109 protein-coding genes and 1 tRNA gene (1 of these 110 running past the window's edge) are annotated in these 112,583 nt (G+C 64.6%); 46 read left to right on the top strand and 64 right to left on the bottom strand.

What is annotated here, in order from left to right; all coding sequences use genetic code 11:
- Positions 1–716 carry the 3' portion of a sulfotransferase family protein gene (locus L5876_RS03425; RefSeq protein ID WP_236954685.1) on the top strand. 715 nt of this gene lie to the left of the window's left edge, so the window shows 716 of its 1,431 coding nt (coding positions 716–1,431); its start codon lies off the left edge, out of view; it ends in the stop codon at positions 714–716.
- Positions 717–738: 22 nt separating this feature from the next.
- Positions 739–2,583, top strand: a complete 1,845-nt coding sequence (locus L5876_RS03420; RefSeq protein WP_236954684.1) for an ABC transporter ATP-binding protein — start codon at positions 739–741, stop codon at positions 2,581–2,583.
- 50 nt (positions 2,584–2,633) lie between these two features.
- On the opposite strand, the gene L5876_RS03415 is transcribed toward L5876_RS03420, so the two are convergent.
- The 3 genes from L5876_RS03415 to L5876_RS03405 form a co-directional block, all read right to left on the bottom strand.
- Positions 2,634–2,945 carry a hypothetical protein gene (locus L5876_RS03415; RefSeq protein WP_236954683.1) on the bottom strand — a complete coding sequence of 104 codons (312 nt, stop codon included), beginning with the start codon at positions 2,943–2,945 and terminating at the stop codon, positions 2,634–2,636.
- Positions 2,946–3,036: 91 nt separating this feature from the next.
- The gene (locus tag L5876_RS03410) at positions 3,037–4,158 is read right to left on the bottom strand and encodes an SO2930 family diheme c-type cytochrome (protein ID WP_236954682.1); all 1,122 of its coding nucleotides are present in this window, start codon (positions 4,156–4,158) and stop codon (positions 3,037–3,039) included.
- Positions 4,158–5,387 (bottom strand): parallel beta-helix domain-containing protein, encoded by a 1,230-nt coding sequence (locus tag L5876_RS03405; RefSeq protein ID WP_236954681.1) that lies wholly within the window; start codon positions 5,385–5,387, stop codon positions 4,158–4,160. The genes L5876_RS03410 and L5876_RS03405 overlap by 1 nt, the downstream gene beginning before the upstream one ends.
- Before the next feature lie 119 nt (positions 5,388–5,506).
- Between L5876_RS03405 and L5876_RS03400 the strand changes: the two genes are divergently transcribed.
- A complete protein-coding gene (locus L5876_RS03400) occupies positions 5,507–6,442 on the top strand; it encodes a bile acid:sodium symporter family protein (RefSeq protein ID WP_236954680.1) in 936 nt (311 codons plus the stop codon).
- Positions 6,439–8,199, top strand: coding sequence for an amidohydrolase family protein (locus L5876_RS03395; protein ID WP_236954679.1), 1,761 nt, complete (start codon positions 6,439–6,441; stop codon positions 8,197–8,199). The genes L5876_RS03400 and L5876_RS03395 overlap by 4 nt, the downstream gene beginning before the upstream one ends.
- Positions 8,200–8,317: 118 nt before the next feature.
- Here L5876_RS03395 and L5876_RS03390 read toward each other — a convergent pair whose 3' ends face one another.
- From L5876_RS03390 to L5876_RS03365, 6 genes are all read right to left on the bottom strand, one after another.
- Positions 8,318–10,000: an alkaline phosphatase gene (locus tag L5876_RS03390; RefSeq protein WP_236954678.1), complete on the bottom strand. Its 1,683-nt coding sequence runs from the start codon at positions 9,998–10,000 to the stop codon at positions 8,318–8,320.
- A 61-nt stretch (positions 10,001–10,061) separates the two neighbouring features.
- Complete coding sequence (locus tag L5876_RS03385; RefSeq protein WP_236954677.1) at positions 10,062–12,386, bottom strand: penicillin acylase family protein; 2,325 nt, start codon at positions 12,384–12,386, stop codon at positions 10,062–10,064.
- An 81-nt stretch (positions 12,387–12,467) separates the two neighbouring features.
- Positions 12,468–13,220: an SDR family NAD(P)-dependent oxidoreductase gene (locus L5876_RS03380; RefSeq protein ID WP_236954676.1), complete on the bottom strand. Its 753-nt coding sequence runs from the start codon at positions 13,218–13,220 to the stop codon at positions 12,468–12,470.
- 3 nt (positions 13,221–13,223) lie between these two features.
- A complete protein-coding gene (locus L5876_RS03375; RefSeq protein ID WP_236954675.1) occupies positions 13,224–14,639 on the bottom strand; it encodes a coniferyl aldehyde dehydrogenase in 1,416 nt (471 codons plus the stop codon).
- A gap of 11 nt (positions 14,640–14,650) precedes the next feature.
- Positions 14,651–16,252: a GMC family oxidoreductase gene (locus L5876_RS03370; RefSeq protein ID WP_236954674.1), complete on the bottom strand. Its 1,602-nt coding sequence runs from the start codon at positions 16,250–16,252 to the stop codon at positions 14,651–14,653.
- Positions 16,245–17,471, bottom strand: coding sequence for a serine hydrolase (locus L5876_RS03365; RefSeq protein ID WP_236954673.1), 1,227 nt, complete (start codon positions 17,469–17,471; stop codon positions 16,245–16,247). Before L5876_RS03365 ends, L5876_RS03370 begins: the two co-directional genes overlap by 8 nt.
- 183 nt (positions 17,472–17,654) lie before the next feature.
- On the opposite strand from L5876_RS03365, the gene L5876_RS03360 reads away from it, so the two are divergent.
- The 6 genes from L5876_RS03360 (at position 17,655) to L5876_RS03335 (ending at position 24,980) form a co-directional block, all read left to right on the top strand.
- On the top strand, positions 17,655–20,123 hold the full coding sequence (locus L5876_RS03360) for a TonB-dependent receptor (protein WP_236954672.1): 2,469 nt from the start codon (positions 17,655–17,657) through the stop codon (positions 20,121–20,123).
- A 72-nt stretch (positions 20,124–20,195) separates the two neighbouring features.
- Positions 20,196–20,609: a hypothetical protein gene (locus L5876_RS03355; protein ID WP_236954671.1), complete on the top strand. Its 414-nt coding sequence runs from the start codon at positions 20,196–20,198 to the stop codon at positions 20,607–20,609.
- A 10-nt stretch (positions 20,610–20,619) separates the two neighbouring features.
- Positions 20,620–21,558, top strand: coding sequence for a sterol desaturase family protein (locus L5876_RS03350; protein WP_370469059.1), 939 nt, complete (start codon positions 20,620–20,622; stop codon positions 21,556–21,558).
- Positions 21,559–21,701: 143 nt separating this feature from the next.
- A complete protein-coding gene (locus L5876_RS03345) occupies positions 21,702–22,163 on the top strand; it encodes a hypothetical protein (protein ID WP_236954669.1) in 462 nt (153 codons plus the stop codon).
- A 154-nt stretch (positions 22,164–22,317) separates the two neighbouring features.
- Positions 22,318–23,391, top strand: a complete 1,074-nt coding sequence (locus L5876_RS03340; RefSeq protein ID WP_236954668.1) for a diiron oxygenase — start codon at positions 22,318–22,320, stop codon at positions 23,389–23,391.
- 86 nt (positions 23,392–23,477) lie between these two features.
- Positions 23,478–24,980 carry an exopolysaccharide biosynthesis polyprenyl glycosylphosphotransferase gene (locus L5876_RS03335; protein ID WP_236954667.1) on the top strand — a complete coding sequence of 501 codons (1,503 nt, stop codon included), beginning with the start codon at positions 23,478–23,480 and terminating at the stop codon, positions 24,978–24,980.
- Here L5876_RS03335 and L5876_RS03330 read toward each other — a convergent pair.
- Both L5876_RS03330 and L5876_RS03325 read right to left on the bottom strand, forming a co-directional pair.
- On the bottom strand, positions 24,977–26,152 hold the full coding sequence (locus L5876_RS03330; protein ID WP_236954666.1) for a cellulase family glycosylhydrolase: 1,176 nt from the start codon (positions 26,150–26,152) through the stop codon (positions 24,977–24,979). The two genes, L5876_RS03335 and L5876_RS03330, sit on opposite strands and share 4 nt — an antisense overlap.
- Position 26,153: 1 nt before the next feature.
- Entirely contained in the window at positions 26,154–27,248 is a 1,095-nt protein-coding gene (locus L5876_RS03325; RefSeq protein ID WP_236954665.1) for a GNAT family N-acetyltransferase, read from the bottom strand.
- A 134-nt stretch (positions 27,249–27,382) separates the two neighbouring features.
- Between L5876_RS03325 and L5876_RS03320 the strand changes: the two genes are divergently transcribed.
- From L5876_RS03320 to L5876_RS03310, 3 genes are read left to right on the top strand one after another with little or no spacing between them, the layout of a single operon-like run.
- The gene (locus tag L5876_RS03320; protein WP_236954664.1) at positions 27,383–28,840 is read left to right on the top strand and encodes a lipopolysaccharide biosynthesis protein; all 1,458 of its coding nucleotides are present in this window, start codon (positions 27,383–27,385) and stop codon (positions 28,838–28,840) included.
- On the top strand, positions 28,837–29,754 hold the full coding sequence (locus L5876_RS03315) for a glycosyltransferase family A protein (RefSeq protein WP_236954663.1): 918 nt from the start codon (positions 28,837–28,839) through the stop codon (positions 29,752–29,754). Before L5876_RS03320 ends, L5876_RS03315 begins: the two co-directional genes overlap by 4 nt.
- Positions 29,751–30,515: a polysaccharide deacetylase family protein gene (locus tag L5876_RS03310; RefSeq protein WP_236954662.1), complete on the top strand. Its 765-nt coding sequence runs from the start codon at positions 29,751–29,753 to the stop codon at positions 30,513–30,515. The genes L5876_RS03315 and L5876_RS03310 overlap by 4 nt, the downstream gene beginning before the upstream one ends.
- Here L5876_RS03310 and L5876_RS03305 read toward each other — a convergent pair.
- The 3 genes from L5876_RS03305 to L5876_RS03295 are packed head-to-tail and all read right to left on the bottom strand — an operon-like array spanning position 30,512 to position 33,968.
- On the bottom strand, positions 30,512–31,765 hold the full coding sequence (locus L5876_RS03305) for an O-antigen ligase (protein ID WP_236954661.1): 1,254 nt from the start codon (positions 31,763–31,765) through the stop codon (positions 30,512–30,514). The two genes, L5876_RS03310 and L5876_RS03305, sit on opposite strands and share 4 nt — an antisense overlap.
- Complete coding sequence (locus tag L5876_RS03300) at positions 31,762–32,403, bottom strand: hypothetical protein (RefSeq protein WP_236954660.1); 642 nt, start codon at positions 32,401–32,403, stop codon at positions 31,762–31,764. The genes L5876_RS03305 and L5876_RS03300 overlap by 4 nt, the downstream gene beginning before the upstream one ends.
- 44 nt (positions 32,404–32,447) lie before the next feature.
- On the bottom strand, positions 32,448–33,968 hold the full coding sequence (locus L5876_RS03295) for a Wzz/FepE/Etk N-terminal domain-containing protein (RefSeq protein WP_236954659.1): 1,521 nt from the start codon (positions 33,966–33,968) through the stop codon (positions 32,448–32,450).
- A 90-nt stretch (positions 33,969–34,058) separates the two neighbouring features.
- On the opposite strand from L5876_RS03295, the gene L5876_RS03290 reads away from it, so the two are divergent.
- Positions 34,059–34,778, top strand: coding sequence for a polysaccharide biosynthesis/export family protein (locus L5876_RS03290; protein WP_236954658.1), 720 nt, complete (start codon positions 34,059–34,061; stop codon positions 34,776–34,778).
- Between the two features lie 15 nt (positions 34,779–34,793).
- On the opposite strand, the gene L5876_RS03285 is transcribed toward L5876_RS03290, so the two are convergent.
- Together L5876_RS03285 and L5876_RS03280 are read right to left on the bottom strand one after the other, a co-directional pair.
- Positions 34,794–35,066: a hypothetical protein gene (locus L5876_RS03285; protein ID WP_236954657.1), complete on the bottom strand. Its 273-nt coding sequence runs from the start codon at positions 35,064–35,066 to the stop codon at positions 34,794–34,796.
- A gap of 297 nt (positions 35,067–35,363) precedes the next feature.
- The gene (locus L5876_RS03280) at positions 35,364–36,125 is read right to left on the bottom strand and encodes a glutathione S-transferase family protein (RefSeq protein WP_236954656.1); all 762 of its coding nucleotides are present in this window, start codon (positions 36,123–36,125) and stop codon (positions 35,364–35,366) included.
- A gap of 186 nt (positions 36,126–36,311) precedes the next feature.
- Between L5876_RS03280 and L5876_RS03275 the strand changes: the two genes are divergently transcribed.
- Positions 36,312–36,581, top strand: coding sequence for a hypothetical protein (locus L5876_RS03275; RefSeq protein ID WP_236954655.1), 270 nt, complete (start codon positions 36,312–36,314; stop codon positions 36,579–36,581).
- A gap of 126 nt (positions 36,582–36,707) precedes the next feature.
- The gene (locus tag L5876_RS03270) at positions 36,708–37,649 is read left to right on the top strand and encodes an isopenicillin N synthase family oxygenase (protein WP_236954654.1); all 942 of its coding nucleotides are present in this window, start codon (positions 36,708–36,710) and stop codon (positions 37,647–37,649) included.
- On the opposite strand, the gene L5876_RS03265 is transcribed toward L5876_RS03270, so the two are convergent.
- From L5876_RS03265 to gatC, 6 genes are all read right to left on the bottom strand, one after another.
- Complete coding sequence (locus tag L5876_RS03265; protein WP_236954653.1) at positions 37,646–37,795, bottom strand: hypothetical protein; 150 nt, start codon at positions 37,793–37,795, stop codon at positions 37,646–37,648. The genes L5876_RS03270 and L5876_RS03265 overlap by 4 nt on opposite strands.
- Positions 37,796–37,897: 102 nt before the next feature.
- Positions 37,898–39,391, bottom strand: coding sequence for an Asp-tRNA(Asn)/Glu-tRNA(Gln) amidotransferase subunit GatB (gene gatB / locus L5876_RS03260; RefSeq protein ID WP_236954652.1), 1,494 nt, complete (start codon positions 39,389–39,391; stop codon positions 37,898–37,900).
- Positions 39,388–39,633: a hypothetical protein gene (locus L5876_RS03255; RefSeq protein WP_236954651.1), complete on the bottom strand. Its 246-nt coding sequence runs from the start codon at positions 39,631–39,633 to the stop codon at positions 39,388–39,390. Before L5876_RS03255 ends, gatB begins: the two co-directional genes overlap by 4 nt.
- 6 nt (positions 39,634–39,639) lie before the next feature.
- Entirely contained in the window at positions 39,640–41,097 is a 1,458-nt protein-coding gene (gene gatA / locus L5876_RS03250; protein ID WP_369281007.1) for an Asp-tRNA(Asn)/Glu-tRNA(Gln) amidotransferase subunit GatA, read from the bottom strand.
- Between the two features lie 21 nt (positions 41,098–41,118).
- Positions 41,119–41,601, bottom strand: a complete 483-nt coding sequence (locus L5876_RS03245; protein ID WP_236954649.1) for a GNAT family N-acetyltransferase — start codon at positions 41,599–41,601, stop codon at positions 41,119–41,121.
- Positions 41,601–41,888 (bottom strand): Asp-tRNA(Asn)/Glu-tRNA(Gln) amidotransferase subunit GatC, encoded by a 288-nt coding sequence (gene gatC / locus L5876_RS03240; protein WP_236954648.1) that lies wholly within the window; start codon positions 41,886–41,888, stop codon positions 41,601–41,603. The genes L5876_RS03245 and gatC overlap by 1 nt, the downstream gene beginning before the upstream one ends.
- Positions 41,889–41,989: 101 nt before the next feature.
- On the opposite strand from gatC, the gene ruvX reads away from it, so the two are divergent.
- Together ruvX and L5876_RS03230 are read left to right on the top strand one after the other, a co-directional pair.
- The gene (ruvX, locus tag L5876_RS03235; protein WP_236954647.1) at positions 41,990–42,439 is read left to right on the top strand and encodes a Holliday junction resolvase RuvX; all 450 of its coding nucleotides are present in this window, start codon (positions 41,990–41,992) and stop codon (positions 42,437–42,439) included.
- A complete protein-coding gene (locus L5876_RS03230) occupies positions 42,436–43,362 on the top strand; it encodes an AEC family transporter (protein ID WP_236954646.1) in 927 nt (308 codons plus the stop codon). The genes ruvX and L5876_RS03230 overlap by 4 nt, the downstream gene beginning before the upstream one ends.
- Before the next feature lie 85 nt (positions 43,363–43,447).
- Here L5876_RS03230 and L5876_RS03225 read toward each other — a convergent pair whose 3' ends face one another.
- The 6 genes from L5876_RS03225 to L5876_RS03200 form a co-directional block, all read right to left on the bottom strand.
- A complete protein-coding gene (locus L5876_RS03225; protein ID WP_236954645.1) occupies positions 43,448–43,954 on the bottom strand; it encodes a DUF1993 family protein in 507 nt (168 codons plus the stop codon).
- A 103-nt stretch (positions 43,955–44,057) separates the two neighbouring features.
- The gene (locus tag L5876_RS03220) at positions 44,058–45,131 is read right to left on the bottom strand and encodes a secretin N-terminal domain-containing protein (protein WP_236954644.1); all 1,074 of its coding nucleotides are present in this window, start codon (positions 45,129–45,131) and stop codon (positions 44,058–44,060) included.
- Positions 45,132–45,484: 353 nt separating this feature from the next.
- The gene (locus tag L5876_RS03215; RefSeq protein WP_236954643.1) at positions 45,485–45,868 is read right to left on the bottom strand and encodes a hypothetical protein; all 384 of its coding nucleotides are present in this window, start codon (positions 45,866–45,868) and stop codon (positions 45,485–45,487) included.
- Positions 45,869–45,873: 5 nt separating this feature from the next.
- Positions 45,874–46,752: an RHS repeat-associated core domain-containing protein gene (locus tag L5876_RS03210; RefSeq protein ID WP_236954642.1), complete on the bottom strand. Its 879-nt coding sequence runs from the start codon at positions 46,750–46,752 to the stop codon at positions 45,874–45,876.
- A 98-nt stretch (positions 46,753–46,850) separates the two neighbouring features.
- Entirely contained in the window at positions 46,851–47,780 is a 930-nt protein-coding gene (locus tag L5876_RS03205; protein WP_236954641.1) for an MBL fold metallo-hydrolase, read from the bottom strand.
- The gene (locus L5876_RS03200; RefSeq protein ID WP_236954640.1) at positions 47,780–48,292 is read right to left on the bottom strand and encodes a GNAT family N-acetyltransferase; all 513 of its coding nucleotides are present in this window, start codon (positions 48,290–48,292) and stop codon (positions 47,780–47,782) included. The genes L5876_RS03205 and L5876_RS03200 overlap by 1 nt, the downstream gene beginning before the upstream one ends.
- 85 nt (positions 48,293–48,377) lie before the next feature.
- On the opposite strand from L5876_RS03200, the gene L5876_RS03195 reads away from it, so the two are divergent.
- The 5 genes from L5876_RS03195 to dprA all read left to right on the top strand — a co-directional run bounded on the left by L5876_RS03195 (position 48,378) and on the right by dprA (position 52,920).
- The gene (locus L5876_RS03195; protein WP_236954639.1) at positions 48,378–49,346 is read left to right on the top strand and encodes an aspartate carbamoyltransferase catalytic subunit; all 969 of its coding nucleotides are present in this window, start codon (positions 48,378–48,380) and stop codon (positions 49,344–49,346) included.
- Positions 49,343–50,626 (top strand): amidohydrolase family protein, encoded by a 1,284-nt coding sequence (locus L5876_RS03190; protein WP_236954638.1) that lies wholly within the window; start codon positions 49,343–49,345, stop codon positions 50,624–50,626. The genes L5876_RS03195 and L5876_RS03190 overlap by 4 nt, the downstream gene beginning before the upstream one ends.
- A 15-nt stretch (positions 50,627–50,641) precedes the next feature.
- Entirely contained in the window at positions 50,642–51,157 is a 516-nt protein-coding gene (locus tag L5876_RS03185) for a hypothetical protein (protein WP_236954637.1), read from the top strand.
- Positions 51,158–51,220: 63 nt separating this feature from the next.
- Entirely contained in the window at positions 51,221–51,826 is a 606-nt protein-coding gene (gene plsY, locus L5876_RS03180; RefSeq protein ID WP_236954636.1) for a glycerol-3-phosphate 1-O-acyltransferase PlsY, read from the top strand.
- Positions 51,823–52,920, top strand: coding sequence for a DNA-processing protein DprA (dprA, locus tag L5876_RS03175; protein WP_236954635.1), 1,098 nt, complete (start codon positions 51,823–51,825; stop codon positions 52,918–52,920). Before plsY ends, dprA begins: the two co-directional genes overlap by 4 nt.
- Here dprA and L5876_RS03170 read toward each other — a convergent pair.
- On the bottom strand, positions 52,917–53,105 hold the full coding sequence (locus L5876_RS03170; protein WP_236954634.1) for a hypothetical protein: 189 nt from the start codon (positions 53,103–53,105) through the stop codon (positions 52,917–52,919). The genes dprA and L5876_RS03170 overlap by 4 nt on opposite strands.
- A gap of 151 nt (positions 53,106–53,256) precedes the next feature.
- On the opposite strand from L5876_RS03170, the gene topA reads away from it, so the two are divergent.
- The 5 genes from topA (at position 53,257) to rpmG (ending at position 60,378) form a co-directional block, all read left to right on the top strand.
- Positions 53,257–55,851 (top strand): type I DNA topoisomerase, encoded by a 2,595-nt coding sequence (gene topA / locus L5876_RS03165; protein ID WP_236954633.1) that lies wholly within the window; start codon positions 53,257–53,259, stop codon positions 55,849–55,851.
- A gap of 9 nt (positions 55,852–55,860) precedes the next feature.
- Positions 55,861–58,164, top strand: a complete 2,304-nt coding sequence (rnr, locus tag L5876_RS03160; RefSeq protein WP_236954632.1) for a ribonuclease R — start codon at positions 55,861–55,863, stop codon at positions 58,162–58,164.
- Entirely contained in the window at positions 58,161–58,817 is a 657-nt protein-coding gene (locus L5876_RS03155; protein ID WP_236954631.1) for an NUDIX domain-containing protein, read from the top strand. Before rnr ends, L5876_RS03155 begins: the two co-directional genes overlap by 4 nt.
- A 130-nt stretch (positions 58,818–58,947) precedes the next feature.
- The gene (locus tag L5876_RS03150; RefSeq protein WP_236954630.1) at positions 58,948–60,126 is read left to right on the top strand and encodes an MFS transporter; all 1,179 of its coding nucleotides are present in this window, start codon (positions 58,948–58,950) and stop codon (positions 60,124–60,126) included.
- 84 nt (positions 60,127–60,210) lie between these two features.
- On the top strand, positions 60,211–60,378 hold the full coding sequence (gene rpmG / locus L5876_RS03145; protein ID WP_039718003.1) for a 50S ribosomal protein L33: 168 nt from the start codon (positions 60,211–60,213) through the stop codon (positions 60,376–60,378).
- 40 nt (positions 60,379–60,418) lie between these two features.
- On the opposite strand, the gene L5876_RS03140 is transcribed toward rpmG, so the two are convergent.
- Positions 60,419–61,786 (bottom strand): PleD family two-component system response regulator, encoded by a 1,368-nt coding sequence (locus L5876_RS03140; RefSeq protein WP_236954629.1) that lies wholly within the window; start codon positions 61,784–61,786, stop codon positions 60,419–60,421.
- Between the two features lie 12 nt (positions 61,787–61,798).
- Entirely contained in the window at positions 61,799–62,164 is a 366-nt protein-coding gene (locus L5876_RS03135; protein WP_236955031.1) for a response regulator, read from the bottom strand.
- Positions 62,165–62,349: 185 nt separating this feature from the next.
- Between L5876_RS03135 and L5876_RS03130 the strand changes: the two genes are divergently transcribed.
- Together L5876_RS03130 and L5876_RS03125 are read left to right on the top strand one after the other, a co-directional pair.
- The gene (locus tag L5876_RS03130) at positions 62,350–63,225 is read left to right on the top strand and encodes an ROK family protein (RefSeq protein ID WP_236954628.1); all 876 of its coding nucleotides are present in this window, start codon (positions 62,350–62,352) and stop codon (positions 63,223–63,225) included.
- Positions 63,210–64,499 carry a DNA polymerase IV gene (locus L5876_RS03125; RefSeq protein WP_236954627.1) on the top strand — a complete coding sequence of 430 codons (1,290 nt, stop codon included), beginning with the start codon at positions 63,210–63,212 and terminating at the stop codon, positions 64,497–64,499. The genes L5876_RS03130 and L5876_RS03125 overlap by 16 nt, the downstream gene beginning before the upstream one ends.
- Here the strand turns inward: L5876_RS03125 and L5876_RS03120 are convergent, their stop codons facing one another.
- On the bottom strand, positions 64,500–65,069 hold the full coding sequence (locus L5876_RS03120; protein WP_236954626.1) for a hypothetical protein: 570 nt from the start codon (positions 65,067–65,069) through the stop codon (positions 64,500–64,502).
- A 77-nt stretch (positions 65,070–65,146) separates the two neighbouring features.
- Complete coding sequence (locus tag L5876_RS03115; protein ID WP_236954625.1) at positions 65,147–66,007, bottom strand: serine aminopeptidase domain-containing protein; 861 nt, start codon at positions 66,005–66,007, stop codon at positions 65,147–65,149.
- A gap of 123 nt (positions 66,008–66,130) precedes the next feature.
- On the opposite strand from L5876_RS03115, the gene L5876_RS03110 reads away from it, so the two are divergent.
- The 6 genes from L5876_RS03110 (at position 66,131) to L5876_RS03085 (ending at position 72,711) form a co-directional block, all read left to right on the top strand.
- Positions 66,131–66,595, top strand: a complete 465-nt coding sequence (locus tag L5876_RS03110; protein WP_236954624.1) for a RidA family protein — start codon at positions 66,131–66,133, stop codon at positions 66,593–66,595.
- Positions 66,596–66,709: 114 nt separating this feature from the next.
- Positions 66,710–70,081 (top strand): S8 family serine peptidase, encoded by a 3,372-nt coding sequence (locus L5876_RS03105; protein ID WP_236954623.1) that lies wholly within the window; start codon positions 66,710–66,712, stop codon positions 70,079–70,081.
- 9 nt (positions 70,082–70,090) lie between these two features.
- The gene (locus L5876_RS03100) at positions 70,091–71,242 is read left to right on the top strand and encodes a GNAT family N-acetyltransferase (RefSeq protein WP_236954622.1); all 1,152 of its coding nucleotides are present in this window, start codon (positions 70,091–70,093) and stop codon (positions 71,240–71,242) included.
- A 42-nt stretch (positions 71,243–71,284) separates the two neighbouring features.
- Positions 71,285–71,746, top strand: a complete 462-nt coding sequence (locus L5876_RS03095; protein WP_236954621.1) for a DUF2007 domain-containing protein — start codon at positions 71,285–71,287, stop codon at positions 71,744–71,746.
- A gap of 54 nt (positions 71,747–71,800) precedes the next feature.
- On the top strand, positions 71,801–72,235 hold the full coding sequence (locus tag L5876_RS03090) for an HIT family protein (RefSeq protein ID WP_236954620.1): 435 nt from the start codon (positions 71,801–71,803) through the stop codon (positions 72,233–72,235).
- On the top strand, positions 72,235–72,711 hold the full coding sequence (locus L5876_RS03085; protein ID WP_236954619.1) for a hypothetical protein: 477 nt from the start codon (positions 72,235–72,237) through the stop codon (positions 72,709–72,711). The genes L5876_RS03090 and L5876_RS03085 overlap by 1 nt, the downstream gene beginning before the upstream one ends.
- Before the next feature lie 3 nt (positions 72,712–72,714).
- On the opposite strand, the gene clpA is transcribed toward L5876_RS03085, so the two are convergent.
- From clpA to L5876_RS03070, 3 genes are all read right to left on the bottom strand, one after another.
- A complete protein-coding gene (gene clpA, locus L5876_RS03080; protein WP_236954618.1) occupies positions 72,715–75,048 on the bottom strand; it encodes an ATP-dependent Clp protease ATP-binding subunit ClpA in 2,334 nt (777 codons plus the stop codon).
- A 4-nt stretch (positions 75,049–75,052) separates the two neighbouring features.
- Positions 75,053–75,382 (bottom strand): ATP-dependent Clp protease adapter ClpS, encoded by a 330-nt coding sequence (gene clpS, locus L5876_RS03075; RefSeq protein WP_039717992.1) that lies wholly within the window; start codon positions 75,380–75,382, stop codon positions 75,053–75,055.
- 171 nt (positions 75,383–75,553) lie between these two features.
- The gene (locus L5876_RS03070; protein ID WP_236954617.1) at positions 75,554–76,255 is read right to left on the bottom strand and encodes a phasin family protein; all 702 of its coding nucleotides are present in this window, start codon (positions 76,253–76,255) and stop codon (positions 75,554–75,556) included.
- 154 nt (positions 76,256–76,409) lie between these two features.
- Between L5876_RS03070 and L5876_RS03065 the strand changes: the two genes are divergently transcribed.
- On the top strand, positions 76,410–77,732 hold the full coding sequence (locus tag L5876_RS03065; RefSeq protein WP_236954616.1) for a D-alanyl-D-alanine carboxypeptidase family protein: 1,323 nt from the start codon (positions 76,410–76,412) through the stop codon (positions 77,730–77,732).
- Between the two features lie 9 nt (positions 77,733–77,741).
- Here the strand turns inward: L5876_RS03065 and L5876_RS03060 are convergent, their stop codons facing one another.
- The 3 genes from L5876_RS03060 to L5876_RS03050 form a co-directional block, all read right to left on the bottom strand.
- Positions 77,742–78,194: a DnaJ domain-containing protein gene (locus L5876_RS03060; RefSeq protein WP_236954615.1), complete on the bottom strand. Its 453-nt coding sequence runs from the start codon at positions 78,192–78,194 to the stop codon at positions 77,742–77,744.
- A gap of 4 nt (positions 78,195–78,198) precedes the next feature.
- Complete coding sequence (locus L5876_RS03055) at positions 78,199–79,086, bottom strand: division plane positioning ATPase MipZ (RefSeq protein ID WP_236954614.1); 888 nt, start codon at positions 79,084–79,086, stop codon at positions 78,199–78,201.
- A 77-nt stretch (positions 79,087–79,163) separates the two neighbouring features.
- Complete coding sequence (locus L5876_RS03050) at positions 79,164–79,730, bottom strand: SPOR domain-containing protein (protein WP_236954613.1); 567 nt, start codon at positions 79,728–79,730, stop codon at positions 79,164–79,166.
- Between the two features lie 64 nt (positions 79,731–79,794).
- Here L5876_RS03050 and panC point away from each other — a divergent pair, with 64 nt between their 5' ends.
- The gene (gene panC / locus L5876_RS03045; RefSeq protein ID WP_236954612.1) at positions 79,795–80,661 is read left to right on the top strand and encodes a pantoate--beta-alanine ligase; all 867 of its coding nucleotides are present in this window, start codon (positions 79,795–79,797) and stop codon (positions 80,659–80,661) included.
- A 93-nt stretch (positions 80,662–80,754) separates the two neighbouring features.
- On the opposite strand, the gene L5876_RS03040 is transcribed toward panC, so the two are convergent.
- The 4 genes from L5876_RS03040 to L5876_RS03025 form a co-directional block, all read right to left on the bottom strand.
- The gene (locus L5876_RS03040) at positions 80,755–81,189 is read right to left on the bottom strand and encodes a DUF1489 family protein (RefSeq protein ID WP_236954611.1); all 435 of its coding nucleotides are present in this window, start codon (positions 81,187–81,189) and stop codon (positions 80,755–80,757) included.
- A gap of 387 nt (positions 81,190–81,576) precedes the next feature.
- The gene (locus L5876_RS03035) at positions 81,577–82,374 is read right to left on the bottom strand and encodes a hypothetical protein (protein WP_236954610.1); all 798 of its coding nucleotides are present in this window, start codon (positions 82,372–82,374) and stop codon (positions 81,577–81,579) included.
- Positions 82,375–82,441: 67 nt separating this feature from the next.
- Entirely contained in the window at positions 82,442–83,392 is a 951-nt protein-coding gene (locus L5876_RS03030) for a cupin-like domain-containing protein (protein WP_236954609.1), read from the bottom strand.
- A 268-nt stretch (positions 83,393–83,660) separates the two neighbouring features.
- A complete protein-coding gene (locus L5876_RS03025) occupies positions 83,661–85,652 on the bottom strand; it encodes an acetyl/propionyl/methylcrotonyl-CoA carboxylase subunit alpha (protein WP_236954608.1) in 1,992 nt (663 codons plus the stop codon).
- Positions 85,653–85,833: 181 nt separating this feature from the next.
- On the opposite strand from L5876_RS03025, the gene L5876_RS03020 reads away from it, so the two are divergent.
- A complete protein-coding gene (locus L5876_RS03020; RefSeq protein ID WP_236954607.1) occupies positions 85,834–86,958 on the top strand; it encodes a serine hydrolase in 1,125 nt (374 codons plus the stop codon).
- Here L5876_RS03020 and L5876_RS03015 read toward each other — a convergent pair.
- From L5876_RS03015 to L5876_RS02995, 5 genes are all read right to left on the bottom strand, one after another.
- Entirely contained in the window at positions 86,948–87,751 is an 804-nt protein-coding gene (locus tag L5876_RS03015) for a DUF817 domain-containing protein (RefSeq protein ID WP_236954606.1), read from the bottom strand. The genes L5876_RS03020 and L5876_RS03015 overlap by 11 nt on opposite strands.
- Positions 87,752–87,821: 70 nt before the next feature.
- The gene (locus L5876_RS03010) at positions 87,822–88,619 is read right to left on the bottom strand and encodes an enoyl-CoA hydratase-related protein (RefSeq protein WP_236954605.1); all 798 of its coding nucleotides are present in this window, start codon (positions 88,617–88,619) and stop codon (positions 87,822–87,824) included.
- A 121-nt stretch (positions 88,620–88,740) separates the two neighbouring features.
- The gene (locus L5876_RS03005) at positions 88,741–89,133 is read right to left on the bottom strand and encodes a hypothetical protein (protein ID WP_039717982.1); all 393 of its coding nucleotides are present in this window, start codon (positions 89,131–89,133) and stop codon (positions 88,741–88,743) included.
- Positions 89,134–89,364: 231 nt separating this feature from the next.
- Entirely contained in the window at positions 89,365–89,682 is a 318-nt protein-coding gene (locus L5876_RS03000; RefSeq protein WP_236954604.1) for a hypothetical protein, read from the bottom strand.
- A 207-nt stretch (positions 89,683–89,889) separates the two neighbouring features.
- Positions 89,890–91,497, bottom strand: coding sequence for a carboxyl transferase domain-containing protein (locus tag L5876_RS02995; RefSeq protein ID WP_236954603.1), 1,608 nt, complete (start codon positions 91,495–91,497; stop codon positions 89,890–89,892).
- 132 nt (positions 91,498–91,629) lie between these two features.
- Here L5876_RS02995 and L5876_RS02990 point away from each other — a divergent pair, with 132 nt between their 5' ends.
- A complete protein-coding gene (locus tag L5876_RS02990; RefSeq protein WP_236954602.1) occupies positions 91,630–92,433 on the top strand; it encodes a DUF5694 domain-containing protein in 804 nt (267 codons plus the stop codon).
- Here the strand turns inward: L5876_RS02990 and L5876_RS02985 are convergent.
- Positions 92,430–93,386 carry a hypothetical protein gene (locus L5876_RS02985; protein ID WP_236954601.1) on the bottom strand — a complete coding sequence of 319 codons (957 nt, stop codon included), beginning with the start codon at positions 93,384–93,386 and terminating at the stop codon, positions 92,430–92,432. The genes L5876_RS02990 and L5876_RS02985 overlap by 4 nt on opposite strands.
- 150 nt (positions 93,387–93,536) lie before the next feature.
- On the opposite strand from L5876_RS02985, the gene L5876_RS02980 reads away from it, so the two are divergent.
- Positions 93,537–94,064, top strand: a complete 528-nt coding sequence (locus L5876_RS02980) for a hypothetical protein (RefSeq protein ID WP_236954600.1) — start codon at positions 93,537–93,539, stop codon at positions 94,062–94,064.
- A 3-nt stretch (positions 94,065–94,067) separates the two neighbouring features.
- Complete coding sequence (locus L5876_RS02975; protein WP_236954599.1) at positions 94,068–95,798, top strand: patatin-like phospholipase family protein; 1,731 nt, start codon at positions 94,068–94,070, stop codon at positions 95,796–95,798.
- On the opposite strand, the gene L5876_RS02970 is transcribed toward L5876_RS02975, so the two are convergent.
- The 6 genes from L5876_RS02970 to mgtE form a co-directional block, all read right to left on the bottom strand.
- Positions 95,795–96,505 carry a flavodoxin family protein gene (locus L5876_RS02970; RefSeq protein WP_236954598.1) on the bottom strand — a complete coding sequence of 237 codons (711 nt, stop codon included), beginning with the start codon at positions 96,503–96,505 and terminating at the stop codon, positions 95,795–95,797. The two genes, L5876_RS02975 and L5876_RS02970, sit on opposite strands and share 4 nt — an antisense overlap.
- Positions 96,505–97,014, bottom strand: a complete 510-nt coding sequence (locus L5876_RS02965) for a hypothetical protein (RefSeq protein WP_236954597.1) — start codon at positions 97,012–97,014, stop codon at positions 96,505–96,507. The genes L5876_RS02970 and L5876_RS02965 overlap by 1 nt, the downstream gene beginning before the upstream one ends.
- Before the next feature lie 73 nt (positions 97,015–97,087).
- Complete coding sequence (locus L5876_RS02960; RefSeq protein ID WP_236955030.1) at positions 97,088–98,260, bottom strand: isovaleryl-CoA dehydrogenase; 1,173 nt, start codon at positions 98,258–98,260, stop codon at positions 97,088–97,090.
- A gap of 57 nt (positions 98,261–98,317) precedes the next feature.
- The gene (locus L5876_RS02955; protein ID WP_236954596.1) at positions 98,318–99,670 is read right to left on the bottom strand and encodes a lysozyme; all 1,353 of its coding nucleotides are present in this window, start codon (positions 99,668–99,670) and stop codon (positions 98,318–98,320) included.
- 63 nt (positions 99,671–99,733) lie between these two features.
- On the bottom strand, positions 99,734–100,690 hold the full coding sequence (locus L5876_RS02950; RefSeq protein WP_236954595.1) for a kelch repeat-containing protein: 957 nt from the start codon (positions 100,688–100,690) through the stop codon (positions 99,734–99,736).
- Positions 100,691–100,725: 35 nt separating this feature from the next.
- On the bottom strand, positions 100,726–102,108 hold the full coding sequence (gene mgtE / locus L5876_RS02945; RefSeq protein WP_236954594.1) for a magnesium transporter: 1,383 nt from the start codon (positions 102,106–102,108) through the stop codon (positions 100,726–100,728).
- 104 nt (positions 102,109–102,212) lie between these two features.
- Here mgtE and L5876_RS02940 point away from each other — a divergent pair, with 104 nt between their 5' ends.
- Positions 102,213–103,109, top strand: coding sequence for a hypothetical protein (locus tag L5876_RS02940; protein WP_236954593.1), 897 nt, complete (start codon positions 102,213–102,215; stop codon positions 103,107–103,109).
- 20 nt (positions 103,110–103,129) lie between these two features.
- Here L5876_RS02940 and L5876_RS02935 read toward each other — a convergent pair.
- Together L5876_RS02935 and L5876_RS02930 are read right to left on the bottom strand one after the other, a co-directional pair.
- Positions 103,130–103,216, bottom strand: a tRNA-Leu gene (locus L5876_RS02935).
- A 79-nt stretch (positions 103,217–103,295) separates the two neighbouring features.
- On the bottom strand, positions 103,296–103,544 hold the full coding sequence (locus tag L5876_RS02930) for a FliM/FliN family flagellar motor switch protein (protein WP_039717971.1): 249 nt from the start codon (positions 103,542–103,544) through the stop codon (positions 103,296–103,298).
- Between the two features lie 90 nt (positions 103,545–103,634).
- Between L5876_RS02930 and lipB the strand changes: the two genes are divergently transcribed.
- On the top strand, positions 103,635–104,324 hold the full coding sequence (lipB, locus tag L5876_RS02925; protein ID WP_236954592.1) for a lipoyl(octanoyl) transferase LipB: 690 nt from the start codon (positions 103,635–103,637) through the stop codon (positions 104,322–104,324).
- Between the two features lie 50 nt (positions 104,325–104,374).
- Here lipB and L5876_RS02920 read toward each other — a convergent pair whose 3' ends face one another.
- The 5 genes from L5876_RS02920 to L5876_RS02900 form a co-directional block, all read right to left on the bottom strand.
- Positions 104,375–104,920, bottom strand: coding sequence for a DUF805 domain-containing protein (locus L5876_RS02920; RefSeq protein WP_236954591.1), 546 nt, complete (start codon positions 104,918–104,920; stop codon positions 104,375–104,377).
- 34 nt (positions 104,921–104,954) lie between these two features.
- Positions 104,955–105,467 (bottom strand): DUF805 domain-containing protein, encoded by a 513-nt coding sequence (locus L5876_RS02915; protein WP_236954590.1) that lies wholly within the window; start codon positions 105,465–105,467, stop codon positions 104,955–104,957.
- A gap of 97 nt (positions 105,468–105,564) precedes the next feature.
- On the bottom strand, positions 105,565–106,086 hold the full coding sequence (locus L5876_RS02910; protein ID WP_236954589.1) for a hypothetical protein: 522 nt from the start codon (positions 106,084–106,086) through the stop codon (positions 105,565–105,567).
- 89 nt (positions 106,087–106,175) lie between these two features.
- Positions 106,176–108,200, bottom strand: a complete 2,025-nt coding sequence (locus L5876_RS02905; RefSeq protein WP_236954588.1) for an acetyl/propionyl/methylcrotonyl-CoA carboxylase subunit alpha — start codon at positions 108,198–108,200, stop codon at positions 106,176–106,178.
- Positions 108,201–108,277: 77 nt separating this feature from the next.
- Entirely contained in the window at positions 108,278–108,751 is a 474-nt protein-coding gene (locus tag L5876_RS02900) for a potassium channel family protein (RefSeq protein WP_236954587.1), read from the bottom strand.
- Positions 108,752–108,822: 71 nt separating this feature from the next.
- Between L5876_RS02900 and L5876_RS02895 the strand changes: the two genes are divergently transcribed.
- Positions 108,823–109,674 carry a hypothetical protein gene (locus L5876_RS02895; RefSeq protein ID WP_236954586.1) on the top strand — a complete coding sequence of 284 codons (852 nt, stop codon included), beginning with the start codon at positions 108,823–108,825 and terminating at the stop codon, positions 109,672–109,674.
- Positions 109,675–109,846: 172 nt separating this feature from the next.
- Here the strand turns inward: L5876_RS02895 and L5876_RS02890 are convergent, their stop codons facing one another.
- Positions 109,847–110,809 carry a beta-propeller fold lactonase family protein gene (locus L5876_RS02890; RefSeq protein ID WP_236954585.1) on the bottom strand — a complete coding sequence of 321 codons (963 nt, stop codon included), beginning with the start codon at positions 110,807–110,809 and terminating at the stop codon, positions 109,847–109,849.
- 231 nt (positions 110,810–111,040) lie between these two features.
- Between L5876_RS02890 and L5876_RS02885 the strand changes: the two genes are divergently transcribed.
- Entirely contained in the window at positions 111,041–111,919 is an 879-nt protein-coding gene (locus L5876_RS02885; protein ID WP_236954584.1) for a fatty acid desaturase family protein, read from the top strand.
- Here L5876_RS02885 and L5876_RS02880 read toward each other — a convergent pair.
- Positions 111,916–112,335 carry a hypothetical protein gene (locus L5876_RS02880; RefSeq protein ID WP_236954583.1) on the bottom strand — a complete coding sequence of 140 codons (420 nt, stop codon included), beginning with the start codon at positions 112,333–112,335 and terminating at the stop codon, positions 111,916–111,918. The genes L5876_RS02885 and L5876_RS02880 overlap by 4 nt on opposite strands.
- Positions 112,336–112,583 lie beyond the last annotated feature (248 nt).

Here is a 112,583-nt window from a genome sequence, read left to right as displayed (position 1 = left end):
GCATCGCCGAGAAGGGTGAGTTCACCATGGCCGAACTCGAGGCGTGGATGTCGCGCAACGAACACAAGCTCGGCTTCGGATCGGACCCGGACAAACCGAAGGTCTTCGGCATCGGCCTCAGCCGTACCGGAACGCGCAGCCTGACGTCCGCGCTGCAGATTCTCGGCTGGGATTGCAGCCACTACCCGATCGACGAGGACACCTATACCGAGTTGTCGAACGGCCAGTACGACCTGTCGCTGTTCAAGGACTATGACGGCCTGACCGACATCACGACCGTTCCCTTCTACCAGCAGTTCGACAAGCAGTATCCGGGATCGAAATTCATCCTGACCGTGCGCGACAAGGACAGCTGGCTGCGCTCTTGCCAGAACCATTGGTTCAATCGCCCGGCCTTCGCACCGACCGATGACCCCGACGAGGAAACCCACCTGCTGATGCGGCAATTCCTGCGTTCGGCCGTCTTCGGTTGCTACACCTTCGTGCCGGACCGCTTCTCCTGGGTCTATGACCGCCACATCGCCGAGGTGAAGGAATACTTCAAGGACCGGCCCGAGGACCTGTTGATCATCGACGTGGTCGGCGGTGAGGGCTTCGAAAAACTCGCGCCCTTCCTCAATCGCCCGAAGCCGGCCCAGCCCTTCCCGCACAAGGGCGCGGTGATGACCCAGAAGGTGGAGCAGGCGCGGGCCGAGGCCGCAGTCGCGGTCGCCTGACGCGCCGCAAGGACGAATGCCCATGGCCCGCGCGGCCGACACACCGTTCGACGATATCGAGACCCCGTCCCTGCGGGACGGGCTCGGTTACGGGCTGCGCGCGCTGGGTCTGGTCTGGAAGAATGACCGCTGGCTGGCGATCGGCATCGGCCTTCTGACCGTTATCCTCGCGCTCTTGCCCGCCGCCGCAGCGTGGCTGGCCAAGGAAGTCATCGACTCCGTACTCGCCGCGATAGAAGCCGGCACGGCGGCCAGCCGGAACACGGCGATCTGGTGGGTCGTGGCAGAGGCCGGCGTGCTCGCTTCGATGCTCGCGGTCCGGCGCGCCCTCACCTTCCTGAAAAGCATGCTGCAGGCGCGGCTCGGCTATGCGGTAAGCCAACTGATTTACGACAAGACGCTGCGCATGGACCTCGCTCAGCTGGAGGACGCCGCGATCCAGCAACAGATCCTGCTGGCCAAGCAATTCGCGTCGGCCCGGCCCTACGGCCTCGTCAACCGGATCTTCGAGACGGCGCAGTTCGCCATCACGATGATCAGCTTCGCGATCGTTCTCTGGACGTTTTCGCCGCTGGCCGTTTTGATCGTCATCGCAGGCGGACTGCCGCTCTTCTTCAGCGAGGTGAATTTCTCCGGGCATCTGTTCCGCTTCCACACGGGGCGGACGCCGGAGATGCGCGAGCGCTCCTATCTCGAAACGCTGATGACGACCGACACTTCGGCGCCGGAACGCATCCATGCCGGCGCCAGCCCGCAAATCCTGTCGCGCTACGAGACCCTCTTCTCCTGGCTGTTCGGACATGATCGGAGGCTCCAGGCACAGCGCGCCGGCTGGGCGATCGGGCTAGGCATCCTGTCCTCGGCGATCTTCCTCGGCGGCAAGGTCTGGATCGTCCTGGTCACGATCGGCGGGGCCATCACGCTCGGTCAGATGACGATGCTCGTGACCGTACTCCGCCAGGGACAGAACACGCTGTCCTCGATGCTCACCGCGGTCGGTGGCGGGTATGAGGATCTGCTCTACATCTCCAATCTCTACGATCTGCTCGCCATCGCGGAACCGGACCGTCCTGGTTCGGCAACATCCGGTGAAGCGCCGGGAACAGGCTTCCGTCTCGAGGATGTCGCCTTCAGCTATCCGGGCGGAACCCGGCAGGCCGTTGCCGGGATCACACTCGACATTCCGCCCGGCACGCAGCTGGGCCTGGTCGGCGCCAACGGATCGGGCAAGACGACGCTCGTCCGTCTTCTTATGGGCCTATACACCCCGACCTCGGGCCGGATTTCGCTTGACGGAACCGAACTGAAGGACTGGGACTGGACCGCCCTCGCCGCCCGCACCGCGACGCTCTTCCAGCCCTTCCAGCGCTACAAGATGACGGTCGGAGAAAACATCGCCATGGGCGAGGGGCTGCGCCCTGTCGAACCGGCCGCCTTGCTTGCAGCCGCAGAAAAAGGATTGGCCGGACCACTGGTGGCGGAATTGCCTGAAGGGCTCGATACGCGCCTGTCAAAGCGTTTCCTCGACGGCCGCGAATTGTCCGGCGGCCAGTGGCAACGCCTGGCGCTTGCTCGCGCCATGCTGCGGACGAATGCCGACATCCTTATCCTCGACGAACCGACGGCGGCCCTCGACCCGGAAGCCGAAGCGGAATTCCTCGAAATCGCGCGTCAGGAAAACCGCACGCTCATCCTGATCAGCCACCGGCTCTCGAACCTGCAGCATTGCGATCGGATCGTCATGCTCGACAAGGGCCGGATCATCGAGACCGGTACGCATGACGAGCTCTTCAAGGCCAGGGGCCGCTACCGGAAACTGTTTGACCAACAGGGCGAATTCTACCGCGACGGTGGAAGCGGAAATTAGAAAGGGCCGCGCGATGGCGGCCCTCTCCAGTTTCGATGGGTCGGATGCGATCAGCGCTCGACGAGCGTGAAAGTCACTTCCTGACCTGCGGTATTCGTCCCGGTCCAGCTGGTGCCGGCTTCGGCCGGAACATCCATCAGGGCTTCGCAGGCGTGTTCACCGGTCGAACGCGTGGTGCAGAGCTCGCCGTCAACGACCTCCCACGTCCCCTCGATGCCCGCATTGGACGTATAGGTGCCGTCCTCGTTGAAGGTGACGGTGTATTCGCCCGCCGGCGAAGCCACGTGCAGATCATACTGCAGGAGCGCGTCCATGCCGGAAGACTGAAGCGCGACAGCGGCAATGATGGCAGTCAGAAACATCTGGAATTCTCCCCTTTTGCGCGAAATTGTTCCCCATTCCCTCGCGCCTGACACGAAGCTAGCAGGCCTCGAGACGGGATCAATCGCGATTTTATGAACAATCCCCCTCGAGCCCGGAAATCCACTCACGGAGCAGAGCCACGCTTTCGTCATGAACTACGGACCGGCCGAGTTCGGGCATCATGATGTCCGGGCGGAGCGACTCCATCCGGAAGATAAGGATGCTCTCGTCGGGATTACCCGGGACGATATCGAAGCGGTGTCCGCCCGATCCCGGCCCGGCCGCGATGGGCACCTTGCACAGGCCGAAATTCGGTCCCATCGGCGTGCCCGGATCGAGATAGAGCCCGGACGTGTCCGCCGGCCCCGCAGGGTTATGGCAGTGCGCGCAATTGATATCGAGCCAGACCCGCGCTCGCGCTTCCACAGGCACGCTGGTATCGGTCCAGTCCGGAGCCCTGGGCGCATCGCCGGATGCTGGCGCCCCCGTCAGATATCCCGCGGCGACGAGATGCTCGATCTGGTTCGCGGGTCCGTCGGCATAGTCGAAATCGCGGTTGAGATGCCGTGCCGCCGGCCCGATCGGTTGGATCTCGCGGGTCGTGTTGTTGGTCGCGTGACACCCCTGGCACTGGTTCGCATTGGGGATGAGGTAGTTGACCTCGACGGCATGTCCGTCATCGATCAGCGTGAAATGCTGCATGTCACCTGTGCGCATCAGCACGGCATCGGTTTGCTCGTCGTTCCAGACATAGGGCAGCGCCACCCAGCCCGTCTCGCGCCTCACGAGAATGCGGGTCTCGACGAGATGCACCCGCGTCATGTCGAGCGTGCCCGGCGCGGCCCAGATGTCGGCCGGGAGATCGCCCCGTTCGAGCTGACCGTGCTCACCGATCGGATAATAGAACGTCTTGGTGATGACCGTGCCGACCGGGAAATCGAAGACCCCGTCTTCGCTGTAGCGCGCGCTCGCGCCTTCCGGCATCCAGATCGTCCGGAATTTCCCGGCATGATCGGAAAACAGCGGCGTGTTGAGGTCGTAGGGCTCGACATCGAACCCGGTCAGCAATGTCTCGCGCGTGACCCGCAGCATGCCCCATTCGCTGAGCGAATGCGGATTCTCGCTGGCGTAGAATTGCGGCGTCGGTGCGCCCTGCTCCGACTGACAGGACGCCAGCAGGAGGAGGCTGACAACGATAACGGTGCGTAGCATCAGAACGGCAACGTGATTTCCGGCAGCGGATCGAGCTGGCAGCGATAATCCTCGGCCATGCGCGGATTGCCGTAACCGCCGGGGCCGTCGGCATTCATCATCTCGGCATCGCCATTGTCGATGCAGATGCGGAGCGCGTCGGGCATCGCACCGTCGACCATCTTGGCGTCATCGATATAACCATCCCACAGCACGTCCGGGAAACGCCCGTTCAGGCCGAACATGGCGACGCGGAGCGCCTGGAGGTCCATGCCGTCCGGATTGTTGCCGCCCTCACCAAGCGTATTGGAATGGACGTAGATCCCTTCCGGATACGGGTCGAAATCCTCGCGCGTACCGAGGTCGGAATAACCGGTCGAATAGACGCTGGAGATGATGATGTTGGCGGTGCGGTGATCCCGGATATCGTTGTTGAAGATCTCAACGTCATCATTGGAGTTGATCACGATGCCGGAGCCGGCCGGAACGCTCGCCACGGGCGTACCCGGATGGCCGAAATTGCGCGTATTGTTGTTGAAGACCTGGTTGTCGAACACGCGCGTCTGGCGGCCCGGCTGGGGCAGATTCGGCATGTTGAACACCAGGATGCCGCCGGTGTTTTCCGTCGCGACATTGCCGTAGACGTCGGCGCCTTCCGTATTCTCGATCTCGATCCCCGCCACATTGCGCTCTGCGCGGCTGTTTCGGACGATCACATTGCGCGACTGGCCGACATAGATGCCGGCATCGGACGCGCCGATCGCCACGGCACCGTCGATCAGCACGTTGGTCGTCTGGACCGGGTAGATGCCGTAGGCACCGTTGTCGGTGTCGGGTCCGTTGGTCCACTCGGTGCGGACGCGGCGGATGATGATGTTCTCGCCCTCATTGATCTTAAGCGCATCGCCATTCGTGTCCTCGATGGCGAGGTCCTCAATGGTGAAATCGCTGGCGGTAACGAGGAGGCCTTCCGCCCCGGATGCCTGGTTCGCAAACGACAGGATGGTTTCGTCCATGCCAGCGCCGCGGATCGTCACACCGTCGACGGTCAGCGACAGGGAGCGGTCGAAGCTGAACACACCGGCCGGAATCTCGATCACATCGCCGGGCTGGGCGTCGAGCAACTGCTCCATCAGCGTGGTCTGGTAATCGGTATCTGCCTCGGACACGTCCCGGCCCTGCGGCTCGCCGCCACAGGCGGTCACGAGCAACGCCGATCCGGCCAGAATCGCAAACCAGTGCGCTTTCATGCGCTCTCCCCCTTTGTTCCCGTCCACTCGCGTGGTGAACTGTGTTCACTTTAAGCGAGGAGTCGGCCAGCCGTCACCCTCGCAGATGACACCGGCAATCGGTGCGGAAACGGGGAGACATGACGGATCCGGCGATGATCGACGCCGCGAATGTGTCGCTCGGCCAGGGCAGCGAGACCGGTCTCGCCATCGCCCTGGCGGTGATGATGTTCGCCGTCGCGCTGTCGCTGCGCATCTCCGACTTTGCCTTCCTCAGAACCCACCCGAAAATGTTCGTCGGCGGCGTCATCACGCAGGTGCTGGGCCTGCCCCTCGTCACGCTCGCGCTTGCCGCCCTGATCGCGCCAACGCCTTCGGTCGCGCTCGGCATGATCGTCGTGGCCTGCTGTCCGGGCGGGAATGTCTCGAACCTTTTCGTGATGCTGGCGAGAGGCAATGTCGCCTACTCCGTAGCGCTGACGGGCGTTTCCAGCGCGATGGCGTTTCTGATCACGCCCCTGTCGATCCTGTTCTGGGCGAGCCTCTTTCCCCCGACCGCGGAACTGATCCACCAGGTCGATGTCGACCCGCTGCCCTTCCTCGTTCAGGTCGCGACCATGCTGGCCGTACCGCTGGCACTTGGCATGCTCGTCCGCGCAAAGCTGCCCCGGCTCGCCGACCGGCTTCAGCCGATCTTTCAGGGCCTGGCCATCGTGATCATCCTTGCCCTGATCGCCGTCGGGCTGCAGGGCAATTGGGCCATCGTCATGGCAACCGGGCTGATCATCGTTCCGGTGGCCGTCATCCACAACGCGACCGCATTCGCACTTGGCGCCGCGTCCGGACGCGTCATGCGGCTCGATCCGCCGTCGCGCCGCGCCCTCACCTTCGAGATCGGCATCCAGAATTCCGGTCTCGGCCTGGTCATCCTCCTCGCCCAGTTCGACGGGCTTGGAGGGGCCGCGGCGGTCACCGCCACCTGGGCGATCTGGCACCTCGTCGCCGGCCTGTCCCTGGCCACAGCTTTCCGCGTCTGGAACGCCAGACGCGCCGCATCCGGGAGTGCAGCAGAATGACATTCGACCTGAAAATCACCGGCGGCCTGATCCATGATGGCGAGGGCGGCGAACCCTATTCGGCGGAGATCGGCATAATCGACGGAAAGATTGCCGAGATCGGTTCCGGTCTCGGCGAGGCAAGGCGGACGATCGATGCAGCAGGCTGCATCGTCACACCCGGCTTCATCGACCTGCACAGCCATTTTGACGGTCAGGCGACCTGGGACGACCGGCTTGAACCCTCGGTCTGCCACGGCGTCACGACGACGGTGATGGGCAATTGCGGGGTCGGCTTCGCACCCGTGCACAAGACCGACCACGAACGCCTGATCAAGCTGATGGAAGGCGTCGAGGACATTCCCGGCACGGCATTGGCCGAAGGTCTGAAGTGGAACTGGGACAGCTTCCCGGACTATATGGACGCACTGGAGGCCCAGAACCGCACGATCGACATCGCCGTCCATATCGGCCACGACCCGCTGCGGGTCTACGTCATGGGTGACCGGGCCATCGCCGACGAAGACGCGACCGACGCGGACATCGCGACCATGCGCGACCTCGTCCGCGCCGCGATAGAGGCCGGGGCGATTGGTTTCTCGACCGGCCGCAGCGACGTCCACAAGACTGCCGATGGTGATTTCACGCCGTCATCCGAAGCCACCGCGCGCGAACTCGCTGGTATCGCTTCGGCCTTTCAGGGGCTCGATTACGGCGTCGTTCAGGCGGTCAGCGATTTCGATCTCGAACGTGAAGGCGACCGCTTCGAGGCCGAATGGAAAGTCCTGGAAGCCTATGTGAAGGCCGCCGGCGGGCGGCCCTTCTCGATGTCGCTGATGCAGCGCGACTTCGCACCCGACCAGTGGAAACAGATCCTCGGCAAGGCCGAGGAAATGAAGCGCCAGGGCGTCGACATGCGGGTGCAGGTCGCCCCGCGGGGCATCGGCGTCTTTCTCGGCCTGCAATGCACCTTCCACTTCTTCATGGGCTATCCGAGTTACAAGAAGATCGCCCACCTGCCGTTCGACGAGCGGGTCGCGATCATGAAGACGCCGGAATTCAAGGCGCAGATCCTGTCGGAGAAGACCGACAAGCTGTCCGGACCGGGTTCGTCCATTCCGCCGCTCGCCGATCTGCTGATGGAGCATATCGACTTCGTCGCGACCAAGCTGTTCCGGCTCGGCGACAATCCCGATTACGAGCAGCCGCCGGAACAATCCCTCGCCGCCCAGGCCGAGCGGGAGGGTATTCCGTTGATGGAGAAGCTCTACGACACCGTTCTGGAGCGCGACGGTCAGGAACTGATCTACTTCCCGATCTACAACTACACCGAAGGCGATTACGGCAACGTCCACACCATGATGACCCACCCGCAGGCACTGCAGGGGCTGGGCGATGGCGGGGCCCATGTCGGCACGATCTGCGACGCGTCCACCCCGACCTATCTGATGAGCTACTGGACCCGCGACCGCACGCGCGGGCCGCGCGTCCCGCTGCCGCGCGCGGTTCAGATGCTGACTTCGGATATCACGGATTATCTCGGGCTGAAGGATCGCGGCCGCATAAAGGTGGGCCAGAAAGCCGATCTCAATATCATCGACCATGAGCGGCTGAACGTGCTGCCGCCCTACATGGTCAAGGACCTTCCCGCCGGCGGTCAGCGCCTGCTGCAGAAGGCGACGGGCTATCGCGCGACCCTGGTCTCGGGCGTGCCGGTTGTTCTCGACGATGTCGTGACGGATGAACGCCCGGGCCGCCTGGTGCGCGCGGGGCGGTGATCACCCTCGTGCCTCGAGGCTCGCCCGGAACAAGTCCGGTCTCGCATCTCAGCATGATGGTAGATTTCTCCTCATCCTGAGGTGGCCGCGGCAGCGGCCCTCGAAGGGCGAGGAGAAATCAGAGCGCCTCCAGCTCCAACCCGCCCTCGCCGCGCGTGACGCGCCAGCGGCTGTCGATTCCGGCATCATAGCCCGTGCGCTTGACCGTCGAGACTTCGACATAATCCGCCTCGACCGATCCCGGCGTGAGCGACAGCCGGATGAAGCCGCGGCGATAGGGTTCATGGTGCAGGATTTCCGCATTGGCGGCTTCGGTGATGCGGCCAAAATGCACGCCGGGAGCGGGGATTCCTTCGAATTCCGACGGGCTTGAAATCGACGTCGTGCCGAACTCGTACCCGACCGGCCGGCCCGCCTCCGTTGCCAGCGCGCAGGTCCAGAAATTGTGCGTATCGCCCGCCAGCGCGATCATGCCGTCCGTCGCTTCGAGAACGGCGGCATAGAGCCGCTCGCGTTCGGCCGGATAGCCGTCCCAGCTGTCGAAGCTGAACGGGCTGTCGAAACGGGAGCGCAACACATATTCCCACGCCAGCGGCTCGCGGTTGCGCACGATCCATTTCAGCCAGCCTGGCAGCGCCTGGACATAGTTCGGCATGTTCAGCTTGCCAAGCAACACCTGCCCGCCCAGCACCTGCCAGGGCGTCCCGTTCTCGCGTGACGTCCGGAAGGCTGAGGCGATCGCCTCGATCTGCGCCATGCCGAGCATCTCGCGTGACGGATCGCCGACAACATCGCGCAGCCATTCAGCGACCAGAGCGCGGTTCTCCGGCGTATCCTCCGCATCATAGGCGATCGGGAAGCTGTCGAAGGTGAGTTGTTCGGTCCGCGCCGTATGCCGGCTTTCCGTCAGGGCGATCGTGGCCAGCCCGGCGATCTCGACCGTCTTCAATCCGCCGATCAGGTCGTCCGGTTCGCGCGTGGGGTTCCAGTCATGGAAGGCACGCAGAGCCTCGCTGCGGCGGGTGGCCCATTCACCCTCGCCGTCATCGTGATTTTCCGCCCCGTCCGACCAGGTGTCGTTCGCGACCTCGTGGTCGTCCCAGGTGATGAACCAGGGCGCGGCGGCATGCGCCGCCTGCAGGTCCGGGTCGGACTTGTACTGGGCGTGCCGCGCTGCGTAGTCGGTATAGCTGACGCATTCATGCAGCGGGCTCGGGACGCGGCCCAGATCCTCGGCGTCCTCGGTGGCATAGCCGCCCTGCCCGTATTCGTAGATGTAATCGCCCAGATGCAGCACAAGGTCGAGATCGTCGGTGTTGGCCATCTCGCGATAGGCGTTGAAATAGCCCGCCGGATAGTTCGAACAGGAACAGAAGGCGATGTTGAACCGGTCACGCGGCTGCACCGGCAGCGTCCGTGTGCGCCCGACGGGGGACGGCTCGCCATTGTGCAGGGCGCGGTAGAAATACCAGCGGTCGGGGTCGAGTCCGGTCGCCACCGCCTTGTAGGTCGAGACCGGATTCATGCGGATGTACTGCCGCTGCTCGGTCGCCTCCCAGACGATGTCTGTGAAATCCGCGTCGGCCGCGACCTGCCAGGTCAATTCTCCGCCGCCATCCTCTGAGACTGCCGTCCACAGGACCACGCTCGACTGATCCGGCTCACCCGAGGCCACGCCATGCCGGAACGGACCCGTAGGAGCCGGCGGCAATGGCCGGTTCGGCGTGCCGCACGCCGCCGCCGTCAGCGCGAGCCCGGTCGAACCGAGCAGAAGGTGTCGCCGGTTGATCGGTAGCCGCATCGTCATTCTCCCCTTCGTCGCGAACGGGTTTTGCCACCCTCCCGCGACACTTGTGCGACGCCTAGTCCCGGGGCCGCAGCACCAGCGTGTCCGAACCAGCGGGCGCTGTGTCCGGTGTCCAGTCCGTGCGCATCTCGAAGCTCTCACCCGCCGCCCACATCGGCGCCAGATCGCGGTAATGCCCCGACCAGGGATGACCGGACTGCCCCGGCGCGTGCATGAAACGCGACGCGTCGAGATCGGACATGTCGTAGATCGCCCGCAGGGACGGGCCGTGGAACACGTCGAAACTGTCGCCGCGCATCGGGTAGACCGCGACATTCACCGTCGACCCGTCGCCGCCGACAGGCTGGCGCACGGTGAACATGCCATCCAGCACCGGCATGCCCGTGAACACGGGATGATCGAACACGGCGGCGTGGGCGCTTCCCCACGACCAGTTGTCGATGTCCGGTCCGAACTGTGCGATCCCGGTTTCCATGGCGGCATCGAGTGCGGCACCGACCGTCACGGCGCAGCTTTCCGCCACCGGCGAGGTGACGTCGTCGCACCAGCGCGTCTCGCCGCCGACAAGAACATTGTCGACCAGGCCTTCGCGGCGGCCGATGAAGCGCGGGAAATCTTCGCCCAGCTCGTCGCCGTAAAGCGCACGGGCAAAGGCGCGGTACCACAGCGCATAGATCAGCGCCTCGTTGGAATAGACCGGCATCGATCCATCCCAGTCCGCCAGCAGGTCGCGGGCGCGTTGTCCTTCAGTGGTCTGCGGTTCGGACGCGGCGATCACAGGGATCAGGCGGGCCGCCTGTGCGGACAGCACGTCCATCTGCAGCGTGTGATAGCTCTCCGCATCGTGCCGTGCCGTCAGGTCCAGTTGCTCCTCGATCCGGACCGCGCGGAAGATCGCGTACTCGCCCGGTGTCGGATAGGCGTAATTGTCCGGCGTGATCCGGTTGTTTCCGCTCGCGACCCGGCCCGATTCCGGGTTCCGGACGCGCGGCAGCTCGTCATAGGGAATATAGCCCGTCCAGCGGCCATCCGCGTCACGCAGCGGCACCAGGCCCGCCGTCGTGTAGCCGATCGTGCCGTCGATATGGGCGTAATGCATGTTCTGCATCGGCGCGGTATAGCCGCGCCCCGCTTCGACGAATTCCTCCCAGTTCCGGTTTTTCATGATGCGATAGGCCACACCGGCCACGTCATTCGACATGTCGAGCGCGGTCGATTGCAGCACCACATCGACATCGCCATAGGCGTCGATCGCGAAATATTCCGGATCGAGAACCGGGCCGATCGGGCTCTGGCGGATCCTCAGTTCGACGGGCTCGCCGCCACGCACCGCAATCGTCTCGGTGCGCTCGACGATTTCCAGTTCGCCGCGCTCGAACTCCTGAAGGTCGATCACGTCGAACATTGTATTCGTGAAGCCCCAGGCCGACACGTCATTCCGGCCCAGCACGACGAGGGGCGCACCAGCAACCGTCGCGCCGACCACATTGCCGTCCGGCAAGGCGAGGCGCGCGAAATACCAGATACCCGGTGCGGACAGCGACAGGTGCGGGTCATTCGCCAGCAGCGGTTCCCCGCTCGCTGTGTGGTCGCCCGACAGCACCCAGGCGTTCGAGCCTTCATCGACGTCCGGCTGCACCTCGTTCGCCGGCAGCCCGTTGTCCGCCGGTAATGCGGCGCGGTCGGCATAGTCCTCGGCCTGCAGCATGGTCGGCGCCCAGTCCGGATATTCCGGCAGGAATTCCGCCAGCTGGTCGGGCATCAATATGTCTTCGAGACGGCGGCGGGACATCTCGCTGTCCTCGCCGGCGGCCAGCGAGTCGGCCATGTAGACAACGACAGATGCGGTATCGACCAGCCGCCACTCCTCCGGGCGGAACATCCAGGTCGCCGGGCTGAACATCAGGATCCGGTATTCCGGGGACGGCGTGCCGCGCGCCAGGCGCGCATTCACGCCAGCGGTATAGGCCTCGGCCGCGGCGAGCGTTTCGGCATCCATATTGGCCACGGCGGCCGCGGCGACATTCGGATAGCCGCGAATCCGGTTGCGCGCATCGACGCGTACGGTTCGTTCTCCGAGTGCTTCGGACAGTCGCCCCTGCACATAGCGCCGCATCATGTCCATCTGGAAGAAGCGGTCCTGGGCATGGGCATAGCCGAGCCCGAAGAAAACATCGGCTTCCGTCTCGCCGAAAATGTGGGGCACGCCGTGCTCGTCGCGCACGATCGTCACCTCGCCGGTCAGACCTGCGACGCGGACCTGACCGCTGGTATCGGGTTTGGTGCCCCAGAAAGCCCAGAGCCAGAAGCCGGCCCCGATCAGCATCAGGGCCGCGACCAGCCCCCCGAGGAACAGGACAATCCGAACCAGAATACGCATGCGATCCCCCCACCGTGAACGCTGTTCACGCGCGAGACTATCAGGACCGCCGCGCGGCGCCAGTGTCGGGCTGCAACGTGCCTAACGCACGTAGGACGCGCCGTTGATGTCCATCACCGTGCCGGTCGCAGACGGGCACAGACCGGACAGGAGGAAGGCCGTCACCGCACCGATCTCGTCCGGCTGAGCGACTGCGCCAAGCGGGATTTCAGCGACCGCCGCGCGGCGCGCCTCAACCCGGCTCGGCGCCATGTCGGTTTCGATCCATCCCGGGGTCAGCGTGTATATCAGAACACCATCCCCGGAATAGGCCCGCGCCAGTGTTTTCGCGGCCGCCACCAGACCCGCCTTCACCGCGGCATAGCCGCAATGGTCCGGCCCGTCTCCGCGATAGGCTGCGCGCGAGGCGATGTTGACGATCGAACCCCCGCCGCGTGCACGGAACGCATTCACCGCCGCCCGCATCAGATCGCAGGGCGCGCAAAGATTGACGGCCAGCTGTTCGCTCCAGCCGGCCTCCCACTGAGCGTCATCATTGAGCGGCGTGGCGCGGTAGATGCCCGCATTGTTGACCAGCGCGTCGAGTGGACCGAATTGCGCTTCGGCCTCCGCCCACAGCGCAGCCCCGGCACCCGCCTCACCGAGATCCTTGCCGATCACGCCAAGCGCCCGTTCGCCCAGTTCCTGGGCCAGCGCATCCGCCGCATCGCGCTGTGCGTTGTAGTGGATCACCACATCGCCGCCATCGGCCGCGCAGGCGCGCGCGATCGATTTCCCGGCCCCGCGCGACCCGCCGGTCACGAGGATCCGCTTTCCGTTCAATTGTCCGGGCATGGCCTATTTCGATTGCAGCTTCGAGATGAAGTCGAACGTCTTGCCGTAGGGCGGCGCGATCAGGCGCGAGGGATGCCATTTCGGCGCTTCGAACACGGCGCGTTCATGCGTAAAGGTCAGGAAGCCATGCTCGCCGTGATAGGCGCCCTGCCCCGACGCACCGACGCCGCCGAACGGCATGCCTTCAACCGACATGTGCAGCATGGAGGCGTTGACGCTCGCGCCGCCCGAAATTGTCCGGTCGAGCACGCTGCGCGCCAGCGTCTTGTCGCGCGAATAGACGTAGAGCGCGAGCGGGTGGTCGCGTTCGTTCACGAAGGCGATCGCGTCATTGAGCGTGTCATAGGGCAGGATCGGCAGGATCGGGCCGAAAATCTCTTCCTTCATCAGTTGGCTGTCGACCGGCGGATCGATCACGATCGTCGGCGCCAGCTTGCGGGCATTGCCGCTTTCGCTGCCCTTCGGCTGCAGGATCCGCGCGCCTGCGGCCCGTGCCTCCTCGATCATCGCGGTCAGGCGCGCATGGTGCCGGTCGGACACGACGGCGGTATAGTCCTTGTCGGCCGCATAATCCGGGAAGAAACTCTCCACCTGACCCAGCACGGCCTCGGCCGTGGCCTCCACCTTCGAGCGGGGCGCGAGCACATAGTCCGGCGCGATACAGGTCTGGCCCGCATTGAAATACTTGCCCCAGGCCAGCGGCGACGCCGCATCGGCCGGGTCGTAATCCTCGGTCAGGATGGCCGGCGACTTGCCGCCAAGTTCGAGCGTGACGGGGACGAGATTGTCCGCGGCGGCCAGCGCAACGAGACGGCCGACATGGGTCGAGCCGGTATAGAAGAGATGGTCGAACTTCTGCTGCGTGAACGCCTCACCGACCTTCGGCCCGCCGGTCACGACCGCGACCTGGGATTCATCAAAGGCTTCCGCCAGGAGGCGGCCCATCAGGTCCGCGGTCTTCGGCGTCAGCTCCGACGGCTTGATGATCGCGCGGCAACCGGCCGCGAGCGCCGCAATCAGCGGCGCAATCGCCAGCTGCCAGGGGTAATTCCACGGCGACACGATCCCGACCACGCCTTTCGGCTCGCGGCGCACATAGGCCTTGCCGGGCGCCAGCGTCATGGGAACCGAAGCCGACTTGGCCTTCGCCCATTTCCCGACATGCGACTTCGCATGCTTGGCCGCGCTGATCACGAAGCCGATCTCGGCGATCTGCGTCTCGGCACACGACCGCACCCCATAGTCGGCGGAAATCGCCGCCATGATGTCCTCGGCATGGTGTTTGGTGAGATCGGCGACCTTCTGGATGTCGGCCTTGCGCTGTTCGATCGGACGATGGCGCTGATCGGCGAAGGCTTCCTTCTGCCGGGCCAGAAGCGTCTTCAGGCGTTCGATCTGTCTGGCATCGGTCTCGCTCATGGCGGTCTCCTTCAGGTCGAGGTGCGGATCATGTCCGCCGCCTTGTCGGCAATCATCATGGTCGGGGCATTCGTGTTGCCGCCGACAAGGCGCGGCATGACGGAAGCGTCCACCACGCGCAGTCCCTTGACACCGTAAACCCGGCATTGCGGATCGACCACCGCCAGCTCGCCCTTGCCCATCGTACAGGTCGAGGTCGGGTGATACAGCGTCTCGGCCCGCGCCCGGATATCCGCTTCCAGATCGGCGCGGGTCTTCGCGTCGGGACCGGGCAGCCATTCCTCGGCGCGATCGAAGTCGAAAGCCGGCGCGGCCAGGATCCGCCGCACGATTTCCAGGCCGTCGATCAGCGCAACGAGATCGCCTTCCTTGTCGAGATAGTTCGGGTCGATCGCGGGATATTCGCGCGGATCGGCGCTTTTGATCCGGATCTCGCCGCGGCTCTCCGGATAGAGGTGGCAGACATGCAGCGTCGCGCCATGGCCCCACACCTGTTCCTTGCCGTGGTTCTTGGACAGCGAGGGAATGAAGACCAGCTGAAGATCCGGCAGATCGCCCGCGAGCGATGACGAGAGGAAGGCCCCGCCCTGAACCGGATTGTTGGTCAGCGGGCCGTCGCCGCGCAGCATCCAGCGGAACAAATCGCCGAAATTCTTCGCCACCGTCGCCCACGACCAGCCGAGCGAGGTCGCGCTCTTTGTGCGCATCAGGGCGGCGATATCGAGATGGTCCTGCAGGTTCCGGCCAACACCCGGCAATTCGACCTCCGGCGTCACTCCGGCGGCCTTCAACCAGTCCGGATCACCGATCCCGGACAGTTGCAGCAATTGCGGTGAATTGATCGCTCCCCCGGCAAGGATCACCTCCTTGCGCGCGGTCAGCGTCGTTGCGTCTCCCCTGATGTCGAGCGCAACACCGGTCGCCCTGCCATTCTCGAGGATAACCCGGTGCGCCAGCGCTTCGGTGATCACCGTGATATTGCCGCGCTCCAGCGCTGGCCGCAGGAAGGCGTCCGCCGCACTCCAGCGGCGCGGCCCGTTCATCGTCACCTGATAGGGACCGAAGCCGAACTGTTTCTCGCCGTTGAAGTCCGGATTGCGCGGATACTGCAGCTGGCCGCCGGCTTCGAAGAAGGCCTCGGTCAGCGGATTGAGGACCGGGATGTCCTGGACATGCAACGGCCCGTCGACGCCATGAAAGGCGTCCGCGCCGCGCTGCTGGCATTGCATCGCCTTGAACCGGACGAGCGCATCGGACCAGTCCCAGCCCTCCGCGCCCATCGCGCCCCATTCGTCGAAATTCTCCGCCGCGCCGCGCATGTAATGCATGGCGTTGATCGACGAGGACCCGCCGAGCGTCTTGCCGCGCGGCCAGAACAGGCGGCGATCGTTCAGATTTTTCTGCGGTTCGGTTTCGTACGACCAGTTATAGGGCCCGCCCGAGACGACCTGTGCCAGCATCATGGCTGTCCGGATCGCCGGCGCCTTGTCGAGTTTGCCCGCTTCCAGGACGCAGACGTTCACATCCCGATCGCGCGACAACCCTTCTGCGACGACGCAGCCCGCAGAACCGGCACCGACGATGATGTAATCGAATTCGCGAATCTCACTCATCGCCGCGCTCCGCCAAGGGTGAAACGGTTTCGGCGATCGCGCGCAGCGCAGTCAGGGTTTCACCGGTGCGGGCACCCCAGTCCGGATCGCCGGCAAATCGCGCGATCACCACACCGCGGCGTTCGTCGACCCAGATATATTGGCCATAGACACCGGCCGCGAAATACTCGCCGTCATAATTTTCCGGCATCCACCAATGCAGGCCATAGCCGCGCAGAGGGATGGTTTCGTTGGGTTCCTGGAATGGCGCGTTCGGCGTCGTTGCCATCTCGACCCAGCCTTCCGGCAGCAGCCGTTCACCGTCCCATATACCGTCCTGCAGATAGAACTGGCCGAAACGGGCGTAGTCGCGTGCTGTGGCGTTGAGGCAGCAATATCCGATCGCTTCCGCCCGATCGCCTTCGATATTCTGCGACCAATAGGCGTCGCTCGACATGTGCAGCGGCGTCCAGATTTCCTGCTGCGTGATCGCGGCGAGGTTTTCGCCATAGATTCCGCGCAGCACGGCACCGAGCACATGCGTATTCGGACTGGTGTAGTGCAGATCCTGACCCGGCTCGCGGTTGCGTTCGATCCCGGCGATCTGCTCGTCGACACTGCGTCCGAGAATGAAGGTGTTGAAGAAGAGCGGCCGGATATCGGAATCCGGTCCGGAATAGTCCTCGTTGAAATCCACGCCCGCCGACATCATCAGCAGATGCCGCAGGCTCGTCTCACCCATGGGACTGCCGGCGTATTGCGGAGCGAATTCCTGCGCGAGCTGATCAAGCGACCCAATACGTCCTTCCTCGAGCGCCATCGCGATCATCGTTGCGACGAAACTCTTCGCCACCGACCAGGACGTCAGCCGCGTGCCGGCATTGGCACCGTTCATATAACGCTCGTGAACGAGTTCGCCGTCACGCAGCACGACCAGCGCCAACGAACGCGACTCATCAAGATACTGCTCGAGCGTCCGCGTCTCCCCGCCCCATTCGTAAGTGACGTCAAGCGGCTGCGATGCGCCTTCGAGCGAATCGGGCTCCGTGGCTTCGATGGTCCGGTACGGGAAAATCGAATCCATGGTCTGGAAGGTATCGGTGTATCGTGCCGGGTCAGACAGGCGCTGGATTTCCGCCGGCGAATAATCAGACCACGGGCGGAAAAACCATGCTGCAGCAGCGGTTACGGCCACGACCACAGCCAGCAGAATACCCCCCAGAATCCTTAGAACCATCATCTCCCCCAATTCCGGTTACCGGTTGTTGAGGTTCCAGTGTCACGACGAACACCGGCAAAGTGCAACGGTTATTCGTTGTTCGCCTGTTGCGCGTTCGCTACTGACACCGGGATCAAACGATGGTGTTATGCCTCGATAAACCAAATACGCCGGACGGGATCCCGGCGTCTCAGGGGGAGTGACATGAAGTCTTCTATCCGCGCCATTGCACTGGCATCTACGGCGCTTGGCGCCAGCCTGGTCATTTCGGACATCGCCGCCGCGCAGGTCGACACCATCACGGTGACGGCGCAACGCCGCGAACAGACGCTGCAGGAAACCCCGGTCGCGGTTTCCGCAGTTCCGGAAGAACAGCTCGAGCTCGGTCAGATCCGCGACGTTCGCGACCTGCAACAGCTCGTTCCGTCCCTGCGCGTGTCGCAGTTCTCGCGTTCCGGCGTGACGGAATTCGCGATCCGGGGTCTGGGTACGTCCGCGGACAATGTCGGCCTCGAGCCGTCGGTCGCCATCTTCGTCGACAACGTCTACCGCTCCCGTCAGGGCGCCGCGATCAACGACTTCCTGTCGCTGGAACGCGTCGAAGTCCTGCGCGGCCCGCAGTCGACCCTGTTCGGCAAGAACTCCCCGGCCGGTGTGGTTCACTTCATCACCCGCGCGCCGGAATATGAATTCGGTGCCGTCGGCGAAGTGACGGTTTCGAACTACGATGGCCGCATCTTCCGCGGCACCGTCACCGGTCCGATCATGGACGGCAATGCTGCGGTCCGCTTCGACTTCAACCGCAACACGCGCGACGGCTTCCTCGACAACGTCTCGACGGGCGGAACTCTGAACAACCGCGACCGCTGGAGCTTCCGTGGCCAGTTCGCTGCCGATCTCGGCGAGAACGTCTCGGTGCGCCTGATCGGTGACTATGGCACGGTCGACGAGAATTGCTGTGCCGCGCCCTTCTCCTTCCACCTGCCGCAGAACGCGTTTGCCCTGACCCTGCTTGGCGGCACGGTGCTTCCGGACAACCCGTACAACCGACAGGTTGCCACGAACTCGCCGGTGAACACCCAGATCGACACGCGCGGCCTGTCCGGCCAGGTCGATATCGATTTCGACGGCTTCCAGTTCACCTCGATCACGGCCTATCGCTACTTCCGCGACGACAATGAGATCGACGCCGACTTCACCGATGTCGACCTGTCCCGCACCCGTGCGCTCGACACGCAGTACGACACCTTCACCCAGGAATTCCGCCTGACCTCGACCGGCGACAACATGGTCGACTGGCTGGTGGGTGCGTACTTCTTCGACCAGGACATGAGCCACCAGGACATCACCCGCTACGGTAATGACCTGCGTCCGTTCGCGGACCTGGTTTCCGGCGGCGCAATCACCGCGCTCGAAGGCGGACTCGGCGTCCCGAACGGCACCTTCCTCGCCGCCGGTCAGGGCCGTCAGGAAGACTACTCGCTGACGACGGAAAGCTGGTCGCTGTTCGGCCAGATCGACTGGCACGTCACCGATCGCTTCACGGTCACCGCGGGTCTGCGCTACACCGAGGAAGACAAGACGATCGACGCCGATCTCAACGTCAACGACCCGTTCTCGGCGCTGAACTTCGTGCAGATCGGCTTCCAGCAGATCTTCGCGACGGTCTTCTTCCAGCTGACCGGCCTGCCGCCCACGCCGGCGAACATCGCCGCCAACCCGGCCGCCGCCGCTCAGGCCCAGGCTGCAGCCGCGGCCGGTTCGACGGATCCGAACGTCAACCCGCTGCTCGGCCTTACGCCGCTGCAGTTCTCGCCGCCGGCCCCGGACTACGCGTCCGCTCGCTCCGAGGACAACACGTCGGGCAACATCATCCTGTCCTATGACGTCTCGGACAATGTGAACATCTACGCCAGCTATTCGACCGGCTATAAGGCGGGTGGCTTCAACGTCTCCTCGACCGCGGCCGTGGCCAATGCGCTGGAGTTCGATCCGGAAATCTCGACGAATATCGAGTTCGGCCTGAAAACGACGCTCCTCGACAACACGCTGCGCCTCGACATCGCCGCCTTCCATCAGACCCTCGAAGACTTCCAGTCGAACAACTTCAACGGCACGGCCTTCGTGCTCGACAATGCGGGTGAAGTGCTCGTCCGCGGCGTCGAAATCGAAACGATGTGGCGTCCGAGCGAAGCCTTCCTGTTCACGGGCGGCGTCACCCACCTGTTCGATGCCGAGTATGAAACCTACACCAACGCCCCCTGCGACGACCTCAACACGTCGTCCCAGTGCCTGATCGCGGGCACGCAGGACCTGTCGGGCCGCGAACTGGCTGGCGCCGCGGAAACCACCGCGACGGCAACCGGCACCTGGTTCTTCCCGCTGGGCAACAACTGGGGCGGTTTCGTCCGCGGCGAGGTCTTCTACTCCTCCGAGCGCAATCTCGGCGGCGACCTCGACCCGCGCAAGCAGCAGGAAGCGATCACCCTGTTCAACGGCTCCTTCGGCTTCGGTGCCGAAGACGAGAGCTGGGGTCTCCAGGTGTGGGGCCGAAACCTGATGGACGAGGAATACCTCGTCGGCGAGTTCAGCTCCGTCGGTCAGCCGGGCAGCCTCAACGGCTATCCGGGCGACCCGCGCACCTATGGTGTGACGCTGCGCCTGCGCCGCTAGTCAGCCGCGCAAATCTGGTAAGACAGGGAGCGGAGACCACGGTCTCCGCTCCTTTTCTTTTGGAGAAACGGGATGACCACGCTTCTCATCCTCATCGGCGCCTTTGCCGCGGTGTCCGCCCTGGTCGCATTCAATGTCTGGATCGGCGGCTGGTCACCCTCGCGCATCGAGAGCATCGAAGACGCCGGAGAGACGCTGCGTCAGGACCTGCTCATCTTTGAACCCGGCGAAAAAGGGGTTCTGGCGAGCGACGGCCTCGCCGCGCTGGTGGAATCCCGCGATGGAAAATTCGTCGGCTATCTCTCTGCCCGGGGTGACACGCTCGTCTCGCGCCTGATCGAGCCGGGAAGCGTGGCGCGCGCCAACGTTCGCGACGGCGGCGTCATTATGCTGCACTTCAAGGACTTCACCTTTCCGACGACCCGCATCACACTGGGCGATGACGACGCGGCCCGGGAATGGGCAGAACGGCTGAGCGCGGAGTAGCGCCTTGGACATCGAACTGATCGAACCGATTTACATCGCCATCCCGTTCTTCGTGGCCTTCATCATCGCCGAGATGGTCTATGCCCGGACCACGGGAAAGGCGCGCTTCGAACCGCGCGACAGTGCCGCCAGCCTGGCCATGGGTCTCGGAAATACGGTCGCCGGCGTGGTCTTTGCCGGCATCACGGGAACCTGGCTCACCTTCATCGAACAATTCGCCCTGTTCGATTTCGGCTATGTCTGGTGGGCATGGATCGCGGCCTTCGTGCTCGACGACTTCACCTATTACTGGTCGCACCGCTGGGCCCATACCGTCCGCTGGTTCTGGGCTGACCATGTCGTCCACCATTCCTCGCAGCACTACAATCTGACCACCGCCCTGCGGCAGCCCTGGTTTACCGTCTTCACCTTCAAATTCATGTGGCTCGGCTCGTGGCTCGTTCTGCTCGGCTTCCCGCCGGTGATCATCGCCTTCGTCGGTTCGCTGAACCTGATCTACCAGTTCTGGATCCACACCGAGGCGATCACACGGATGCCGCGCTGGTTCGAAGCGGTGATGAACACGCCCTCGCATCACCGCGTGCATCACGCGACAAACCCGATCTATCTCGATCGCAACTATGCCGGCGTGTTCATTATCTGGGACAAGATGTTCGGCACCTTCCAGCCGGAACTCGACGAGGAACGCTGCCGCTATGGCATCGTGAAGAATCTGGGCACCTGGAATCCGCTCCGGATCTCGCTTCACGAATGGTGGGGTATTGCGAGGGACGTGGCCGGGTCGAAGTCCCCGAAGGACGCGCTCGGCTACATCTTCGCCCCGCCCGGCTGGTCGCCTGACGGCAGCCGGATGACGTCGAAGCGCATCAAGGAAATGTGGGAAGCCGAACGCGGCTCCGCCTCAGCGGATGCGGGAGCAGAAACCCCTCGCCGCGTGCCCGCCGAATAACGGCTCACATTTCGTAAGCGTGCAACCACCGTGCAACCCCGCACGCGCGATGGCGCATGCCGAAGTCGCGCGATGCACCTCAACGCATGCCCTCTCCTGCGTCAGAAGGCGCCCACCTCTTCGAAACGACAGGAGAAACCGAAGTGACACGCATGATTTCCCTGGCCCTCGCGGCCATGATCTTCCTCGGCATGGCAACAATCGCCACGTCGAGCTCTGCCCAGGAGCGGCCCGCCCGCGCCACCATTTCCACCCAGACAGCCAGTGAGACTCCGGCGCGCGCCACGCCGCCCCGCCGCGCCCAGACCGACCGCCTCTCGCCCGAACTCCAGCGGGCACTCGAGTCCGGCGACATGACCCGGATCGTTGCTCATCTGCCTGGCCGCCGCGCGATCGCGCGGGCCACGACCGGCAATGGCGGTCAGATGAACATTGCGATCGATCCGCAGGCACACACCTGCAATGGCGGCAACTGCGCGTGTGCCGGCGTAGAGGATTGCGTCGCCATGGTGGACGATGAGATCTGCAAGCCGGACACGATCGGCTGCAACGCGAACGGCTGTGCCTGCGAGGAAGCGGATCCCCCGTCTTCGGGCCAGGAATAGTGCGGCATTCAGTGCGCCCGGCGGCTCCCCCCGCCGGGCGTTTTCCTTTCGCCGCCCCCTTGCAAGGGGCGCCGTTTTCCATCACTCTCCCCATAAGTAAACGGCGTTCACTTTTTGAGAACGAAACGCTGCTGCGTACGAAGGGAGAGACGATATGAGCCTGCGTGACCTGTATCCGATTCCGGACATCGACCCCTGCTGGTCCATTCCTCAGGAATACAATGCCCTGTTCGACTGGGAATTCGACGAGGGCCGCACGACGCTCATGCACCTCTACCAGAAGGGCAAGGACATGCAGTGGGATGCGGTGAACCGCATCGACTGGTCGCTTGAACTCGATCCGGAAAACCCGATGCAGATGCCGCCCGAGGCGGGTGGACTCTACGGCTCTCCGATCTGGAACCGCATGTCGGAGAAGGATCGGATCGAGCTGACGACCCACGCGCAGGCCTGGAATATCTCGCAATTCCTGCAAGGTGAGCAGGCCGCCCTGCTCTGCGCCTCCAAGATCGTTACCCAGGTCCCCGACCTCGACGCGAAATTCTACGCCGCGACGCAGGTGATGGACGAGGCTCGCCACGTCGAAGCCTACAAGAAGCTGCTCGAGAAATTCGGTGTCGCCTACCCGATGACCGGCCCGCTGCAGGAACTGGTCGACCAGGCGATGCGCGATTCGCGCTGGGACATGACCTATCTCGCGATGCAGGTTGTGATCGAAGGCCTCGCGCTCGCGGCCTTCGGCACGATCCGCGACATCGCGCAGAACCCGCTGGCCCGCATGGTCAATGCCTATGTCATGGAAGACGAGGCGCGCCACGTCGCCTTCGGCCGCTTGTCCCTGCGCGATTTCTATCCGCAGCTGACCGAGGCCGAGCGCAACGAGCGCGAGGAATTCCTCGTCGAGGCCTGCTGGCTGATGCGCGGCCGGATGACGGACGCCCGCGAAGTCTATCGCGCGCTCGGATTGCCGGAGAAGGAATGCATCGAGTGGGCGGAGAATTCGGAAATCACGAAACTCTACCGCACCCTGCTGTTCCAGCGCATCGTTCCGATCGTGAAGGATATCGGCCTTTGGGGGCCGAAAATCCGCAAATGCTACGAGGACATGGGCGTGATGCACTTCGCCGATCTCGACCCCGACCAGCTGGCGCGCGATGACGAGAAGGCGGCAGCCGACTTCGACGCCCGCAAGGCCTATGTCCACGCGGTGGCCGGCGCGGCGGAGTAGCGTTAACCCCCCGCCAACCACGTTTGGCAACGGGATATTTGTCCTGAGCTGTCACTCTGTCCGCCGGAATGGACCCGGTGGACAGTATGAGCGACCGCAAATCGGAAACGGGCCGGCACGCGCCGGCGAATGATCATTCGGCGCGATTTGACGCCGAACTCCGCGGCGTCAGCGCGGCCTTGCTGGCCGAAAACCGCGCCAATGCCCGCACGCCGACGCACCGCATCGACCGGGCCGCTCTGTCGCGCGTCTTCCAGTTCACCGACTTGTGCGCGGCGATCCTCATCGCCTTTGCCGCCCTTGCGCTTGATCCGCGGACGGTTTGGCCGCTTGCCCTCTTCCTCGTGATCGCGTCGGGTGGATTGCATTCCTTCTCGCTCTACCGGATTTCACCAACGGTCCCGCCCTGGGACCGTCTGGCCCGTTCGGTCATCGCGATCGGACTTGCCGGACTGGCGACGCTCACCATGGCAAACCTGTTCGATCCGGCGGTATTGCCCGTCGCGGCCTGGCAGACCGTTGCCGGCGGCGCCGGCCTGCTCGGGCTACAGGTGATCTATGCGCTCGCGATCTGCCGGTGGGCCCGGGCGGGCCGGCTGGCCGCCAACATTGTGATCGTGGGCGCAACGCCGCAGGCCCGCCGCATGATCGACGCCAACCGCCGCACCAGGGAGGTGAATATCGTCGGCATATTCGATGACCGTCAGTCGCGCAGTCCTTCGCGCCTCGCCGGTGTGCCCTATCTGGGGACACTCGACGATCTGGCGAACTGGAAAGCCTTGCCGGAAGTCGACCGCATTCTGATCACGGTCCGGCCGGACGCGATTGCCCGGGTACGCGACCTGCTTGGCAAGTTGAGCCCGCTACCGCATCCGATCGGCCTCTCGCTGGAATTCGGCGACGAAGCCGCATCGACGGCGACACTCGCATCGATCGCCGATGCACCGGCGGCGCAATTGTCCGGCCGTCCGGCCAATCCGGACTGGCTGATCGTCAAGCGGCTCGAAGACCTCGTCATCGGATCGCTGATGTTCCTCGCGGCTCTGCCCGTCATGGCGGCCATCGCGCTTCTGGTGCGTCTGGATTCGCCGGGACCCATCCTGTTCCGCCAGGTCCGCGAAGGCTTCAATGGCCGCCCGATCGGCGTCCTGAAATTCCGCTCCATGCGCCACAGCGTCGAAGGGGAAAAATCCGGCGTGCGCCAGGTCGAGCGCGACGATCCCCGCGTGACCCGAGTTGGGAAAATCCTGCGCGCCACCAGCCTCGACGAACTGCCTCAGCTCTGGAACGTGCTCAGAGGCGAAATGTCGCTGGTCGGACCGCGTCCGCATGCGCCGGGGATGAAGACCGGCGCCACGCTCACCTCGAACCTCGTGGCCGAATATGCGCACCGTCACCGGGTGAAGCCGGGCCTGACCGGCTGGGCTCAGGTCAATGGTTCGCGCGGCCCGCTGCACTCACCGGAAGCGGCACGCGAGCGCGTCAAGCTCGACGTCGAATACATCGCGCGCGCCAGCCTCTGGTTCGATCTGTGGATCATGCTGCGGACCCTGCCAGCCCTGCTCGGTGACAAGATCAATATCCGCTAGGGGCGCTGCGCGTTCCGCGACCACGCTGCCGACAGCGCATCAACGATGGGCGTGTCGCTGGCCGGTTGCGATGCATCGGGATCCGCGCCGTAGACCGGGTTCCAGCCATTCTCCTGCGCTTCATAGCGACGCCAGCCGCTGTCCCACCGGAAATAGGCCGAATTCGCCCCTGACCGCTCCAGGCCGTCCAGACGCTGACGGACGTAACCCGCCGCGCCGACGGCCCAACGGCGCACGCCATACTCGCCCAGCATCCAGCGCGGATAATCCGGTGGCGACACGATCGCATCGGCCGGACTGAATGACGCTGCGGACATTGGGCCCCAGGCATGGGTGAAGGCCCGCGGGTGATAGTCGTGAATCGCCAGCACGCACCCCGGCACCACGTCGAGATCGAGTAGCCCAGCAAACAACGCGTTGGCATAGCCATCCGGGCTGGCGAGGATTGGAATGTCCGCGTCGACGGACCGTATCGTCCGGCAGAGCCGCGCGGCGAACGCCGGCCAGTCGCCGGGGGTTCCGGCGGTGCGGTTGCCAAGCTCATCTGCATTCCAAATCTCGCCGCCGGGCGGCAAGGCGGCCTGGTTGGCGTTCGGCTCGACCATGAGGAGAAAGCCCGCAACCCCGCGGCGGCGGGCAAAGCGGCGGGCGGTCTCGCGCCACATCTCGGCCCAGGCGTCTTGCGCCTCCATGTCGTACCAGATCCGCTCGTTCACCAGCTCGGCCGGGAACCAGTCCCCCGCGGAATCACGCTGGATCGAGAATTCGGACCGGCCGGGACCGCTGCGGAACCCGATCACGGTGAAAAGACCTGCGGCCTCGCAGCGCGTGACCATATCGTCGAGATGCTCGAGAACCGGCTGGTCGAGCCGCCACGGCGCCTGTTCGGTAAAGATGCCTGGATGGCTCAAAAGCGCCAGATTGGCGCCGGCCGCGCGCAAGGACGCAATCGCGCTGTCGGACGTCGGAGATCCGACCGCGCCGGGCCCCAGAAAGTCGTTATCGAGCGACGGTACGATCCGGCGATGGCTGAAGACCGCCCCGCGCAGATGAGGTCCGCTCGCATTGTCCCAGAGGTCGATTTTCCGATGGGGCGTCTGTGCGGCCGCGCAGCCACTGGCCAGCACCAATCCGGCACCGCCCGCGAGTATGTCCCTTCGGCTTGGCGCCATCTCACACCGCGTAGAAGGAAGCGAGCCGGTCGGCTTTTTTGAGGGCGCGCCTCGGGATCTGTCCGGCCGTGCCCAACGGTGAACGTTCGCTGGCAGAAGCCAGTGCACGGGCTGCGGACCGCAAGGCGGTCACGGGTGACCGCGTCACCACACATCCCCCGGCCAGAGGTACTTGCCACGCCCCGAGATGGCGCTTGAAATCATAATCGCCCGGTCCGAGCTCGACCGACGTCAAGCCGCAATCCGCAGCATGCCGGATCGTCTCCAGAAGCAGAAGCAGCCCCGGGCTGACGTGGTTGAAGGCGGGATCATAGGACGGGAACCAGTACTGGACCCGGTTTTCACTGCGCATGCCGAAATGCGCTGCGATGATCGCGCCATTCACCCGCAACGTGCCGCAGACCGGGCCAAACCGGTCCGTCCGCTTGCGGTTGATCGCGGCGACCAGCCGGTTGGTCCAGGCCACGCTGAACACGTCGAAGACGCCGGTCGTGCGGTATTGCGCGCGTTTCCAGTGCAGCATGGCGTCGAGTGCTTCATCCGAAAAATCATCCATCCGGAATTCGAACCCGCCCTCTTCGGCTTCCAGCTTGCGGCGGCGGGCGCGGATATTCTTGAACGCCTTGGGCTCGGCCGCCTTGCGGGCCTCCTCGAAAGCGTCATAGCCTTCCGAACAGTCGACGACGGCCGAACCGTCGCGCACCTGCTCGCTCTCATGCCAGCATTGCTGCAGCGCCAGAGCGGAATGGTATTCGAACAGGGGAATGCCCGCGGACTTCAGCCAGTCCGGCAGGCTGACCTTGTCGGCTTCGCGCGTGATCACGCCATGCACATCGGAGAGCGGACCGCTGAGCGGCCTGGCATAACCGATCTTGCCCATCTGAAGCGGCAGGAAGCCCAGAATCTGTCCGCCCTGACGTCCGACCAGAACGCGCGTATCCCCGCGCGCTTCCTCACAGCATTCGGCAAACTCGATCCGGAAATAGGGACTGTCGAAGAGGCCGTAGCCGTCGACGAAGTCGAGCCAGGCACCGCGTTCGGCGCCGGTCAATTCGCTCGGGCGTTTCAGCTCGGTCTGGATCATGCGCTCGGACATGCTTCCCCCTCTGTCGCCTTCGTCTTCGCAGAAACCCCTTGAGTTTTCGTTGCCACAGGCACGTTCACCGCATTTTAGGCGCTTGCGGTTAGGTTTCGCGCCGGTTTCGAAACCGGAGAGGACATTCGCCCGGCATGCTTGGCCGCCATCTGTTCGGATATTTGCCGGTTCAGGCCGCGCAGGCACTCGTCGGTTTCGGCGGCGTGGCCGTACTGACGCGCCTGATGCCGCCGGACATGTACGGCCAGTACGCCCTCGCCATCACGGCGATGCATCTCGTCTCGATGGCGCTTTTCACCTGGCTGGACGCCGCCGTGGCGCGCTTCCACGCCCGGGCCGAAGCGCGCGGGGCATTGGCGGCACACCTCGCGACCGCCTACCGGACCTTCTTCGCCCTCGTCGCCGCCGTTATCGTGATCGGCGGTCTGCTGTTGTGGCTGCTGCCGATCTCTGCCGAGCTGAAAACGACCTTCGGCTTCGCGCTTGCGGCGCTCAGTGTTCAGTCGCTGCTGCAGATCGGTCAGGAGACGCGCCGCGCCGCAGGTCAGGTCGCGGCCTATTCCGCGATCGGCACGTTCAACCTGTTGCTCGGTTTCGGCATCGGCATCGGCCTGTTGATGGCCACGCCGCTCGGCGCGGCCGGACCAATTGCCGGTCTGGCACTCGGCGCGCTGGTCGCCCTCCTCTTCGACCTGCCTGGCCAGCGCCGCCGCGCAAAGGGCGGGAAGACCAATACGCGCCGCCTCGCGCTCTATTTCGCCTACGGCCTGCCGATCTCGATCTCGCTCGTCTTCGAGCATCTCCTGTCGGCAGGCGACCGCTTCCTGATCGCCGGTTTCCTCGGTGAAGCGGCAGTGGGCGTCTATGCGGCCGGTTACAGCCTCGCCGACCGGTCGCTCGACATCATCTTCGTCTGGCTCGGAGCCGCCGCCACACCGCTGACGGTCGCCGCGCTCGAACGTGGCGGGCCCGAGGCTGCCCGGGAGATTGCCGCACGCACCGCGCGGATCATGGCGCTGATCGGCCTTCCCGCCGCCGCGGGCCTTGCCCTTGTCGCCGCGCCGCTTGCAGGCGTGATGGTGGGCGAGGATTTCCGCGAAGGCGCAACACTCATCCTGCCCTGGATCGCCCTAGCCGGACTGATGAAGGGCGTGATGACCTACTACTTCCATGAATCCTTCATTCTCGGCCGACGGACCCGCGCCATGGCCGGGATCATGGGCGTGGCCGCCCTCCTCAATCTCGGCCTGAACCTCGTCTTCCTGCCGATGTTCGGGATCGCAGGCGCCGCGGCCGCCACCGTCATCGCCTATGCCGCCAGCCTCCTTGCCTGCGCACTCATTGGCGGACGGATTTTCGCCCTCCCCCTGCCCTGGATGGACTGGGGCAAGACGGCGCTCGCAACCGCAGGCATGGCCGCAGTCGTACTCGTCCTGCCGCCGATCGAGCACGCCTTCCTCGACCTGATCGTGTCTGTGGCCGCGGGTGTATTGGCCTACGGCGTTCTTGCCGTCCTGCTTGATGCGGGCGGCTGCCGCGGCTGGATTGGTGAAGCGCGCAACTGGCTCAAGACTGCGGAGGCCACGTCGTGAGCGTCCCTGCCCAAAATTTGCACGCGCAACCCTTCCTGTCGGTCCTGATCCCCTTCTACCGTGATGATCCGTCTTTGTTGGTCCGGGCACTCGATGCCCAGGCGCAGGTCACGACGGCGGCCGTCGAGATCATCCTGTGTGATGATGGAAGTGGCGATGCGGCTCTGACTGCGTCGCTGGAGGCGCTGGCGTCCGAACTGGCGACACCGCTGGTTCTGGTCACCAAGGCCGTCAATGCGGGGCGCGCCGCCGCACGCAACACGCTGGCGCAGTCGGCCGGCGGGATTTGGACCCTCTTCCTCGACGCCGACATGACCCTGCCGGACGGCTTTCTCGCACGCTGGATCGGCGAGATCGAAGCAGGCGACTTCGACGCCGCCTTCGGCGGATTCGAGGCCGAACCGCCCGACACGCCCGACGGGCGTCTCCATGCTGCCATCGCCGCCGCGTCCGACACCGGTGGTGCGGAAGATCGTCGTCACAAGGGCGCGACCGCCTTCTGCACCAGCAATCTCCTTGTTCGCGCCGACGTCATGCCCGGCGTGCCCTTCGACGAGGCGTTCAAGGGCTGGGGCTGGGAGGATGTCGACTGGGCCGTTCGCGCGGCTGAGGCAGGGCGTCTGAAGCATGTCGACAACCCGGCCGGCCATCGCGGCTGGCAATCGGTCGAACAATTGCTGGCGCGCTACCGCGACGCCGCGGCGAACTACGCGCTTCTCTTGCGCAAACATCCCGAACTCGCCGCCCTGCCCGGCGCGAAAGCCGCGAGGACCCTGCGCGCCGTGCCCGGACAGGCGGCGCTGCGCGCGGTCTGGCAAGGGCTGGCCCGCAACGAAACCGTGCCGATGCGCCTGCGAACTCTGGCCCTCAAACTCTGGCGCGCCAGCTGGGCAGCGGAGGTGATCGAACAATGAGTGTGCAGCCCTACATCCCGTCCGGTGGCCTGACCGGCAAGCTGGTCCGAATGAACGCCCGGCTGCGCGCGCGCCGGCCGATGACGTTCGCCCTCGATCGGCCGATCATCTCGATCACGTTTGATGATTTCCCCCGCTCCGCCGTCACACATGGCCGCGCGGCTCTGAGCAATCGCGGCTGGCTGGGGACCTGGTACGCGGCATCCGGCTTCACGGCGGGTGACACCCATCACGGCGCGATGATGACGTGCGACGATATCCGCACTCTCGCGGAGGCCGGTCACGAAATCGCCTGCCACACGCATTCCCACACCGATTCCGCCCGCACGCCGGTCGAGGCGCTGCTGGCGGATATCGACCGGAATGCGGACGCCCTGCACCAGGCGGCACCGGCCCTCAAGCTTGAAAACTATGCCTTCCCTTTTGGCGAGGCGTCGCCAGCCTCGAAGACTGCACTCCAGGCGCGCTTCTCGACCTTGCGCGGCGTGCGCCCGGGCGTGAACCGCACCGGCGACGATCTGAACCTCCTGAAGGCCGTCGGGATCGACGGTGGACAGGACGGCTTGGACCGGGTGCTCGACTGGATTGGCGATGCTCAGCGCAAGCCCGGCTGGCTGATCCTTTACGCGCACGACATCCAGGACAGCCCCACCGACTGGGGCTGTACCCCGCGTGAATTCGAGATGGTTCTGGAAGCCGTTGCGCGATCGGCCGCCGACGTGCTGACCGTGCGCGACGCGGTAAAGGCGATCGGCGCCTAGACCCGGTCCTCGCGGACGGCGAGCTTCGACGCGGCGGCGACGAAGATCACCCACATCAGGCTGTTCCGGTGCAGGAGATTGCTCTCGGAGATCGACACCGTCGTGACCACGGCGAAAAAGGTCAGCAGGAAATAGACTTCCCGGCCCCGGAACAGCCGCCCGGCGGCACGCCCGACCGTTCCCAGATAAACGAGAACCAGAATGGCGAGGCCCGGCAATCCGATAGCCAGGGCGACTTCCAGCCAGCCATTGTGCGCCGTCGGAACCGGCCAGTTGGTGGCCTGACGGACCCAGAAGACAGGGCCGTTCTCGACCGTCCAGAATGCGCCGTAGCCATAGCCGGTCCACGGCCGGTCGAAGACCTGTCCGATCAGCACTTCCCATATGTCGGTCCGCCCGGTCAGTGTCGCATCCCGTCCCAGCATTTCGAGAAACTCGACCGGTGCCATGGTCAGGATCAGCGCGCCGAGACTGCCCCCGAGCAGGAGCGCGAAAATCATCAACGCAGCAAAACCGAAGCCCCGGCGAACCAGCGCGATACCGATCGCGCCGCCGATCACCAGCAGCAGGGCGAGCAATCCCGTCTTTGACGTCGACATCAGGACCAGTCCGGCCTGAAGCCCGGCGACGCACCACCAGAACAGTTTTCGCCGCGGCATGACGGCCGCCGCACCGAGGCTGGCCGAAGCGCCATAGGACATGATCGCCCCGAGCGTGTTCTTCTCGCCCCACAGGCCGCGCCAGGCGCCTTCGTGGACCTCTTGCTGGATACCGAATGATGGCACGGCAACAACCGCAAGCAGGCTTCCGACGGCGAGGATGAGATAGGTGATCGCCAGCAGCGTGATCAGCTGCTTCCAGTCCCATCGCGCGGCAATCGCAAATCCGAACAGGACCGACATCACGACGGCGAACCCGCGCCGCGCCGAAAGACCCGGGTCGAGCGACCAGACCATCGATGCCATGCAGAGCAATGCGAGCACGAGCATCAGCGGCGCGCGAGATACCGCCTTCAGTCCGGCGATCGGTCGCGAAATCAGCCAGACCAGGCCGAGCGCATAGACCGGCAGCCACATGATGCGGAGAAAGGCCGGCCCGTCTTCGCCGGGAGGCGTGTCGAACAACTGGCCCAGCAAGGCCTGCGACATCAGGAGAAAGACGAGAACCGTCGCGCCGGCTTCAATGGGTTCGAGAACGCCGAGCCGGGGAGCCTGCCTCAGCCGGCCGATCGTGCCGGCGACGAAACTCATGCCGCCCACTGACCCCGGTCAGGTGCGCGATTGAGGATCAGCCCGGCGACCACGCCGCCGCGTGATTCGATCGCTTCACGGCGCGCATTGATCGCGTCCGGATTGGGGCGGCGCTCGTCACTGACGAGGATCACCCCGTCCATGTCCGCCGCCAAAGCCAGCACGGCGCGATTGTTGCCGGGCGCATCGACGACAGCGAGGTCGATCGACTGGCGCACGGCATTCCAGTAGTCCGGCGCGCCGCGCAGGCTGAGGCGCTGGACCTCGCCCGGCGCCCGCTGAAATTCCGTGACGTAAAGGCGCTGCTCGGCCTGCCGGGCGACCAGCCTGGCGCGTGCGACTTCCGGCTCGACCCGCCAGAACGGATTGCGCCCGAACCCGGCATCGAAGGCCGTGCCCTGTTGCGGGACCAACAGACGGCGTTGCGGATTGTTGGCGAGGTCGAGATCGAACAGCCAGACGCCACGTTTCGAACGCGCCGCAGCAATCCGGGCGAACTCTCTTGCAACGGTCGACGCGCCGGTTTGCCGTCCGGTCCCCATGATCATCATGGCACGGCCGCGCCCGCCCGGGCGCGCGATCGGTTCCAGCCGCTCAACCAGCTCGATCAGTTCCGCGGTGAGATCAATGTAAGGCACGACCGACTCGCTCCTTTTCCAACTTCAAGGCTGCGCCGAACCGGTTAACGCTGTGCGAACGAGCCCCGGTCCGAGACCCGGGCCAGAACGGGGATGCCACTCGATTCATTCGTGCGAACCGGATGGGGAGCCAGCGCGGACGATCCGACGACACTCATGCGACGGCCGCCGCGCGGCGACGGTGAACGCAGATGCCTCGACCAGAACCCCCAGAGAAGGCCCGCCAGAACCGCAACGCCCGCGGCGAACATGAAGGCTGCGATCACGGCGACTTTCTTCAGCGAAGATCCTTCCGTCGGCACAGCGCCATATTCCAGCACGCGCACCGTGTCGGCTGCCCCCAGCGCGGCGGCGCGGCGGGTTTGCCCTTCAACTTGTTGGGTCGCAATCAGGGACAACGCTTCCTCGTTGGCGGACACCTCTTGATCGAGCTCGCGGAACTCCGGATTCAGGGCACGCATCCGGCTGACTTCCGCCTGCGCGGCGCTGATCTGACCGTTCAGTGTCGTGATCCGGCGCTGTTCGGCGGCGGCGGTCGATTGCAGGGTAAGAAGCTGGGTCTCGAGATCTTGACGAACGGGATTCGCACCAACCCGCCGCTGACCGAGCCCTTCGGCACCGCCGGTTGCGATAAAGCTCTCCACTGCGGCGATCTGCCGGTCGATGGCCTGCACGGGCGGCGCTTCCGGCTGGTAGCGCGCCAGCAGGGCTTCGCGTTCGATCCGCAATTGAAGCAACTGATTGCCGGCATCGTTTTCGACATATTCCTCGATCGACTCCGGAATGCCCGCGAGGCGTTCGTTCAATGCTGCGATACCCGCCAGAGCCGCCGCGCGTTCCGCTTCCGCCGTATCGAGAGCCGTACGCAGGGTTTGCACGCGTGTCACGGCCGCATCGACGTCGGCCGTGTAATTCGTAAGGCCGTTGGCGTTGAGGAAGGTATCGAGCGCAGTCTGGGCTTCCGCGAGAGCGGCGACAGCAGCCACCTGACGAGCCGCAGTCTCCGTTCCATCTCCGACCAGCACTTGCCGACGGTATTCCAGATACGCGTTCACCATTGCATTGACCGCCAAGGCCGCAATTTCAGCGTCCTGATGCTCGAACGTCGGCACCAGAACGGCTGCGTTTGGCGCCCGCGAGACCGAGAAACCGTCGCGCAGCATTTTCAGCGCATCCGCTTCGGTGCCGCCATCGGGCAAAAGCGAACCGATACCGACCTCGGCGATCGCGAGCCTGCGTACCGCGTCCGAGTTGAGAATCTCCGTTTCCGATTGCAGCACCTGGTCGAGCACGAATGCCCCGCCCGCCCCCGCTGTTCCCGGCGTCGGGTCGGCGTCGTCGAGAATCAGCAGCAGGCGCGCCTGGGCCTCGTAGCTCGGCTTGATCAGAACCATCGCCGCCCCCGCCCCGATCGCGAAAAGGACCGCGAAGACAAGGATGATCAGCACGCGCTGAGCCCAGGCGAGTTCGATCAGATCGTAGAGGTCCAGCTCACCCCGCCCGTCGCCCCGATGGGAGGCTTGCGGCGCGGCCGTCCTCCCGGCGGGAGAGTCGGCGTGCGACATGAGGCGATAAGGCCGTCCGGCGGCTTAATTTTTCCTTATCCAAACCAGCCGAACGTCACCTTCGAACAAGGAATTCCGGGAGTTTGCGTGATGAAGCGCTCAGGCATCGTCCTCGGCTGTGTTTTTCTGGCCGCGTGCGGCACGTCGCAGCCGGACCGATACCAGCAGGTTTCGAGCTGGAACGCCGTGTCCTATCAGGACTGGCGCGATGATGACCCGGGCTTTCTGTTGGCACCGGGCGATTCCATCGAGGTCACGGTCCACACCGCAACGGAACTGAACCGTACCGCGACGATCGGGCCGGACGGCCGGGTGAATCTGCCCCTCGCCGGGCCTGTCATGGTCGCAGGCCGCACCGATGCCGAAGCGGCCAACGCGGTCGCCGACGCCTATATCGCGATGCTTCGCGATCCGATCGTTGAAGTGAATGTCGACAGCTACGGCCCGCAGAACATCATCATCGGCGGGCAGGTCAATAGCCCCGGCCTTTACGAAATGCCGACACGTATCGGCGCGCTCGAGGCTGTAATGCTGGCTGGCGGATTCCAGGACGACGCCGCGCGCGGCGAAGTCGTGATCCTGCGCCGGGCCCGCAATGGCGGCGTCATGATGCGCGTGGTCAATTTGCGCGACGTATTGCGCGGGGATGGCAGCGGCGATCCGATCCCGCTCCGGCGGCACGACATCATCTTCGTGCCGCGAACGACGATCTCGGAAGTCACGCTGTGGGTCGAACAGTATGTCTACGGCATACTGCCCCTCGACCAAGCCTTCTCCTACGCCATTGCGAACGCGATCAACAACAACTGACCGCGTTCGAACGGCTTAGTGGCGCGTGGCGAGCCATTCCCGGGCCGCGCGCTGAGCGTCGGCGATTTCGAACGAGGACATTTCCTCGGAAATCTCGCGGCGATAGTGCTTCGCCGGCTCCGACCCCATCAAGGCCGCCAGGTTGAACCATTTGTGCGCTTCGATGTAATCGATCGTGCCGCCCTGGCCCGTCGAATACAGAAGGCCGAGCTTGCAGAGATCCTCGCCATTGGCGTTGGTCTCGATGGCGCTGTGAGCCTGCGCCGTTTCCACATCAGTGAAGGCCATTTTGGCACCCCATCCATGTATCCGACCGGGCCTCGCCTTTTTGGCTGATGGTCTCTCGGTCGGGATTTCCACCCAATGCCCGCTTCCGGCGGACGGGTGGAGATTCACCCCGGATGCTTGCCATAAGGTAAAGAAAAATCAGGGTTATCGCGCCTTAATGGTTTAATTCGATTAGGCTTTATTGAATTCCGTTAGACTCTGTTTCGTTCCGTTAAGCCCGGTGAATCGGACATGAAAAAAACCCGCCTTCCGGGCCAGGAAGGCGGGCTTTGCTGATCGATCCGACTGGATCAGGCGTCAGGTCGCGCGCTGACCGAACAGGATTTTCCGGGCCTCCTCGGCCTGCTTGTCGTCTGCGCCGAGATTGGACCGCAACTCCTTGCCGAGCTTCCGGCCCGCCTGCACCCCGGGGCGTTCGAAGACGCGATCGACCCAGGCCTTCAGCTTCGGGAAATCGTCGAGGTTCTGCCCCTGGCCTTCCGGCAGGATCCACGGCCATATCGCCATGTCGGCGATCGAAAAATCGCCCGCGATGAATTCGCGCCCGTCGGACAGGCCGCGCTCCAGAACGCCATAGAGCCGGTTCACCTCATTGGTGTACCGCGTCTTGCCGTATTCGAGTTTCACCGGGTCGGGTTCGATCTTCTGCGCATAGCTGCGGAAGTGGTGCGCCTGACCGGCCATCGGCCCCAGCCCGCCCATCTGCCAGAACAGCCATTGCTCGATTTCGGACTGCTGGCGCGCATTCGCGCCGTAGAACATGCCCGACTTTCGCGCGAGGTACTGAAGGATGGCGCCGGATTCGAAAACGGAGATCGGCGCACCGTCGGGACCTTCGGGATCGATGATCGCCGGCATGCGCCCATTGGGGCTGATCTTCAGGAAAGCCGGATCGAACTGTTCGCCTGTGCCGATATTCACCGGCTTGAGGAGATAGGGCAGCGCCATCTCCTCCAGCGCGATCGACACCTTCCAGCCATTCGGCGTCGGCCAGTAATAGAGTTCGATCGGCTTTTGGTCCGCCATCGGGATGCCCTCGTTGCGTTGCTTCAGCGGCATATCGGTTCCGGCAAGGGCGCAATCAAGCGATGTCGCGCGCAATTTTCTCGCATTTGAACCTTGCAGAATTGTCATGTCCCTTGCGATTCGCGCAGTAAATGGAGAAAATGCTGCTACTGCACAGGAATCAGCGGGCGCTGATCGTCTTGATCGGCGCGCTGTTTTTCTCAGGAGGGAGACCACGCAATGCTCAGAATTCTTCTCGGCGCGACCTCGGCCACCGCTCTGGCCCTCGCCCTGTCCGCCTGCACGCCTGCCGAACAGCAGGAAGCGGAAACCGAAGCGGAAGAAGTGATGGAAGACGCCGGCGACGCGATGGAAAACGCTGCCGACGAAGTCGAGGAAATGGCCGAAGACGCCGGTGACGCCATGGAAGAAGCCGCGGATGACGCGGGCGAAGCCATGGAAGACGCCGCCGATGAGGCCGAAGAAGCCGCCGAAGGCGACCCGCAGTAATCACTGCGCTTCGATGCATTCAGAACGCCGGTGCGGCAATCCGCGCCGGCGTTTTTCTGTGCCCGGCATTGGCGCACAATACTCCAGGGAGTATGACACCCGCCCGACCGGAACAGGGCCGCAACCATGCCGACCAACGCATTCGAACCCGTCTCGATGACGCTTGCCGCCACCGACCCGGACGCCTTTGCGTCTGCCCTGGGTGGCAGTTTCCGGCGCTACGGCTTCGCCGTGGTCAGTGATCATGGGCTCGATCAGTCGGTCATCGATACGGCTCTAGCCCGTGCGAAGGCATTCTTCGCCTTGCCCGACAGCGTCAAGCAGCACTATTTCATCCCCGGCGGGGCTGGCCAGCGCGGCTATACCCCGTTCGGCCGCGAAGCCGCCAAGGGTGCCGAGGCGATCGATCTGAAGGAATTCTGGCATGTCGGCCGGGAATTGCCGGACGGCCACCCCTATCGCGAATTCATGCCGGAAAATCTGAACCCGGCGGAGATCGACGACTGGGATGCCGTCTACCGGCTCTTTCAGTCACTCGACGCGCTCGGCCTGCGTTTGCTGGCGGCCATCGCACGCGATCTGGGTCTGGATGACGACTTCTTCGTGGACCCGGTGCGCGACGGGAACTCCATCCTGCGCCTGCTTCATTATCCGCCGCAGACGACGCCGGCCCCGGAAGGCTCGATCCGGGCCGCGGCACATGAAGACATCAATACGATCACCTTGCTCCTGGGGGCCGAGGAAGCCGGCCTGCAGGTCAAGGACAAGACGGGCCAATGGCTGGATATCAATCCGCCGCAGGGCTGTCTGGTGGTCAATATCGGGGACATGCTGCAGCGGCTGACCAATCACGTCCTGCCCTCGACGAGCCATCGCGTGATCAACCCGGCACAAGAACGGCAGCGCTATGCGCGCTACTCGATGCCCTTCTTCCTGCATTTCCGCCCGGACTATCTGATCAAGACGCTCGAGAACTGCGTCACGCCAGACAATCCGGACCGCTATCCTGAGCCGCTGACGGCGCAGGATTATCTCATGGAAAGACTGCGGGAAATTCGCCTCGCCTAGCCGTTGCCGCCCGATGCGAAGATGAAGATCAGGGCTGCACCGCCGAGCACGACGGCGGCACCAAAGGTCGACAGATAGAGAACATGCTCCTGCCAGCGGCGGCGCTCGCCCTGACGGGCCTCGGTCTTTTCGACATGCTGATCCATTGTGCGCTCCTTTCGCTGACTTCAGCTAGCGCGGCCCGGCAGCGGGTCAAACCCATGCCGTGCCGCACTGCATCAACGAGGGAGGCGGGGTCAGGGTTCCGGTCAGACGCCGAGCTTCTTTTTCAGGATCTCGTTCACCGCCTGCGGATTTGCCTTGCCCTGCATGGCTTTCATCACCTGACCGACGAACCAGCCCATCGCCTTGGGCTTTTCCTTCACCTGCTCGGCCTGGTCCGGATTCTCCGCGATCAGCTGGTCGATGACCGCCTCGATTGCGCCGGTATCGGTGACCTGCTTCAAGCCCCGGTCCTCGACGATTTTCGCCGGCGAGCCGCCCTTGTCCCACAGGATTTCAAACACGTCCTTGGCGATCTTGCCGGAGATAACGTCGCTTTCGATCAGGGCGACGAGCTCGCCCAGTTGCTCCGCGCTGACCGGGCTCTCCGTGATGTCGAGCCCTTCCTTGTTCAGGCGGCCGAACAGCTCGTTATTGACCCAGTTGGAAGTCAGCTTGGCGTCGCGGCCCTTCGCGGCGGTCTCGAAATAGTCCGCACGATCCTTGTCGGAGGCCAGCACGCTGGCGTCGTATTCCGTCAGGCCCAGCACTTCGACGAAGCGCTTGCGCTTCTCCGCCGGCAGTTCAGGCAGATCCGCGCGGATCTCGTCAATCCGCGACTGCGGCACTTCCAGCGGCAACAGGTCGGGATCGGGGAAGTAGCGGTAGTCGTGCGCCTCCTCCTTCGACCGCATCGAGCGGGTAACGCCCTTGCCGGCGTCGAACAGGCGGGTCTCCTGATTGATCGTGCCGCCGTCCTCGATGATGTCGATCTGGCGGCGCGCCTCGTATTCGATGGCCTGCACGATGAAGCGCATCGAGTTGACATTCTTGATCTCGCAGCGCGTGCCGAGATGCTTGAAATCGCCGGTTTCGCGGAATTTCTCGTAAGCGCCCGGCTTGCACACCGAGACGTTCACGTCGGCGCGCAGCTGGCCCTTTTCCATGTCGCCGCCGCACGTGCCGAGATAGCGCACGATCGAGCGCAGCGTCTTCACATAGGCCGCCGCATCGGCGGGCGAACGGATGTCCGGCTTCGACACGATCTCCATCAGCGCCACGCCCGACCGGTTGAGGTCGACATAGGTCGCGTTCGGATCGAGATCGTGGATCGACTTGCCGGCATCCTGTTCCAGGTGCAGCCGCTCGATCCGCACGGTGAAGATCGAGCCGTCATCGCGTTCGCACTCGATCTCGCCTTCGCCAACGATCGGGTACTGGAACTGGCTGATCTGATAGCCCTGCGGCAGGTCCGGATAGAAGTAGTTCTTCCGGTCGAAGCGCGAATAGGTGTTGATCTTCGCATTGAGGCCGAGGCCCGTGCGGATCGCCTGTTCCACGCAATGCGCATTGATCACCGGCAGCATGCCCGGCATCGCCGCATCGACCAGCGAGACCTGCGTGTTCGGCGGCGCGCCATAGGCCGTCGCCGCGCCGGAGAACAGCTTCGATTCCGACATCACCTGCGCATGGACTTCGAGGCCCAGGACGAGTTCCCAATCCCCGGTCGCGCCGGGAAGGCGATAGCTGTGGTCGGTCATTTCGCGTCCTCGGAAGGAATGTCGTTGTTGTGTTCTCCGGCGGCCGTCACCACGCGCCAGAGCGCTTGCGTCATCACGCCGAAGATGACGAGGCCGAAGCCGAGGCAGAGGGCGACGATGCCCCAGGCCGCCGCGTTCTCGATTGCCATCACGCCGGCGAACAGACCCGCCCCGAACAGCGCCGACAGCGCGCCGAGGAGGATGGCCGGCTTGGTGAAGCTGAGAACCGCGGGCTCACGCATCTTGGCCTACCACCACTTGTTCGGCTTGGCGGTGAAGCCGGCGGAGTCTTCCAGCGCCGCGCCGACCGCGAACATGGTCTCCTCGTCGAGCGCCTTGGTGATCACCTGCAGGCCCAGCGGCAGGCCCGACGCATCGAGCCCGGCCGGCACCGACATCGCCGGAATGCCGGCGATGTTCGCGGTCACGGTGAAGACGTCGTTGAGATACATCTGGATCGGATCGGTGAATTGCGCATCGAGCGCGAACGCCGCGCTCGGCGTCGACGGCGTCAGGATCGCGTCGACCTTTTCAAACGCGTTCTCGAAGTCTTCCAGAATGCGGCGGCGCACTTTCAGCGCCTTCAGGTAATAGGCGTCGTAATACCCCGCAGAGAGCACATAGGTGCCCATCAGGATGCGGCGCTGCACTTCCGCGCCGAAGCCCTGACCGCGCGTCTTCTCATAGGTGTCGGTCAGGTCCGCGCCCTCGACGCGCTGGCCGAAGCGCATGCCGTCATAGCGCGCCAGGTTCGACGAGGCCTCGGCCGGGTTGATGATGTAATAGGTCGGCAGGGCATATTTTGTGTGCGGCAGCGTCACGTCGACGATTTCGCAGCCCGCCGCCTTCAGCCAGTCAATCCCCTGCTGCCACAGCGCGTCGATCTCTTCCGGCATGCCGTCGACGCGGTATTCCTTCGCGACGCCGATCTTCAGCCCCTTCACGCTGCGTCCGCAGGCGGCGACGAAGTCCGGTACGTCGAGCGGAAGCGAGGTGGATTCCTTGGGGTCGTGGCCCGCCATCGCCTGCATCAGGATGGCGCTGTCCTTCACCGTCTTGGCGATCGGACCGGGGTGATCGAGCGAGGAGGCGAACGCCACCGCGCCCCAGCGCGAGCAGCGGCCATAGGTGCCTTTCGCGCCGACCGTGCCGGTAAAGGCCGCCGGCTGGCGGATCGAGCCACCGGTGTCGGTGCCGGTCGCGCCGAAGCAGAGATCGGCCGAGACCGCCGCCGCGGACCCGCCCGAAGACCCGCCCGGCGTCAAGCCCTTGTTCGAGCCTTCGGCCCGCCACGGGCTGACCACATGGCCGGTACAGGCCGTCTTGTTCGACGAGCCCATGGCGAATTCGTCCATCGCCGTCTTCGCGAGGAAGACGCCGCCCTCGGCCCACATCTTCTCGGTGACGGTCGATTCGTAGCGCGGCTTGAAGCCTTTCAGGATGTTCGACGAGGCCGTGGTCTCCACGCCTTTCACCGCGAACAGGTCCTTGATCGCCAGCGGCGCGCCTTCCAGAAGGCCGCCCTCACCCTTCGCCAGCTTCGCATCGCTCGCCTTGGCCATGGTCATCGTCAGGTCGCGGTCGAAGGCGCAGAAGGCATTCAGCGCCGGCTGCGACGCCTCGGCGGCCTGAAGTGCCGTCTCGGCCAGTTCGGTCGCGGAAACCTCGCGCGCCTTCAGCTTCGCGGTGACATCGGCAAGGGACAGGGAAAGCAGGTCGGACATCGGTTACACCGTCGCGGCCGGCGAAAGCCGGATTTCGAAGAAATGATTGTGCGGGCTGTCGGGCGCATAGTCGCCATAACAGCCGCAGGGGCGGTATCCCGCCTGTTCGTAGAGGCCGATCGCCGCGGTCTGGCGGTCGCCGGTTTCAAGCCGGACGGTCTCGAAGCCCTTCGACAGCGCCAGATCATGCGCGGCCTTCAGAAGCGCCTTGGCGATCCCGAGCCCGCGCGCCGCCTCGTCAACATACATGCGCTTGATCTCGGCGAAGTCGGCGTATTCGCGCAGCGCGACGCAGCCCAGCGCCTCGTCCGCCGTATTGCGCGCGACCAGGAATGTGATGTTCGGCTGCGCCAGCTGGTCGAGATCGAGGAAATAGTTGAACTGCGGGTCATAGAGCGCGGACAGGTGCGCATCGAGCGCGCCGATCAGGCGCGCCCCGTCCGCCGTGCGCGGATCCTCGGCCTTTATGGAGACCGGTTCCGTCATCACTCGACCGATTTCGGAACGACGAAGAAGCCCTCTTCGGACTTCGGCGCATTGGCCAGCACGTCGTCGCGGATCCCGCCGTCGGTGATCTTGTCCTCGCGCTGCGGCAAAGGGAATTTCACCGGCGTGGTCATCGGCTCAACGCCGTCAGTGTCGACCTCGTCCAGCTGCTCGATCCAGGTCAGGATGCCGTTCAGCTCCTGCGTCAGGGCTTCCAGCCTTTCGGTCGGCTCGGCGATGCGGGCGAGGCGCGCGATGCGGCGGACGTCTTCGGTCGTGACGGACATGAGGCGTATCCCGGAAATTCGTGATCCGGGGTGAGTATCAACCGCGATTGTGCGGCGCAAGATGACTTGACGGCAAAGCCGCATGGGCGCAGGCGGGAAAGATGCCGTTTGCCGACCTCACCGCCCTGCCCGATGGCCCGCTGCTCGCCCTCGATCCCGGATCGAAGACGATCGGTATCGCCGTCTCGACAAGCAGCGGCGTGGTCACCCCGGTCGAGACCATCGCGCGGACGAAATTCACCGCCGACGCCCAGCGCGTCTTTACCCTCTATGACGAATTCGGCTGCGTGGGCCTGGTGATCGGCCTGCCGGTCAACATGGACGGCTCGCTCGGTCCCCGCGCGCAGTCGGCGCGCTCGCTCGGCACCAACCTTCTGCGCATCCGGGACATTCCCATCGCCTATGAGGACGAGCGCCTGTCGACCGAGGAGGCGGAAGACCGCCTGATCGCCGCCGGCATGCGCCGCGAACAGCGCGAACAGGTGATCGACGCGCATGCCGCCGCCGTCATCCTCGAAAGCGCGCTCAGGAACCGGGCGGCGAAGTCATGACCCTTATTCTCGGCGCGCTCCTCCCGATCTTCGCGGTCATCGGCCTCGGCTGGGTCCTGCGGCGCACCAACCTGGTTCAGGAAAGCGCCTGGCCCGGCATTTCCCGCCTGACCTATGTCGGCCTGTCGCCCGCCCTGCTCTTCTCGGTGATTTCCAAGGCGGACTTCTCTGAAATCAGCGTCGGTCCTGCCGTGGCCGCCGCCGCGCTCGGCTTCGTGGTGATGGGCGTGATCGTGCTGGCGCTGAAACCGCTGATCCGCGCCGACGGCCCGTCCTTCACCAGCGTGTTCCAGGGCGCCTGCCGCTGGAACGGCCTCGTCATCCTCGCGCTGGCGGCTTTGGCCTACGGCGTCGAGGGCGAGGTGCTGATCTCGCTGATCATGGTGGTCACCATCCCCATCGTGAACATCCAGGTCGTGACCGTCCTGACCGTCTGGGGCGCCAACGGCCGCAAGCCGGACGTACCGACCGTAATGTGGCGGATCGTGACCAATCCGCTCATCCTCGGCTGTCTCGCCGGCGGTGTCGCCAACCTCCTCGGCTGGTTCCAGACCGGCACCGTTTCCGAAGTCGTCGAGCTGATGGGCCGGGCCGCCCTGCCGCTGATCCTGCTCGCGGTCGGGGCCGGGCTCGATTTCACCGCGCTCAGGGCCAATCGCTGGCTGCTCGCCCTCACTGTGGCGCTGAAGCTGATCCTCGCCCCGGTCGTGTTCGGCCTCATCGCCTGGACATTCGGCGTCCGGGGCGACGCGCTCGCCATCGTCGTGATGGTCGGCGCATCGCCCGGCGCAGCCTCGGCCTATGTCCTCGCCCAGCAGCTCGGTGGCAACCGCCAGCTCACCGCCGGCGACGTCACCGCCACGACGCTATTGAGCTTCTTCACGCTTCCTGCGGCGGTGTGGATTGCGCAGATGGTCGGGTAATTCAGCGGCTCCGGTTTCGTCCGGAGCGATTTCAGCAAAAGTGGCGTCCGGTTTTTCGGTTCGAAATCGCGACCACCAAAAAAAACTACCCGCCCATGAAGTCGCGCTTGCCCAGCGGCACGCCCAGATGGCGCAGGATGGCGTAGGTCATTGCCGCGTGGAATCCGACATTCGGGACGATCATGTTGCAGGCATAGACGCCGCGCGGCAGCGTCATCGTCTGGTCGCGCCCCGCCGGGAAGGTGACCTCGCCGTCCGGATCGGCGGCCATGGCCTCGGCATCAAGGCCGGACACGACCTCCCACGCCTTCGCCAGCCGCGCCTGCAACTCCATGAAGGTGGTTTCGGTATCGGGCAGGCTGACCGAGTCGACACCGGCCAGGCGCGACATGCCGCGCACGCCGAAATCGGATGCCAGCTGCACCTGACGGGTCAGCGTGAACATGTCGGGCGCGAGCCGCCAGTTCAGATACGTCTGCTCGTCGACGCCGCGGTCCTTGGCATGCTGCGCGCCCTTGGCGAGCACGCCGCCCATGGCGCGGTAATATTGCCCGATCTGCGCGAGCGCGACGCTGGATGTGGAATGGGACATTCTGGAACTCCCCGGTTCTGGTTATGTACCAGAGCTAGGGCGTTCGGCGTGTCGGCGCGAGAGGGACGCTCTGAATGACCGCTATTCACTCCGTCAGGCCGGATCAGGCCAGGCGCTCCGCGTCGGCATTGACAAGACGCACCACCCGCGCCCGGCGCCCGTGATCGACGCGAACATCCAAGCGGTCGATCCACTCCTCTGCCTGATCGAGCCGGGCCGGGTTGCGAGCAATGGCAACGATCGAATTGAGGCGAGGCAGCGGTACGAATTGCAGCTGACTGCCGACCGGGCCATCCAGTCCGCCGATGACGGAATTGAGCTCGCCGATCAGCGCGTCGGGCGCCGCATGGCGCAGTTCGAACACCGCGAAGGACATTTCCGACAGCCAGTCGATATCGAACAGAGACGCGGTCGCCAGCATCACGTCGATCTCATCGGGATCACCAGACAAGATCAACATCTGACGCGCTGGATCGATCAGCGTCACACCATTGGCCGGCGCGAAGGGACGCAGAAGGCGGGCCATTTCGGACGCCGGCACATGCCGCAAGGGCAGGATGACATGGCCATAGCCCGGCGAGCGGGGCGCATTCGAGCGGGTCGGCGCACGGGCGAATTCGCTCGTCCGGGCCTCCGGCAGAATGCGGTAGACGCCGTCCGCCCCGTCGATTAGACGCGCCCCGGCGAGGCTGAGCGAGCGGTCGAAAGCGGCGGGCAGATCGGCCAGCGGTACCGGCCGGGCCGAGCGCAGAGTGATCCGGCCCGAAACCGATGGATCGATGGTGAAATCGGCTTGAAGCAGGTCGCCCAAAACAGCGGAGGCCACCTCCTCGATCGAGGCATCGACGAAGCTGAGCGTGACCCCGTCCCGGCCTTCGACCGCGATGTGGGAATGTGGACCTGCAGGATGCCCCTCACCAAGTCTTCCAATGAAGCGGTCCCCGCGCGGGGTCAGTTGTGCCGGCTCGCCGTCGCTACGCGCATCGGCACGGGACGAAGGGTCGTCATAGGCGTAAGCGGTTTGAGGTTCGATGATCTCCGCGCCGATGCCCGACGAGGTCGAGCGCATCAGGCGGACGTGCGTGTCAGGCGCGGTGGAACAGGCCGTCAGAGTCCCGACCGCGGCGATCCCCACGGCCCACGCCCGGCGCCTCTTCCGGTAGTCTGCAAACGTCATGAAATCCGACCCATCCGCCTAGCGAGCAGCTTAACCGTGGGGGCGAGGCGGATTCAATTGCAGAGTGTAGGCGAAGCCGCTTAGAAGAACTCTAATCAGTACTTGAGCGTCGTAACTCACTTGGAACCCGCGCTCGTGGAGCTAGTCGCCAACGTTTCACGGAACGGTGGAAACCGGAAATACGTTATCACCGCGAGACGAATGACCTCGAGCTATGCCTTGAAATACCGAAACGGGATCGCGCTCGCTCGGCCAAATTGGCCAGCTTGCGGCTAACATCGAGTTTCCTCTGAAAATGTCAATTCCTGTGTTACTGCAAATTCGAACGCCAGCATCTCTGCGATAGCGAACACTCAGTCGCTCAGACCGAAAATAACCCTCCTTGGCTCTTTAGGCCGATCAACCCACACCCTCACGTCAGAAAGTTCAGTTGCGACTTGCACCAGCATCTCATCAAGCTTTTCGCTCGTATTCACAGAAACTTGGCAATCCGGCGTCTCGATCGCACCTTCAAATATTAAGATCATTCCCGGCGACGGATCGTTCGAGCACGGATACAACAGTTCAACCATCGTAGAGCCGTCAATTTCAGAAAGAGTTCCGACGGAGACGCACGTTGAGTTGGCTTCATATGGCCCGTCACCTTTCCATTCCGGAATCTGTAATCGTTCGTTATCTGGATTATACAAAAATACGATAGAATTTGCTATAGGTTGTTCGATCTTCATTTTTTTCACTTTGATTACTCCCCGCCTTCAGGTTCGCGGCGCCGACGCGCCAACTCAGCGGTTGCTTCTCCGCCTTGTCGCCGACTACAGTTTAAGCTGTGTGGATACAAACGCTGAGCGGATCCTGAGTCGTTCAAAGAAGAGACCGGTTGATGATCGAGAATGTGGTGCCCTGATGTTGTGCCTGGGTCTGTAGCGCCGCACGTATGACATCCGCTATCTCGGCCAATTCGGTCAATTTCAGCCCGTTCCTGCGATGAGAAATTCCGCCCAGACCCTCGAGCCGGTATTGACTCACCGGCATGATCTCCAACCCGAAGCGTAGTCCTAGCCGCATCGGCTCCGTTTAAAGCTAATCGACCTGCGGTGGCCGCCGACCCGACAGCAGGTATTAGCGCCGCACCTGAAATAGAAGCGTTCTCGAAATCCCCCTCGGCAAGATAGAGGGCGGCGTTAGCTACATCCGCAACTGCCCCAAACGGCTCGGTCATACCTACAACGTCAAGAGCTGCATGCGTCCCCTCTATCGACAGCGTGGAATACATTCCTTGAACGACTTCGATTTGCTCCTCATTGAGCCCATCTCGAGCGAGACTTGCAGAACAGACTTCACATCCGACAGATTGCTGCCCTGTCGGATCGGTCATGTTCAGAGGATTGCTCCCGACATAAGCATAGAGGTTCATCTGGTCGGCATAGAGGACCGGGTCGGTTTCGAGGAAGCGTCCGAGCGCGGGGTCGTAATAGCGCGCCCGGTAGTGGAAGATCCCCCATTCGGGTTCCAGTCGGCGGCCCGTATAGCGATAGGGGTTGGATGAGGTGTTCCACGGCTCCTCCACGCCATAGGGCTCGTAGACATATTGAGCTGTGATCGTGCCCGAGGCATTGACCATGGCGATGACATTCCCCAGCCGGTCGGCATGGTAATACTCATACCCGCTGGTGGCACAGGGATTGCCGGAATAGGGCGTTCAGTCAGCATTCTTGCCATTCATGGCTGTCGCAAAGTCGCTCCCGACAGACAAAACCGTTCCCCGCGTTCCGCCACGCCATAGCCCGCCGCCTCGACAATCGCGCGTTCCGGACTGCCGGGAAACCGCACCGGATTGGTGTGGTTGAAATGGATGAAGCGGATTTTCGCCCGCTCTTCGTCCGGCAGGTCCGCGAAGCGCGCCATGGAATGGCGGATGAAGGGATGCGGGAAGCCGCTCATGTCGCGGCCCGGGATTTCGCCGTCATCGAAGAAGGTGGCATCGAAATAGGCCCGGTCGACGCTGGCGATCATCTGCTCGATCTGCCCGCCCTCCGGGTCCCATTCCTCCCAGCTGTCGATATCCGGGATGAACAGCACGCTGCGCTGCGGCCCCATGATGCGGTAGCCGGCGACTTCGGAGAATTCCTGCCGGTGCGGCACGGTGAAGGCCTGGACCATCAGGCGCGGCGCGATGCCGAAGGCGTCCTCCTCCGGGATGGTGACGAGATCGATATTCCCGTACGCGACCAGCTGACTCCACGGGCCATTCGAACGCAGGAAGTCCGCCATCCGCTCCAGCGCATAGACCGGCGCGCCCTGAGCCCCCATCGACTCATGGCCGAGGAACATCAGCCCCGTGTAGTGGCCGATATGGGCGTGGGTCAGGAAGATACCGTCCGGCGCGTGCGGCCCGGTCGTGCCCGCCACCGTGTCGAGGTCGTGCAGCTGTTCGCGCAGGTCCGGCGTCGCCTCGAACAGGAAGCGCTCACCCGTCTCGTGATGCACCACGCCCAGCGAGACCGTCCGCATCGCCAGCGATGGATCCTCCCACGCCGGGTCGTCATTGCGCCCCAGCTGCGGTGCTCCGCCATCCTGCCCGACGCCGAGCACGACGAGTTCGATTTGGCAGGACGCCTGCAGCGTGAGGGCCAGAAGTTCCGCGATCATCAATCCACTCCCACGCGCCGGCTGCGCCACTGCATGTAGAACACGTCGCGCCATTCGCCGGTCATCGGACCATGATTCATCTTGCCCTGGCGGATAAAGGTCCCGACCGGCCGGAAACCACAGGATTCATGGAGGCGGATCGAACCAGTATTCTCCGGGAAGATGCCCGCCTGCACCGACCAGAAGCCAGCCTGCTCCGCCGCGAGCAGGAATGCGGTCAGCAACGCATGCCCAACACCCTGCCCGCGCGCGGCTTCGGCGACGTAGACGGCGCTCTCCCCCACCCCGGCATAGACGCAGCGGGATGACACGCCGCTCATCACCGCCCAACCCGTCACCCGGTCACGCGCATCCAGCGAAACGAGACGCGGCTTTTCGAGACGCGAGGCGTCAAATTTTTCCCAACTGGGAGTTTCGGTCTCGAATGTGGCGTGCCCGGTGGCGATGCCTTCGCCGTAAATGGCGAGGACGGAATCGGCATCCTCCTCCCGCATCGCGCGTATCCGGATCATGGCGCTCTCCACAGGCCTGACGTCTGGCCATCTTGCCCGAGTCCCGGTCAAACCGTATACCGCCAAAAATCGCGAGAGGGCGTCCATGGGCCGCGCGGACTTTCACTACGACTTCCCCCACAGATCGCTTCTGTCGATCGCGGACCTCAATCCGCTCGACGTGCAGATGCTGCTGGAGCGCGCCAGCCACTGGCACGGCGTGAACCGCACGCCGGACAAGAAGCATGACCCCCTGAAGGGTCTGACCCAGATCAACCTCTTCTTCGAGAACTCGACCCGCACCCAGGCGAGCTTCGAACTCGCGGGCAAGCGGCTCGGCGCCGATGTCGTGAATTTCTCGGTCTCGGCCTCCTCGACCGCCAAGGGCGAGACGCTGGCCGACACCGCGCGCACCCTCGCCGCGATGAACCCGGACCTGCTGGTCGTCCGTCACAAGGCCTCCGGCGCGCCGGACTTCATCGCCCGGGAAACCGGCCTGTCGGTGATCAATGCCGGAGACGGCACCCGCGAACACCCGACGCAGGCCCTGCTGGACGCCTTCGCGCTCACCGAACGCCTCGGCGATGTCGGCGGGCGGCGCATCCTGATCGTCGGTGACATCCTGCATTCGCGGGTGGCGCGCTCGAACGTCCTGCTTCTCAGCCTGCTGGGCGCGCAGATCCGCCTGTGCGCGCCCCCGACCCTGCTGCCGGCCGACGCCGACCGGTGGGGCGTGGACGTCTTCCACGATCTCGACGACGCGATCGAGGGCTGCGACGCGGTGATGACGCTGCGCCTGCAGAAGGAACGCATGTCCGGCGGCTATATCCCGTCGGAGCGCGAATATTTCCGCTTCTACGGCCTGACCCATCGCCGCATGGAGGCCGCCCAGCCCGGCGCGCTCGTCCTGCATCCCGGCCCGATGAATCGCGGGGTCGAGATCGACGGCGCACTGGCCGATGACGAGGAAGTCAGCCTGATCCTGGATCAGGTCGAGGCCGGTGTGGCCGTCCGCATGGCGGTTCTGGAAATGCTCGGCGAACAGACGCGCCGCAACACGGAGCGCCGCCGATGAGCCAGCGATTTGCCATCGTCAATGCGCGCCTCGTCGACCCGGCCAGCGGGATGGACGAAGCCGGCGGCGTCCTCGTCGAGGACCACCACATCGTCGAATTCGGCCCCGGCGTGCGCGGCATCAATCTTGAGGATGTCGAGGTGATCGACGCCCACGGCGCGATCCTCGCCCCGGCGCTGATCGATCTGCGCGCCGGGATCGAGCCGCCTTTCACGCCCGGCGGAGAGACCATTGCCAGCCTGTCGGCCGCTGCGGCGGCAGGCGGAATCGGCACGCTTGTGCTCGGCCCGCATGCCGCAACGCCCTTCGACACGCCGGAAACCGTCCGTGCGCTCAGCCACGAGACCCGCCCCATGCGCGTGCGCATGCCGGTGGCGGGCGGCGCGACGCGCAGCCTCGCGGGCGAGACCATGTCCGAGATCGGCCTGATGCACGACGCCGGCGCGCTTTTCGTCTCGAATGGCGACGCGCCGATCGCCGATACGCGCGTCCTGCGCAGCCTCTTGTCCTATGCCAGCCATTTCGAAGCCTGGGTGGCCGTACGACCGGCCGATGCCTGCCTGTCCGCGGGCGCCGCCGCGACGGAAGGCGAATGGGCGGCGCGCAACGGCATTCCCGCCGAACCGGCCGTGGCAGAACGCATGGCGATCGAACGCCTCGCCGCCCTCGGCGAGCTGACCGGCGGGCGTGTCCTGATCGACCGGATCTCGACCGAAGCGGGTCTCGACGCGCTCACCCGCGCCAAGCGCAAGGGGCTGGAGATCGGTGCGACCGCTTCGGTGAACAGCCTCCTGCTCAACGAGGTCGATGCCGGCGGGTTTGACGCCAGCATGCGCCTCGTCCCGCCGCTGCGTTTCGAAGCCGACCGCGAAGCGCTGGTCCGCGCCATCACCGAAGGCCTGGTCGATGCGGTCGTATCAGACCACCGACCGCTTTCGGTCGAAGCCAAATCCGAGCCCTGGCCGGAGGCTGCTGCGGGCTCGACCGGGGTCGAAACCCTGCTCGCCGCCCTCCTCTCGCTTGTCCATGACAGCCAGCTGGACCTGATCGACGCGCTGCGCGTCGTCACCTCAGGCCCCGCCGACCTGATCGGCCTGCCGCAAGGCCGGATGGAGGAAGGCGCCCCCGCCGACCTCGTCCTGATCGACGGCGATGCGCCCTGGGTCTACCGCGCCGCCGACGGCCTCTCCGCCCGGCGCAATGCCGCGCTAGAAGGCCGCCGCTTCCAGGGCCGGGTCTTGAAGACTTTCGTCGCCGGGGCGATGATCCATTCGGAGTAGGTGCGGCGGCGAGTGATGGCTGGATTTCAATCAGAACGCCCACGCTATGCGCGCCTGTCATTCCGGCAACAGGCCATTCTGAATTCGCTCCCGCGCCCATCAGTTGGACGCTTTCGTCCGTGGGCCATCAGCGCGGTCGGACGCGACGGTCACAACTATCCCAACGTCCTTGTCGGAAACGCGGACGACTTCTTCGCGATCTGGGGCGTATGGCCGCGTGACGATCGCGGCAAATCCGAGATCGACATCCGGTCGGTTGAGGATTTCCACCCGTCGCCCAATGCGATGCCCGTGTCATGCTTGAACAAACAGGTCATTTCGGAAATCGGGATGGGCGGAAACGGCTTTGCCCTCGAGTTTGAAGACGGGCGGATTCTGGACTGCACGACCGGCAATGCGTCCCAGTTTCTGAATTTGCCTGAGGGCTATTCGATCGAAAAAATCGTCGACATTCACCCCTATCGGATCCGAGGTGGAACCAATGTCGGCGCAGAATTTCTCTGGTGTTTGTATGACGGCGACCCGCATTAATCTGGTTTGCCTCGACGGAACAATCGTTCAACATTACAACCCATAGTCGAAAGTGAGGAAGGCATGTCGATCTGGACGCTGGCAGCAATGCTGATGGCCGCGGGCGGCGGCTATCTTCTTGGCTCCATCCCTTTCGGCCTCGTCATCACGAAGCTCGCGGGCCTGGGCGACATTCGCGCCATCGGCTCGGGCAATATCGGCGCGACCAATGTCCTGCGCACGGGCCGCAAGGATCTCGCCCTTGCGACCCTTGTTCTCGATGCCGGCAAGGCAGGCGTCGCGGCGCTGATCTTCACCTGGCTGATCGGCACCGAAGCGGGACTGGTCGCGGGCGGCGCTGCCTTTTTCGGGCATTGCTTCCCGGTCTGGCTGGGATTCAAGGGCGGCAAGGGGGTCGCGACCTTCTACGGCACCATTCTCGCCGTCGCCTGGCCGGTCGGCCTGCTCGCAGCGCTGACCTGGATCGGCATGGCGCTGATGATGCGGATTTCCTCGCTCAGCGCGCTGGTCGCCGCAGCAGCGTCACCAATCATCGCCTACGCCTTCGGACGCGGTGACGTGGCGATCCTCTGCCTCTTCCTCGCCGTCATCATCTACTGGCGTCACCGCGCCAACATCGCCCGCCTGCTTGACGGCAGCGAGCCGAAGATCGGCGGTGCCAAGGCGTGAGCGCAAACCGCACCGCCTGGCTGCGGCTTGCCCGCACCGACGGGGTTGGTCCCGTCACCTTCTTCAAGCTGATCGAACGGTTTGGCGAAGCCGAGGCCGCGCTCGACGCCCTGCCCGGTCTCGCTCGCAAGGCCGGACGCGCGCAGGCCCCGCGCATTCCCTCCCGCGAGGAGGCCGAAAGCGAGATCGCGGCGACGGAGGACTTTGGCGCCCGCATCGCGATCGCTTCTGACCCGGACTATCCCCCGCTCCTCCTCGAACTCGACCCGCCACCCCCGGTCCTGACGCTGATGGGCCCCCTTGGCTTCGACCGGCCCTCCTGCGCCATCGTCGGCTCGCGCAATGCCTCCGCGATCGGGATGAAGTTCGCGCGGGAACTGGCGCAAGGCCTCGGCGCGCAGGGCGTCACGGTCGTGTCCGGCCTGGCGCGCGGAATCGACGGAGCCGCCCACACCGGATCGCTGGAGACCGCAACGGTCGCCGTGCTGGCCGGGGGCATCAACCACATCTACCCGCCGGAACACCGGGAGCTTCAGGCCGAGATCGCCAGGCGCGGCTGTCTGGTCACGGAATCGCGTTTCGGCCTGTCGCCGACCGCCCGCGATTTCCCGCGCCGCAACCGGATCATTTCCGGCCTGTCGCTCGGCACCGTCGTGGTCGAGGCGGCGCTGAAATCCGGGTCTCTGATTACCGCGAGACTGGCCGCCGAACAGAACCGCGAGGTCATGGCGACGCCCGGTTCGCCGCTCGATCCTCGCGCCAAAGGCACCAACAAGCTGATCCGGGAGGGCGCCGCCCTGATCGAAAGCGCGGACGACGTGCTGGACATCATCGGCCAGCTGAAGCGCCGCGCCGCCGAGGAAGAGGGAGAAGGCTGGTCACCACCATCGCCCGATGGCGAGGCGCCGGATGACAACGATATCGACGCCGTGCGGGAGCGCGTTGCGGACCTGTTGTCGCCCTCGCCTGTCAGCGTGGACGAACTGGCCCGAGCAGCCAGCTGCCCGGTCGGGCTGGTCATGGCGGCGCTTGTCGAACTGGAACTGGCCGGCCGGGCGGAAATCGCGCCGGGCGGCCAGGTCAGGTCCGCCTAATTGCGATGAGGATTACCCGCCGTCGCCTCAAGCCTGACCACGTGAATGGCAGCGGCAATGACGGCGGCGGACTGAATGAGTCCCGCAGTCTGCGCGATCTCGGCAAGGTCCGCCAACAATTCAGCGGTAAAGTCAGCCGCCTCCGTCGCGAGAATCGCGCGACCCTCTTCACCAGTCGATTGCATGCCCGCCCCCGGAATCTACCTGTGCGAGTATTAGTGCATGATGAAATTTCGCTTTGCAAGTTGTGCCGCCCGTTGACACCCGCCTGACCCTCCCCCACGTTCCCGCGCCGCTGCCCGACCGGCAGAAGCCGCTTTCCACAACGGAATCAGAATGAACGTCGTCGTCGTCGAATCCCCGGCCAAGGCCAAGACCATCAACAAATATCTCGGCAAGGACTTCGAAGTCCTCGCCAGCTTCGGCCATGTCCGCGATTTGCCACCGAAAGACGGCTCGGTCCGTCCCGACGACGATTTCGCAATGGAATGGGAGGTCGAACCGGCCTCCGCCAAGCGGATCAAGGCGATCGCCGACGCCGTGAAGGGGGCCGACAGGCTGATCCTCGCGACCGACCCGGACCGCGAAGGCGAAGCCATTTCCTGGCACCTTCTGGAAGCGTTGACCAAGCGCAAAGTCCTCAAAGGTGTCGCGGTCGAACGCGTCGCCTTCAATGCGATCACCAAGACCGCGATCACCGAAGCGATGCGCCATCCGCGCGCCATCGACATGGAACTGGTCGAGGCCTACCTGGCGCGCCGCGCCCTCGACTATCTCGTCGGATTCACGCTGTCGCCGGTGCTCTGGCGCAAGCTGCCGGGCGCTCGATCGGCCGGCCGCGTGCAGTCCGTCGCGCTGCGCCTCGTCTGCGACCGGGAACTCGAGATCGAGAAATTCCGTCCGGAGGAATACTGGACGGTCGAGGCCGACATGGCGTCGGGCAAGTCTGCCTCCTTTCGCGCCCGCCTGACAAAGTTCGAGGGCAAGAAGATCGACAAGATGTCGATCGGCGACCGCGCCATGGCGAAATCCGCCGTCGCCGCGATCGAGGCCGCAAGCTTCACCATCGCTTCGGTCGAGGCCAAGCCGGCGAAGCGCCACCCGGCCCCGCCCTTCACCACCTCGACGCTGCAGCAGGAAGCCGCGCGCAAGCTGGGCTTCAACGCGCAGCGCACAATGCGCACCGCGCAGAAACTCTATGAAGGCGTCAATCTCGGCGGCGAAACGGTCGGCCTGATCACCTATATGCGGACCGACGGCGTCTCCATGGTCGGCGAGGCGATCAGCGAAGCCCGCCATGTGATCGGCGACCGTCACGGCGCGCTCTACCTGCCGTCCAGTCCGCGCGTTTATGCCTCCAAACAGAAGAATGCGCAGGAAGCCCACGAAGCCATCCGTCCGACCAGCTTTTCGCGCCTGCCGGAAAACCTGCATCTCGATGGCGACGAGGCGAAGCTCTACGCGCTGATCTGGAAGCGCGCCGTCGCCAGCCAGATGGAGAGCGCGCGCTTCGAACGCACCACGATCGACATGGAGAATGCCGACGGCACGCTCGCCATGCGCGCGACCGGTTCGGTCCTGCTCTTCGACGGCTTCCTGACCCTCTACACCGAAGGCCGGGACGACGAGGAAGACGAGAACGATACCCGCCTGCCGAAGGTCGATGAAGGCGCGCCGGCGGACGTGAAGAAGACCTATGCCGATCAGCACTTCACCCAGCCGCCCCCGCGCTACACAGAGGCATCGCTGGTCAAGAAGATGGAAGAGCTCGGCATCGGCCGCCCGTCGACCTATGCCTCCGTCCTGACCGTTCTGCGCGAACGCGACTATGTCCGCATGGACAAGAACCGCTTCATCCCGGAGGACAAGGGCCGCGTCGTCACCGCTTTCCTCGAGAATTTCTTCGCGCGCTATGTCGAATACGACTTCACCGCGGATCTCGAGAACCAGCTCGACAAGGTGTCCGCCGGCGACCTCGACTGGAAGCAGCTGCTGAGGGATTTCTGGACCCAGTTTTCTGCCTCGGTGAACGACATTGGCGATCTCCGGATCGGCGATGTGCTCGAAGCGCTGAACACGGCACTTGCCCCGCACATCTATCCGGAACGCGAGGACGGCTCCGATCCGCGCGAATGCCCGTCCTGCAAGAAGGGCACGCTGTCGATCCGCCTCGGCAAGTTCGGCGCCTTCGTCGGCTGCTCGAATTATCCCGACTGCAAGTTCACGCGTCCGCTTGGCGCGACCGACGAGGCCCCCGCCGCCGAGGGCGACGGCGCGCTCGGCGAGGAGCCCGCATCGGGCGAGACCATCTATCTGAAGGATGGCCGTTTCGGCCCCTATCTGGAGATGGCCGTCGCCGGTGAGGAAAAGCCGAAACGCTCCTCCCTGCCGAAGGGCTGGGCCAAGGACACGATCAATCTCGAACGGGCGATCAAACTGCTCTCGCTGCCGCGCGAAGTCGGTCCGCACCCCGAGGACGGGGAGATGATCGAAGCCGGTCTCGGCCGCTACGGTCCCTTTGTGCGGCATGGAAGAACATACGCGAATGTCTCTGATATCGAAGAAGTATTCGACATCGGCTTGAACCGCGCCGTCACGCTGATCGCCGAAAAGAAAGCGGGTGGCGGGCGGGGCGCTACGTCGGAGCCGCTCAAGGAACTTGGCGAGCATGACGGCGACCATGTCCGCGTCATGAAGGGCCGTTATGGTCCCTATGTGAAGTGGAAGAAGGTCAACGCCACCCTGCCCAAGGGGCTCGCTCCGGAAGACGTGACGCTCGAAAAGGCGCTCGAACTGATCCAGGAACGTGCTGCCAAGGGCGGCAAGAAGGGGGCGCGGAAGACCGCAAAGACCCCCGCCAAAAAGTCCGCCTCCGGCACGAAGAAGAAGCCTGCGGCCAAGAAGAAAACCGCAGCAAAGGCAAAAGGCTAGAGACAGAACTTGTCAACGGACTTTGATCCGAAGGAAACCGGCTTTACCCGCGACGCCCTGCTCGAGGCCATCCGCCTTGGACAGGGCCGCGCCAGCAAGCGCGATCTGGCGCAGGCTCTGAAGCTCGACGCCGATCAGAAAGCCTTCCTGAAGACCGCCCTGCGCATTCTCGAGGACGAGAAGGCGATCCACCGCGAAGGCCGCAAGGGTTGGGCCCTGTCCGACACCTTGCCCGAAGTCGCCGTGGTGGAAATCCACGACCGCGATACCGATGGCGAACTGCTCGCGCGCCTGACCAAGCCCGGCGCACCGGCCGCACGGATCCGCCTGGCACCCGGAGAGGGCGCTGGCGGGCGCGGCGGCCCGGCGCTTGGCATTGGCGACCGCGCCCTCGTCCGTCTCGCAAGGGACGATGAAGGCGGCTGGGAAGCCCGCCTCATCCGCAAACTGGGCCAGAGCGCCCACACCATCCTTTGCGTCCTTCGGAAGGGCAAAGGCCGGCCCGCGCTGAAGCCGGTTGACCGGCGGTCGAAAGACGATCTCGTCCCGATGAAGGGCGAAGCGGAGAAGGCCAAGGACGGCGATCTCGTCCTCTGCCGCATTGCGCGCGCAGAACGGCGCGGCGGCCCGAAACCGGCGCATATCATCGAGGTGATCGGCAGCGCGGATTCGCCCGGCGCCGGCAGCATTATCGCCCTGCACTCCCACGGCATTCCCACCGACTTCGGCGAAGAGGAATTCCGCCAGGCGCAGGACGTAAAGCCTGCCAGCCAGGGCAATCGCGAAGATCTCCGCGCCATGCCGCTTGTCACGATCGACCCCGACGACGCCAAGGACCATGACGATGCCGTCTGGGCCGCGCCGGACGAGGATCCCGGTAACAAGGGCGGCTGGGTCGTCATCGTCGCCATTGCCGACGTCGCCGCCTATGTCACGCCGGGCTCGGCCCTTGATCGCGGCGCCCTGAAGCGCGGCAATTCGGTCTACCTGCCGGACCGCGTCGTGCCGATGTTGCCCGAACGCCTGTCGAACGATCTTTGCTCACTGCGCGAAAACGAGGACCGGCCCTGCATGGCCGTCCGCATGGTGTTCGACAAGAGCGGTCACAAGCGGGGCCACCGCTTTCTGCGCGGCTGGATGCGTTCGGCGGCCAAGCTCAGCTACACTCAGGTGCAGACGGCCATCGACGGTCACCCCGACGACAAGACCGGCCCGCTGCTCGAACCGGTCCTGAAACCGCTCTGGGGCGCCTACGCCGCGATGAAGACGGCGCGCGATCAGCGCCAGCCGCTGGAGATCGACTCCCCCGAACGCAAGGTCCGCGTCGGCGAGGACGGCAAGGTGATCGGCGTCGAGACCCGAGAACGGTTCGACGCCCACCGGCTGATCGAGGAATGCATGATCCAGGCGAATGTCTGCGCCGCGGAGACGCTGGAGCAGGCGAAGCTGTCGCTGATCTACCGCGTCCACGAACCCCCGAGCGCCGAAAAACTTCAGGCGCTTGCGGACTTTCTCGACACGCTCGACATGAATTGGGCGCAGGGCGAGACGGTGCGCACCGAACGCTTTAACCGCCTGCTGGAACGCGCCAAGGACACGCCGCATTATGCGACCATCAACGAGGTTGTTCTCCGCACCCAGTCGCAGGCGGTCTATTCGCCCGATAATCAGGGCCATTTCGGCCTCAACCTCCGCCGCTACGCGCACTTCACCTCGCCGATCCGGCGCTATGCCGACCTGACGGTGCACCGCGCGCTGATCCGCGCCGGCAAGTTCGGCAAGGACGGCCAGACAGATGCCGAGGCGAGCCAGCTCGAAGCCATCGCGGAAGACATCACTGCCGCGGAACGCCGCGCCATGGCCGCCGAACGCGATGCCGTCGACCGCTATGTCGCGCTTTACATGTCGGAGCATGTCGGCAGCGAATTCCCCGGCCGGATTACCGGCGTCACGCGGTTCGGCGCCTTCATCCGGCTGGACGAGACCGGGGCCGACGGCCTGGTCCCGATCAGCCAGCTCGGCAATGAACGCTATTATCACGACGAAGCGGCCCATGCCCTGATCGGCGAACGGTCCGGCGACACCTACCGGCTCGGCATGCCGGTGAAGGTTCGCATCCTCGAAGCCGCGCCGATCACCGGCGGCCTTCTGCTTGAACTGACGACCCCGCCCGAAGACGGAAAGCCGCCGCGCCATGGGCGCGGACGCGGCCGTCCCGGCGGCCATCGAGGCCGCGGAGGACCAAAAGGCCGACCCGGCGGCCACAAGGGCGGAAAGAAGGTCGGCAAGGTGAAGAAGGGCAAGCGCCGGTGAACCCGCCGCTGCGTCCGAAACTCGCCGGATCGCTGATCCTTACCCGACCGGCGGGCAGCAGTGTCGAAATCCTGATGGGCCGCCGGTCCGCAAAGCACGCCTTCATGCCCGACCGATACGTGTTTCCCGGGGGCCGAGCCGACCGCGCGGACGCCTACGCGCCACTGGCGGGGGATCTGCCGCAGCCGGTCATGGGCTGCATGACAAAGGCAATGCCGGAAAACCGGGCGCGCGCCGTGGCAGTCGCAAGCGTTCGGGAGACCGCGGAGGAAACCGGCTATCTGCTCGCCGCTCCTGCCGAGATCCGCAGCCGCCATGCGGCCTGGTCGCCCTTCCGCCGGCACGGCGTCGCCCCGGACCTGTCGACGCTCAGATTGATCGCGCGCGCGATCACTCCGCCGGGACGCGTGCGCCGCTTCGATGCCTGGTTTTTCCATGCCGACGCCTCCGCCCTGCGGGAGGAACGCGTGGAGATCACCGATCCGGAGCTGGAAGACATTCTCTGGGTCCCGTTCGAAAAGACCGGCGACCTGCCCCTGCCCCATGTCACGCGCTTCGTGTTGAACGAGCTCGACCGCCAACTGAAGGACGCGAAGGCGCAGCCGCGCCACATCCGCGAACTGGCGCGCAAGGTCCGCATCGATCCGTTATGACCCCCACCTCATCCCACCCCCGCGGTGGGAGGGTGAAGAATCGCCGAAGCCATTCCCTCCCCTTGAGGGGAGGGCAAGGGTGGGGTGAAAATCACAGGACATCCGCGTCCAGGCCCGCTATAGCGCGGCCATGATCGCCCGCCTGCTCCTGTCTCCCGATTTTGCGCGCAACCGTTCCCTAGCGGCAGCGATCGTCTGCGCGACTTTGTCAGGCTGCGGTTTCACGCTGTTGATGCCGGTGATCGGCATCAATCTGGAAATGATGACCGGATCCGGCGCGCTCGTCGGCCTCAACGGGGCCGCTGCCGCGCTTTCGACCATCGTCGCCACGCCCTTCGTTCCGCGGATGCTGTCGCGCCTGCCCGGGCGTCCGCTGATCGTTCTGAGCCTGCTGTTCGCGGCCGCCTGTCTGCCCCTCTTCCGGCTGATCCCGGACGTGACGGCGTGGTTCGTTCTGCGCTTCGCGATGGGCATCGCAATCACCATCGTCTTTGTCGCTTCGGAAACCTGGATCAACCAGATCGCGACCCCGGCCCGGCGCGCCACGATTTTGGCAATGTATGCGACTGCGCTGGCCTGCGGCTTCGGGCTCGGCGGACTGCTCTTGTCCATCCTCGGTTCCCAAGGGTGGGCGCCCTGGATCGCCGGCACGCTGCTGTTCTCGCTTGGCACCATCCCTGTGATGGTGCTGCGCGGCCCAGAGATCGAGCCGCCCTCGCCTCGAGATGCCAGCGCGCTTGCGATGCTGAAAGCCGCCGCCATCGCCCCCACGGCCGTGGGGGCGGGGCTGCTCTTTGGTGCGACCGAGACGATCTTCTTCTCGCTGATGCCGGTGTATGGCGTCCGCATCGGCCTCGCCGAAGCCGCCATCGGCATCATCATGGCCTGCGGTGCGGTCGGCGGCATCCTGATGCAGGTGCCCGTCGGACGCCTTGCCGACACGGTGGGGAAGCGCCCCGTCGTGACGGCTATCGCGCTCGTCTGCCTGATCGGCCCGGCCTTTGTCTGGATGGCGGGAAGCACAGCGTTCGCGCTCTATGCCGTGATGTTCGTCTATGTCGGCCTGGCCACGACGCTCTACACGCTCGGCCTCGCCATGATTGGCGACCGCTTTACCGGCGGGGCCATTGCCGCGGCCAACGCCGCCTTCGTCATGGCCTACGGCGTTGGTTCCTTCGCCGGACCGCCCGTAGCCGGTGCGGCGATGGACATGATCGATCCGCAAGGCGTGCTGCTTGTCCTGTCCGGTTTCGCACTGCTCTTCATTGCGGTGCTGACCATCCGCATCGTGCAGCGCCGGACCGGTTGACAACCTCGTGCCCATGCGTATGTTCCGCCGCTCCGCGCCGGGCGGCATTGCCCTGCGTACAAAGCTTATTCGGGTGATTTCGTCATGGCCAAACCGACGACCATCAAGATCCGCCTCAACTCGACCGCCGGTACGGGCTATTTCTACGTGACGAAGAAGAATGCCCGCACGATGACCGAGAAGCTCGTGCTGAAGAAGTACGACCCGGTCGCGAAGAAGCACGTCGAGTTCAAAGAAGCCAAGATCAAGTAAGGATCGGCGCGGCTAACCGCGCCGTCTTTCTGTCGCCTTTTCAGGCCGCCCGGCTCTCGCGCTTGGCGGCCACTGTGCGATTCCGCCCCTCGGCCTTCGCCCGGTAGAGCGCGATGTCGGCCCGCTTCATCACCGATTCCGGCGATTCTCCGGGGAAGACTTCCGCAACGCCGACCGACACCGTGACGGATTTGGCGACTTCGCCTTCCGGCAGCCGGAAACAGTCCTTCGCGACCGCTTTGCGCAGCCGTTCCGCGGCGATGATCGCCTGCTGAAGATCCGTATCCGGCATGGCGATCACGAATTCTTCGCCGCCATAGCGCGCGGCAATGTCCATCGCCCGAAGCCCGCCGCGCAGGCGATCGGAAAACTGCGTCAGGATGGCATCGCCGCCGGCATGACCGTGCGTGTCATTGATCCGCTTGAAGTGATCAAGGTCCGAGATCAGCACCGAACATGGCGCGCCGCCATGGGCGCGCGATTCGACCATCTGCTGCAGCCGCGATGCGAAATAACGGCGGTTGTGCAGCCCCGTCAGCGGATCGGTGATCGCCATTTCAAGGCTTTCGTCGAGCCGTGTGCGCAGCCGGTCCGCGTAATTCTTGCGGCGCAGCTGTGTCGCCACGCGGGCGTTCAGCTCTCCGGAATCGACCGGGCGGTGAATGATGTCATTCACGCCGAGATCGAGGGCCCGAACGCTGCGCTCGATATCGTCGGGGCTGACCACGGCGACGATCGGCACATGCCGCGTCGCGGCCTCGGAACGAACCCGCGCGCATAGGCGCAGCCCGTCGAACTGGCTCGTTGTCAGGTCGATCAGCATCAGGTCGATGCCGCTGACGGCCACACGGCTCGCCAGGGCCGGATCAGTCACGACTTTCGACTGAACGCTGGACGGCAGCTTGGTGCGCAGATGCTCTCCCGCGCGAGCATCGCCCGCCACGACGAGCACCCAGTTGCCCGCCGGATTTTCGGCCTCGCCCACAAGGAAATCGGCTGGCGCATTCACTTCGCGGACGCGAAGCTCGTCGAGCACGACTTTCAGGCGCAAAAGCGACCGGACGCGCGCGAACAGCGTCACGTCGTCGACCGGCTTGGTCAGGAAATCATCGGCGCCGCATTCCAGCCCCGCCACGCGGTCTTCGCGCTGGTCGAGTGCGGTGACCATGACGACCGGAATATGCCGGGTCGTCGCATCGGCCTTCAGTCGGCGGCAGGCTTCGAACCCGTCCATCTCCGGCATCATGATGTCGAGCAGTATGACGTCGGGTTGGTCCCGGCGCGCCGCCTCGATCGCCTTTGCGCCCGAGGTCGCCGTGATGACTTCGAAATACTCGGCCTTCAGCTTGGCTTCCAGCAGCCGGACATTCGGCTCCTGATCGTCAACGACAAGGATGCGCGCGCTCATTTCGCCCGCCCCCTATCTGAGGAATTTCTGAACGGTTTCGATGAAGGTCGAGACCGTGATCGGCTTGGAGAGATAGGCCTCGCACCCGCCCGCGCGGATCCGGTCCTCGTCGCCCTTCATGGCGAAGGCGGTGACCGCGACCACGGGAATTTCGGAGAGCTCGTCGTCTTCCTTGATCCATTTCGTGACTTCCAGGCCGGACACTTCCGGCAGCTGGATATCCATCAGGATCAGATCGGGCCGGTGTTCGCGCGCCATCTCAAGCGCCTTCAGGCCATCGCGCGTCCCCGCGACCTCATAGCCATGCGCTTCGAGCAGATCATGAAACAGCTTCATGTTCAGCTCGTTGTCCTCGACGATGAGAACTTTCTTCGACATGACCTGAAGCATGCGCTGAAACGTCCTTCGCGATGGCGGCGCGGTTCTTATGCGCCTTATGACACCCCGAGTGACATTCAAGCCGATCTTCCTAAACAAAGAATGAGTCGGCCTCGCGCTTTTCTCCCCTTCCGGAACAAGATAAGAACGCCGATGTTAAGCATAAGGCGTCCGGTGGCAAAAGCATGATCCGAATCGGGATTGATCTTGGCGGCACGAAAATCGAAGCCGTGACGATGGATCCGGACGGAAACATCCAGTCCCGGCAAAGGATTCCGACCCCGTCCGGCTATCCGGACATGGTGAACGCCATTGCCTCAATCGTTCGCAACCTTCGCGCTGAAACTGCAATTTCTCCGGGGGTGGGCGTGGGACACCCGGGCTCCGCCAATCCTGATTCGGGTCTGATTCGCGGGGCGAACTCGACCTGGCTCAATGGCCGGCCGCTGAAGGCCGATCTCGAACACGCCCTCGGTTGCGAGGTCCGCCTGTCCAACGACGCCAACTGTTTCGCGCTGTCCGAAGCGATCGACGGGGCCGGAGCCGGCGCATCCAGCGTCTTCGGCGTCATCCTCGGCACCGGGGTCGGTGGCGGGCTGGTGATCGACGGAAAACTGCTTGCGGGCGCGCAAGGCATTGGCGGGGAATGGGGGCACAACCCCCTGCCGTGGCCGGAGCCTGACGAATATCCGGGCCCCGAATGCTGGTGTGGAAAGGCCGGCTGCATCGAGACCTGGCTGTCCGGGCCCGGAATCGCCGCCGACCGCTACCGAAGAACGGGGGAGACAATGACCCCGTCAGAAATTCTGGCGCATCGGAAGGAATTCGACCGGTACGTATCGCGGCTGGCCCGCGCCCTCGCCCACGTCGTGAACATCGTCGATCCGGAGGTCATCGTGCTCGGCGGTGGCGTCTCGAACACGCCGGGCCTGGCCGAAGCGGTCGAGGCCGCCCTGCCCGCTCAAGTTTTCAACGACCAGGTCTCGACGCGGGTGCGCCGCCACGCGCATGGCGATTCAAGCGGCGTCAGGGGAGCGGCGTGGTTATGGCCAGCGAACTGACCGCCCCGCCGGGCTATTGCCGCGCCTGCCTGTCGCCCTTGCCGCCGGAACCGCGCAAGACCTGCCCGGCCTGCGGTTCGCACCGACTCAAGCGCCATGCGGAACTGAACACGCTGACGATCGCGCATATCGACTGCGACGCCTTCTATGCCGCGATCGAAAAGCGCGACGACCCGAGCCTTGAAGACAAGCCGGTCATCATCGGCGGCCGCCAGCGGGGGGTCGTGGCCACGGCCTGCTATGTCGCGCGCCTCTACGGCGTGAAGTCGGCCATGCCGATGTTCCAGGCGCTGCGGCTTTGCCCCGACGCAGTGGTCCTGAAGCCGCGCGGCAGCGTCTACGCCGCCGAAGGCCGCCGCATCCAGGACATGATGCGCGACCTGACCCCGATGGTGGAACCGCTGTCCATCGACGAGGCCTTCCTCGACCTCACCGGTACCGAGCGCCTACACGGCGCGCCGCCCGCGCTCAGCCTGCTCCGGTTGCAGCGCCGGATCCGGCAGGAGGTCGGCATCACCGTCTCCGTCGGCCTGTCGCACAACAAGTTTCTCGCCAAGACCGCGTCCGACCTCGACAAGCCGGATGGCTTCGCCGTGATCGGCAAGGCCGAGACGCTCGACTTCCTGGCCTCGCGCCCGGTCGGCAGCGTCTATGGCGTCGGCCCGGCCTTCGCCTCACGCCTGGAGCGCGACGGGCTGCGCACCCTGTCGCAGATCCGGCGCATAGACGATCGCACCATGGCGGCGCGCTATGGCGAATCCGGCCTGCACCTTGCCCGGCTCGCCCGAGGCGAGGACAACCGCAAGGTCCGCCCCGATCGCGAGCGGAAAAGCATCTCGTCAGAGACCACTTTCAACACCGACATCGCGGACCTGACAGCGCTGGAGAAGCAGCTCTGGACGCTCTGCGTGAAGGTCGCCGATACCGCCAAGGCCAAGGCGACATCGGGAAGCGTGGTGACGCTGAAGCTCAAGACTGCAGAGTTCAAGTCGATCACGCGCCGTCGCACGCTGAATGCCCCGACCCAGCTGGCCGACACGCTGTTCCGGGTCGGCCGCGAACTGCTGGCGAAGGAGGCAAGCGGCACGCGCTACCGCCTGATCGGGATTGGTATATCCGACCTTGAAACCGCCGGCGGCGATGCGGCCGATCTGCTCGACCCCGGCGCGACCAAGCGTGCGGCCGCGGAACGGGCCATGGACGCGGCGCGGGCAAAGTTTGGTGGAAGCGCGATCATGAAGGGCCGCGGCCTGCCGGACCGCAAGCGCGACTGATTACCCGGCTTCAGATTCGTCGCCGCAATAGCCCACGATCGCCCATCCGAACGGGCTGTCGAAACAGGTCACGAGATTGTCGACCGATTGCAGATTGGGCGGCCACTCGGCCCCGTCCGGCGCGCCGCCCTCGGGCTCCGGCATGCTGGCCAGCGCATCGCGGATCCGCTGCAGACCGTCCCGGTCGCGCTCCAGAAACGCGATCATCGCATGCGTGTAATAGTGGCCGGCCGCTGCCTCGCCGCGCTCGGGAAAGGTCTGACGGAACAGGAAGGTCGCGGATTGATAGTCCCCGCCCGCCCCGCGCATCAGCCCGGCATTCCAGGTCAGCGCGCGCAATTGCTCGGGGGTCAGGTCCGAACCATGCGCACGGTGCCAGGCGGAGATCGCATCGGCCGCCTCGAGATAGCAGTCGTTGACCGCCAGCGCCTGCCAGCCTTCGGCGGTGGTATTGAATGTCTCGTAGTTCTGGGCCTCGAAGGCCGCGGCATCGTAGGCACAGCTGGCGTCCTGTGCGGACGAAATGCCGGTCCAGGCCATTGCCAGAAACAGTCCTGTCAGAATTCGCATGCCATCCCCCGCCCGATCCCGGACCGTATGATGGAATCGGGGAAGCAGCGCAATCAAGTACCGGACTGGCGCGTCGCTCAGAGATGAGTGTCGAACCAGTCGAAGGGCTGAGGCCAGAAGGATTCGCCCTTGCGCGTGAACAAGCCCTGATGCCCGACGGCCGTCTGCCCCAGATCGGCGGGGCTCAGCCAGACCTCGTCCGAGGGCGCGTTCCCGTAGAGATTGAGGATCGTCGCAGACGCCGCCTTCGTCGCGATCGGATCGTCCGTCATTCCCCAGGACCGGATCGGCTCGCGCACGCGGTCGAACCAGTTGGGCAGCAACTGATCGAGCTCGCCGCCATAATAGCGCGGATTGAAGCACCAGCGCCGCCACTGCGTGAATACGCGCCTGGGCAAGGCCGTCCCGCCCCATGGCCCGCCTGCCGGAATATGCCCCAGCGCGGCCAGACAGGCCGGGCCATAGACCAGCCAGAAGAACAGGACTTGCGGCCGGTAATGCGGCTTGTGCTGGCCCCAATATCCCGAGCCGACATTGATGAAGGCATGGGCGCGGGCGCGGTCGCTGTTCGGGCAAAAGCCGATCAGATGTCCGCCGACGCTGTGCCCCGCCGTAAAGAGCGGTTTGCCGGGCGCCAGCGCCGCCGCCGCATTGATGGCCGCCGGCATGTCGCGCTTTCCCCATGTCAGCATCGACGCGTCGAACCCGCGCATCTGCTTCGGCGCAGACCCGCCGATGCCGCGGTAATCGTAAATCAGGCAGGCATAGCCGCGTGCCGCCCCGGACTCCGCGAAGCGGCGATAGAACTCCTTCGGGAAGCCGGTGCCGGAAGAAATCAACACGGCGGCCTTGGGCTGCTCCGGAACGACGCTGAGCGCCGACAGCGCGTAGCCGTCGAGCGCCTCGATCGTCAGGGTTTCGCTTTTGATACCAGTCATGGCGCACGGTCCGGGGAAGAACAGGGGCCACTGTGCCGGATGACGCGCGCGTCAAGTCAAGCCGCTTGCGCCGGACCGGACTCTGCGCCTATTCCGGTTTCATATCCGAAGGAGGCACCCACCATGTCCGACGCCGAACGCCGACTGTCCGAACTGGGCATCACCCTGCCCGAGCCGGTCGCTCCGGTCGCGAACTACGTCCCCTGGGTGCGCAGCGGCAATCAGGTCTTCATTTCGGGTCAGATCTCGATGGGGCCTGACGGCCTCGTGAAGGGGCGGCTCGGCGCCGACATGGACATCGAAGCCGGTCAGGCCGCCGCGAAACTGTGCGCCATCAATCTGATCGCCCAGTTCAAATCCGCCTGCGGCGGCGACCTGTCGCGGGTCGTGCGCGTGGTGAAGCTCGGCGGCTTTGTCTGCGCCGCGCCGGATTTCACCGACATCCCGAAAGTCATCAATGGCTGCTCCGACCTGATGGTCGCGGCCTTTGGCGATGCCGGCCGCCACGCCCGCTCGGCCGTGTCCTGCCCCGTGCTGCCGCTTGGCGCCGCCGTCGAGATCGATGCGGTGATCGAGGTGCGGTCGTAAACCATCCCGGCTGACGTCGGCATCGCTCAAATTCCTGTCAAGTGAGGGATTTGGCTTCGCAATTGCGCGGCCTTGAGGCATGCTCCCTTCGGTTGTGTCCGGGGGAATGCAGGAATGAAGCGTTTTGCTACGGCAGTTCTGACGGTGTGTCTGTCACTGGCGGCCGCTTCGCCTGCCATGGCCCGGCAAGCTCAGCTGGAATTCGAGAACCGGACCGAAGCACAACTCGCGGCGGGCGAACGCGCGCGTGTGATCGTAACGTTCAGCCATACACCGCTGGCCGCCGACACGCCCGGCCGTGAAGCCGCCGACGCCGCGCTGAGGGCCGCCATCACGGAGCATCGAGAAGCCGTCTTCTCCCGGGTCTTTTCCGCGTCCGCCGCTGAACTCGCCGATGGCAACGCGACCGAAGCCCGTCTTCACCGCGCTTTCGACTACACGCCCGCTGCGGCGATGTATCTGACGCGCGAAGAGATCGCTGCACTCGCCGCCGATCCGGGAGTGGTGCGGATCGAGACGGATGAATGGGATCGCGTAACCCTTGATGCCTCGATCGCCGAAATCGGCGCGAACGTGCTACATTCAGGCGGTATAGATGGCGCCGGAGCGACGATTGCGATCCTCGACACCGGTATCGATTACGACCATCCGGCGTTCGCAGGCCGCATCACCAGCTCGGCTTGCTTTTCGAGCCAGGTCGCAGGCGATGGAACCGTGTCATCCTGTATTGGCGGAGCGGCGGTAGATACAAATTCTCCTCGCGCCGCGAACTATTGCTTCGATGACAACCCGCTCGACGCCTGCTTTCACGGCACGCATGTCGCGAGCATTGCTGCCGGAGTACCAGGAGGCAACTACCCTTATTCCGGTGTAGCGCCAGGAGCGAACATCGTTGCGGTTCAGGTATTCTCGGAAATGCGTCTGGTGCCGAACGATTGTCCGGTCGGAACCCGCTGCACGGTGTCCTACGTCTCGGACCAGATCGCCGCACTGGAATGGATATACGCCAACCGTGAAGCGCTCGGCGTCGACGTGATCAACATGAGTCTGGGGGGTGCGCCCCGAACCGGATCCTGCAACAGCGATCCGCGAACCGGCATAATCAGCCAACTCAAGACGGCCCATATCACCACCGTCGTTGCGGCCGGGAATGATGGCGTCGAGGGGCAGATGTCGAGTCCCGCCTGTATATCGGACACCGTGTCGGTGACCGCCACCAACGGTTCGGCACGGATCGCAGGCTTTGCAAACGTCTCTGAACTGACCGATCTCGCAGCGCCCGGTCAGGACGTCTCGGCCGCCGGACATTCCGGCACCTTGCCTCCCGTCTCGACCCAGTCTGGCACATCAATGGCCGCGCCTCATGTGGCCGGCGGATTTGCAGTGGCCGCGTCCCTTTTTCCCGGAGTGGGCCCCGACGATATCCTGGACGCCATGTCGACGGCAGGCATTCCTGTCATCTGGGATGATGCGCGCCCGCCGGTTCCGTCCTTGCGCCTCGACCTCGCGATTGCCGCGCTATCCAACGGGAATGAGCCGGAGACCCAGTTAAGGGTCAGCCCCGACGGCGCGAACACGGTGTCTGCGCGTTCTGCAAACGATTACGCCCAGTATGTTCTGACGAACACCGGCTCGACCGTACAGAACTGGTCGGTTCACTCATCCATTCCCTGGCTCGATTTTTCGCTTGCCCCGCCCGGTGCTGCCGCAGATGGCCAGTTTGAACGATTGTCGGGCGCGGTCGAACCCGGCGCCTCCGTCAGCATTTTCGTTAGCCCCGCGCGGGTGCTGGCCGAAGGCCGCTATGCAGCGGTGCTCGTCTTCGAGACGCCGCAAAGGTCGATCGTACGCGACCTTTTCGTTGAGTTCCGACCGCCGAACGATAATTTCGCGAATGCTGCACCGCTCGGTCTGCGAAGCGCCTACGCGAACGTGAACTTGGCGCTCGCCACAGTCGAGGCTGGAGAGACGCATCCGGACGCGGCAACCAATTCGATTTGGTTTGCTTTTACACCACCTGAAACTCGGACCTATGTTGTCGAGACGAGCGCCGCGTCATCGGGCGTGTACTCAGGTGGACCGGACAATCTTGCCGCACGCCGCCTCGATACGGGGCCAGTGGGAACCGGAAGGATTCGGGATTTCCCGTTCCAAGCCCGAGCCGGGCAAACGGTTTACATCGCCCTTGCCGACCCTGTTTCTGACGGCGCAGAAATACGAATCCGAGCCTCGGGAAACGACAATCTGAGTGGAAGTGCGCCATGGGAAGCGATCCGGCTCAATGGCGGGGCAGGCAGCGTACAGCGTTTCGGCAGCAATGCGGTCGAACCGCTCCCGGGCGAACCGTCTCTCGGTCAAAGCCATGCTGCGCGGCATTGGTTTGTTTGGACGCCGCCTTACACAGGAACAGCATCCCTCGCTGACCGGATCGCTGACAATAACCGCATCACCACCTTCGCCGTGTTCGAACGAACAGACGGTGCGGACGACCACGCACCAACGGATGACTGGTCAATGCTCGAAGCCGTCGCCCAACTGGAAATGACTTCGGCACCGGCCAATGGAGAAGACGACAGCGCAAGCCGGAATCTGCAATTCGCCGTCACCGAAGGGCATACCTACTGGATCCGCGTCGGGCGGGAGGACACCAATTGGTATTGGCGTTTTACCTACGGTGCGCCACGCGATGACGGTCACCACCTTCGTGCCGCTGTGCTGCCGACCGTCAGGCGCGTAACACTGGGACAAACTGCAACGGTCTTCATGACCGTTATCAATCCCGCCCGCTTCGGTGAAACGGCCCGCAACTGCCGGGTGATAGCAAACGGTGAAGGTGTCTCCTATGATTTCTCATACCGTTTGACAGATGCCTCGAACCGCGCAATCGGCAGTGAGGATGCGACCTTCGACCTTGCTCCCGGCGCCGCTCAAACTTTGGTTCTTGCCGTTACGCCGTCGATCGAAACCACTGTCGAACCCTCGTTTTCTTTCCATTGCGACAATGTCGTTCCCGTCGAACCGCCGGACCCGATCGAAGACCTGATCATCGCCGCCTACCGTGAACCGGCCGCCGACATCATTTCGATTGCGCAAACACAGTCCGGGGACGGCGTCGTCAATCTCATTCCGACGGGAACACGCGCCTTCGCGGTCGCAGCGGTGAACATCGGAGAAGCGAACGACAATGTCGACGTGCAGATTGGCGGCGTACATAACGGTCTCGAATTGCTACAGGTTTGCGAAACCGACAATTCGGGGCAGTGCGTGACCGCTCGAGGGGCTTCGCTGACGACTTCTTTCGGCGAGAACGAAGTCAAGACGTTCACCGTCTTTCTGAGGACTCGCGATTATGCGCAGCCTTTCGATCCCGCGACCTATCGGATCTGGATCGAATTCAACGAAGGCTTTCAGGCCGGCAATCGGTTCGGCCGGACTTCGGTTGCGACGCGGGTAGAAGGGGGTCCGCCGTCCGCTTCCGAGCGCTAAGACATTGACATGTCCGTGACCTCCCTGACGATCAAAGCCGTGCCGGGCCTGTCTGGTGTTGACCCGCACGCGTGGGACGCGCTGGCAAACCCGCCGGGCGCGGAGCGTGACCCCTTTCTGAGCTGGGCGTTCCTCGAAGCGCTCGAGGCGTCCGGCAGCGTTGGCGATAACACCGGATGGCTGCCCCGCCACCTTCTCGCGGAAGGCGAGGGCGGACGCCTGCTCGGCGTGATGCCGCTTTACGCCAAGACGCATTCCATGGGCGAATACGTGTTCGATCATGCCTGGGCCGACGCCTATGAGCGCGCGGGCGGGCGATACTACCCGAAGCTTCTGACGGCCATCCCGTTCACCCCGGTCACCGGGCGCCGCCTGCTCTCGCCGGACGCCGACGTGCGCCGCGCGCTGATCGACGGCGCGCGCCAGCTGGCCGCGCAGTGGGGCGTCTCGTCCTGGCATGTGAACTTCCCGTCGACGGCCGACCGCGAAGCCCTGAACGGGGCCGGCCTGCTGGCGCGCACCGACCGGCAATTCATCTGGGAAAACCGCGGCTACCGGACCTATGACGACTTTCTGGCCGACCTCTCCTCGCGCAAACGCAAGGCACTGAAGAAGGAACGCCGCGAGGCGCAGGACGGGATCGCGATAGAGCGCCTGTCGGGTTCGGATCTCTCCCCGGCGCACTGGGACGTTTTCTTCGACTGTTATCAGGAAACCGGCAGCCGGAAATGGGGCTCACCCTACCTCAACCGCGTATTCTTCGACCTGATCCATCAGCGCCTGTCGGACGAGATACTGATGGTGATGGCGAAGCACGACGGGCGCTATATCGCCGCAGCCCTGAACTTCGTCGGATCCGATGCGCTCTACGGCCGCTACTGGGGCAGGCTCGAGGATCGCCCGGCCCTGCACTTCGAGCTCTGCTACCATCAGGGCATCGAATTCGCGATCGAGCGGGGCCTGTCGCGCATGGAATCCGGCGCGCAGGGCGAACACAAGCTGGCGCGCGGCTTCCGCCCGAGGGCGGTCCATTCCGCCCACTTCATCGCCGATCCGGGCTTCCGTGCGGCCGTGGCCGACTATCTCGTGCGCGAGCGCGAAGCGCTGGAGTACGAGATCGCCGCGATCGACGCGGAAAGCCCGTTCAAGGCGGACGCCTGAGTCCCGCTTGAGTTGCCGCCCGGCACGGCTACGCTCTCCGTCATGAGCCTCGTCACGATCGCACAATTCCAGCAGCCCGAACACGCTATCGTGCTGGCCAGCGCGCTGGAGGCTGCCGGTATTCCGGCCGTTGTGCCCGAACGGCACATGCACTCATATTTCCCCTACCTCTCGCTTGGCTTCACCGCTGCCCGCGTCATGGTGCCGGTGGCGCTCGCGGAGGACGCCCTGAAAATTGCGAACGCCGAAGCACCGGCTGAACCCTTTCTCGCCTGCCCGAAGTGCGGCGGGAGGAGCCGCAAGCTTAAGACTCGCGGTGGCCCACTCGCCCTCGGCCTCGCGGCACTTTACCCGTTGGCAATCGGCACGTGGGCCCTGGCGGTTCCGCCACGGGTCGTGTCGACCCGGTCGTGCGAATCCTGCGGACACCGGTTCCGGCTCGAACGCGACCCCATCACGGCCGAGGAAGCCGGTTACGGCGATACGGACCGGTCTGCCGGTTGAACGAAGGCTTGAGGGCGATAGTCTGGCCGGGACTCACCAGTTCGGAGACCGGCCATGAGCCTCGACGGCGCCTATGACAGCGGCAATATCTTCGCGAAAATCCTGAAGGGCGAGATGCCCTGCGTGAAGGTCTACGAGGACGACGCCGTCCTCGCCTTCATGGACATTTTCCCGCAATCGCCGGGGCATACGCTGGTCGTGCCGAAGACGCCGGCGCGCAACCTGCTCGACCTCGACGACGACGCGCTTCAGGCCGCCATGGTGCGCGTGAAGCGGATCGCGAACGCGGTCCGGTCCGCGCTCGATCCCGAGGGCATCGTGATCACCCAGTTCAACGGCGCGCCGGCCGGCCAGACCGTGTTTCACATCCACTTCCACATCATCCCGCGCTGGGAGGACAAGCCGCTCGGCCGCCACGGCGGAACGCAGGCCAACATGGACGAGTTGAAGGCACAGGCCGAGAAGATCGCAGGAGCACTCACCGACTGATGGGACAGTTCAAGGTTCACCACCGCTATGCCGCCCGAACCGTCGCTTATGACGGGCTTGAAGAGTCCGATGGCTGGAAGTTCAAACGCTATTCCCTGTCCTGGGACGGCTCGGCGATGGACGATCCCCGTTTCGTCGAGGGCGAGGCAATGACCCGCGGCCTTCTGCCCTCACCCGCCGTCGCGGAAGACCGGCCCGGCGCCGCCATCGTGATCCGGCATCAGGGCCGGAACCAGAACTATGTCGTGATCGCCTGGTGGGACCGGGAAAACGAGCTTCCGATCCGCGTCGTCGTCGACGAAGGCCAGGGCTGGCGCCTCGCCAACGAACACGAATCCATCTGCGTCTGGGATCTGCAGATCATCGCCTCGGAACGCGACGCCTACGTCCGCCACATCCTCGCCTGGCCGGACAAGCCGGACCTGCGGCGCTATCTGGCCGAGATATATGCCCCGTCGGACGGCACGGCGGCCTGACCGCTAGCGCACCGGCTCTTTCGACTTCTTCGACTTGCCGCCGGACTTCTTCGGATTGATCCGGTCGCCCGGCGTGATGTCGAAATCGAGCCGTTCGGGATCGGCTGCGTCGACATCGACCTTCACCAGGCCGCCTTCCTTCAGCTGCCCGAAGAGGATCTCCTCGGCGAGCGGCTTCTTGATGTATTCCTGGATCACCCGCGACAGCGGACGCGCGCCGAATTTCTCGTCATAACCGCGCGAGGCCAGCCATTCGGTCGCCGCTTCGCTCAACTCGAAGGTCACGCCGCGGTCAGACAGCTGGGCTTCCAGCTGCAGAACGAATTTCTCGACGACACGGCCGACGATCTTCTGCGAGAGGCCCGCGAACGGAATGATCGCATCCAGACGGTTGCGGAATTCCGGCGTGAACAGCTTCTCGATCGCCGCCTGGTCCTCGCCTTCGCGGCGGCCGCGGCCGAAGCCGATGGCTTCCTTCGCGGCGTCGGAGGCTCCGGCATTCGTCGTCATGATCAGCACGACGTTGCGAAAATCGACCTTCCGGCCGTTCGCGTCCGTCAGTGTGCCGTGATCCATGACCTGCAAAAGGACGTTGAACAGGTCCGGATGCGCCTTCTCGATCTCGTCGAGCAACAGGACGCAGTGCGGGTGCTGGTCGATCGCATCGGTCAGAAGCCCGCCCTGATCATAACCGACATAACCCGGAGGCGCGCCCAAGAGACGGCTCACCGTGTGGCGTTCCATGTATTCCGACATGTCGAAGCGGACGAGTTCGACCCCGAGGATGGACGCGAGCTGGCGCGCCACCTCGGTCTTGCCCACGCCCGTCGGGCCGGAGAAGAGGTAATTGCCGATCGGCTTTTCCGGCTCGCGCAGGCCGGCGCGCGCCAGCTTGATCGCGGCCGACAGCTTCTCGATCGCCTGGTCCTGGCCGAAGACGACGCGCTTCAGATCATTGTCGAGCGATTTCAGCGCGATCGCGTCATCCTGCGTCACGGTCTTGGCCGGGATGCGGGCGATCTTGGACACGACGTCCTCGATCTCCTTGACGTTGATGGTCTTTTTCCGCTTCGACGCGGGCACCAGGCGCATCCGCGCCCCGGCCTCGTCGATCACGTCGATCGCCTTGTCCGGCAGTTTCCGGTCGCCGATATAGCGCGCCGACAGTTCGACGGCTGTTTTCAGCGCCTCATTCGTGAACTTCACGTCGTGGAAATCCTCGAAATACGTCTTCAGCCCCTGCAGGATCTTGATCGTGTCGGCCACGGACGGCTCGACCACGTCGATCTTCTGGAAGCGGCGGGCCAGCGCCCGGTCCTTCTCGAAATGCTGGCGGTATTCCTTGTAGGTCGTCGACCCCATGCAGCGCAGCGCGCCGGACTGCAGCGCCGGCTTGAGCAGGTTCGACGCGTCCATCGCCCCGCCGGAGGTCGCCCCGGCCCCGATCACGGTGTGAATCTCGTCGATGAACAGGACCGCGTTGTCGAGCTTTTCCAGCTCCTTCACGACCTGCTTCACGCGCTCTTCGAAATCGCCGCGATAGCGGGTCCCGGCCAGCAACGTGCCCATGTCGAGCGAGTAGATCGTCGCGTCCTCGAGCACGTCCGGCACTTCGCCTTCGATGATCTTGCGCGCGAGACCTTCCGCGATCGCGGTCTTGCCGACGCCCGGGTCGCCGACCAGCAGCGGATTGTTCTTCCGCCGGCGGCACAGCACCTGGACGCAGCGCTCCACCTCGGACTCGCGCCCGATCAGCGGATCGACATCGCCCTTGCGCGCCTTCTCATTGAGGTTGATGCAATAAGTGGACAGGGCATCGCCATCGGCCTTCGGCGCGCCGGGCATTTCCGCCTCGCCGTCCTCGCTGCCGCGCACGGCACGGGGCTCCGTGCCCCCGGCTTTCTTGGCGATCCCGTGCGAGATGAAATTCACCGCGTCGTAGCGGGTCATGTCCCGCTCGGCGAGGAAGTAGGCGGCGTGGCTTTCGCGTTCGGCAAAGATCGCGACCAGCACATTCGCCCCGGTCACTTCCTCACGCCCGGCATTCTGGACGTGGATCACGGCGCGCTGGATCACGCGCTGGAAGCCGGCGGTCGGCTTCGCATCCTCGTCGTCATCGACCACCAGTTCGCCGAGTTCGTTGTCGACATAATCGGTCAGCGTTGCCCGAAGCTCCTCGAGGTCGAGCTCGCACGCCCGCATCACTCCGCCTGCATCCTCGTCATCGACAAGGGCAAGCAGCAAGTGCTCCAGCGTCGCGTATTCGTGTCCGCGCTCATTGGCAAAGCCGAGGGCGCGGTGGAGCGAGTCTTCGAGAGCGGGTGAGAAGGAGGGCAACGAACTATTCCTTTTCCATCGTGCATTGCAGAGGATGCTGCGCACGGCGCGCGGCGTCCATGACCTGGGCGACTTTCGTTTCGGCCACTTCGTATGTGAACACGCCGCACACGCCGACACCATTCTGGTGGACATGAAGCATGATCCGGGCCGCGTCCTCGGGCGTCTTGTTGAAGATGCGCACCAGCACCTCCACCACGAATTCCATCGGCGTGTAGTCGTCGTTCAGCAGCAGAACCCGATAAAGTGACGGTTTCTTGGTCTTCGGGCGCGTTTGCGTGGCTACGCCTGTTTCGCGTCCCGGTGCTGCTGGGCCTTTCTCGCGTTCAGTCATCGAATCCGCCTGCGGTCCGGCACTAGTAGATAGGAAACCCGGCCCCTTGGGGAAGCCCCCTGCTGTGTGAAACGCCGTAAAAGCGGCGCGGATCCACCAAAAAAGAAAAGGCCCGGCACCTTCAGGTGCCGGGCCAGTCGGGGAGGTACACTTGTTAAGTCGGCGGCGCGATTAGCGCTGCGACTGAACCATTTCGACGGCGGCCGAAACGCGGGCGTTCAGCGGGGCCATCGTGTCCTTCACGGTACCGGCATACAGGTCCGTGACGGTGTTGATCTGGGCCAGGTAGGCGTCCATCGAGGACTTCACGAAGTTCGTGTGAACTTCGACCATTTCCTGCACCGACTTCGCCGAGGTCAGGGCCTTCGAGGCGGCGACGGTGTCTTCCATCGACTTCTTCGCGAACGCGATCGTGTCGGCGTTCAGCTTTTCCGCGCCCTTGCCGGCGGCGGTTGCGGACGCGATCACGGCGTCGAGGTTTTCCTTATGGAAGGAACCGGCTTCGTTGAACGACTTGATCGTCTTCTCGAAACCTTCCTTGAACGCTTCATTGCCGGCGGCGGTCATCGTTTCGACGGTGTCGCGGGCGGTCTTGGTAGAGGTAGCCATTTGAGTTTTTCCTTTGCGCGGGGAGGTCGCTTTGGGTTTCGCGGCGGCCTTGCGGCGCGCCGGCTTCTTGGTCGAGACGGCTTTCGTGCGGGGTGCACGAGCCGGCTTCGTCTTGACCGTCTTGGCCGCCTTCTTAGGGGCCGCAGCCGTCATGGCGACGGTCGTCTGGGCAGCTTCGGTCGCCGCTTCAGCCGTGGTGGTCACGGTTTCGGCAGCGGCTTCAACGGCCTTTTGCGGTTCGGTTTTGGCAGCGTTATCGGTCATGGGTCCTGTTATCTCTTCGAATCTGCTCTTCGCAGTTGCAGCATATTAATGGGTATTGTTCGCGCCCGCGTCAAGAGAAATGTTGCGCTGCACAAAAATATCACAATTGCCCTGTTAAGCCTCCGGTAACCCCGGCGCGCTGGAATATGGCCCCATGGGCGGATTGCGGGTCTTTCTGGTGGCTTTGGCCACTCTGTTCATGGTCGCGCACGCGGGTCACGCGGCGGCCGACAATCCCCGTTACGCAGCCTTTGTCGTCGATGAAACGACGGGCGAAGTGCTTCACGCCCGCCGCGCGGATGATGCACGCTACCCGGCCTCACTGACCAAGATGATGACGCTCTACATGTTGTTCGAGGCGCTCGAACGCGGTGACGTCACCCTGTCGACCGAAATGACGGTCTCCGGCCATGCTGCCGGGCAATCCCCGTCCGTGCTGGGTGTCGAGAGCGGCGATACGGTCACGGTGGAAACCGCCATCCGCGCCCTGATCATCCGCAGCGCCAACGACATCGCCGTCGTCGTGGGCGAGCACCTCGCCGGCACGGAAACCGCCTTCGCCACTCGCATGACATCCCGGGCCCGCGAGCTGGGCCTGACCCGGACCACATTCCGCAATGCGTCCGGCCTGCCCAATAGCCGCCAGATGACCACGGCGCGCGACATGGCCCGCCTGTCGATCGCCCTGCACCGCGACTTCCCGCAATACTTTCACTATTTCCGCGAGCGCAGCTTCGTCCACAACGGACGCACCTGGCACAGCCACAACAACCTCGTCGGCCGGGTGAACGGCGTGGATGGCCTGAAGACCGGTTATATCCGCGCCTCGGGATTCAACATCGCCGTGACGGCGGAGCGCAACGGCCACCGCATCGTCACCGTCGTGATGGGCGGCCCGTCGGCGGCCTCTCGCGACAATCACGCCGAGGAACTGGTCAATGCGGCCTTCCGCTCCTTCGAGCGCCGTGAACAGATCCTGATGGCTGCGAACGACATCGCGCCGCGCATGAACCCGATCCGCATGCAGGACCAGATCGCCGTCGAGATCGCCCAGCTCGACCTGCGCGGTCCCGTCGCCCAGGGCGATGCGGACAATCTGCCGGCGCTTCGCGTCGTACTTGATGACAGCCCGGCCCCGGCGCATGAACCCGTCGCGTCTGCGCCGTCGCAACCCGATCCGGTTTCACAGCCCGCCGCGCCGGTCCGCACGGCGTCCGCCGCCGCACCGTCAGGCCAATGGGCGGTGCAGGTGGGCGCCTATGCCGGTGAAGCCGCCGCCCTCGCCCGGCTTGAAACCGTGCGGACACTGGCCCCGGACCTCACCTCCGCGTCACTGGCAACACCCTCGGTCGATACGAATGGCCGCCGCCTGTTCCGCGCCCGCTTCGAAGGGGTCACGGCCGATACCGCCCGCGCGGTCTGCCGCCTGCTCGCCGAACGCGGCGAAGCCTGCTTCGCCGTCGCACCGGACGCCTGATCCACACGCCTATCGCAGCAGCAGATCCCGGGCTTCCTGGATGCGCCGGGCAAGCGCTGGGGAACCGCCCGTGTCCGGGTGATTGCGCTTCATCTGCGCGCGGTAGGCCGCCCGGATGTCTTCCTCCGCCGCCCCCTCTTCAAGGCCCAGGATTTCGAGCGCCTCACGCCGGGTCATCGCCCCTGGCGCGGTCGGCGCGCTGCCGCCCTGCCCGCCCCGGTTCGCGCCCGGCTTCGGGCGAAGGCCGAACGCTACGCCGATCAGCCCCATGCCGAAACCGATCACCGGTACGCCGAGAACGGCGAGCCCGCGCAGCGTCATCAACCCGCCGACGAGGATGGCCCCGGCACCCAGAATGGCCCGGCTCCACTTCTTCGCCTCCTGCGGCTTCATGCGCGCGAACGCCTTCAGCCCGAAATAGGCGAACACAAGAAGCGCGAGACCGGCGAGAAGAAAGGGCATCGCGTCAGAATGGAATGCGCTCGCCCGCGAGGCTGGGCAGCTTCAGCATGATCAGAAGGTCGCGCAATTCCTGCCGCGCGGCGACATGGCTCATCGTGAAGGGAATGGTCGACCCGTCTTCGGTCAGATCCAGCAGCGTCAGGCCGAGCGGAAACAGTTCGCGGTAGATCACGCGCTCGGCAAAGCCGGGGGCCAGACGGAAACCGATGCGCTCCGAGAGCTTCTTCAGCCCTTCGCCGACACGGCGCTTGTTGCGCGCATCCAGCATCGAGACGCGGTTGCGCATGACGATCCAGTCGATCGACTTCTTCTCGCGCTGGGCTTTGCGCTTGCGGCACTCCCAGACCATTTCGGCGTAGAGACTCGGCCGTCCGACGGCGAACGTGTCCGGGTCGATTTCGGCCAGGAGGTCGAAATCGATGAAGCTGTCATTGACCGGCGTGATGATCGTGTCGGCCGCCGCATGGGCGAGACGCGAGTAATGCGTGTCGCTGCCCGGGGCATCGATGACGATGAAATCGCACTGGCCCTTGAGACGCGCCAGCGTGTCCCTGAATCGCTCCGCCTCTTCAGCTTCGGCGCGATCAAGATGACGTTCGGCGCTCGGTTCGATGATCTCTTCGACCGGCGACGGCAGATCGGCCTGATAGGTCTCGCACCAGCGTTTCCGGTTCGACAGATAGCGGGAAAAGCTGCGCTGGCGCACGTCCAGATCGATCGCGCCGACCACGCGGCCCATCCGCATCAGCGCGACGACGAGATGCATCGCCACGGTCGACTTGCCAGCCCCACCTTTCTCATTGCCCACGACAATGACATGCGCCGGCTGGCCCGCACCGCGTCCGGGCAGTTTCAGACCGCTCGCAAAGGGTTTCGCCGTTTCATTCATCATGGGTTCCGGGCACCGCGCCGGTGTGCGCCGCGCAAGATAGGGTATTCGCAATCGCGATAAAGCTGATGGCGCAGAAATTAATTTTCCGACTCCGCCTCCAGCGGATCGCCGGTGAACGCCATCGCCTGACAATAGATCGCGCTCTGGCTCAGCTCGGTGCACGCGGAAAGCGCGTCGGCCCGGGTCGCGAACGGGCCGGCCTTCAGACGCAGATAGACGCCGCGCTCGCCCAGGTCAGCGGCCTCGACGCGCGCCTGCAGCGGTCCCAGCACATCCGGCAGCATGGCCCGCATCGTCTCCCAGCCCTGAACCACGTGATCCATTGTCCGGTAGCTGGCAATATGCACACCGTAAAGCAGGCTCTGCCCCGGCGGGATCACCTCCGGCGTCTCAGGCTCGGCGACCGGCTCGGCGCGGTTCGGCTGTCCCCAGAGCGCCGCGGCCAGCGCGTCCATCTCGGGGCGGAGCGGCGCGACACGCGCAGGATCGGCGGCCCGCGCCTCCAGCTCCGCGGCCAGTGCCGCGGCCAGCCGCGCGTCGGGATGATCCGCGACGATGACCGGCGCGGGCTGCACATCCGACCCGCCCGTCGTCGCACAGGCGGTCAGGAAAAGTCCGAGGGGAATCACAAGGAAGCGAAGCATCTTTCCCCTCTAGCGCGAGTCGCCCCGCTTGCCTCGCCTGTTGGTCCGGCCTAGACGGCAGGTCATGAGCGAAACCTTCCCGATCCGCACCGTCCACACCGTCACCGACCTCCGCGCCGTCGTGTCCGGCTGGAAGGCCGATGGCGAAACCGTCGGTTTCGTCCCGACCATGGGCGCGCTGCATGCCGGGCATATCTCGCTGGTCGACATCGCGAAATCCCGGGCAACAAAGACCGTAGCCAGCGTGTTCGTGAACCCGAAACAGTTCGCGCCGGGTGAGGATTTCGGGGCCTATCCCCGCACCCTGCCGGACGATGCGCGGAAGCTGGCGGAGGCCGGCTGCAACCTGCTCTACGCGCCGAACGGTCCTGAGATGTACCCGGACGGCTTTGCGTCCTCCGTTCATGTCGGCGGTCCGTCGGAAGGGCTGGAGACGGATTTCCGCCCGCATTTCTTCGACGGCGTCGCGACCGTCGTGACCAAGCTCTTCGCCCAGGTCCGGCCCGACATCGCCGTGTTCGGCGAGAAGGACTACCAGCAACTGCTCGTCGTGAAGCGGCTCGCCGCCGACCTCGACCTCGGCGTCGAGATCGTACCCGGCCCGGTGATGCGCGAGGCAGACGGCCTCGCCATGTCGTCGCGCAATGTCTATCTCTCTGCCGCAGACCGGCAACGCGCGGTGCGCCTCAACGCCCTGCTCTTCGCCTGCGCCGAGGCGCTCGAAACGGGCGAACGCATCGCCGACACGCTGAAGACCGCCCGCATCGTCGCGGAAAGTGCCTTCGACCTCGTTGATTATGTCGAGGTGCGCTGCGCGGACACGCTCGCCGCCCTGCCCGGCCCGGTGCTCGACCGCCCGGCCCGCGTGCTGGCGGCCGTCAAGCTCGGCACGACACGGCTGATCGACAACGTCGCGGCGAATCCGGTTTAATCAGCAGTATCATGGAGTTCCCATGCAAATGGGAACCTGAAGCTGGCAACCGGCTTCGGATTCCCGCTTGCGCGGGAACCCGGGAAAAGCCCGTCACCAAGCCCCGATCTCGATCAGCTTGCGGCGGAGCTCATCCGGCAGATCAGCCCCGCCGGTCGCCGCCGTGAGATCGGCCGGCGCATCGCTGTCCTTCAGATAGCGCCAGCCCTGAAACGGCCGCTTCGGCGACGGGTTGGTCCGGATGATCTCCGAATCCATCACGATGGCGCAACGCTTGGTCCCCTCGGCGTCGATCACCTCGTCGAGCCCGATGATGCGCTGGCGGCACTGGATCACCCGCTTGATCACCCAATAGAGGCTGCCGCCGTCCAGCACTTCCTCGGCGCGCTTGGGCGACATGCGGGTGACATGCCGCGACACAGCCGGCTCCCCGCGCGCCTTTCGCTCGGCCACGCGCATGTCGCGGAAACTTTCCAGCTCCTCGACCGTGTCGACCCCGACGCAAAGCTTGATCAGATGCAGCGGCATGACGTCGAGCTAGGGCGGAATCGCCCCGGCGTCAAAGTGACAAAGTTCATTCCCTCCCCTCGAAGGGGAGGGACGCGAACGGCTTTCTTCAGGAAGACGGGAGCGGGGTGGGGTGAACTTACCTTTTCCCTGGGGTTGTCGCGAATGCGGGAATCCGAAACCAGGTGCAAACTTCAGGTCCCCATGTTCATGGGGACCCAATCAACATCTCAATTGACGCTTCCCGGACGGCGAAGCCGGTCCGGGATCCAGTCTCGACCCCGGTCTTCGCTTCGCGAAACCGGGGAGCGTCGGGAATAGCCGTATTCATTGACCCCCACCCCGGTCGGCTGGCTGACGCTCAGCCTCCCGGCCCTCCCCTCAAGGGGGAGGGCGGAGGATAGCCCCCTACCGCGCCTCGTATTCCACGTCAGAGAAGGTGAAGCGGATGTCCTGGCTCTGGCGCTGGAACAGGGCGCTCAGGTCGATCCGGGTGGAGAATTCGCGCACGATCGGCCCCGGCAGGCCATCGACCCGCGCAAACTCCATCTCCATCTCGAATTCGTGGATCCGGGCCGCCGGATGCGGCTTGAAGCTGGCCGGAGCAAAGATGCGGATGCGCTCCACGAAGGGGTCGGACTGCGCCACCGTCAGCTCGCCGGACAAATAGCGGCCGAAATCATCGGCGTCCGAGTCCTCCTCGTCATCCGACATGTTCGGCGCGAAGGAATAGACGGCACGGCCGCCGGAACGGCGCAGCTCGTTCAGCTCGCCCGAGATCAGGTCGGCCGTATCGGCACTGAAGAACAGACCGCTGCCCTCACCGCCAATCCCGAAGGACTGGCCGGTGTCTTCCTCGGCCTCCTCGCCGTCTTCGGCCGGAGCCTCCTCCTCGTCGGGGGTGGACATGTCGATCCACTCCTCGCGGAGATCATCGCTCATCGCGGCCGGAGACGCCGGGCTGATCAGCGTCCACTGTTCGCCTTCCGGCCGGCTGGAATCGAAGCGCGCGGTGAATTCGCCCATCTCGCCGTAATTGGCGGTGAGCGTGAAGCGCCAGACATCGTCCTCATGCCCCTCATGCACCGCGCCGAGCGCCTCGCGTACCAGCGGAGGCCAGCTTCCGGGGATGTCGGGACTGTCGGCGAAGGCGGGAATGGCGGGCGCGAGCGCCAGGCTCGCGGCAATCAGAATCGAACGCATCATGTCTCTCCGTCACGCCCCCGCGTGGCCGGAGAGATACGAGGCTGCGTCAGACCTGTCTACCGCGTGATCACCCCGCCTTGCGGCGTTCGCGGAAGCCGGTCGGCGCGTCCGGATCGATGTCGAAGGTGCGTTCGCTCTTCGGCATCGGCTTGTCCTCTTTCCACATCGTCTTGGCGAGTTTCGACAGGCCGAGCTTCATCAGCGCCCCAGGACCCGTCGTCTTCGCCGACTTCGGAGTCCAGCCGAACTTCCGGCGCATCACGCCATTGGCGTAGAGCACGTTGTTCTTCACCAGCGAGTCCGTGGTCACGACTTCCATCGTCACCGACACGTTCAGACCATCGAGATTCTGCACCCGGTGCGGACCGTGCAGCGGCCAGGAGGTGAACATGCCCGGTTCCAGATCGACCGCCTCGCAGTCCGCGTCCCAACGCGGATCGAAGGGCAGATCCTCGGTCTGTTCGTGGTGAAGGATCGCTTCCATGTGCGCGTCGGACACATAGGGCTCGGTGGCGGGATAGATGCGGATCCGCTTCTTGCCGCGCACATGCCACAGCACGGTTTCCGACACGTCGGAGTGCAGGAAGACCTGCGCCGTCGGTGAGGAAATCAGGATGCCGCTTTCGAAATTCAGCGGCCGGTATCCCGGATTGAGACGCTGCAGATCGGTGATCATGCCCTCGAAGATCGGATAGAGCTCCGGATCGTCGGTCATGGCGCGGCGCAGATTGATCCACAGCTTGCCGCGGCGCACCGCCTCGATCAGCTCGTCGCCGCCGTAATCGCCCGGATCGCCCGCGCGCCAGCTGTCCTTGCCGTCGGCCAGCTCGCCCATTGTGCAGAAATCGGTCAGTTCGCGCGGATGCCGGTCGATCAGCCGGGCCAGCGCCTCGTCGGAAAATTCCGGGCGCTCATGCAGATTGTGACGGCCGACCGTCACGCGCTGGCGGAAATCCGCCTTCGCTTCCGGCGTCCACTCGGTCACGACCCTGGTTGTCGTTTCGCCTGTCCCGTTCATGGCCAACTCCCTTGTTCGCGTCTCACGCGAGCAGGAATCGGGCCAATTCTTCGCAAAGTGCCGTCACCCTCGCGAAGGCGGGGGTCCAGATTTGCACTTGCTCTGGATTCCGGCGTTCGCCGGAATGACGAGAGATAGGTGGGTCAAAGGGCGTGGCTCATTCCTTCTCCCCTTGGGGGAGAAGGTGCCCGAAGGGCGGATGAGGGGTTCTCTAAAATCCACCCCTCACCCCAACCCTCTCCCCCGAGGGGAGAGGGAGTAGAAGAATTCAGGCCGCCGCGTCTTCCTCGGCCGCCAGCGTGATCAGGGCATCGCCCTCTCCCACCTGAGCACCGGCCTCGGCGGAGACGCTGTCCACCACGCCGTCGCGCGGCGCGGTCAGGGCGTGTTCCATCTTCATGGCTTCAAGCACGACCAGCGCATCGCCTTTCGACACCGCCTGACCCGGCTTCACATGCACGGCGAGCACCTTGCCCGGCATCGGCGCTTTCACGAGATTTCCGGCTTCCAGCGCATCGGCGAGCGCATCGGGGCGCGGCCAAGCAAACAGTCGGCCCTCGCCGCCGAAGAGCACGATCAGGCCTTCGGCACGCCGGATCACTTCGGCGCCGTGCGTTTCGTGCCCGGCCAACCAGCTGACCTTCACGGCGTCGCCGAGGTCGGAAGCCTTGGCCTCGCTGAGCACGGCATCGCCCCAGGGCGACGCAACGGTTGTGACCCCGCCTTCGGTCAGCACGCCGGTTTCCATACGCTCACCATCCATTTCAAAGGCGACCCGGCGGCGCGGTGCAGCATTCATCCGCCACCCATTGCGCGATGCCCACGGATCGCGCGCCGCGCCAGCCAGCGCCGTCAGTGCAGCCGCCGCGACGGCATCGGCGCGCGCGCCTTTCGGCACCAGAGCGTCGAGATTCTGTTCGATGAAGTGGGTCGAAACATCACCCGCGATGAAGGCCGGGTGCAGCAAAGCCGAGCGCAGAAACCCGCCATTGGCGCGGACCGGCCAGGCCGCGACACCGCTCTCGATCGCATCGGCCAGCGTGTCGATCGCCTTCTCGCGGGTCGCGCCATAACCGATCACCTTGGCGATCATCGGATCATAGTGCAGCGAGACCTCACCGCCCTCCTCGACCCCCGTGTCGACGCGAACGTCCTTTCCGTTGAACGGCAGGCGCAGATAGGTCAGCGGCCCTGTCGACGGCAAAAACCCGCTCTGCGGGTCTTCGGCATAGAGCCGCGCCTCGATCGCGTGACCAGTCAGCGTGACGGCGTCCTGCGCTGGCACCTTGCCGCCCGCCGCGACTTCCAGCTGCAGCTTCACGAGGTCCAGCCCAATGACCATCTCGGTCACCGGATGCTCCACCTGAAGCCGGGTGTTCATCTCCATGAAGAAGAAGCCGTCGGGCCGAAGCGCACCGGACCCGTCGACGATGAATTCCACGGTCCCCGCACCGGAATAATTCACCGCCTTCGCCGCATCGACGGCGGCCCTGGTCATCGCGGCGCGCACCGCGTCCGTCATGCCGGGCGCGGGCGCTTCCTCGATCACCTTCTGGTGGCGGCGCTGCAGCGAGCAGTCGCGCTCGAAAAGGTGGATGACGTTGCCGTGGCTGTCGCCGAACACCTGCACCTCGATATGGCGCGGGCTCGAAATGAATTTCTCGATCAGGACATTGTCGTCGCCAAAGCTTTTCGATGCTTCGCGCTTGCAGCTCTCGAGCGCCGACAGGAAGTCCTTTTCCGCGTCGACCTTGCGCATGCCCTTGCCGCCACCGCCGGCGACCGCCTTGATCAGCACCGGATAGCCGATCCGGTTCGCTTCCGCCTTCAGATGCTCCGGGTCCTGGTCCTCGCCGTGATAGCCGGGGGTGACGGGCACGCCCGCCTTCTCCATCAGCGCCTTGGCGCGGTCCTTGAGACCCATCGCGCGGATCGCGTCCGGCGACGGGCCGATGAAGACGATCCCGGCCTTGGCACAGGCCTCGGCAAAACCGGCATTTTCAGACAGGAAGCCGTATCCCGGATGGATCGCTTCCGCCCCGGTTTCCTTTGCAACCTTCAGGATCGTGTCGCCCTTCAGATAGCTTTCCGCGGACGGTGCCGGGCCGATCAGAACCGCCTCGTCCGCCATCTTCACATGCGGCGCTTTCGCGTCGGCTTCGGAATAGACCGCCACCGTCTTGATGCCCATTGCCTTGGCGGTGCGCATCACGCGGCAGGCAATCTCGCCCCGGTTCGCAATCAGGATTTTCTTGAACATGCGGATCGGCTTTCCGTCGCTGAACGTGTCTTGGGCCTTTGCGCCCGAAAACCGCGCCGGGGTCAAGCCGCGCGCACGTCTGAGGACCGGATTGAATTTATCTACTAATTTATTAGTTGAAAGTATCCGGCCCGCATGCCAACGTCCGGCGCGGAAGGGGCGCGAACCATGGGAGTCTGACATGTTCCGCCACACGGCGATTGCCGCCATCGCATTTGTTTTCTCCGCCGGCCCGGCTGTGGCCGACGGTCCTGAAACCGCCCGCCAAGTCATGCAGGAGGTGCGCGAATCCGCCCCCATCCCGGCCCTGTCGGCCGCTGTCGTTACGGACAGCAATCTCGTCTGGGCCGAAGCCCTGGGCGAAGCCAGCCTCGAACTGGCCGTACCAGCGCAGCCGGACCACCGTTTCCGGCTGGGCAGCGTGTCCAAGGTAATAACGGCGAGCCTCGCAGCCCGCATGACCGATGCTGGCCTGGTCGATCTCGACCGGGCAATCGGCGATTACCTGCCGGACCTGCCCAAACAGCACCGCGCCACCACGCTGCGGCAGTTGCTGACCCACCAGGGCGGCATCCGGCACTACGGCCGGCAGGACTTCGACTTTACCGGACCCGGCGGCCTGATTGACGTCCGGCCGTCCTACCCAACGACCGCGTCGGCTCTGGCCCTCTTCATCGAAGACCCGCTGACCAGCGCCCCCGGCAGGGAATACAGCTATTCCACCTTCGGCTACACGCTGGCCGCGGCAGTGCTCGAAGCCGCGGGCGGGGCCGGTTTCGGTGAATTGGTCGAGACCCATGTCGCCGTGCCCCTTGGCCTGACCACACTGGCACTCGATGAGCCGTATTCGCTGCGGCCGAACCGGGTCGAGTATTACGACATCGGGGAAGTCTACACCCGGCAGATGGGGCTTCGGGTCGAGACCGACGTGGTCAATGCCCTGCCCAACAACCCGTCCTACAAATGGGCCGGGGGCGGCATGATCGTGACGGCAAGCGATCTCGCCCGCTTCGGCGCAGCGCACGCCCGGCCGGGCTTTCTGACGGCCGAGACCTTCGCCGATGTCTTCACCCTCGCCCGCACCGCGGACGGGGAAGCGACGCCGATCGGCTTGGGCTGGCGGATCGACACGGACGAGAACGGCCGGACCTATTACCACCATGCCGGCACCCAGCAGGGCGCCCGCGCGGTTCTGGTCGTCTACCCGGCCGAGCGCGTGTCCGTGGCGCTGCTCGGCAATCTGGGCGGCACACCGGAAGACATCCTGACCCCAGCCCGCCGCATCGCCGAAGGCTTCATGGAGTAGCGTCGGGCTTTTCCAGCCCCTTCGTCTTGTGCACGGCGGCGACGAGGACGAAGGATATGATCATCAACAGATACCAGGACCCCAGCTTGTCGAGGGAGACGGGCCGCCACGTCTCTCCATTCTGGTTCGGATAGGCCCAGGCCCGCGCGAACGTGCCGATATTCTCGGCGAACCAGATGAACATCGCGACCAGCAAGAGGCCGATCACCAGCGGCATGAAGCGGTGTTTCAGGTCGGGGCGGAACCAGATCACGCAGGGACCGTAGATCGCCAGCGTGGCGGCATAGAGCCCCCAGCGGACGTCGATCGTGTAGTGGTGGGTGAAGAAGTTGATATAGACCGCCGCGGCGAGCAGGCCTTGCAGCCAGAGCGGCGGAAAGCGGTCGAAGCGGAAGTCGAATATCCGCCAGACCCGGGCGATATAGCTGCCGACGGCGGCATACATGAAGCCGGAGAAGAGCGGCACGCCGCCGATCCGAAGGAAGGCCTCTTCGGGATAGACCCACGACCCGGCGTAGGTCTTGAAGATTTCCATCGCCGTACCGACGACGTGGAAGACGAGGATGACCCGCGCCTCCTCCCAGCTTTCCAGCTTCGTCGCCAGCATCATGATCTGGATGCCGAGGGCCGACAGCGTCAGGAAATCGTATCGCCCCAGCGGCGCATCGTCGGGGTAGAACAGGAAGGTGCCGAGCAGCAGGGCCAGCATCAGCCCGCCGAACAGGCAGGCCCAGGCCTGCTTCACCCCGAAGCTGACGAATTCGAACAGGAATTGCGTGACCGGCCCGCGCACGAAGGCCGCCCGCCACGCATCGTGGCGCGCATGCAGCCAGGCGCGCGGATCCCGGATCAGACCCAGCGCCTTACTCCGCCCAGTTCGGCTTGCGCTTTTCGAGGAAGGCGGCAAGCCCCTCCTTGCCCTCGTCGCTGGCGCGGCGGTCGGCGATCCGGTGGGCAAGATTCTTCATCAGCCCGTGATCGATTTCTTCCCCGGCGACGTCATGCACCAGCGTCTTGGCGTCCGCGACGGCGCCCGGCGCGGCAGCAAAGGCTAGCGAGGCCAGGTGCTCTTCCATGCCGGTGAATTCGTCAGCGCTGCCGATCACGTACTGAACGAGGCCGATCTGGTGCGCGAACTGGGCATCGAACCCCTCACCGCTCGCGAACAGCGCCCGCGCCCAGCGCGGACCGATGGCCCGGATCACGAAGGGCGAGATCGTTGCCGGCGTCAGGCCCAGCTTCACTTCGGAGAACTTGAACTTCGTGTCCTTCACCGCCACGGCGACATCGCAGGCGGCGACCAGACCGGCCCCGCCGCCCATCGCCGCGCCCTGCACCAGCGCCACCGTCAGCTGCGGCAGCGAATAGAGCTTGTAGAGCATGTCGGCGAGCGCCTGCGCGTCCTCGCGATTGGCGTCGAGCGTGTTGTAGCTCTGGTCCTTCATCCATTCGAGATCGGCCCCGGCGGAAAAGCTCTTTCCCGCGCCGCGCAGGATCACGAAGCGCACCTCGTCGGTATTCTTCGCCAGAAGGTCGAAAATCTCGGTCAGGCCGGAAATCACCTCGTCGTTGAAGGCATTGTGCCGGTCGGGCCGGTTCAGCGTGATGACCGCGGTCTGGCCGGGCGTGATGTTCAGGAGGACGGGTTGCTCATCGGACATGGGGGTTATCCACTCGTGTCTGCGGGATAGAGACGGGGATAACGCCGGGCCGGGACCGGCGCAAAGGAAAACGGCCGCCCGGCATGCCGGACGGCCGTTTCGATTCCGGATGATCCGCGCGTCAGTCGCCGCGGAAGATCATGCCCTTGATGATCGAGAAGATGATGATCGCGATCAGATAACCCACGGCAAGCGCCGCAAGATACTGCATGTAGACCATGTTCACGCCGCCTTCGGCCATCACCGGAGGCATCGCGAATTGTGCACCATCCCGGATCATCGGCATGACGAGATCGACCACGACATGGATCACCACACCCACAATCGTGAAAATCAGGATGGCCCCGGCCCCGCGCATCAGGATCGCGAGCACCAGCGCAATCACGCCGAGCTGGATCAGGAACGGCATCCACGACACCGCCTCCCCATTGCCGGCATAGGTCACCAGTCCGGGTTCGAACCAGTTCCAGACCGGCCCGAGCCAGCCCTCAAGCGTATTCATGAAATCTTCCATGGCGTCTTCCCCTCAGTTCGCCTGCTGCGTCCACAATAGCCCAAGACGCACTTAGAACGAAAACTTCTTGTTAATGCTTCCGATGGAAAGCCTGTTCTCCTGTGACGCGAAAAGCACGCAATCTCAGGGCGTTGCACGCGAACAGGGCGAAGATAGATGTTGTAAATCTGTCGCAAATTGGAGAAGTGACGTAAAAATCGGTTGATTCCACACGGACTTCACGGGCCGAGATCAACTCCGGATCAGCGTCTTCTTCAGAAGGAAGAGCACGCCGATCACGATGAAATATCCCACCAGCAACAACCCGATATAGCGCCAGTAACCGGCCTCCAGCACCGGCGGCAGGCGGAACGGTCCGCTTTCAGCGAACACGGGCGCCAGGATATCGAGCGCGACATGCGCCACGACCGCCCCGGCGGTGATCGCCAGCCACCGGCTCCATTGGCTCATGAACAGGACGGCGATGATCGCGACGATCAGGCCCTGAACCGCATTGACCTCGGCAAAACCCGTCCGCGCGAAATCGAGCACTGAGTTGACGAATTCCATATCCCCCTCCCCCGAAGTGATGGCGACGGGAGGTTAGCGACCCGTTGCCCGGAAGGCGAAAGAAAACACGCGGTCCCGGCAATACCGGGCCCCGTCACCATCTCGGGAAAATTGACGCTCCCCGGTTTTGCGTAGCAAAGACCGGGGTCCGGTCTCGTGAATCTGGATCCCGGATACCGGCTGACGCCGGTTCCGGGAGACGTCAAGTTACATCCGGAAGACGCCGAATTTCGTGTCGCCGAATTCGGCATTGCGCGACGCCGACAGCGACAGGGCGATGACGGTTCGGGTATCCGCCGGCGCGATGATGCCGTCATCCCACAGCCGCGCCGTCGAGTAATAGGGCGAGCCCTCGGCCTCGTAGGTCTCGCGGATCGGTGCCTTGAAGGCGGCCTCATCCTCGGCGGACCAGGTCTCTCCTCGCGCTTCCATGCCGTCGCGCTTGACAGTGGCGAGCACGCTCGCCGCCTGCTCCCCGCCCATCACCGAGATGCGGGCATTCGGCCACATGAAGAGGAATCGCGGCGAGTAGGCCCGGCCGCACATGCCGTAATTGCCCGCGCCATAGGATCCGCCGATGATGATCGTCACCTTCGGTCCGGCGAAGCACGACACCGCGGTGACCAGCTTCGCCCCGTCCTTGGCAATGCCGCCGGCCTCGTATTTCGAGCCGACCATGAAGCCCGTGATGTTCTGCAGGAAGACGAGCGGAATTTTCCGCTGCGCGCAAAGCTCGATGAAGTGCGCACCCTTCTGGGCGCTCTCCGAGAACAGGATGCCATTGTTGGCGATAATGCCGACCGGCATGCCCTCGATGCGGGCAAAGCCCGTCACCAGCGTCTCGCCATAGAGTTTCTTGAACTCGTCGAATTCCGAACCGTCGACGATCCGCGCGATCACTTCGCGCACATCGTAGGGCGTGCGCAAATCCGTCGGCACCACACCGTTCAGCTCGTCCGGCGAATAGGCCGGAGCGACCGGTTCGGCCAGGTCCGGCCATTCCGGCTTGCGCGTGTTCAGCGTGCCGACGCTGCGCCGCGCAAGGAACAGGGCGTGGTCGTCATTGGCGGCATAGTGGTCGGCGACGCCGGACTTGCGGGCGTGCACATCCGCCCCGCCCAGATCCTCCGCCGAGATCACCTCGCCGGTCGCGGCCTTCACCAGCGGCGGCCCGCCGAGGAAGATCGTGCCCTGCTGGCGCACGATGATCGTCTCGTCCGACATCGCCGGGACATAGGCGCCGCCGGCGGTGCAGCTGCCCATCACGACCGCGATCTGCGGGATGGCGGCGGACGACATCTGCGCCTGATTGTAGAAGATGCGCCCGAAATGCTCGCGGTCCGGGAAGACCTCGGCCTGGTGAGGCAGGTTCGCCCCGCCACTGTCGACGAGATAGACGCACGGCAGACGGTTCTCGCGCGCGATCTCCTGCGCCCGGAGGTGCTTCTTCACCGTCATCGGGTAATAGGTCCCGCCCTTCACCGTGGCGTCATTGCACACCACCATCACCTCGCGGCCCGACACCCGGCCGATCCCGGCAATCATGCCGGCGCCGTGAATGTCGCCCTCATACATGCCGTTCGCGGCCAGCGCGCCGATCTCGAGGAAGGGCGAACCCGGATCGAGCAGGCGCTCCACCCGTTCGCGCGGCAACAGCTTGCCCCGGCTGACATGCTTCTCCCGGGCCCGCTCGGAACCGCCCATCGCCGCTTCGGCGGTGCAGGCGCGCAACTCCTCGACCAGCTTCCCCATCGCTTCGCGATTGGCCTTGAAGGCGTCGGAAGCGGGATCGATCTGCGACGTGATGTGGCTCATGTGTGTGGAACTCGCGGAGGTCTGCCGAAAAGGTCACACGCTCTTAGCCGCTAAACGCATGTCCCGGCAACGCGCTGCATCCATTCAGGACCGCACCGGCATCCTTGGAGGCAGATTCCAAGGAGACTGGACATGAAATTCGCATTTGCTGCGCTTGCACTCACGCTCAGCCCCGCCACCGCAATCGCTCAGCAGGACGAGCCACCGGCACAGGTCATGGTGCTCGGAACCTTCCACTTCACCGGCGGCGGCCAGGACTACATCAACCCGGAGGTTGACGACTATCTCGCTCCGGCGCGCCAGGCCGAGATCGAGGCCGTCGTCGAACGCCTCGCCGAATTCAACCCGACCCGGATCGTCGTTGAACTCGATCCCGAGGCCGAAGACCGGTTCAACGCGCTATATGACGCCTACCGGCGCGGCGAACACACCCTTACCGTCAACGAACGCCAACAGATCGGCATGCGGCTCGCTGCACGCCTTGGCCATGACCGGCTCTACGCAGCGGACTATTCGTCCGGCATGGACTTCGACGCCATGATGGCGGCGGGACAGGCAAACGGTCAGGACCGCCTGATGGCGCGTATGGAGGAGCTCCGCGCCGCGATCGAGGCCGAGGACGCACGCCTGAACCGGCCCGAAATCAGCGTGACAGAGCGCCTGATCGCGGCGAACGCACCGGACTTTCTGGAACTGCACAACATCTATCTGACGCTGGCTCAGCTCGGCAGTGTCGAGAACCCGGCCGGCGCGCGCGAAATGACCAATTGGTGGGGCCGGAATCTGCAGATTTTCGCGCAGATTTCATGGGTCGCCGAGCCGGGCGAACGCGTGCTCGTCATCTACGGGTCGGGCCACAAATTCCTGTTCGACCAGTTCATCCAGGACGCGGTCGAAATGGAATGGGTCGACGCGCTCGACTATCTTGAAGGCTAGCGGTTGGCTTCGATCCAGGCGCCGAGCCGCTCCACGACCTCCGGGTCCGGCACGCCCTCGGCGCCATTGACCCACAGCACGAAATTATCGGCCAGCGTCTCTTCCGGGTGGATGATGTAGCCGGTGTTTCGCCCGATCAGGTCGAGATATTGCGGCAGGTTTCCTGGCGCGATCAGCATCGGATTGCCGTCTCCGTCCAGCGCGGGCTCGCAATGCCGGCCTTCCAGATCCACGGCCATCAGGGAAAAGCCCAGATGCGCGCCGAACCCGCCCTCAAGCGTGGGATCATAGCCGCCTTCCGGCAGGAACAGGACCGGCACGACGCCGTCCGCCTGGTCCATTTCCAGCGGCGCATAATGCGCATTCACCGGCGCGTCGGGATTGGTCAGGCGGCGCTCCGAAAGGTTCTCCGGCACCATGACCTCGCACGGCTCGAACCCGATCAGCGCATAGATCTCGTCGGCGCGGTCGCGGTTGTGGCGCGACAGGACGTGCCAGAGCTCGTGATAGAAGGTCTGGCGGAAACCGGCATCGCCGCCCGCCAGCCAGCTCGGGGTGAAAACGATCGCATTGCCACGCGTATGCGGAAACCCGCCATCGATTCCGCCATTGGTGGCTATGAAGACGACATCGTCAGGCAGGAGCGGCGACAGGCTTTCAAGCAGCGCGGCATCCTCGGCAAGCAGCGCATCCAGCCTTGCGCGCTCCTCGTCCGTGAAGTCCCGCACCGAGTCGCGGTAAAGCGCGTTCAGAGCCTCACGCGAGATTTGCGCATTGTCCTCAAGACGCAATCCGATCTCCATCGGTTGCAGGCGAACGGTGAACTCGTCGTCCGCTGACAGGTGGGCATAGGCCTCGTCCGGCGTGGCAAAGACGTAGTCGGCCGCATTCGCCGCCGCCGAAAGCGCCAACGCCGCCGCAGACGCCATCAGTCCGGTCAGAAATACGCGCATGAAACTCTCCCCGATCATTTCGGGCAGACTGGCACCGGCCCGGCGCCACGCCAACTGAACCTTTGGTGAGACTGTCATTTGGCCAAGTCCCGTGGCGCCTGCCGCGCGTCTGCGCTAGCGTCGCCGCAACGCACGAGACTCACACGGACCATGCTTTTCGCTCTCGCCGCCCTTCTGATCTCCGACGATATCCAGGCGACGCCGCGCGCAGTTCAGGCGTGCGACTATCGCGTTGAACACGCGATTGCCTTTACCGGACCGGACGCCAATGACAGGGCCGTCGCCGAAATCATCGGCGAGGACTGCGCGCTGGCGGCGGTAGCCTATCACGTCTTCGATGGCACGGGCCGGCGCGTCTTTTTCGGGGCATCGACCGTCGAATTTCTCTGGAGTTCGGTCGGAGACCCGCCGACGCGCGATCAACTCGTCCGCTTCCTGTCGCGCAATGCCATGCAGGTCGAACCGACACCGGCACGTGCGTCCGACTTGCCGGAGCACCCCCAGGGGCATGAGGTCGGTGACGGCTTCTGCCTTTCGGCCGATACGGTGACCTACATCCGTGCCCGGGCGGACGGGGGGCCGCTGATCACTGTGATGGAAGATCCCGAATATCCGACCTATCTCTGGTATGATGATCTGACGGGCCAGGCCGTTCGGCTCGGTACAGGTTGCTACTGACCGATGCCCCTCACCCTCTCCTTCCTCGGTTTCTTCGACGATATCGGCAAGGCGGCGCTGAAAGCCGTCGAGCACGAGGTGGAATGGTTCTGCCTGCCCGCCGGCGCCATGCTGTTCGGCGAAGGGGAACCCGCCGACGCCTTCTATCTCCTGCGCTCCGGCGCGCTGGCTGCATTCCGGAATGGCGCGCTCGGGCGGCCCAACCTGCTGGGCTATATCCGCCAGGGCGAGCCGGTCGGCGAAATGTCGATGCTGGAGGAACGTCCGCACTCGGCGAGCGTCTATGCCATGCGCGACAGCGAGGTCGTGCGCCTGCCGCGGGCCAGCTTCGACCGTCTGGCGGACAAGCACCCCTCGCTGATGCGCGAACTGGCGAAGATGATGCTGCGCCGCCTGCGCTCCGGCCCGCAGCGCGGCGGGTCCGAGCCGCGCGTCTTCGCGCTGATTTCGTCCTCGCCGACCATCGATCTCGAATACCGCGCGCGCGCCCTCAAGGACGCGCTGGAGACTCTTGGCGTCACCGTCGCCATTGGCGGCGATGAATGCGCCGAGATGCCGGGAACCAAACTTGATGAGTTCGAGAATTCCCACGATCTCGTCTTCCTGACCGCCAAGCTCGGCGATCCGCTCTGGGCGCGCCGGGCCATGGGCCGTGCCGACCGGGTCTGGCTGTTCGCAAGATCCGATGCGCGCCCGTCCATTCCGCTTCTTCCGCCCGACCCGTCGCCAGCGGCCAGCCTGAAACTGATCGACGTCGTGCTTCTGCATCATGAGGGGGTCGCCAAGGCTGCGCGTCCGCAGGAGTGGATGGATGCGGTCGAGGCCGCCCGCCTGTTTCACTGGCGTCAGGGATCAACCGCCGATATCGCGCGCCTGGCGCGCACGCTGGCCGGACGGTCGCTCGGCCTCGTCCTGTCGGGCGGCGGCGCGCGGGCTTACGCCCATATCGGGGCCATGCGCGCCTTCGAGGAAGCGGGGCTGCAGTTCGATTTTCTCGGCGGGGCGTCGATGGGCGCCATCCTTGCCGCCGGCGAGGCACTCGATTGGACACACGAGGAAATCGTCGAACGCACCCGCGACGCCTTCGTCGATTCCAACCCGCTGTCCGACTGGCACTTGCCGGTCGTGTCGCTGGCGCGCGGCGACAAGGTCGACAAGCGTCTCGAAAAGCATTTCGGCGAGGTCGAGATCGCCGACATGCGCCGGCCCTTCTTCTGCGTCTCGTCCAACCTGTCGGACGGAAAGCCCTTCATTCACCGGCGCGGCGTGCTGCGCCATGCGCTGCGCGCCTCGATTGCCCTGCCCGGCATCCTGCCGCCTGTGGTGAAAGGCGAGGCTTTGCTCGTCGACGGTGCGGTGTTCACCAACTTCCCGTCAGAGCAGATGCGTGCCTTCCATCGCGGTCCGAATGTCGGTTGTGACGTGACCCGCGCACGCGGTGTCGATCCGAAGGATTTCGAGGATCCGCCCAGCTTTTTCGGCTGGGTACGAAAGCACGGATTCGGCGATCCGCCGCCCATCGCCTCGCTTCTGATGCGCGCGGCGACCGCAGGTACGATGGTCGACCGGCACGAAGCCTATCTGAAGGCCGTCGATCTCGTCGCCCTGCCCGAGATCGACACCGACCTCAGGGAATGGAAAAGGTTCGAGGACACGATCCAGTCCGGCTATGAGGCGGCGATGCGCGCCCTCGACGAAGCCGACGAGGAAACCCGGGCGAAAATCTTCGCCTAATCGCCCGACCGGTATTCCGGATTGGGGTGGCCGAAACGCTCGCCTTTGTCCCAGGCCTCGCGCGAATTGCCCTCGTTCGGGATGCCGCCATTGTCCTTCAGCATCCGCGCCATGTGCATGAGATTCCACGCCATGAAGGTGGTGTTGCGCTGCGTGAATTCATTGTCCGTCCCGCCACTGCCTTCATCGCAATAGGACGGACCCGGCCCGGCTTCGCCGATCCAGCCGCAATCGGCCTGCGGCGGGATGGTGTAGCCGATATGCTGAAGCGCGTAGAGCACGGTCTGGCTGCAATGCTTGATGCCGTCCTCATTGCCGGTCACGACACAGCCGCCGACCTTGCCGTAGAAGACGTATTGGCCCTTCTCATTGGTGTCGCCGGACTGCCCGTAGAGCCGCTCGATCAGCACGCGGCAAACCGAGCTTTCCTCACCCAGCCAGATCGGCGTCCCGACGACGAGGATGTCGGCCGCCCTGATCCGCTGCCACAGCTCGGGCCAGGCATCGACCGGCCAGCCGTGCTCTTTCATGTCGGGATAGACGCCGGGCGCGACCGGGTGATCGACCAGCCGGATCATCTCGGTCTGAACACCCTGTTTGTCCATGATCGCCTTGGCGACCGCCATCAGCCCCTCGGTGTTCGAGGTCTCCGGCGATCGCTTCAGCGTGCAATTGACGAAAGCGGCTTTGAGGTCGTCAAAAGCCATCAACCCGCATCACCGCAGCGGATATAGGTTTCCTCACGATTCATGTCGCGATTGTCCCAGGTCAGCGTGTCGCCGTCCGCCATGAAATGGAATTCCTGCATGTAGGGCTCGCCACCCTCGCCGCTCTCGCACTGCGTGACGAAATGCGTATAGCCGTCGGTCTGGTCGACGCTCTGGATCGAGCAGGAATCAAGGCCGGCATCGACGGTGTAGCGGGAAATCACGATCACGCCGTCACGCATGTCATTGTCTTCGCTGCAGGCCAACTCGGTGATGCCCCAGCGGCCATTGACGTCGCGGACGGGCATGTCCTCGCCCATCTCGTCCATTTCCGCTTCCGCGTCTTCGGCGGCGTCCTGGATGGCGTCACCGGCATCGGCCATGGCCTCGCCGGCCTCGTCCATAGCCTGTTCGGCGTCGGCTTCCATTTGCTCGCCCGACGGCATGTCGGACTCGCTGCACGCAACGGCGAAAAGGCCGACGGCGGTGATCATCAGAATCTTGCGCATGGATTTCTCCCCTTGAACTCCTTGTTCAAGGCGAAACCTACCCGATCGGTTCCCGCGATTGGGAAAAAACCGGTCAGCGCGTCTCGGTGAACAGCTCGCGGCCGATCAGCCAGCGGCGGATCTCGCTCGTGCCCGCGCCGATCTCGTAGAGCTTGGCGTCGCGCAACAGGCGGCCGGTCGCATACTCGTTGATATAGCCATTCCCGCCGAGCAGCTGGATCGCGTCGAGCGCCAGCTGGGTCGCGGTTTCCGCAGCGTAGAGGATGGCCCCGGCGGCGTCCTTGCGGGTCGTCTCGCCCCGGTCGCAGGCCTTGGCGACGGCATAGACATAGGCGCGCGCGGCGTTCATCCGCACATACATGTCCGCGAGCTTGCCCTGGACCAGCTGGAAATTGCCGATCGGCTGGTCGAACTGGCGGCGCTCGTGAACGTAAGGCAGCACCACGTCCATGCAGGCCTGCATGATGCCGATCGGTCCGGCGGACAGGACGGCGCGTTCATAGTCGAGCCCGCTCATCAGAACGCGGACGCCGTCATTGACCGGTCCCATCACATTCTCTTCGGGAACTTCGCAGTCCTCGAAGACCAGCTCGCCGGTCTCCGACCCACGCATGCCCAGCTTGTCGAGCTTCTGCGCGACGGAGAAGCCCTTCATTCCCTTCTCGATCAGGAAGGCGGTGATCCCGCGCGAGCGCGCGCCCGGATCGGTCTTGGCATAGACCACCAGATAATCCGCCGACGGGCCGTTGGTGATCCACATCTTCGAGCCGTTGAGGACGTAATGGTCGCCCTTCTTGTCGGCGCGCAGCTTCATCGACACGACGTCGGACCCCGCGCCGGGTTCGGACATGGCGAGCGCGCCGACCTTGTCGCCGGAAATCAGGCCGGGAAGGTATTTCTCCTTCTGCTCTTTCGAGGCCCAGCGGCGGATCTGGTTCACGCACAGATTGGAATGCGCGCCATAGGACAGGCCGACCGAAGCCGATCCGCGCGAAATCTCCTCCATCGCGATGACGTGCTCGAGATAGCCGAGCCCGGTGCCGCCCCATTCCTCCTCGACCGTGATGCCAAGGAGGCCGAGATCGCCCATCTTCTTCCAGAGATCGGCCGGAAACACGTCCGACTTGTCGATCTCGGCGGCGCGCGGCGCGAGTTCGTCCGAAGCAAAGCTGCGGACGGTGTCACGGATCATCTCGGCGGTGTCGCCGAGGTCGAAATTCATCGAGGGGTATTGGTTCGGGATCATGCGCGGGACATGGCGCATTCCCCCCGGAGGGTCAAGCAAACGAAGGTGACGTTTGCGTCAGTTTTTGCGCATGCCGCGGCTGATCAGGCCGATTGCCGCTGCGCCGGTCAGCACGAAACCCGCCGCCGCGGTTGCCGGACCGAAGGGCCAGATATCGCCGCCGCTATAGGCTTCCCAGCGCGATGCCGTGTCCCAGACGCCGACGCCGAAGGCGAGTACGCCCAGACCCAGCACCGAGACCGTACCGGCCGGAAACCCGCTGGCAGACGGTGCCGGAGAATCGTCCCCGTTCACCCAGCCATTGCGCTTCGGCACGACCGAACCGGCTTCGAATTCCGGAGAGATTTCCATCGGATCCGGCAGGCCTTCGTCAGAGCCGTGATTGAGATTTTCAGTCTCCGGGTCGGCCATGCTGCTCGGCCCCGCCCCGGCGACTTCGCCCGTAGCTCCGGCGCTGACGGCCGCGCCGGTGAGCGGCGGAATTTCGTCGGAGGGCGTGACGACGACAGGCGCCTCGTCCTCTTCAATTTCGATGTCGGCCGCTTCGGCGAACACATAGCCCACCGGACCGGTGACGGGCTCCGGCGCTTGCGAAGCCTCGGTGGTTTCCCCCTCCGGTTCGGGCGCAGCGGTGACCGGCACTGCTGCGGGCTGATCTTCGCGGATCGCCAGCTGGTCGCGCATGCGCGCAATGACGCGCTCGGCGACGGCGCTGCGCACCGGTGCGGACGGAACGGCGGCTGGGCGCGGCATTTCCTGCGCAGCAGGCTGGTCCTCGACGATGGGAGCCTCGACCGGGTGTTCGGGCTCCGCCTCGTCCTCGGCGGGAGACTCGGCAATCTCGGCAGCGGGTTCGTCAGCCGGTTCTTCGACTGAGGTCTCGATCTCTTCGATGACCGGAGCGACCGGCATGTCGACATCATCCTCGTCCAGGTCGGGATGTTCGACCTCGATGACGAGTTCGACCGGGCGGCCGCTGACATCGGCCGGCAGATCGGTCAGGAACAGCGCGCGTTCGGCGTCGTGGCGCGGATTGTCTCCGCCGCCCCAGGCCGCGATCGCGTCGGCCGCGGCGCGCCAGCGCCCCTTGTTGATCAGGCGCACGACTGCGCTCTGGCGGAACGCCGTCAGGCCGATCCCCAGCGCGAACGAAACCAGCGCGTCGCGCTGCGGCGCCTGCAGCGGGTCATTGATGCTTTCGTCGACGGCTTTCTCGGCCTGCAGCACGTCGTAGATCATCAGAAGTTCGGCGTCATCGCGCGACACGGTCGTGTCTTCGCGCGCGCCGGCCCGGTGGCCATAGCCCACCGTCCAGCGGCCATTGGCATCGCGCTCGGCCGAGCCGCGGAACGGCTCGTACTCCCTGACCAGGGCACGCGCGGCGGGCGTGGATTTCAGACGCAGCTTCATCGATGTTCCAATCCGGGACGCCTTTGGGGGCGGCACGGAAGCATCTTGCAAGCCGGACGCCGTTTACTCTCCGGAGCCCGAATTGGCGTCGGAATAGATGTCGGTTTCGTCGACCGCGGTGAAGGGGGCAAAGAAGCCGCCCCCGGCCCCGCCGCCGATCAGATAGATCTGTCCCTCGATGACTGCCGCCGACGCATCGGTGCGCGGCGCGGGCAGGCCTTCGGCCGTTTGCCAGCGGTCGCGGGCGATGTCGTAGACCAGGTGATCGCTCAGCGTCTGGCTGAGGTCCGCGCCCCGCCCGCCAAAGACATGGATGCGGCCATTCAGCAGCGCGGCGGCATGCCCGGCGCGCGGCGTCGGCATGTCGGCCAGCTGCGCCCAGCTGTCGCTCTCGGGATCGTAGACGTCGATCCGTGTCGATGCCGCACCTTCACGCGCGCCGCCGATCAGATAGATCAGCCCGTCGGACACGACCGAGGCAGCCCCGCGCCGGGAGATGTCTTCAGGCGCTTCGAGCGTTTCCCAGCTCTGGTCTTCCGGATCGAAGACATAGGTTTCCGGCGCACCTGTCTCGCCGCCGATGGCGTAGAGCCGGTCATTCGCGGCGACCAGCTGGAAGGACGCCTTCGGACCCGGCATCGCCGGTTCGCGTGACCAGATGCCGGCCGACGGATCGAACGACCACATGTCGGCGATCGGGCGCACGCCTTCGCGTGCGGCATAGCCGCCGGCGGCATAGATGCGCCCGCCGATTGCGGCGAGACCGAAGCGTTCCAGCCCGGCCGGCAGCGCCGTCGTGTCCCGCCAGTCGCCCAGCGTCAGATCGAGCACTTCCACCTCGTCGCGCGGTTGGGTCAGACCCGCCCCGCCTGCGGCGTAGATCCGTCCCTCGAACTCGATGGCTGCGAGCCCCGAACGCGGGTCCTGCAGGCGCGGCCCGTCGGACCACTGCCCGTCGGCGAGCGCGGCAGAGGGAAGCAGCATGGCGGCGGCAAGGCCGGAAAGGATCCAGTGACGCATGATTTTGAAACACCCGGTTAGACTGACGTGCCCCGCTAGAGCAACACCATAGCGGCAAGTCCGAGGAAGGCGAAGAACCCGACCACATCGGTAACAGTGGTCACGAAGACCGAGGACGACACCGCCGGGTCGGCCCCGAAACGCTTCAGCCCCATCGGCACGAGAATTCCGGCAAGACCGGCACAGGCGAGATTGATCACCATCGCGATGGCGATCACCGCGGCGAGCGCCCAGTTCTGGAACCACAACCCGGCGACCACGCCCATGACGACCGCGAAGATGATACCGTTGAATGTCCCGGTCAGCATTTCGCGGATGATCACGCGCCGCGCATTGGCTGACGTCAGATCACGCGAGGCGATCGCCCGTACCGCCACGGCTAGAGACTGGGTTCCGGCATTGCCCCCCATCGAGGCGACGATCGGCATCAGGACAGCCAGCGCGACCAGCTGCGAAATCGCGGTGTCGAAGAAAGCGATCACGCCCGACGCCAGAATGGCGGTGCCGAGATTGACCAGCAGCCAGGGTGCCCGCGACTTCACCGATTCCAGAACGGTATCGGTCAGCCCGGCCTCGTTCACACCGGCCAGCGCCAGCATATCTTCCTTGTTCTCTTCCTGGATGACCTCGACCATGTCGTCGACGGTCAGCATGCCCGACAGGCGGCCCGAGGCATCGACCACGGGTGCCGAGATCAGGTGGTATTTTTCAAAGTAGTAGGCGACGTCTTCCTGGTCGGTGTCCGGCTCGATGCGGATCCGCACCTCTTCCATGATGTCGGCCAGCTTCACGTCACGCTTCGACCGCATCAGCCGGCTGACCGGCACCGCGCCGACCGGCTCGAAACCGGTGTTCACGACATAGACGTCAAAGAACAGCTCGGGCAATTCGTCGCCCGCCGCGCGCATGTGATCGATCGTGTGCCCGACCGTCCAGAAATCCGGCGCGGCCACGAATTCGCGCTGCATCAGGCGGCCGGCCGTTTCCTCGTTGAAGGAGAGGCTCGATTCCAGCGCCGCGCGGTTTTCTTCCGGGACTTCGGCCAGAACCTGTTCGCGCAGCGCGTCGTCGAGTTCCTCGACCAGCAGCGTCGCATCGTCCGAATCGAGTTCCTGGATCGCCGCGGCCAGGTGAGCGGGGTCGAGCTCTGCCGCGACCAGTTCGCGCGTGTCCCATTGCAGATTGGCGAGCACCTCGCCGGTCAGGATGTCCGGCGCGATCCGCGCCAGTTCTTCCTGTTGCTCGCTGTTCAACTGCTCGATCAGGTCGGCGATGTCGGCCGGGTGCAGGCCCTCCAGAAGGCGGCCGATCCCCTCGCCGTCGCCCTCCTCGATCAGGACCGCCAGTGCCACCGCCTTGGAAACATCGACCTCTCCCTGCGGGGAGTCTTCCGTCGGGATTTCGGCGGTTTCGCTCATGGGGACTCCTGCTCGGGGGGTTGCGCGGCGACAGTAGACGCGGCGCTGGAGATTTTCGAGGGCCGGATTACGGTGTTTTCGGGGAATCGTCGGCGGGGGTGCAGATGCAGATGACGGACGGGCTGTCGCTTTATCCTTTGGCGTCGATCGGATTCATCGCAGGGCTCGTTGCACTGATACTCGCGTCAATTTTTGTTCGCGCTGATCGCCTCGAGACCGCCTCGTCACTCGCCATCATTGGATCCGGATTTCGCCTTGTCGGAAAAAAGGTCCGGGAAAGCCTGTTCGCGTTGGCCGGATTTGCCGTGCTCTCAATCGTGTCGGGATTGTCCTGGTTGATAGTCGACGACGGTCGCACACTGACTCTGTTGGCCGACACCGTGATAAGCATCACCGCCGTATTCGCTCTGCACCGACTTTGGCTTCGCCACGACGCCGAGATGCTCGGCGCGAACCTGCTGCACGGAAGCGTGACCGGCGTTTTCATCCGCGGCTGGATGGTCGGATTCTACGCGGCTTTGCCGATTGTTGGCCTGCTACTCCTCGCTGCGATCGTCTCGATATTCATTTCCGGACCGCCGTTGAATTTTTTCGCTGCAGCGCTGGCAGCGCTCGTGCCATTCGCGACGATCTTCGGTGCCCGTGCCACCCTGATGGTCCCGGCCGCGGCGCTGGGTCGGAATCCCGGCGGCAGGGAAGCGTTTCGCCTGTCGAAGGGCGTCGGCTTGCAGCTTGCCGGAGCGTTGTGGCTGATCGCAGTCTTCACGCTCGCGCCTAGCCAAATCCTGTCGTGGGCCCTCAACGAACAAGCGATGTACCCGATGTCCGGGTCGGACACACTGGTGTGGATCGTATTTTCGGTGATCGAGGGCACGTTGTTGTTGCTTCACATCGCGCTATCGGTAGCGGCTGTGTCGGCAACCTTCCGCGACGCCATCCTTCTCAAGAATGGCCCCTGTCTGCCTGAAGCAGAACCTGAAAGCGAAAACGCCGCCCCATAAGGGGCGGCGCTTCGATGACATGGTGCGGTCGAGAAGACTCGAACTTCCACGGGTTTTACCCCACAGCGACCTCAACGCTGCGCGTCTACCAGTTCCGCCACGACCGCATCGTGTCAGGGCCGTGCGAGATAGCAGCGGAAATGCGGCTTGTGAAGTGCGCGATGCGGCGGAAATTCAGACGCCCGGTCAGGCCGCAGCGTAAAACGCGTTGACGTCTGCCGGACCGGTGATGTTGACCGTGACGCGGTCGCCCTGGATCTGGATCTCGCCGCGCGCGATCGGGTGATTGTTGGCCAGGATCCAGACTTCGTCGTCTTCCTCGGCATCGAGCGGAATCACCGCGCCCCGGCCCATCCGGAGAAATTGCTGAATCGGCATCGACGAACGCCCGAGAACGACCGTCACTTCCACCTTTACCGCACCCAGCTGACTCAACGGACTTCCCCCTCACAGGCACTTGCCACTCGACATGTCACGCACAATGTTCGAACAGACGCCGTTTCCGGCGGGTTAACCACGATAACAATGACACAGCAAAAAACCCAGTGGGCGGTCTCGCCCGGCCATATTGCCTACGAACCGGCCGTCGCCTTCATGGAGGATCGCGCCGCGAAAATCGCGGCCGGCGAAGCTCCGGAGCTGGTCTGGATGCTGGAACACCCCCCGCTCTACACCGGCGGCACGAGCGCCGATGCGGGCGATCTGCTCCAGCCCGACCGTTTCCCGGTCTACAAGACCGGGCGCGGCGGCGAATACACCTATCACGGCCCCGGACAGCGGGTCGGCTATGTCATGCTGGACCTGACCGAGCGCGGCCGCGATGCCCGGAAATTCGTCCGCGGCCTCGAGGAATGGATCATCCGCACCCTCGCGGCCTTCGACGTGGTCGGCGAACGCCGCTGCGAACGCGTCGGCGTCTGGGTGGCCCGCCCCGACAAGGGCGACGGCCATGAGGACAAGGTCGCCGCCATCGGCGTGCGCCTGCGCCGCTGGGTGTCCTTCCACGGCATCGCGCTGAACGTCTCGACTGACCTCTCGCACTTTTCCGGCATCACGCCGTGCGGAATTTCGGAACGGAAATACGGCGTCACCAGCCTCGCCGATCTCGGCGTGAACGCCTCGATGGAAGACGTGACCGCGGCCATGCGCACGGCGTTCGCCGAAGTCTTCGGCGAACTGGAAGACGCCGCGCCGCCCGCCCTGAAAGCGGAATAGAAAAGGCCCGGCTGGGTGGCCGGGCCTTTCCAGTGAGACGTGCCGGACCGTCAGGCGGACGGGGGTGGCGGATTGTTGTCCGAGGCTGGTGTAACCGTCGGATTCGAAGCGGGCGGAGCTGCTGCGGGCGCAGCTGCCTGGGGTGCAGTGCCCTCGGGCGCGCCGTAGCGATTGTCGCCGACCGTGCCGGAGGCAACGCCCAGCCAGATCGTGTAGCCCAGCCACAAGAGCGTCGGGATAATGAACACACCGGCCATGCTGCCCATCATCGACATGATGGCGGCGGGATCCGGTTCACCGTTTCCGCTCATGGCCATGGCGAAGATCGAACCGCCGACCATGACGCCGGCAATGATCGAGATCACGAAGCTGACCAGCACGACAAGCGCGTGAATCCACATCGATTTCCCGATGTCGTGCAAGCGCTTGCCGTAGACGCAGAAGCCCACATACCAGAGGCCGAGCCAGACGAGGAAACCGAGAAGTGGGATCCAGGTCAGAAGCACGTTTGCGCCGATGATGATGAGAACGCCGATCCAGAAGCTTTGCTGGCCGATACGCCCGTTCGGGCTGAAGAGTACGTTTCCGATATTCATTCTTTCCCCCTGTCAGAAGATTGGGCGCCGGCGATCAGGCCAGCGGATTGGGCGAGGCTGCGTCCGCGACCGGTTCACCATAGGCGTTCGGCCCGGGATCGGCCTTGAGGAAGCGATTGACGGCGAATGCCGCGCCGAGATGAAGAACGATTGCAACGAGAACATTCACGATCATCGCCTGAAGGGCGAATGAGCCCATATTGCCCGTCTGCGCCGCAGTGATGGCGCTGCCCATGTAGAGCGGCGCGAGAAGCATGCCGAGAACGAGGGCACCCACCCAGATCCCCGCCAGCACGGCGAGGGTCCAGATGGCGGGCTTGCCCGCATCGTGGAACCGCTTCGCGTAGATACAAAAGAGCGGATAAAGCAGGGCCAGACCCAGCAGGCTGAAGATCAGCCCGAGAAAGCCCAGAAGGGCGCTGAGCACCTGCAGAACGATCGCTATCGCCAGAATGACGATGGCACCCTGCCATAATGAATTCGGACCGATCCTGCCTTCGAACTTGAGCAGCAGATCCTGAAGCCCCTGAACTTTTGCCTGATCCATGAGAAACGCCCTCCGGTAATTCCCTAGGGAACCACCGTGGAGGGCGAATCTGCATCGAGTCAATCGCCGCAGGGGCGAATTCGGACCTGAAGGTAAATCAGGCTTCGCGGCTCTGCATGCCGCGGAACCACAGGCCGAAGATCAGCTGGATGGCCCAGTAGCCGGCGAAGGCCACCCAGGTCACTGGCACCGCGACGGCCATGGCCCGGGTCTCGTCTTCGGTCAGCCAGGTCTGGAATTCCTCGGTCAGCGCCGGGTCCTGCGCCACCGTCATCATGTCCGTACCATTCTGGGCGGCGTACTCGCCCATCATCTGGACACCGATGATCATGCTCATGATGACCGCGGCGAGGAAATAGATGACGATCGAGATCAGCACCGGCAACAGCATCATCGCCCAGCCCCGGCCGGCATCGTTGAGCCGGTTGATATGGACGAAGGCCGTGAACAGGGTCACGAGCACCAGGCTGATGATGCCCGACATGTCGGGCAGCGGCAGATCGGCGTAGAGCATCGCCGCGGCAATGCCCGCGTGGATGACCAGCCAGACAAGCAGTCCGATAAAATAGGTTCCGCCATTGGCGCGAACGCCGGGAACAAACCAGGCAACAGGATTCATGTGTCCCTCCCAGGTGGGTTATCCAGCGCCGGAAGCTAGCGCAGCACGGCGGCAGGCCAAGCGGGAAAACGCCGGGACGCGATCCCCCCCTATTCGAACTCGGCCAGCAATTCGTCGGCCGCGACCGACTGTCCGGGCTTGGCGTGAAGCGTCTTGATCGTGCCGTCGATTTCGGCGCGCAGGACGTTTTCCATCTTCATCGCCTCGATCACCATCAGCGGTTCGCCGGCCTTCACCTCCTGGCCGACCTCGACATCGATCGACACGACGAGACCCGGCATCGGGCTTTCCACCATCTTCGCCGACGCGCCGAGCTCCTTTTCGGGCAGCAGGGCATGCAGGTCCGCGGACGTGTGCGTGCATACGATGGCGACGCAGGTGAAGCCGCGATGGCGCAGCCAATAGCCCTCTGTCCGATCGGAGAACGAGACCGCGAAGCGTTCGTCGCCGAGTTGTCCTTCGAACAGATGCGTGCCCGGCCGCCAGGCCGACTTCAGCGTGACGGGTTCGCCCACCAGTTCGGGCATCCACAGCGTGGCTTCGCCGCCGCCGCCGATCGCCGCATCCGGCAGGTCGATCTCGACCGGAATCCGCCGGCCGTCGAGCAGCACGTCCCACTCCTGCGCGTGGGCAACCGGCGGCGGTGTGATGCGGCCGCTGGTCTGCGCCGCGCGGCGGATGTTCACCGTATGGATGAAGGCCGCCGCCGCCGTCAGATAGCGCAACTGATCCTCGGTCGGCGCCGTGCCATGGAAACCTTCCGGGAAATGCTCCTCGATATAGCCGGTATGGATGTCGCCGCGGCGGAAGTCCTTCTCGCCGAGGCAGGCGGCCAGGAAAGGTGCGTTCGCGGTCACGCCCTCGACATGATAGCGGTCGAGACCGGCCAGCAGCGTGTCGATCGCCGCTTCCCGCGTATCGCCGTGACCGATCACCTTGGCGATCATCGGGTCGTAGAACATCGAGATCTCGTCGCCCTCGCGCACCCCGGAATCGATCCGCAGCGTGCCGTCGCCCAGCTTGCCTTCGGCCGGTTCCTTGTAGCGCTTCAGACGCCCGATCGAGGGCAGGAAGCCGCGATAGGGATCCTCGGCATAGAGGCGCGCCTCGACCGCCCAGCCATTGATCTTCACGTCCTTCTGGCGAATTTTCAGCTCTTCGCCATAGGCCACGCGGATCATCTGCTCCACGAGGTCGAGCCCGACGGTCAGTTCGGTGACCGGGTGCTCCACCTGCAGGCGGGTATTCATCTCGAGGAAGTAGAAATTGCGGTCCGCGTCGACGATGAATTCGACCGTGCCGGCACTGTCATAGTCCACCGCCTTGGACAGTGCGACGGCCTGCGCCCCCATCGCCTCGCGCGTCGACTTGTCGAGGAAGGGCGACGGCGCCTCTTCCAGCACTTTCTGGTTCCGGCGCTGAACCGAACATTCCCGCTCGTTCAGGTGGATGACATTGCCGTGCTTGTCGCCCAGCACCTGGATCTCGATATGGCGCGGCCGCACCACGAATTTCTCGATGAAGATGCGCTCGTCGCCGAAGCTCGATTTCGCCTCGGACCGGGCCGACTTGAAGCCGTCGCGCGCTTCCGCCTCGTCCCAGGCGATGCGCATGCCCTTGCCGCCCCCGCCGGCCGACGCCTTGATCATCACCGGGAAACCGATCTCCGCAGCGATCTTCACTGCCTCGTCCGCGTCCTCGATCAGGCCCATATGGCCCGGCACGGTGGAAACGCCCGCCTCCGCGGCGAACTTCTTGGAGGTGATCTTGTCGCCCATCGCCTCGATGGCACGAACATTAGGCCCGATGAAGACGATTCCCGCTTCTTCCAGCGCAGCGGGGAATTTCGGGTTCTCCGACAGGAAGCCGAACCCGGGATGCACCGCTTCCGCCCCGGTATCCTTCGCGGCCTGGATGATCTTGTCGATCTGCAGATAACTTTCGCCCGGCGCCGGCGGTCCGATGAACACCGCCTCGTCCGCCATGTCGACGGCCTTGGAATCGGCATCGGCCTCGGAATAGACGGCGACCGTCTGGATACCCATGCGGCGGCAGGTCTTGATGACGCGGACGGCAATCTCGCCGCGATTGGCGATCAGGATTTTCTTGAACATTCCAGCCCTTCGGGAGCCCCAATTCGAAATGCCGGTTTAGCCCGCCCGGCGACGCAGCGGCAAGGTGTGAACGCGTCTCAGCTGTCGCGCATGCGGTCGAGCCACGCCAGTTCGGCCGCGCGCAGCTTGCCGATCACCGACACCAGGAAGGCAGTCGACCAGCCGATCAGCAACAGACCATTGAACCCTTCGATCGCTCCGACCAGCCGCCAGCGTTCGTCCAGCACGACGTCGCCATAGCCGACCGTTGTGAAGCTCGAAGTCGAGAAATACAGCGCCGCTTCGAGGGTCGGAAACTCGCCCAGCGCGCGATAGACCAGTGCGTATAGCCAGATCTCGACTGCATGGATCACGACCAGACCCAGCACCACCAGCACGATGAAAATGCCCTGCCGGAGCGCATTCTGCATCGGCTTCAGATTGTGCGACCGCGACTGTAGCAGGGCCATCAGAACAATGAGCCCGATCATGTGGATAACCACCGTGCCCGCGATCATTCCCGTGGCCACGGCGAGCGGCGGCATCAACTGGACGGCATCCGACTCGATCATGGCTTCACACTAGCCGGACTTTTCTCCGCGCCGAACAGGGTTAGTTTGGGTGCCGAGGCATGCGAGGGACAATGATGACGCACAAGGTTTACAGCTATTCGTCGCTGGCGCGGCCGCTCGATCCGAAATTCCGGACGAATCTGGCGGTCATCATCCTGGCACCGCTCGGCGGCATTGCCGTCGCCATCTATCTCTACCTGACCAACATCATGGGCATCGGCGACACGGTGCTGCTCGCGATCGAGGCGATGTTCGTCGCCTTCCTGGCCTGGGCACTTGGCCGCGAACTCGACCCGGATATCAACCAGTCCGCCTTCGTCGCCATGGCGCTCGCCCTCGTCGCGGTCGCGCTGGGCTACAACACCTCGATCCTCAATATCGCGGCAGTGCTGTTCGCGGTCCGCATCGTCAACCGGACGGTTGGCAACCCGCTGAAACTGGTCGACCTGATCATGATGGGGCTGTTCGCCGCCGGGCTGGCCATCCTCGGCGCGCCGTGGTGGACCTGCTTCCTGATCGCCGCCGCCCTGACGATCGACACCGTGTTCGACCAGACCCAGGGCAACAATCTGATGGCCGCGGGCGTCGCCTTCATCGCCGGGCTCTACGCCATGGCCATGAACGGTGCGCCGCATCCGGAGAATGCCGTGCTGATCGAGCGCGGCTGGCTGGTAGCCGCGACCGTCGTTGGCGGGCTCTTCCTCCTGATGATCTTCACAACGCCTGAGCCGCACTCCTGCTGCGATGTGCGGCTGGAGGAAAAGCTGCAGAAGCGCCGCATTCAGGCCGGCATGGCGCTCGCGCTCGCCGGCGCGATTGCCAGCCTGTTCGGCGGTCCGCCCCAGCTTTTCGCCACCCTGCCCGTCTGGGCCGCGCTCGCCGGCGTAATCGAGGGGCGCGCCATGCCGAAACGGAAAATCTGAACCCGATCGGATTCCCCTCCCCTTGAAGGGGAGGGACGCGAGCGGCCTTCGTAAGAAGGACGGGAGCGGGGTGGGGTGAGCGTACCTGCAAGACACCCCCACCCCGGTCGGCTGGCTGACGCGCAGCCTCCCGGCCCTCCCCTCAAGGGGGAGGGCAATAAATGCAATCCAGCTAGCGCGTCACCCAAGCGAGCCCGTCGGGTTCGTCGCCGGTCTCCACGCGTCCGGTCACTTCGCGGGTTTCGCGGTCGATCACCGTAACGAAATCGTCCTGCGTGTTGGCCACGAAGACGCGATCGCCCTCCGGATCCATCAGCAGCCCGATCGGCACCGCGCCGGTATCGACCGTCGCCAGCACCTCATGCGTCTCGGCGTCGATCACCGCGACGGAACCGGATTGCGCGTTGGATATCCAGACCTCCGAACCGTCCGGCGCGAACCGCGCGCGGATCGGGAAGACGCCGCCCGAAGGAATGGTCGCCGTCACCGTGTCGGTGGCCACATCGACGATGGAAACCGTGTCCGCGGAACGGTTCGTGACCCACACTTCCGACCCGTCCGGCGAGACGTCGATGCCTTCCGCGCCCGCTCCGGTCGGGATGGAAACGACCTCGCCGGTCGCGCGTGTGATCACGGTGACCGAACCCGAACCGATGTTTGCGATGTAGAGCTTTTCCCCGTCCGGCGTCGGGACCAGCTGGTGGCTGACCGCCTGCCCGGTCTCCCAGACATTGGTAATCTCGCCCGTCGCCGCGTCGATCTCGGTGACCGTGCCGCTGGTTTCGGTCGTCACCCAGACGAGCGCCCCGTCGCCCGACACCCAGATGCCGTGGGGCCCGCGATTGGGTGCGATATCCCATGTGGCGGTCGCACTGGCCGTGGCCAGATCGACGACCGTTACCGTCGTGCCCTGCGCCCCGCCATAGTCGGAGACATAGGCGAGCGCCCCGTCCGGCGAGGGATAGACTTCGTGCGGATTGTCACCCGTTGGAACGGTCGCGGTGACCTCGAGTGTCTCGGCATCGACCAGCGCCAGCGTGTCGTCGCCCTTGTTGACGACCAGCAAGAGATCATCGGCCAGCGCCGCCCCCGCAATCAGTGCGGCCGCGGACAGTCCGGTCAGAAGTGTTTTCATGGCAGAGCCTCCCAGCGTGTTTCCAGGGAAGATAGCGCGGCGCTGCGGACTTTGGAGTGAAATCGGCGAAAGGTACCCCTCACCCTCCCCAACCTTCGCCTTCGGTTCAGGCCGGGTCCCCTCCCTCTCCCTTGAGGGAGAGGGAAAGACGTGCGGCTCCGAAGGAGGCGCGCGTCAGGGTGAGGGGGAAGCCGGTTTGGCAACGCGCCGCCCCATGCTAGATTCGCGTCCATGACGATGAAGCTGTCGGACGCCATCAGCCGCGAGGAATTGCGTGCCCTGTCGAAGGCCGAGAACTGGCGCGGCGCGCTGATGCTCGCGGGGGATTACGCGCTGATTGCCGCCGCCTTCGCGTTGGCGATCTGGAACCCGTGGTTCTCGCCCGTCAGCGTCTTCATCCTCGCGGGGCGCCAGCTGGCGCTGGCCATCGTGATGCATGACTGCGCCCATCGGGCGATGTTCCGCACGCCCTGGATCAACGATTTCGTCGGCAACTGGCTCGGCGGCGCGGCCGTCGGCGTTCCGCTGCGCGATTACCGCCCCTATCATCTCGACCACCACAAATACGCCGGCACGGACAAGGACCCGGACCAGGGCCTTGTGAAAGACTATCCGGTCACGAAGGACAGCCTGCGGCGCAAATTCATCCGCGATTTCACCGGCCAGACCGGTGTGAAGGAATTGATCTTCCTGTGGACGAAGTCGGACTGGGAACGCCGCATCCCGCCCATCGTCTTCCAGCTCGTCCTGCTCGCCGCGCTGGTCGCCGCGCAGGCGCCCTGGGCGATTGCCCTGTGGTGGGTGGCGCGCCTCTTCGTCTATCCGGCGATCATCCGCCTCAGGAATATCGGCGAGCATGGCGTCGCCATGGACCGCTACGATCCCGAACCCCGGCGCAACACGCATACGACGCGGGCGGGCTGGCTCGAACGCCTGCTCGTCGCGCCGAACCACGTCCACTACCACCTCGAACACCACATGTTCGCGGCGGTGCCGCCCTATCACCTGCCCCGCCTTCACCGCCTGCTTCGCGAGCGCGGCTATTACGAGGGCTATGACTGCATCAGCCCCGGCTATGCGGCGGTGATCCGGAAAGCGGTGCGGGCCTAGGCGTCCGCCACGTCCTCGCGCCGTATCTTGCGCACGTGGAAGAAGAACCACAGCGCTGCGACATAGCCCATCAGACACAGGCTCAGGACAACATAGGGGATCGGTGCCATCGACCCGGCCGGGCCGCGTACCGGCCCGAGCCAACCCAGCCCGGCTTCCGGCGCCTGGCCGATCCCGTGAAGATACGTCCCGAGCCGCGCAAGGTCCGAATAGATCGAGAAGACCTCGTTGCCGAAGCCAGCCGCCGCGACCGTGAAGATGAAGATCAGGATCGCCGCCATCAGCCGCGTCAGCCGGTGGGCGAAGAACCAGCTCGCCGCCAGCATGCCCGACAGGATGGCGATATAGTTCGCGAACCCGGTCTGCGCGGCTTCGGCGAACGCCACGAACAGCGATGCAGCTTCATAGGGTGTCATGCGATCCCCTCCCCGCCCCTTTTTGCCCCGGATTCAATCCGGGGCATAGCCAGCGCGCTCAATCCGTTATTCCGGCGAAAGCCGGAATCCAGTCCAACGGCCAATCTGGACCCCGGCTTCCGTGTTTCGTTTCGGACGATTGTTTTGATTCCCCAGCGATCGTTGCTGGGCTAGCCTATGTTGCGTTGAGACGGAGGGCTGGGTGATGCAGGTCCGGCTTCACGCGAATGCGCGCACGACCCCGGCGA

The organism is Hyphobacterium sp. SN044, from assembly GCF_021864465.1.
Lineage (GTDB): Bacteria > Pseudomonadota > Alphaproteobacteria > Caulobacterales > Maricaulaceae > Hyphobacterium.
Note: the sequence above shows the minus strand (reverse complement) of the source record. Positions and strands in the feature narration are given on the sequence as shown.

What these genes read in the sequence shown, in the direction of transcription:
- L5876_RS03420 (WP_236954684.1), top strand. Translation starts at nt 739, where the DNA reads ATGGCCCGCGCGGCCGACACACCGTTCGACGATATCGAGACCCCGTCC.
- L5876_RS03415 (WP_236954683.1), bottom strand. Translation starts at nt 2,945, where the DNA reads ATGTTTCTGACTGCCATCATTGCCGCTGTCGCGCTTCAGTCTTCCGGC.
- L5876_RS03410 (WP_236954682.1), bottom strand. Translation starts at nt 4,158, where the DNA reads ATGCTACGCACCGTTATCGTTGTCAGCCTCCTCCTGCTGGCGTCCTGT.
- L5876_RS03405 (WP_236954681.1), bottom strand. Translation starts at nt 5,387, where the DNA reads ATGAAAGCGCACTGGTTTGCGATTCTGGCCGGATCGGCGTTGCTCGTG.
- L5876_RS03400 (WP_236954680.1), top strand. Translation starts at nt 5,507, where the DNA reads ATGACGGATCCGGCGATGATCGACGCCGCGAATGTGTCGCTCGGCCAG.
- L5876_RS03395 (WP_236954679.1), top strand. Translation starts at nt 6,439, where the DNA reads ATGACATTCGACCTGAAAATCACCGGCGGCCTGATCCATGATGGCGAG.
- L5876_RS03390 (WP_236954678.1), bottom strand. Translation starts at nt 10,000, where the DNA reads ATGCGGCTACCGATCAACCGGCGACACCTTCTGCTCGGTTCGACCGGG.
- L5876_RS03385 (WP_236954677.1), bottom strand. Translation starts at nt 12,386, where the DNA reads ATGCGTATTCTGGTTCGGATTGTCCTGTTCCTCGGGGGGCTGGTCGCG.
- L5876_RS03380 (WP_236954676.1), bottom strand. Translation starts at nt 13,220, where the DNA reads ATGCCCGGACAATTGAACGGAAAGCGGATCCTCGTGACCGGCGGGTCG.
- L5876_RS03375 (WP_236954675.1), bottom strand. Translation starts at nt 14,639, where the DNA reads ATGAGCGAGACCGATGCCAGACAGATCGAACGCCTGAAGACGCTTCTG.
- L5876_RS03370 (WP_236954674.1), bottom strand. Translation starts at nt 16,252, where the DNA reads ATGAGTGAGATTCGCGAATTCGATTACATCATCGTCGGTGCCGGTTCT.
- L5876_RS03365 (WP_236954673.1), bottom strand. Translation starts at nt 17,471, where the DNA reads ATGATGGTTCTAAGGATTCTGGGGGGTATTCTGCTGGCTGTGGTCGTG.
- L5876_RS03360 (WP_236954672.1), top strand. Translation starts at nt 17,655, where the DNA reads ATGAAGTCTTCTATCCGCGCCATTGCACTGGCATCTACGGCGCTTGGC.
- L5876_RS03355 (WP_236954671.1), top strand. Translation starts at nt 20,196, where the DNA reads ATGACCACGCTTCTCATCCTCATCGGCGCCTTTGCCGCGGTGTCCGCC.
- L5876_RS03340 (WP_236954668.1), top strand. Translation starts at nt 22,318, where the DNA reads ATGAGCCTGCGTGACCTGTATCCGATTCCGGACATCGACCCCTGCTGG.
- L5876_RS03335 (WP_236954667.1), top strand. Translation starts at nt 23,478, where the DNA reads ATGAGCGACCGCAAATCGGAAACGGGCCGGCACGCGCCGGCGAATGAT.
- L5876_RS03330 (WP_236954666.1), bottom strand. Translation starts at nt 26,152, where the DNA reads ATGGCGCCAAGCCGAAGGGACATACTCGCGGGCGGTGCCGGATTGGTG.
- L5876_RS03325 (WP_236954665.1), bottom strand. Translation starts at nt 27,248, where the DNA reads ATGTCCGAGCGCATGATCCAGACCGAGCTGAAACGCCCGAGCGAATTG.
- L5876_RS03320 (WP_236954664.1), top strand. Translation starts at nt 27,383, where the DNA reads ATGCTTGGCCGCCATCTGTTCGGATATTTGCCGGTTCAGGCCGCGCAG.
- L5876_RS03310 (WP_236954662.1), top strand. Translation starts at nt 29,751, where the DNA reads ATGAGTGTGCAGCCCTACATCCCGTCCGGTGGCCTGACCGGCAAGCTG.
- L5876_RS03305 (WP_236954661.1), bottom strand. Translation starts at nt 31,765, where the DNA reads ATGAGTTTCGTCGCCGGCACGATCGGCCGGCTGAGGCAGGCTCCCCGG.
- L5876_RS03295 (WP_236954659.1), bottom strand. Translation starts at nt 33,968, where the DNA reads ATGTCGCACGCCGACTCTCCCGCCGGGAGGACGGCCGCGCCGCAAGCC.
- L5876_RS03290 (WP_236954658.1), top strand. Translation starts at nt 34,059, where the DNA reads ATGAAGCGCTCAGGCATCGTCCTCGGCTGTGTTTTTCTGGCCGCGTGC.
- L5876_RS03285 (WP_236954657.1), bottom strand. Translation starts at nt 35,066, where the DNA reads ATGGCCTTCACTGATGTGGAAACGGCGCAGGCTCACAGCGCCATCGAG.
- L5876_RS03280 (WP_236954656.1), bottom strand. Translation starts at nt 36,125, where the DNA reads ATGCCGCTGAAGCAACGCAACGAGGGCATCCCGATGGCGGACCAAAAG.
- L5876_RS03275 (WP_236954655.1), top strand. Translation starts at nt 36,312, where the DNA reads ATGCTCAGAATTCTTCTCGGCGCGACCTCGGCCACCGCTCTGGCCCTC.
- L5876_RS03270 (WP_236954654.1), top strand. Translation starts at nt 36,708, where the DNA reads ATGCCGACCAACGCATTCGAACCCGTCTCGATGACGCTTGCCGCCACC.
- L5876_RS03265 (WP_236954653.1), bottom strand. Translation starts at nt 37,795, where the DNA reads ATGGATCAGCATGTCGAAAAGACCGAGGCCCGTCAGGGCGAGCGCCGC.
- gatB (WP_236954652.1), bottom strand. Translation starts at nt 39,391, where the DNA reads ATGACCGACCACAGCTATCGCCTTCCCGGCGCGACCGGGGATTGGGAA.
- L5876_RS03255 (WP_236954651.1), bottom strand. Translation starts at nt 39,633, where the DNA reads ATGCGTGAGCCCGCGGTTCTCAGCTTCACCAAGCCGGCCATCCTCCTC.
- L5876_RS03245 (WP_236954649.1), bottom strand. Translation starts at nt 41,601, where the DNA reads ATGACGGAACCGGTCTCCATAAAGGCCGAGGATCCGCGCACGGCGGAC.
- gatC (WP_236954648.1), bottom strand. Translation starts at nt 41,888, where the DNA reads ATGTCCGTCACGACCGAAGACGTCCGCCGCATCGCGCGCCTCGCCCGC.
- ruvX (WP_236954647.1), top strand. Translation starts at nt 41,990, where the DNA reads ATGCCGTTTGCCGACCTCACCGCCCTGCCCGATGGCCCGCTGCTCGCC.
- L5876_RS03230 (WP_236954646.1), top strand. Translation starts at nt 42,436, where the DNA reads ATGACCCTTATTCTCGGCGCGCTCCTCCCGATCTTCGCGGTCATCGGC.
- L5876_RS03225 (WP_236954645.1), bottom strand. Translation starts at nt 43,954, where the DNA reads ATGTCCCATTCCACATCCAGCGTCGCGCTCGCGCAGATCGGGCAATAT.
- L5876_RS03220 (WP_236954644.1), bottom strand. Translation starts at nt 45,131, where the DNA reads ATGACGTTTGCAGACTACCGGAAGAGGCGCCGGGCGTGGGCCGTGGGG.
- L5876_RS03210 (WP_236954642.1), bottom strand. Translation starts at nt 46,752, where the DNA reads ATGGTCAATGCCTCGGGCACGATCACAGCTCAATATGTCTACGAGCCC.
- L5876_RS03205 (WP_236954641.1), bottom strand. Translation starts at nt 47,780, where the DNA reads ATGATCGCGGAACTTCTGGCCCTCACGCTGCAGGCGTCCTGCCAAATC.
- L5876_RS03200 (WP_236954640.1), bottom strand. Translation starts at nt 48,292, where the DNA reads ATGATCCGGATACGCGCGATGCGGGAGGAGGATGCCGATTCCGTCCTC.
- L5876_RS03195 (WP_236954639.1), top strand. Translation starts at nt 48,378, where the DNA reads ATGGGCCGCGCGGACTTTCACTACGACTTCCCCCACAGATCGCTTCTG.
- L5876_RS03190 (WP_236954638.1), top strand. Translation starts at nt 49,343, where the DNA reads ATGAGCCAGCGATTTGCCATCGTCAATGCGCGCCTCGTCGACCCGGCC.
- L5876_RS03185 (WP_236954637.1), top strand. Translation starts at nt 50,642, where the DNA reads ATGGCTGGATTTCAATCAGAACGCCCACGCTATGCGCGCCTGTCATTC.
- plsY (WP_236954636.1), top strand. Translation starts at nt 51,221, where the DNA reads ATGTCGATCTGGACGCTGGCAGCAATGCTGATGGCCGCGGGCGGCGGC.
- L5876_RS03170 (WP_236954634.1), bottom strand. Translation starts at nt 53,105, where the DNA reads ATGCAATCGACTGGTGAAGAGGGTCGCGCGATTCTCGCGACGGAGGCG.
- topA (WP_236954633.1), top strand. Translation starts at nt 53,257, where the DNA reads ATGAACGTCGTCGTCGTCGAATCCCCGGCCAAGGCCAAGACCATCAAC.
- L5876_RS03150 (WP_236954630.1), top strand. Translation starts at nt 58,948, where the DNA reads ATGATCGCCCGCCTGCTCCTGTCTCCCGATTTTGCGCGCAACCGTTCC.
- rpmG (WP_039718003.1), top strand. Translation starts at nt 60,211, where the DNA reads ATGGCCAAACCGACGACCATCAAGATCCGCCTCAACTCGACCGCCGGT.
- L5876_RS03140 (WP_236954629.1), bottom strand. Translation starts at nt 61,786, where the DNA reads ATGAGCGCGCGCATCCTTGTCGTTGACGATCAGGAGCCGAATGTCCGG.
- L5876_RS03135 (WP_236955031.1), bottom strand. Translation starts at nt 62,164, where the DNA reads ATGTCGAAGAAAGTTCTCATCGTCGAGGACAACGAGCTGAACATGAAG.
- L5876_RS03130 (WP_236954628.1), top strand. Translation starts at nt 62,350, where the DNA reads ATGATCCGAATCGGGATTGATCTTGGCGGCACGAAAATCGAAGCCGTG.
- L5876_RS03125 (WP_236954627.1), top strand. Translation starts at nt 63,210, where the DNA reads ATGGCCAGCGAACTGACCGCCCCGCCGGGCTATTGCCGCGCCTGCCTG.
- L5876_RS03120 (WP_236954626.1), bottom strand. Translation starts at nt 65,069, where the DNA reads ATGCGAATTCTGACAGGACTGTTTCTGGCAATGGCCTGGACCGGCATT.
- L5876_RS03115 (WP_236954625.1), bottom strand. Translation starts at nt 66,007, where the DNA reads ATGACTGGTATCAAAAGCGAAACCCTGACGATCGAGGCGCTCGACGGC.
- L5876_RS03110 (WP_236954624.1), top strand. Translation starts at nt 66,131, where the DNA reads ATGTCCGACGCCGAACGCCGACTGTCCGAACTGGGCATCACCCTGCCC.
- L5876_RS03105 (WP_236954623.1), top strand. Translation starts at nt 66,710, where the DNA reads ATGAAGCGTTTTGCTACGGCAGTTCTGACGGTGTGTCTGTCACTGGCG.
- L5876_RS03100 (WP_236954622.1), top strand. Translation starts at nt 70,091, where the DNA reads ATGTCCGTGACCTCCCTGACGATCAAAGCCGTGCCGGGCCTGTCTGGT.
- L5876_RS03095 (WP_236954621.1), top strand. Translation starts at nt 71,285, where the DNA reads ATGAGCCTCGTCACGATCGCACAATTCCAGCAGCCCGAACACGCTATC.
- L5876_RS03090 (WP_236954620.1), top strand. Translation starts at nt 71,801, where the DNA reads ATGAGCCTCGACGGCGCCTATGACAGCGGCAATATCTTCGCGAAAATC.
- L5876_RS03085 (WP_236954619.1), top strand. Translation starts at nt 72,235, where the DNA reads ATGGGACAGTTCAAGGTTCACCACCGCTATGCCGCCCGAACCGTCGCT.
- clpS (WP_039717992.1), bottom strand. Translation starts at nt 75,382, where the DNA reads ATGACTGAACGCGAGAAAGGCCCAGCAGCACCGGGACGCGAAACAGGC.
- L5876_RS03070 (WP_236954617.1), bottom strand. Translation starts at nt 76,255, where the DNA reads ATGACCGATAACGCTGCCAAAACCGAACCGCAAAAGGCCGTTGAAGCC.
- L5876_RS03065 (WP_236954616.1), top strand. Translation starts at nt 76,410, where the DNA reads ATGGGCGGATTGCGGGTCTTTCTGGTGGCTTTGGCCACTCTGTTCATG.
- L5876_RS03060 (WP_236954615.1), bottom strand. Translation starts at nt 78,194, where the DNA reads ATGCCCTTTCTTCTCGCCGGTCTCGCGCTTCTTGTGTTCGCCTATTTC.
- L5876_RS03055 (WP_236954614.1), bottom strand. Translation starts at nt 79,086, where the DNA reads ATGATGAATGAAACGGCGAAACCCTTTGCGAGCGGTCTGAAACTGCCC.
- L5876_RS03050 (WP_236954613.1), bottom strand. Translation starts at nt 79,730, where the DNA reads ATGCTTCGCTTCCTTGTGATTCCCCTCGGACTTTTCCTGACCGCCTGT.
- panC (WP_236954612.1), top strand. Translation starts at nt 79,795, where the DNA reads ATGAGCGAAACCTTCCCGATCCGCACCGTCCACACCGTCACCGACCTC.
- L5876_RS03040 (WP_236954611.1), bottom strand. Translation starts at nt 81,189, where the DNA reads ATGCCGCTGCATCTGATCAAGCTTTGCGTCGGGGTCGACACGGTCGAG.
- L5876_RS03035 (WP_236954610.1), bottom strand. Translation starts at nt 82,374, where the DNA reads ATGATGCGTTCGATTCTGATTGCCGCGAGCCTGGCGCTCGCGCCCGCC.
- L5876_RS03030 (WP_236954609.1), bottom strand. Translation starts at nt 83,392, where the DNA reads ATGAACGGGACAGGCGAAACGACAACCAGGGTCGTGACCGAGTGGACG.
- L5876_RS03025 (WP_236954608.1), bottom strand. Translation starts at nt 85,652, where the DNA reads ATGTTCAAGAAAATCCTGATTGCGAACCGGGGCGAGATTGCCTGCCGC.
- L5876_RS03020 (WP_236954607.1), top strand. Translation starts at nt 85,834, where the DNA reads ATGTTCCGCCACACGGCGATTGCCGCCATCGCATTTGTTTTCTCCGCC.
- L5876_RS03010 (WP_236954605.1), bottom strand. Translation starts at nt 88,619, where the DNA reads ATGTCCGATGAGCAACCCGTCCTCCTGAACATCACGCCCGGCCAGACC.
- L5876_RS03005 (WP_039717982.1), bottom strand. Translation starts at nt 89,133, where the DNA reads ATGGAAGATTTCATGAATACGCTTGAGGGCTGGCTCGGGCCGGTCTGG.
- L5876_RS03000 (WP_236954604.1), bottom strand. Translation starts at nt 89,682, where the DNA reads ATGGAATTCGTCAACTCAGTGCTCGATTTCGCGCGGACGGGTTTTGCC.
- L5876_RS02995 (WP_236954603.1), bottom strand. Translation starts at nt 91,497, where the DNA reads ATGAGCCACATCACGTCGCAGATCGATCCCGCTTCCGACGCCTTCAAG.
- L5876_RS02990 (WP_236954602.1), top strand. Translation starts at nt 91,630, where the DNA reads ATGAAATTCGCATTTGCTGCGCTTGCACTCACGCTCAGCCCCGCCACC.
- L5876_RS02985 (WP_236954601.1), bottom strand. Translation starts at nt 93,386, where the DNA reads ATGCGCGTATTTCTGACCGGACTGATGGCGTCTGCGGCGGCGTTGGCG.
- L5876_RS02980 (WP_236954600.1), top strand. Translation starts at nt 93,537, where the DNA reads ATGCTTTTCGCTCTCGCCGCCCTTCTGATCTCCGACGATATCCAGGCG.
- L5876_RS02975 (WP_236954599.1), top strand. Translation starts at nt 94,068, where the DNA reads ATGCCCCTCACCCTCTCCTTCCTCGGTTTCTTCGACGATATCGGCAAG.
- L5876_RS02970 (WP_236954598.1), bottom strand. Translation starts at nt 96,505, where the DNA reads ATGGCTTTTGACGACCTCAAAGCCGCTTTCGTCAATTGCACGCTGAAG.
- L5876_RS02965 (WP_236954597.1), bottom strand. Translation starts at nt 97,014, where the DNA reads ATGCGCAAGATTCTGATGATCACCGCCGTCGGCCTTTTCGCCGTTGCG.
- L5876_RS02960 (WP_236955030.1), bottom strand. Translation starts at nt 98,260, where the DNA reads ATGATCCCGAACCAATACCCCTCGATGAATTTCGACCTCGGCGACACC.
- L5876_RS02955 (WP_236954596.1), bottom strand. Translation starts at nt 99,670, where the DNA reads ATGAAGCTGCGTCTGAAATCCACGCCCGCCGCGCGTGCCCTGGTCAGG.
- L5876_RS02950 (WP_236954595.1), bottom strand. Translation starts at nt 100,690, where the DNA reads ATGCGTCACTGGATCCTTTCCGGCCTTGCCGCCGCCATGCTGCTTCCC.
- mgtE (WP_236954594.1), bottom strand. Translation starts at nt 102,108, where the DNA reads ATGAGCGAAACCGCCGAAATCCCGACGGAAGACTCCCCGCAGGGAGAG.
- L5876_RS02940 (WP_236954593.1), top strand. Translation starts at nt 102,213, where the DNA reads ATGCAGATGACGGACGGGCTGTCGCTTTATCCTTTGGCGTCGATCGGA.
- lipB (WP_236954592.1), top strand. Translation starts at nt 103,635, where the DNA reads ATGACACAGCAAAAAACCCAGTGGGCGGTCTCGCCCGGCCATATTGCC.
- L5876_RS02920 (WP_236954591.1), bottom strand. Translation starts at nt 104,920, where the DNA reads ATGAATATCGGAAACGTACTCTTCAGCCCGAACGGGCGTATCGGCCAG.
- L5876_RS02915 (WP_236954590.1), bottom strand. Translation starts at nt 105,467, where the DNA reads ATGGATCAGGCAAAAGTTCAGGGGCTTCAGGATCTGCTGCTCAAGTTC.
- L5876_RS02910 (WP_236954589.1), bottom strand. Translation starts at nt 106,086, where the DNA reads ATGAATCCTGTTGCCTGGTTTGTTCCCGGCGTTCGCGCCAATGGCGGA.
- L5876_RS02905 (WP_236954588.1), bottom strand. Translation starts at nt 108,200, where the DNA reads ATGTTCAAGAAAATCCTGATCGCCAATCGCGGCGAGATTGCCGTCCGC.
- L5876_RS02900 (WP_236954587.1), bottom strand. Translation starts at nt 108,751, where the DNA reads ATGATCGAGTCGGATGCCGTCCAGTTGATGCCGCCGCTCGCCGTGGCC.
- L5876_RS02895 (WP_236954586.1), top strand. Translation starts at nt 108,823, where the DNA reads ATGATGACGCACAAGGTTTACAGCTATTCGTCGCTGGCGCGGCCGCTC.
- L5876_RS02890 (WP_236954585.1), bottom strand. Translation starts at nt 110,809, where the DNA reads ATGAAAACACTTCTGACCGGACTGTCCGCGGCCGCACTGATTGCGGGG.
- L5876_RS02885 (WP_236954584.1), top strand. Translation starts at nt 111,041, where the DNA reads ATGACGATGAAGCTGTCGGACGCCATCAGCCGCGAGGAATTGCGTGCC.
- L5876_RS02880 (WP_236954583.1), bottom strand. Translation starts at nt 112,335, where the DNA reads ATGACACCCTATGAAGCTGCATCGCTGTTCGTGGCGTTCGCCGAAGCC.